Origin of the sequence: Pseudomonas sp. TH21, from assembly GCF_016651025.1 — a bacterium.
Classification (GTDB): domain Bacteria; phylum Pseudomonadota; class Gammaproteobacteria; order Pseudomonadales; family Pseudomonadaceae; genus Aquipseudomonas; species Aquipseudomonas aylmerensis.
In genome coordinates, this window is sequence record NZ_JAEKEQ010000001.1 from 979,865 (window position 1) to 1,092,990 (window position 113,126).

General features: G+C 62.1%; 106 protein-coding genes (2 of these 106 running past the window's edge). 51 read left to right on the forward strand and 55 right to left on the reverse strand.

All coding sequences use genetic code 11. The annotated features are described in order from the left end of the window. From JFU04_RS04300 to JFU04_RS04315, 5 genes are all read right to left on the reverse strand, one after another. Positions 1-297 carry the start of an IS3 family transposase gene (locus JFU04_RS04300; protein ID WP_242485881.1) on the reverse strand. Its footprint begins 540 nt before the window's first position, so only the first 297 of its 837 coding nucleotides appear in the window; it begins with the start codon at positions 295-297; the stop codon falls past the left edge of the window. Then, a complete protein-coding gene (locus tag JFU04_RS30220) occupies positions 294-596 on the reverse strand; it encodes an IS3 family transposase (RefSeq protein ID WP_065899480.1) in 303 nt (100 codons plus the stop codon). The genes JFU04_RS04300 and JFU04_RS30220 overlap by 4 nt, the downstream gene beginning before the upstream one ends. Positions 597-1,402: 806 nt before the next feature. Continuing rightward, positions 1,403-2,329, reverse strand: a complete 927-nt coding sequence (locus JFU04_RS04305; RefSeq protein ID WP_120447658.1) for an NAD synthetase — start codon at positions 2,327-2,329, stop codon at positions 1,403-1,405. Positions 2,330-2,434: 105 nt separating this feature from the next. Further along, positions 2,435-2,842 carry a DUF4440 domain-containing protein gene (locus tag JFU04_RS04310; protein WP_201143558.1) on the reverse strand — a complete coding sequence of 136 codons (408 nt, stop codon included), beginning with the start codon at positions 2,840-2,842 and terminating at the stop codon, positions 2,435-2,437. Further along, positions 2,835-4,022 (reverse strand): MFS transporter, encoded by a 1,188-nt coding sequence (locus tag JFU04_RS04315; RefSeq protein ID WP_201143559.1) that lies wholly within the window; start codon positions 4,020-4,022, stop codon positions 2,835-2,837. Before JFU04_RS04315 ends, JFU04_RS04310 begins: the two co-directional genes overlap by 8 nt. Before the next feature lie 112 nt (positions 4,023-4,134). On the opposite strand from JFU04_RS04315, the gene JFU04_RS04320 reads away from it, so the two are divergent. After that, the gene (locus tag JFU04_RS04320; protein WP_201143560.1) at positions 4,135-4,992 is read left to right on the forward strand and encodes a LysR family transcriptional regulator; all 858 of its coding nucleotides are present in this window, start codon (positions 4,135-4,137) and stop codon (positions 4,990-4,992) included. On the opposite strand, the gene JFU04_RS04325 is transcribed toward JFU04_RS04320, so the two are convergent. From JFU04_RS04325 to yaaA, 15 genes are all read right to left on the reverse strand, one after another. Continuing rightward, a complete protein-coding gene (locus JFU04_RS04325; protein WP_201143561.1) occupies positions 4,989-5,801 on the reverse strand; it encodes an SDR family oxidoreductase in 813 nt (270 codons plus the stop codon). The two genes, JFU04_RS04320 and JFU04_RS04325, sit on opposite strands and share 4 nt — an antisense overlap. A gap of 14 nt (positions 5,802-5,815) precedes the next feature. Next, entirely contained in the window at positions 5,816-6,280 is a 465-nt protein-coding gene (locus tag JFU04_RS04330; protein ID WP_201143562.1) for a multidrug transporter, read from the reverse strand. Between the two features lie 242 nt (positions 6,281-6,522). Then, a complete protein-coding gene (locus JFU04_RS04335) occupies positions 6,523-7,974 on the reverse strand; it encodes a mannose-1-phosphate guanylyltransferase/mannose-6-phosphate isomerase (RefSeq protein WP_201143563.1) in 1,452 nt (483 codons plus the stop codon). Between the two features lie 209 nt (positions 7,975-8,183). Then, the gene (locus JFU04_RS04340) at positions 8,184-8,840 is read right to left on the reverse strand and encodes an alginate O-acetyltransferase AlgF (protein WP_065907075.1); all 657 of its coding nucleotides are present in this window, start codon (positions 8,838-8,840) and stop codon (positions 8,184-8,186) included. Between the two features lie 16 nt (positions 8,841-8,856). After that, positions 8,857-10,041, reverse strand: a complete 1,185-nt coding sequence (locus JFU04_RS04345; protein ID WP_065907073.1) for an alginate O-acetyltransferase — start codon at positions 10,039-10,041, stop codon at positions 8,857-8,859. 11 nt (positions 10,042-10,052) lie between these two features. After that, positions 10,053-11,585, reverse strand: coding sequence for an MBOAT family O-acyltransferase (locus JFU04_RS04350; protein WP_201143564.1), 1,533 nt, complete (start codon positions 11,583-11,585; stop codon positions 10,053-10,055). A gap of 191 nt (positions 11,586-11,776) precedes the next feature. Further along, positions 11,777-12,886: a mannuronate-specific alginate lyase gene (locus JFU04_RS04355; protein ID WP_083221459.1), complete on the reverse strand. Its 1,110-nt coding sequence runs from the start codon at positions 12,884-12,886 to the stop codon at positions 11,777-11,779. Positions 12,887-12,894: 8 nt separating this feature from the next. After that, complete coding sequence (locus JFU04_RS04360) at positions 12,895-14,343, reverse strand: alginate O-acetyltransferase (protein ID WP_065907096.1); 1,449 nt, start codon at positions 14,341-14,343, stop codon at positions 12,895-12,897. Positions 14,344-14,354: 11 nt separating this feature from the next. Beyond that, positions 14,355-15,929, reverse strand: a complete 1,575-nt coding sequence (gene algG, locus JFU04_RS04365; RefSeq protein WP_106805103.1) for a mannuronan 5-epimerase AlgG — start codon at positions 15,927-15,929, stop codon at positions 14,355-14,357. Further along, complete coding sequence (locus JFU04_RS04370) at positions 15,929-17,416, reverse strand: alginate export family protein (protein WP_065907050.1); 1,488 nt, start codon at positions 17,414-17,416, stop codon at positions 15,929-15,931. The genes algG and JFU04_RS04370 overlap by 1 nt, the downstream gene beginning before the upstream one ends. Then, positions 17,413-18,837 carry an alginate biosynthesis TPR repeat lipoprotein AlgK gene (algK, locus tag JFU04_RS04375; protein ID WP_446739681.1) on the reverse strand — a complete coding sequence of 475 codons (1,425 nt, stop codon included), beginning with the start codon at positions 18,835-18,837 and terminating at the stop codon, positions 17,413-17,415. The genes JFU04_RS04370 and algK overlap by 4 nt, the downstream gene beginning before the upstream one ends. Positions 18,838-18,927: 90 nt before the next feature. Continuing rightward, on the reverse strand, positions 18,928-20,094 hold the full coding sequence (locus JFU04_RS04380; RefSeq protein WP_065907047.1) for an alginate biosynthesis protein Alg44: 1,167 nt from the start codon (positions 20,092-20,094) through the stop codon (positions 18,928-18,930). Positions 20,095-20,132: 38 nt separating this feature from the next. Beyond that, a complete protein-coding gene (gene alg8, locus JFU04_RS04385) occupies positions 20,133-21,605 on the reverse strand; it encodes a mannuronan synthase (protein WP_201143566.1) in 1,473 nt (490 codons plus the stop codon). Positions 21,606-21,710: 105 nt separating this feature from the next. Then, positions 21,711-23,027: a nucleotide sugar dehydrogenase gene (locus JFU04_RS04390; protein WP_065907093.1), complete on the reverse strand. Its 1,317-nt coding sequence runs from the start codon at positions 23,025-23,027 to the stop codon at positions 21,711-21,713. 900 nt (positions 23,028-23,927) lie between these two features. Beyond that, the gene (gene yaaA / locus JFU04_RS04395; RefSeq protein ID WP_106805102.1) at positions 23,928-24,707 is read right to left on the reverse strand and encodes a peroxide stress protein YaaA; all 780 of its coding nucleotides are present in this window, start codon (positions 24,705-24,707) and stop codon (positions 23,928-23,930) included. A 152-nt stretch (positions 24,708-24,859) separates the two neighbouring features. On the opposite strand from yaaA, the gene JFU04_RS04400 reads away from it, so the two are divergent. From JFU04_RS04400 to moaE, 5 genes are all read left to right on the forward strand, one after another. Then, positions 24,860-25,984: a polysaccharide deacetylase family protein gene (locus JFU04_RS04400; RefSeq protein WP_065907040.1), complete on the forward strand. Its 1,125-nt coding sequence runs from the start codon at positions 24,860-24,862 to the stop codon at positions 25,982-25,984. A gap of 348 nt (positions 25,985-26,332) precedes the next feature. After that, positions 26,333-27,727 carry a PhoH family protein gene (locus tag JFU04_RS04405; protein ID WP_017135209.1) on the forward strand — a complete coding sequence of 465 codons (1,395 nt, stop codon included), beginning with the start codon at positions 26,333-26,335 and terminating at the stop codon, positions 27,725-27,727. Between the two features lie 148 nt (positions 27,728-27,875). Then, complete coding sequence (moaC, locus tag JFU04_RS04410; RefSeq protein ID WP_065907039.1) at positions 27,876-28,349, forward strand: cyclic pyranopterin monophosphate synthase MoaC; 474 nt, start codon at positions 27,876-27,878, stop codon at positions 28,347-28,349. After that, positions 28,346-28,588 carry a molybdopterin converting factor subunit 1 gene (moaD, locus tag JFU04_RS04415; protein ID WP_120447667.1) on the forward strand — a complete coding sequence of 81 codons (243 nt, stop codon included), beginning with the start codon at positions 28,346-28,348 and terminating at the stop codon, positions 28,586-28,588. The genes moaC and moaD overlap by 4 nt, the downstream gene beginning before the upstream one ends. Positions 28,589-28,590: 2 nt before the next feature. Continuing rightward, positions 28,591-29,043, forward strand: a complete 453-nt coding sequence (gene moaE, locus JFU04_RS04420) for a molybdopterin synthase catalytic subunit MoaE (protein ID WP_065907035.1) — start codon at positions 28,591-28,593, stop codon at positions 29,041-29,043. Positions 29,044-29,312: 269 nt separating this feature from the next. Here moaE and rhlB read toward each other — a convergent pair whose 3' ends face one another. After that, positions 29,313-30,782 (reverse strand): ATP-dependent RNA helicase RhlB, encoded by a 1,470-nt coding sequence (gene rhlB / locus JFU04_RS04425; RefSeq protein ID WP_083221457.1) that lies wholly within the window; start codon positions 30,780-30,782, stop codon positions 29,313-29,315. Positions 30,783-30,877: 95 nt separating this feature from the next. Further along, complete coding sequence (locus JFU04_RS04430; protein ID WP_201143567.1) at positions 30,878-31,534, reverse strand: alpha/beta hydrolase; 657 nt, start codon at positions 31,532-31,534, stop codon at positions 30,878-30,880. Between the two features lie 345 nt (positions 31,535-31,879). On the opposite strand from JFU04_RS04430, the gene JFU04_RS04435 reads away from it, so the two are divergent. From JFU04_RS04435 to JFU04_RS04450, 4 genes are all read left to right on the forward strand, one after another. Beyond that, the gene (locus JFU04_RS04435) at positions 31,880-32,911 is read left to right on the forward strand and encodes an amino acid ABC transporter substrate-binding protein (RefSeq protein WP_016974565.1); all 1,032 of its coding nucleotides are present in this window, start codon (positions 31,880-31,882) and stop codon (positions 32,909-32,911) included. 72 nt (positions 32,912-32,983) lie between these two features. Beyond that, entirely contained in the window at positions 32,984-34,165 is a 1,182-nt protein-coding gene (locus JFU04_RS04440; RefSeq protein ID WP_065907020.1) for an amino acid ABC transporter permease, read from the forward strand. A gap of 10 nt (positions 34,166-34,175) precedes the next feature. Continuing rightward, a complete protein-coding gene (locus JFU04_RS04445; RefSeq protein ID WP_065907019.1) occupies positions 34,176-35,273 on the forward strand; it encodes an amino acid ABC transporter permease in 1,098 nt (365 codons plus the stop codon). 11 nt (positions 35,274-35,284) lie between these two features. Then, a complete protein-coding gene (locus JFU04_RS04450; protein ID WP_003171943.1) occupies positions 35,285-36,049 on the forward strand; it encodes an amino acid ABC transporter ATP-binding protein in 765 nt (254 codons plus the stop codon). 57 nt (positions 36,050-36,106) lie between these two features. On the opposite strand, the gene JFU04_RS04455 is transcribed toward JFU04_RS04450, so the two are convergent. After that, a complete protein-coding gene (locus tag JFU04_RS04455; RefSeq protein WP_201143568.1) occupies positions 36,107-36,598 on the reverse strand; it encodes a type II toxin-antitoxin system MqsA family antitoxin in 492 nt (163 codons plus the stop codon). Beyond that, positions 36,595-36,906, reverse strand: a complete 312-nt coding sequence (locus JFU04_RS04460) for a type II toxin-antitoxin system MqsR family toxin (protein ID WP_201143569.1) — start codon at positions 36,904-36,906, stop codon at positions 36,595-36,597. The genes JFU04_RS04455 and JFU04_RS04460 overlap by 4 nt, the downstream gene beginning before the upstream one ends. A gap of 159 nt (positions 36,907-37,065) precedes the next feature. On the opposite strand from JFU04_RS04460, the gene JFU04_RS04465 reads away from it, so the two are divergent. Together JFU04_RS04465 and JFU04_RS04470 are read left to right on the forward strand one after the other, a co-directional pair. Continuing rightward, positions 37,066-37,725: a FadR/GntR family transcriptional regulator gene (locus JFU04_RS04465; RefSeq protein ID WP_106805095.1), complete on the forward strand. Its 660-nt coding sequence runs from the start codon at positions 37,066-37,068 to the stop codon at positions 37,723-37,725. Next, positions 37,715-38,980: a CynX/NimT family MFS transporter gene (locus JFU04_RS04470; RefSeq protein ID WP_201143570.1), complete on the forward strand. Its 1,266-nt coding sequence runs from the start codon at positions 37,715-37,717 to the stop codon at positions 38,978-38,980. The genes JFU04_RS04465 and JFU04_RS04470 overlap by 11 nt, the downstream gene beginning before the upstream one ends. Here the strand turns inward: JFU04_RS04470 and JFU04_RS04475 are convergent. From JFU04_RS04475 to JFU04_RS04510, 8 genes are all read right to left on the reverse strand, one after another. After that, positions 38,977-39,627: a DUF1120 domain-containing protein gene (locus JFU04_RS04475; RefSeq protein WP_201143571.1), complete on the reverse strand. Its 651-nt coding sequence runs from the start codon at positions 39,625-39,627 to the stop codon at positions 38,977-38,979. The genes JFU04_RS04470 and JFU04_RS04475 overlap by 4 nt on opposite strands. A 17-nt stretch (positions 39,628-39,644) precedes the next feature. After that, positions 39,645-40,787, reverse strand: coding sequence for a DUF1120 domain-containing protein (locus JFU04_RS04480; RefSeq protein WP_201143572.1), 1,143 nt, complete (start codon positions 40,785-40,787; stop codon positions 39,645-39,647). A gap of 11 nt (positions 40,788-40,798) precedes the next feature. After that, positions 40,799-43,231 carry a fimbria/pilus outer membrane usher protein gene (locus tag JFU04_RS04485; protein ID WP_201143573.1) on the reverse strand — a complete coding sequence of 811 codons (2,433 nt, stop codon included), beginning with the start codon at positions 43,229-43,231 and terminating at the stop codon, positions 40,799-40,801. A gap of 93 nt (positions 43,232-43,324) precedes the next feature. After that, the gene (locus JFU04_RS04490) at positions 43,325-44,026 is read right to left on the reverse strand and encodes a fimbria/pilus chaperone family protein (RefSeq protein ID WP_065907006.1); all 702 of its coding nucleotides are present in this window, start codon (positions 44,024-44,026) and stop codon (positions 43,325-43,327) included. A 33-nt stretch (positions 44,027-44,059) separates the two neighbouring features. Beyond that, positions 44,060-44,686, reverse strand: a complete 627-nt coding sequence (locus tag JFU04_RS04495; RefSeq protein WP_106805089.1) for a DUF1120 domain-containing protein — start codon at positions 44,684-44,686, stop codon at positions 44,060-44,062. A gap of 89 nt (positions 44,687-44,775) precedes the next feature. After that, positions 44,776-45,396, reverse strand: a complete 621-nt coding sequence (locus JFU04_RS04500; protein WP_201143574.1) for a DUF1120 domain-containing protein — start codon at positions 45,394-45,396, stop codon at positions 44,776-44,778. Between the two features lie 38 nt (positions 45,397-45,434). Next, positions 45,435-46,055 carry a DUF1120 domain-containing protein gene (locus tag JFU04_RS04505; RefSeq protein WP_201143575.1) on the reverse strand — a complete coding sequence of 207 codons (621 nt, stop codon included), beginning with the start codon at positions 46,053-46,055 and terminating at the stop codon, positions 45,435-45,437. Between the two features lie 32 nt (positions 46,056-46,087). After that, the gene (locus JFU04_RS04510; RefSeq protein ID WP_065906998.1) at positions 46,088-46,708 is read right to left on the reverse strand and encodes a DUF1120 domain-containing protein; all 621 of its coding nucleotides are present in this window, start codon (positions 46,706-46,708) and stop codon (positions 46,088-46,090) included. Between the two features lie 439 nt (positions 46,709-47,147). Between JFU04_RS04510 and JFU04_RS04515 the strand changes: the two genes are divergently transcribed. The 7 genes from JFU04_RS04515 to dacB all read left to right on the forward strand — a co-directional run bounded on the left by JFU04_RS04515 (position 47,148) and on the right by dacB (position 55,012). After that, the gene (locus JFU04_RS04515) at positions 47,148-47,531 is read left to right on the forward strand and encodes a hypothetical protein (RefSeq protein WP_177410356.1); all 384 of its coding nucleotides are present in this window, start codon (positions 47,148-47,150) and stop codon (positions 47,529-47,531) included. A 206-nt stretch (positions 47,532-47,737) separates the two neighbouring features. Further along, complete coding sequence (locus tag JFU04_RS04520) at positions 47,738-48,373, forward strand: response regulator transcription factor (RefSeq protein ID WP_065906994.1); 636 nt, start codon at positions 47,738-47,740, stop codon at positions 48,371-48,373. A 95-nt stretch (positions 48,374-48,468) separates the two neighbouring features. Next, the gene (locus JFU04_RS04525) at positions 48,469-48,939 is read left to right on the forward strand and encodes a nuclear transport factor 2 family protein (RefSeq protein ID WP_065906989.1); all 471 of its coding nucleotides are present in this window, start codon (positions 48,469-48,471) and stop codon (positions 48,937-48,939) included. Between the two features lie 36 nt (positions 48,940-48,975). Then, complete coding sequence (locus JFU04_RS04530) at positions 48,976-49,251, forward strand: GIY-YIG nuclease family protein (protein WP_065906988.1); 276 nt, start codon at positions 48,976-48,978, stop codon at positions 49,249-49,251. Positions 49,252-49,326: 75 nt separating this feature from the next. Next, the gene (locus tag JFU04_RS04535; RefSeq protein WP_201143576.1) at positions 49,327-50,262 is read left to right on the forward strand and encodes a glutathione S-transferase family protein; all 936 of its coding nucleotides are present in this window, start codon (positions 49,327-49,329) and stop codon (positions 50,260-50,262) included. 139 nt (positions 50,263-50,401) lie between these two features. Then, positions 50,402-52,828: a TonB-dependent siderophore receptor gene (locus JFU04_RS04540; RefSeq protein ID WP_201143577.1), complete on the forward strand. Its 2,427-nt coding sequence runs from the start codon at positions 50,402-50,404 to the stop codon at positions 52,826-52,828. Positions 52,829-53,554: 726 nt separating this feature from the next. Next, on the forward strand, positions 53,555-55,012 hold the full coding sequence (dacB, locus tag JFU04_RS04545) for a D-alanyl-D-alanine carboxypeptidase/D-alanyl-D-alanine endopeptidase (RefSeq protein WP_201143578.1): 1,458 nt from the start codon (positions 53,555-53,557) through the stop codon (positions 55,010-55,012). 6 nt (positions 55,013-55,018) lie between these two features. On the opposite strand, the gene JFU04_RS04550 is transcribed toward dacB, so the two are convergent. Then, entirely contained in the window at positions 55,019-55,798 is a 780-nt protein-coding gene (locus JFU04_RS04550) for an IclR family transcriptional regulator (protein ID WP_065906981.1), read from the reverse strand. 119 nt (positions 55,799-55,917) lie between these two features. On the opposite strand from JFU04_RS04550, the gene hmgA reads away from it, so the two are divergent. From hmgA to JFU04_RS04570, 4 genes are all read left to right on the forward strand, one after another. Further along, positions 55,918-57,201 (forward strand): homogentisate 1,2-dioxygenase, encoded by a 1,284-nt coding sequence (gene hmgA, locus JFU04_RS04555; RefSeq protein WP_120447682.1) that lies wholly within the window; start codon positions 55,918-55,920, stop codon positions 57,199-57,201. 3 nt (positions 57,202-57,204) lie between these two features. Continuing rightward, a complete protein-coding gene (fahA, locus tag JFU04_RS04560) occupies positions 57,205-58,491 on the forward strand; it encodes a fumarylacetoacetase (RefSeq protein WP_201143579.1) in 1,287 nt (428 codons plus the stop codon). A gap of 12 nt (positions 58,492-58,503) precedes the next feature. Then, positions 58,504-59,148, forward strand: coding sequence for a maleylacetoacetate isomerase (gene maiA, locus JFU04_RS04565; protein WP_106805082.1), 645 nt, complete (start codon positions 58,504-58,506; stop codon positions 59,146-59,148). A 162-nt stretch (positions 59,149-59,310) separates the two neighbouring features. Next, the gene (locus tag JFU04_RS04570) at positions 59,311-60,672 is read left to right on the forward strand and encodes an MFS transporter (RefSeq protein WP_201143580.1); all 1,362 of its coding nucleotides are present in this window, start codon (positions 59,311-59,313) and stop codon (positions 60,670-60,672) included. A 579-nt stretch (positions 60,673-61,251) separates the two neighbouring features. Here the strand turns inward: JFU04_RS04570 and JFU04_RS04575 are convergent. Beyond that, positions 61,252-62,055, reverse strand: coding sequence for a SirB1 family protein (locus tag JFU04_RS04575; protein WP_106805080.1), 804 nt, complete (start codon positions 62,053-62,055; stop codon positions 61,252-61,254). A 188-nt stretch (positions 62,056-62,243) separates the two neighbouring features. Here JFU04_RS04575 and JFU04_RS04580 point away from each other — a divergent pair, with 188 nt between their 5' ends. After that, a complete protein-coding gene (locus tag JFU04_RS04580; protein WP_065906967.1) occupies positions 62,244-63,263 on the forward strand; it encodes a Glu/Leu/Phe/Val dehydrogenase family protein in 1,020 nt (339 codons plus the stop codon). A gap of 55 nt (positions 63,264-63,318) precedes the next feature. Here the strand turns inward: JFU04_RS04580 and JFU04_RS04585 are convergent, their stop codons facing one another. Next, positions 63,319-63,579: a YebG family protein gene (locus JFU04_RS04585; protein ID WP_012722374.1), complete on the reverse strand. Its 261-nt coding sequence runs from the start codon at positions 63,577-63,579 to the stop codon at positions 63,319-63,321. A gap of 248 nt (positions 63,580-63,827) precedes the next feature. Between JFU04_RS04585 and JFU04_RS04590 the strand changes: the two genes are divergently transcribed. Then, positions 63,828-64,316, forward strand: coding sequence for a phosphate-starvation-inducible PsiE family protein (locus tag JFU04_RS04590; protein WP_201143581.1), 489 nt, complete (start codon positions 63,828-63,830; stop codon positions 64,314-64,316). Here JFU04_RS04590 and JFU04_RS04595 read toward each other — a convergent pair. The 3 genes from JFU04_RS04595 to JFU04_RS04605 form a co-directional block, all read right to left on the reverse strand. After that, entirely contained in the window at positions 64,313-64,630 is a 318-nt protein-coding gene (locus JFU04_RS04595) for a DUF3509 domain-containing protein (RefSeq protein WP_065906965.1), read from the reverse strand. The genes JFU04_RS04590 and JFU04_RS04595 overlap by 4 nt on opposite strands. 299 nt (positions 64,631-64,929) lie before the next feature. Beyond that, positions 64,930-66,222, reverse strand: coding sequence for a serine/threonine transporter (locus tag JFU04_RS04600; RefSeq protein WP_201143582.1), 1,293 nt, complete (start codon positions 66,220-66,222; stop codon positions 64,930-64,932). Between the two features lie 60 nt (positions 66,223-66,282). Then, positions 66,283-67,659, reverse strand: coding sequence for an L-serine ammonia-lyase (locus JFU04_RS04605; RefSeq protein ID WP_201143583.1), 1,377 nt, complete (start codon positions 67,657-67,659; stop codon positions 66,283-66,285). A gap of 137 nt (positions 67,660-67,796) precedes the next feature. On the opposite strand from JFU04_RS04605, the gene JFU04_RS04610 reads away from it, so the two are divergent. Beyond that, a complete protein-coding gene (locus tag JFU04_RS04610; protein ID WP_065906960.1) occupies positions 67,797-68,744 on the forward strand; it encodes a LysR substrate-binding domain-containing protein in 948 nt (315 codons plus the stop codon). Between the two features lie 212 nt (positions 68,745-68,956). Continuing rightward, a complete protein-coding gene (locus JFU04_RS04615) occupies positions 68,957-69,367 on the forward strand; it encodes an HPF/RaiA family ribosome-associated protein (RefSeq protein WP_065906958.1) in 411 nt (136 codons plus the stop codon). Positions 69,368-69,426: 59 nt separating this feature from the next. Here JFU04_RS04615 and JFU04_RS04620 read toward each other — a convergent pair whose 3' ends face one another. Next, positions 69,427-70,938 (reverse strand): MFS transporter, encoded by a 1,512-nt coding sequence (locus JFU04_RS04620; protein ID WP_065906957.1) that lies wholly within the window; start codon positions 70,936-70,938, stop codon positions 69,427-69,429. A gap of 104 nt (positions 70,939-71,042) precedes the next feature. On the opposite strand from JFU04_RS04620, the gene JFU04_RS04625 reads away from it, so the two are divergent. After that, positions 71,043-71,954, forward strand: a complete 912-nt coding sequence (locus tag JFU04_RS04625; protein ID WP_201143584.1) for a LysR family transcriptional regulator — start codon at positions 71,043-71,045, stop codon at positions 71,952-71,954. A gap of 165 nt (positions 71,955-72,119) precedes the next feature. Here the strand turns inward: JFU04_RS04625 and fecA are convergent, their stop codons facing one another. From fecA to JFU04_RS04640, 3 genes are all read right to left on the reverse strand, one after another. Continuing rightward, complete coding sequence (gene fecA, locus JFU04_RS04630) at positions 72,120-74,456, reverse strand: TonB-dependent Fe(3+) dicitrate receptor FecA (protein ID WP_201143585.1); 2,337 nt, start codon at positions 74,454-74,456, stop codon at positions 72,120-72,122. A gap of 91 nt (positions 74,457-74,547) precedes the next feature. Next, positions 74,548-75,489, reverse strand: coding sequence for a FecR domain-containing protein (locus JFU04_RS04635; RefSeq protein WP_201143586.1), 942 nt, complete (start codon positions 75,487-75,489; stop codon positions 74,548-74,550). Beyond that, positions 75,486-75,974 (reverse strand): sigma-70 family RNA polymerase sigma factor, encoded by a 489-nt coding sequence (locus tag JFU04_RS04640; RefSeq protein WP_120447691.1) that lies wholly within the window; start codon positions 75,972-75,974, stop codon positions 75,486-75,488. The genes JFU04_RS04635 and JFU04_RS04640 overlap by 4 nt, the downstream gene beginning before the upstream one ends. Before the next feature lie 170 nt (positions 75,975-76,144). Between JFU04_RS04640 and JFU04_RS04645 the strand changes: the two genes are divergently transcribed. Genes JFU04_RS04645 through JFU04_RS04665 form a run of 5 tightly spaced genes read left to right on the forward strand, consistent with a single transcriptional unit; the run spans position 76,145 to position 79,906 of the window. Further along, positions 76,145-76,447, forward strand: coding sequence for a DUF3649 domain-containing protein (locus tag JFU04_RS04645; protein ID WP_065906949.1), 303 nt, complete (start codon positions 76,145-76,147; stop codon positions 76,445-76,447). Further along, on the forward strand, positions 76,444-78,018 hold the full coding sequence (locus tag JFU04_RS04650) for a PepSY-associated TM helix domain-containing protein (protein WP_201143587.1): 1,575 nt from the start codon (positions 76,444-76,446) through the stop codon (positions 78,016-78,018). The genes JFU04_RS04645 and JFU04_RS04650 overlap by 4 nt, the downstream gene beginning before the upstream one ends. Beyond that, on the forward strand, positions 78,018-78,344 hold the full coding sequence (locus JFU04_RS04655; RefSeq protein ID WP_065906947.1) for a DUF3325 domain-containing protein: 327 nt from the start codon (positions 78,018-78,020) through the stop codon (positions 78,342-78,344). The genes JFU04_RS04650 and JFU04_RS04655 overlap by 1 nt, the downstream gene beginning before the upstream one ends. 9 nt (positions 78,345-78,353) lie before the next feature. After that, complete coding sequence (locus JFU04_RS04660) at positions 78,354-78,932, forward strand: RNA polymerase sigma factor (protein ID WP_120447694.1); 579 nt, start codon at positions 78,354-78,356, stop codon at positions 78,930-78,932. Continuing rightward, positions 78,929-79,906 (forward strand): FecR domain-containing protein, encoded by a 978-nt coding sequence (locus tag JFU04_RS04665; RefSeq protein WP_201143588.1) that lies wholly within the window; start codon positions 78,929-78,931, stop codon positions 79,904-79,906. Before JFU04_RS04660 ends, JFU04_RS04665 begins: the two co-directional genes overlap by 4 nt. Here JFU04_RS04665 and JFU04_RS04670 read toward each other — a convergent pair whose 3' ends face one another. Together JFU04_RS04670 and yejK are read right to left on the reverse strand one after the other, a co-directional pair. Next, positions 79,907-80,260, reverse strand: coding sequence for a glutaredoxin family protein (locus tag JFU04_RS04670; RefSeq protein ID WP_065906939.1), 354 nt, complete (start codon positions 80,258-80,260; stop codon positions 79,907-79,909). It lies immediately after the preceding gene. Then, complete coding sequence (yejK, locus tag JFU04_RS04675; RefSeq protein WP_010212893.1) at positions 80,260-81,264, reverse strand: nucleoid-associated protein YejK; 1,005 nt, start codon at positions 81,262-81,264, stop codon at positions 80,260-80,262. Before yejK ends, JFU04_RS04670 begins: the two co-directional genes overlap by 1 nt. 397 nt (positions 81,265-81,661) lie before the next feature. Between yejK and JFU04_RS04680 the strand changes: the two genes are divergently transcribed. Next, positions 81,662-81,943 (forward strand): HU family DNA-binding protein, encoded by a 282-nt coding sequence (locus JFU04_RS04680; protein ID WP_003188840.1) that lies wholly within the window; start codon positions 81,662-81,664, stop codon positions 81,941-81,943. 73 nt (positions 81,944-82,016) lie between these two features. Here JFU04_RS04680 and rlmF read toward each other — a convergent pair whose 3' ends face one another. The 5 genes from rlmF to JFU04_RS04705 all read right to left on the reverse strand — a co-directional run bounded on the left by rlmF (position 82,017) and on the right by JFU04_RS04705 (position 88,677). After that, positions 82,017-83,033, reverse strand: a complete 1,017-nt coding sequence (gene rlmF / locus JFU04_RS04685) for a 23S rRNA (adenine(1618)-N(6))-methyltransferase RlmF (RefSeq protein ID WP_201143589.1) — start codon at positions 83,031-83,033, stop codon at positions 82,017-82,019. Between the two features lie 217 nt (positions 83,034-83,250). Then, a complete protein-coding gene (locus tag JFU04_RS04690) occupies positions 83,251-86,097 on the reverse strand; it encodes a valine--tRNA ligase (protein ID WP_120447697.1) in 2,847 nt (948 codons plus the stop codon). A gap of 130 nt (positions 86,098-86,227) precedes the next feature. Continuing rightward, positions 86,228-86,626, reverse strand: a complete 399-nt coding sequence (locus tag JFU04_RS04695; protein ID WP_065906933.1) for a DNA polymerase III subunit chi — start codon at positions 86,624-86,626, stop codon at positions 86,228-86,230. A 7-nt stretch (positions 86,627-86,633) separates the two neighbouring features. Continuing rightward, a complete protein-coding gene (locus JFU04_RS04700; protein WP_106805068.1) occupies positions 86,634-87,062 on the reverse strand; it encodes a DNA polymerase III subunit chi in 429 nt (142 codons plus the stop codon). A gap of 124 nt (positions 87,063-87,186) precedes the next feature. Then, complete coding sequence (locus JFU04_RS04705) at positions 87,187-88,677, reverse strand: leucyl aminopeptidase (protein WP_120447699.1); 1,491 nt, start codon at positions 88,675-88,677, stop codon at positions 87,187-87,189. A 283-nt stretch (positions 88,678-88,960) separates the two neighbouring features. Between JFU04_RS04705 and lptF the strand changes: the two genes are divergently transcribed. The 10 genes from lptF (at position 88,961) to tadA (ending at position 99,692) form a co-directional block, all read left to right on the forward strand. Then, on the forward strand, positions 88,961-90,079 hold the full coding sequence (gene lptF / locus JFU04_RS04710; RefSeq protein ID WP_016978267.1) for an LPS export ABC transporter permease LptF: 1,119 nt from the start codon (positions 88,961-88,963) through the stop codon (positions 90,077-90,079). Then, positions 90,072-91,151, forward strand: coding sequence for an LPS export ABC transporter permease LptG (lptG, locus tag JFU04_RS04715; protein WP_065906929.1), 1,080 nt, complete (start codon positions 90,072-90,074; stop codon positions 91,149-91,151). Before lptF ends, lptG begins: the two co-directional genes overlap by 8 nt. Before the next feature lie 151 nt (positions 91,152-91,302). Continuing rightward, positions 91,303-93,102 carry a translation elongation factor 4 gene (gene lepA, locus JFU04_RS04720; protein WP_028618986.1) on the forward strand — a complete coding sequence of 600 codons (1,800 nt, stop codon included), beginning with the start codon at positions 91,303-91,305 and terminating at the stop codon, positions 93,100-93,102. 5 nt (positions 93,103-93,107) lie between these two features. Further along, the gene (gene lepB / locus JFU04_RS04725; RefSeq protein WP_065906928.1) at positions 93,108-93,962 is read left to right on the forward strand and encodes a signal peptidase I; all 855 of its coding nucleotides are present in this window, start codon (positions 93,108-93,110) and stop codon (positions 93,960-93,962) included. Positions 93,963-94,112: 150 nt separating this feature from the next. Further along, a complete protein-coding gene (gene rnc / locus JFU04_RS04730) occupies positions 94,113-94,802 on the forward strand; it encodes a ribonuclease III (RefSeq protein ID WP_016978270.1) in 690 nt (229 codons plus the stop codon). Next, on the forward strand, positions 94,795-95,697 hold the full coding sequence (gene era, locus JFU04_RS04735) for a GTPase Era (protein WP_016978271.1): 903 nt from the start codon (positions 94,795-94,797) through the stop codon (positions 95,695-95,697). Before rnc ends, era begins: the two co-directional genes overlap by 8 nt. Positions 95,698-95,861: 164 nt before the next feature. Further along, a complete protein-coding gene (recO, locus tag JFU04_RS04740) occupies positions 95,862-96,551 on the forward strand; it encodes a DNA repair protein RecO (protein ID WP_106805066.1) in 690 nt (229 codons plus the stop codon). 51 nt (positions 96,552-96,602) lie between these two features. Further along, positions 96,603-97,346 (forward strand): pyridoxine 5'-phosphate synthase, encoded by a 744-nt coding sequence (gene pdxJ, locus JFU04_RS04745; protein WP_065906925.1) that lies wholly within the window; start codon positions 96,603-96,605, stop codon positions 97,344-97,346. Between the two features lie 466 nt (positions 97,347-97,812). Next, on the forward strand, positions 97,813-99,195 hold the full coding sequence (locus JFU04_RS04750; protein WP_106805718.1) for a multicopper oxidase family protein: 1,383 nt from the start codon (positions 97,813-97,815) through the stop codon (positions 99,193-99,195). Continuing rightward, positions 99,195-99,692, forward strand: coding sequence for a tRNA adenosine(34) deaminase TadA (gene tadA / locus JFU04_RS04755; RefSeq protein ID WP_065906923.1), 498 nt, complete (start codon positions 99,195-99,197; stop codon positions 99,690-99,692). Before JFU04_RS04750 ends, tadA begins: the two co-directional genes overlap by 1 nt. Before the next feature lie 138 nt (positions 99,693-99,830). Here the strand turns inward: tadA and cmoB are convergent, their stop codons facing one another. The 6 genes from cmoB to JFU04_RS04785 all read right to left on the reverse strand — a co-directional run bounded on the left by cmoB (position 99,831) and on the right by JFU04_RS04785 (position 106,421). Further along, positions 99,831-100,787 carry a tRNA 5-methoxyuridine(34)/uridine 5-oxyacetic acid(34) synthase CmoB gene (gene cmoB / locus JFU04_RS04760; protein ID WP_201143590.1) on the reverse strand — a complete coding sequence of 319 codons (957 nt, stop codon included), beginning with the start codon at positions 100,785-100,787 and terminating at the stop codon, positions 99,831-99,833. After that, a complete protein-coding gene (gene cmoA / locus JFU04_RS04765) occupies positions 100,784-101,527 on the reverse strand; it encodes a carboxy-S-adenosyl-L-methionine synthase CmoA (protein WP_065906921.1) in 744 nt (247 codons plus the stop codon). The genes cmoB and cmoA overlap by 4 nt, the downstream gene beginning before the upstream one ends. Positions 101,528-101,563: 36 nt before the next feature. Beyond that, positions 101,564-102,220, reverse strand: a complete 657-nt coding sequence (locus tag JFU04_RS04770; protein WP_201143591.1) for a lysoplasmalogenase — start codon at positions 102,218-102,220, stop codon at positions 101,564-101,566. A 1-nt stretch (position 102,221) separates the two neighbouring features. Further along, positions 102,222-102,611 carry a protease inhibitor I42 family protein gene (locus JFU04_RS04775; protein WP_106805063.1) on the reverse strand — a complete coding sequence of 130 codons (390 nt, stop codon included), beginning with the start codon at positions 102,609-102,611 and terminating at the stop codon, positions 102,222-102,224. A gap of 261 nt (positions 102,612-102,872) precedes the next feature. Next, entirely contained in the window at positions 102,873-105,296 is a 2,424-nt protein-coding gene (lon, locus tag JFU04_RS04780) for an endopeptidase La (protein ID WP_065906917.1), read from the reverse strand. 135 nt (positions 105,297-105,431) lie between these two features. Then, positions 105,432-106,421, reverse strand: a complete 990-nt coding sequence (locus JFU04_RS04785) for a GntR family transcriptional regulator (RefSeq protein WP_065906913.1) — start codon at positions 106,419-106,421, stop codon at positions 105,432-105,434. 336 nt (positions 106,422-106,757) lie between these two features. Between JFU04_RS04785 and JFU04_RS04790 the strand changes: the two genes are divergently transcribed. From JFU04_RS04790 to JFU04_RS04820, 7 genes are all read left to right on the forward strand, one after another. Next, positions 106,758-108,089: an amidase gene (locus JFU04_RS04790; protein ID WP_201143592.1), complete on the forward strand. Its 1,332-nt coding sequence runs from the start codon at positions 106,758-106,760 to the stop codon at positions 108,087-108,089. A gap of 11 nt (positions 108,090-108,100) precedes the next feature. Beyond that, complete coding sequence (locus JFU04_RS04795; RefSeq protein WP_201143593.1) at positions 108,101-108,979, forward strand: polysaccharide deacetylase family protein; 879 nt, start codon at positions 108,101-108,103, stop codon at positions 108,977-108,979. Between the two features lie 60 nt (positions 108,980-109,039). After that, positions 109,040-110,380, forward strand: a complete 1,341-nt coding sequence (locus tag JFU04_RS04800; RefSeq protein WP_065906903.1) for an MFS transporter — start codon at positions 109,040-109,042, stop codon at positions 110,378-110,380. A gap of 10 nt (positions 110,381-110,390) precedes the next feature. Next, a complete protein-coding gene (locus JFU04_RS04805; protein WP_201143594.1) occupies positions 110,391-111,152 on the forward strand; it encodes an SDR family NAD(P)-dependent oxidoreductase in 762 nt (253 codons plus the stop codon). Between the two features lie 156 nt (positions 111,153-111,308). Continuing rightward, the gene (locus tag JFU04_RS04810; protein ID WP_106805060.1) at positions 111,309-112,058 is read left to right on the forward strand and encodes an SDR family NAD(P)-dependent oxidoreductase; all 750 of its coding nucleotides are present in this window, start codon (positions 111,309-111,311) and stop codon (positions 112,056-112,058) included. A 13-nt stretch (positions 112,059-112,071) separates the two neighbouring features. After that, entirely contained in the window at positions 112,072-112,374 is a 303-nt protein-coding gene (locus JFU04_RS04815; protein ID WP_106805059.1) for a hypothetical protein, read from the forward strand. Between the two features lie 12 nt (positions 112,375-112,386). Next, a protein-coding gene (locus JFU04_RS04820) for a CobW family GTP-binding protein (RefSeq protein ID WP_201143595.1) crosses the window boundary here: on the forward strand, positions 112,387-113,126 show its 5' portion. Its footprint extends 235 nt past the window's final position; 740 of the gene's 975 nt are visible here — the first part of the coding sequence; its start codon is at positions 112,387-112,389; its stop codon lies off the right edge, out of view.

A 113,126-nucleotide genomic window follows, 5' to 3' on the forward strand; every position in this document is an offset into this window, starting at 1 on the left:
TGACTTGTACTTATGGCGCCGGCGTTGACGGCTGACAATGCCTGCTTCTCGCATCAAGCTGCGAGCCATGAACCGCCCGACATCATGCCCGCCGGCTTGCAGCTGTTTAGCCAAGGTACGAGCGCCCGCAGACTTTCTCGACGCCCTGTGGTGCTTGACCAGCATAGCCTTGAGTTTCTCTCGCTTAGGGCTCACCTTGCCTTGGCGCTGACGCCATGCGTAAAAGCTACTGCGGTTTATTCCGAACACACGACAGCAATCGTTAACGCCGTACTGCTCGCCCAGCTCACAGATCAACGAGAGTGATCTTTGGCGTCCAAAAGCAGGAGAGCACTGGCCTTTTTTAGGATTTCGATATCCCGGTCTCTTTGCCTGAGCAAGGCTTTAAGTTCCTGGATCTCTCGCTGATCCGCGGTAATCGCCTTGGCTCCCACCGGAGTCGAGCCCAAGCGTTCCTTGCGAACTTGATCGACCCAGCGGCGCAAGGCCGTAGGGCCAATATCCAAGCTGGCACAGACCTCGGGAACCGACTGCCCCTCGTCCAGCACCATGCTGGCAGCCTTGAGTTTGAACTCACATGAATAAGATTTACGCATATCCAAACACCTCAGATTTGGACGCCATCATAGCGCCCGATTGAGGTGTCCAAAATCATTAGGCCAGTTCAGCTTGCTCGCGAATACGGTGTGTCAGTCAACGAATATGCGGGCTGATCCAGCGTCTTCGCGAGCAAGCCCGCTCCCACCTTTTTGATCGCGGTGAAGCCTGGGGTTTGGCGGCGTGGCTGGAATAGGCGGGCCTTGCACCGCAGGCATGGACAACGCCTCTCTCCCTGTGGGAGCGGGCTTGCTCGCGAAAGCGGTGTGTCAGTTAACGAAGGCGCTGGCTGATCCATCGCCTTCGCGAGCAAGCCCGCTCCCACCTTCGATTTTGTTGATAGGCCGATTGGGCACTGCTTCAGGGGTGTGCGTTGGCTCTGATTTTTTGTCGACGTTTGACACGCAGCATGCTCGTGTATCGCCGGTGGTTTTTTGAGTTCAGGACCCAGATATAGAGCAGAGCCGAGAACAACGGTATTAGATTGAACAGCGTCGGCCGGTGACTGCCGAGATAGGCAGTCGCGAGCAGAAGATTCACGATGACCACGGGTATAAGGACTCGAGGTGCATGACGTGACCCTTCACACAACATGATTTGGCCTACGTAAAAAACCAAGCAGAATGTCATAGCGGTTCCGAAAGCATATTCAGTCGGTAGGTGATAGACCTTCGCGTAGTACCACAGGCTGTGAGTCATGTTGCCGGCAATACTGTTCAAGCAAAGTAGGAGCGCCCCGCCCCATGCCGGTAAAAACCGGTAGGTATATCGGCGCCACATCAGATGTTTCCTTAGAGGATCGTCGCTATATTTCATGGCGTTCGAACTCCTCGTACAGTGCAACGATTATGTGGCTGACGTTTCCAGATAACGTGCTGCCTGCCAGAGCTAAAAGGGCTCCGACCTGGTCTTTGATTTGAGTCATGGTGGCTAGGCGTATTTGGGAATTACTGAAGCGTTTGGGTAATTGCCCGGACATTTGTCTCAAGCGAATTATGTCGTTGGGACGGCGAGGGTTTCTCAGGCGCAAAACTTCAGCTGTCAACTTCGCACGCTCTTGGCGGCTCATATGCCGCAAGACATCTGTCACCTCACGTCCCGTCGAATGCTTGATTGCCAGCACCGTCTTAACCGTAGCGAACGTGGTAGCACCTGCGCCAACCAATGAGATTCCGTCCAACGCAACGGTCATCGTTTGGTACCAGCCTAATGTGTCGTAGTAATCGTTTTCCGCTGGGTTGACTGATTCGTTATAGGTCCGCCATATACCGTTCAGGCACTGTACCCCGCTGGCAGTCGTTCCCGCATAAGCAACATACGACAAGGCCAGGCTGGTACCTGCACTAAACGGCGCAGCCGCGATTCCCGCCTTCGCTATTATGAAGCCAATTATCGCTCCGCCGCAGGAGCTCACGATCCCCGATGCCTCCTTCCACAGCTGCGACTCACGCGGCGAGTCCGCTGCCAACCGCGCATAGTCATCAGCAGTCATCATCGGCCCCACCTCTTCACGCAAAATCACGCGCTTGGGCCTGATACTGCACAACGGTACAAAATCACGCAGCACCGTCACCTGATAATCACTGCCGATGTGCACCACTCCGGCCCCGACGAGGGCCGGGTCGGCGTCAATGGTTCTATAGAGTTTGGGCAGGTCCAGCAGACTGGTCAGTCGCTGGCGAGTCGTGGTGTGCGCATCCGGCACACCGCTTCGCAGGAAATCACTTGGCATCCTTTCACCTGTGAGGAGACAGAGGTGAAAGAGCCTGTGGATAGTTTCCTTGTAATGATGTCAGGCCGTTCGCTGTTTTTTGTAGGATCCGCCCGATCAGTTATTTCATTGCGCTAGCGCTACATAGGTTTCATGCAAATGGCGCCACAACAGCGCGCCACTCGCCTGTTTCTCGAACACCACGGTGGCACGGCGGTCGGTCTGCGTGCCGCTGGCGTCGATCTGATGTTCGCGATACGTCACGGTGGCGCCGCGTGCGTGGCGGTCGATGCCGGTCATTTCACTCAAGGTGATTTTCAACCCCGGGCGCATGCCGCCCAGGCGGGTGAACAGCGCGTTGACCCCGGCTGCATTGACCCGTGCGCCCGTGGCGGGGGCGATCATGCTGAACTCGGGGGAGAAGCGCGCGAGCAGACTCTGCAGGGTGCCTTCGGGTGCGACGCCGGCAAACCATTGCTCGATCTCGACGTGGGTCTGGATCACTTCCTCAAAAAAATCGCTGTAATCAATCATGACGGGGCTCGCGGGCAGGGTGAAGCAGTGTCCGTACTGTGGAGGCATCCAGGCGCAGCACTGCAAAGAGAGGCAACAGGGTTAATGCGGCTGCCATCGTGAAGGTTATGGTGAAGGAATCCAAGGCCGACAACAGTGCACTGAGGGCAGCCGCACCGAGGCAGAAGCTTATTTGCCGATTGATATTCCACAACGCGCTGGCATGGCCCATGCGCTCGGCGGGGATATCCAGGAATGCCAGGGTCTGTGCGGTGCTGCTGCACAGGCTGCCGCCCAGGCCCATCAAGGCGTAGGCGAGCACGATCAGGCCTGGCTCGTTGAGCAGCAGGATGCCGGCGCATTGCAGCAGCATGCCCACCAGCAGCAAGGGTTTGGGGCCGCAGCGATTGAACAGTTTTTTGCTCAGCCAAATAGCCAGCGCCGAGGCCAGTGCCCACGGCAACATCAGGGCGCCGGTGTGTGTGGCGTCGTAACCCAGGCCGCGCAGGTAGAGAATGGCGATCAGGCTGGTACCGATAAAGACGCCGGGAATGCACAGGTAGACCAGCATCGCGGTGCGCAGCATCGGGCTGGCGATCTGTTTGAAAATGCTGCCCACCTCCAAGGTAGGACACACGCTGGCGGGCACGTCGGGTTTTATCCACAGCCTCGCCAGCAGCAGGGTGATCAACGCCAGCGGCAGGTTGGCGTAGAAGATCCAGCGCCAGGACACGTTGTCGACGATCAGCCCGCCCAACGCCGGGGACAGGGCGGGCACCAGCAGGGCCACCGACATCACGCGGGCGGTCAGTTGGCTGCGCTCTGCCGCGCGGTAGTGACGGTACGCCATGGCCTGGCCCACAGGGATCAGCAAGCCGCCACCGAGCCCTTGCAGGGCTCGCCAGCCAATCAACGTTTCAATCGAGTCCGCCTGGCCCACCAGCACCGAGGCACCGGCAAATATCAGCAGGCTCACCACGATCAGGCCGCGCTCGCCCATGAGCGCCGCGAGCCACACACTCAAGGGAATGATCAGGGTCAGCCCGAGTAGGTAGGCGTTGCTGACCCAGGCCAGTTGCGTCACCGACGCCTGCAGCTCGCGGCCGATATCCGGGTAGGCGACGGTGGCGACAAACATGTTCACCAGGTCAAGGGCGAAACCCAGTAGAAAAATCCAGGCGATTTTCGAGCGGTAGGTCATTGAGCGCGATCCGGCGAGTGAAGCGCGCAGGGTAGGCTGCACGCAACGTTTGGGATACGCCGGTTTGGCTGCTAGTTTGTCAAAAATATTTTGACAAAAGAGGAGGCAATTGATGGTCAGCCTGGACCGATTCGACACGTTCAAGGCCGTGGTCGAGGCCGGGTCGCTTACTGCAGCGGCCGACCTGCTGGGCCAGACGCGCGCCGTAGTGAGCTTCAATCTCAAGCGCCTGGAAGCGGAACTGGGGGTCACCCTGCTGACGCGCAGCACCCGCCAACTGGCGCTGACCGATGCCGGCGAGCGTTTTTACCTGCGCTGCACACGCGTGCTCGAAGAGGCGCAGTTGGCCGTGGAAGAGGCGCGCTCCGAACAGGCCCAGCTCAAGGGCACCCTGCGCATCACCACCACCGTGGAATATGCGCTGGCCGTGGTCGCCCCTGCGGTGGAGCGTTTTCGCCGTCTGCACCCGGACCTCAACCTGCACTTATCCACATCCTCCACCCACGCGGATCTGATCTCCGAGCGCTTTGACGTGGCGATTCGGTTGGGACGTTTACTCGATTCCAACCATCGTGCGGTGCAGTTGTCCACGTTCGACGTGTTCGCGGTGGCGGCGCCCGAGTTTGCCGGCGTGCACACCCTGGATCAGTTGGCACTTGCGCCCAAACTGGGCCACGGCCGCTTGACGGAACTCAGCGTGACCGACCCCGCCGGCGGCGAGCATCAATACCGTGCCGGGCCCGCAGCCCTGGTGGCCGACAGCGCGGCCGTACTGCTGGCCTTTGCCGTGCGTGGCCTTGGCGTGGCAGTACTGCCGCAATGGCTGGTGCAGGATGACCTTGAGTCGGGACGCCTGGTGCGGCTATTGGCGGACCATCGCTTCGCCCCACAAGGCGTGTTTGCGCTGTACCCGGATACCCGTCACCTGCCGCTGAAAGTGCGGGCGTTTATTGATTTCATGAAGGGTTAAAGCGTCTCGCTCAAGCCAAAGCGCTTTTTCAAGACCTTCTCGAGCAGCCCCTTGGGCAACAACGCCGCCATCAACGGCAGCGCTCGACTGCCATTGCCCGCGCGCAGCAAGCGTGGCGGTGTTGCTTGTTGCACCGCGTTCAGCACCTGGCTGGCGAAGTGGCTGGCGGGTGTCGGCTTGTCCTGAGAGGCCTGGCTGCGAGCACGAATACCCTCGCGCAACGGCCACCACGGTGACTGCTCATTGATCAACAGCTCGGCCTGAGCCCCGGCGTTCTTCGCAAAGCGGGTATCGATGGCGCCGGGCTGCACTTCCATTACGCGGATACCAAACGGCGCCAGCTCCATGCGCAGTGCATCGCTCAAGGCATGCACTGCCGCCTTGGAGGCGCAGTAGGCACCGGCAAACGGTGTGACCAGTACGCCGGAAACGCTGCCGATATTCACCACCAGGCCTTTGCGCTTGCGCAAGGCCGGGAACAGCGCCTGGGTCACGCCGACGATGGAAAATACATTGGTCTCGAACTGGCGCTGCATTGCTTCAGTGCCGCCATCGAGCAATGGCCCCATGGCGCCGTAGCCGGCGTTGTTGATCAGCACATCCAGTTCGCCCAGATGCGTGGCCAGGGTTTGCAGGGCTCCCGCGTCGTTCACGTCCAGCAGCACGGCATGGAAGCCGGCGTCGTTGAGGGCGATCACGTCGTCTTCGCGGCGGGCGCTGGTCAATACGTCGAACCCCGCCGCCTTGAAGGCCTCGGCCAGGGCGCGGCCGATGCCGCTGGAGCAGCCGGTGATGAGTACGTTGGGCATGGATCAGTCCTTTGTCAGTCCGAGAAACTGCCTTGCAGGTGCTCGGCACGAAATTCCAGGGTTTGCGCGCGGTAACCAGGGCGCAGCGGCGGGGTGGGCAGGCAGTCTTCCCAGGTGGCGCCCGCCTGCAATTCGCCGGGGCCGCGATAGCGAGGGGCAGCATAGACGTTGTCGGCCAGGTTGACCGAGTCGCCCGGCGCATAGGCCGCGACGCGCCAGCGCAGTTCGGTAAGAGGCACGTCGTTGCCGTTGTTCAGGGTCAGTTTCAATGGGCGGTCCGCCGGGCATTCCTGCGGGGCATAGCTGATGCGCAGTTCCAGGCGCGCCTGTTGCGAGGCTTCGCGATTGTCCAGCCAGACCACCCAGACGGCCACGCAACCCAGGCCTGCCAAGGCAGCAAGGGAAACCGGAAGGGCCTTGGCCGGGTAGCGCAGCAGGAGGATCAGCCAGGTGATGATCAGGAGAACGCCGAAGAACATGGAGACCACCTCAAGTTGGGAACGAGCATCCTAACTTAAGCGTAGGTGGGATTGGCTACCTTGAGTGCTGTGGTGGGCGTGCCGGCCTCATCGGGGCAAGCTATTCGCAGATCAAAGGTGGGAGGGGGCTTGCCCCCGATGGGGCCCTAACAGCCAGTGCAGATCTCAAAAAAAAGCCCCCACCCAACCCACTGCGGATAGGGGACGCAATGGGCTGGGCGAGGGCTTCTTGTACGACTGTTTTACTGCGCGATAGTTTTCACCGATACGCCACGTTCAACCGGGGTCGAGCGACCGTAGATATCTTCGAACCGCTCGATATCGTCTTCGCCCAGGTAGCTGCCCGATTGCACTTCGATGATCTCCAACGGGATCTTGCCCGGGTTGCGCAGGCGGTGCACCGAGGCGATCGGGATGTAGGTGGACTGGTTTTCGCAGAGCAGGAACACGTTCTCGTCACAGGTGACTTCGGCGGTGCCGCTGACCACGATCCAGTGTTCGGCGCGGTGGTGGTGCATCTGCAGCGACAGGCACGCGCCCGGCTTGACCGAGATGTGCTTGACCTGGAAGCGCCCGCCCATGTCCACCGAATCGTAGGAGCCCCACGGGCGATAGACTTCGCAGTGATTCTGGGTTTCGCTGCGGCCCTGGTCGTTGAGGGTCGAGACCATCTGCTTGACGCCCTGGACCTTGTCCTTGTGGGCAATCATCATCGCGTCCTTGGTTTCCACCACCACAATGTTGTCCAGGCCGATCACCGAAACCAGCTTGCCGTTGCCGTGGATCATGCAGTTGCGGCTGTCCTGGATCACCACGTCGCCCTTGCTGACGTTGCCGTTGACGTCTTTATCGTTGACCGCCCACAGCGAGGCCCAGCAACCGACGTCGCTCCAACCGGCGCTCAGCGGCACCACGCAGGCGCGCTGGGTTTTTTCCATCACGGCGTAGTCGATGGAATTGTCCGGGCAGCAGGCGAAGGTGGCTTCGTCGAAGGTCACGGTGTCAGCGGTCTGCTCACTGCGTTCCAGGGTCAGCAGGCAGGTGTCGTAGATGTCCGGATCGTGCTTTTTCAGCTCTTCGAGGAAGCGGCTGGCGCGGAACAGGAACATGCCGCTGTTCCAGAAATAACCGCCGCTCTTGACGAACTCGACGGCGCGTTTTTCATTGGGTTTTTCCACGAACTGCTCGACTCGGCTCACGCCTTCGGGCAGCAGCGAATCGTTGGTCGACTTGATGTAGCCGTAGCCGGTTTCCGGACGGGTTGCCGGCACGCCGAACAGCACCATCTCGCCACGCTCGGCCGCCACGGTGGCCAGGGCCAGGGCGCGTTGCAGGGCTTTCTGGTCGTCGATCACGTGGTCGGCCGGCAGCACCAGCATCAATTCGTCGCGACCTTCATTCACCAGCATCATCGCGGTGAGGGCCACGGCCGGCGCCGTGTTGCGACCGAACGGCTCCATCAGGATGAGCTGGCATTCGAGCTTGCGAGTGCTCAGTTGCTCGTTGACGATAAAACGGTGGTCCTTGTTGCAGACCACGATCGGGCTGTCCATGCCTTCGAACACCAGGCGTTCCAGGGTTTGCTGGAACAGCGTGTGCTCGCCGGTCAGGGCCAGGAATTGTTTCGGGAACTGTTTACGGGAAAGCGGCCAAAGACGTGAGCCGCTACCACCGGAAAGGATTACTGGGATCATGCTGTTTCTCCTTGAATCGATTTGGGTCAGAGCTACGAAGGTTTGTCGTTTCACTCTTATTTTTGTCTCGGTCCGACTGGGCTCCTCGGCCCCTGTGGGAGCCGGGCTTGCCCGCGATGCAGACGACTCGGTGTGTCAGTGACACCGAGGTGATGCCATCGCAGGCAAGCCAGCTCCCACTGGGGAACGGGGCCCGGTCGAAAATCTGATCAGCGGGTCGACACTGGGCGTTTCACCCAGACTGGCGACAGGCTCGAACCGGAACCGGTGACGTACAGCACCGCTGCCTCACCACGCTCCAGGGCCACTGGCTTCACGTCGCCGACTTTCTTGTCGCCGTCATACAGCGCCAGGCTCACCTTCACCGGGTTGATTTCGCGCTCGCCACGGCCTTTGGCGGCCACCGATTTGACCACGTCGGTCTTGCCGTCGGCGGTCTTCAGGGTCAGGGCCTTGTCGCTGAGGTTCTGCACGCGCACCAGGGATTTCTGCTTGTTCTTGAACGGCGGTTCCTCGATCAACTGCGGCTGGCCGCTGCTGTTGTTGACCAGGGTGTAGTAGTGGTCCGGGGCGAGCTTGACCGGCACGGTCTGGCTGCCGACCTTGGCGCTGTAGTCACCGCCGGGCATGAAGCTGAAGTCACTGCTGGCCAAGGGCGCAACGTCGCTCAGGTTGGTCGCGCCGACGGTGGCGCTGACTTCCTGGTTGCTGGCGTTGTAGACCCGCACGAAGCTCGAGCCTTTTGGCGCGGTTGGGCCGTACAGGGCGGCGTCGCCACCGGCGAAGGCAGACATCGATACAACGCTCATGCCGGCAACCAGGGCCAGGGTCTTGGCGAGACGACGCGGAGTAGTAGTGAAAGTCATGTGAGTTACCTCTCTTTCAGTTTTGCGCCCGGTCGGGCGTCTCGGATTTTGAGTGTTTAACTGGGGTGTTCAGTGCCATGTTCTGTTGGCGCGAACCGGCTTGTTTAAGCTGCGCAACCCACTGCGGGTCGGCATCACCGATTTCGTTGTTGACGGGCAGATATCGTTCAGGGAACTCCCAGATCAGCACCTGCGGCGGGCTGTTCTTGAAGTCGTCGCTCTTGAGGTAGCTGAGCATCGGCAGGATCGGGCCGTGACCGTCTTCGGAGTAGTTGATGACGTCGCTGCCCAGGGCTTGCTTGAGCGCGCCGACGAAGTTCCAGTTTGGGTTGGCGCTGTAGCTGGTGCCGACCAGTGCAACCGGGGTTTCGCTGTCGCTGAACAGCGCGTCGTCGCCTTTGGTTTCAGCCAGGTGGGTGACGCGTTTTTCCAGCGGCTCTTTAGGCGGCATCAGGTTTTCAAACAGCGGGTCCAGCGGCAGGAACAGACGCAGGTCGCCTTTGTGCGGCTCGGTCTTCTCGGCTTCGGTGACAAAACGCTGCGGCTCGCCGTTCAGTGGCGCCTTGTCGGCAATCACCTTGGCCAGTTGCTTGGCAGCGATTTCGGCACCGTCCGGAGTCCAGTGGGTGTCGGTGCGCAGGAACACCTGCTTGCCGCCCAGCTTGGCCTGTTGCAGCGGGCCGAGCAGGTCGGGGGCGATGATCTTGTCGGCGGCGACACGCGCGTGGAAGTCCTGGTACAGGTTGGCGTGGATGCTCGCAGGCTTCACCTCACCCAGGTGTTCCGGGTACAGGCGCACTTTGGCCGGCACGATCGCCATCACCAGTTGAATGCCTTGGGCCTTGAGTTTCTGGCGCACGCCTTCGACCAGCGCGTAATTGCCCTCGAGGTTCTGGTCTTCATTGACGGCCGGATTGAACTCCTCGTCGCTGTACAACCAGTGATCGCGGCCCAGCACGACGCCAGGGCGGCCTTCATTGAACAGCTTGTAGTCCAGCGCGGCCCAGAGGTTGGTGCCCAGGCGCTTGATCGGGAACTGGTCGTCGTAATGGGTCTCGACGGCCTTGGTCCAGCGACCGTTGAGCACGGTCGCATCGGCATTGGTGCTGAAGCCGAAGAAGCTGCGCATCGACCAGGCGCCCAGGGCGAGCAACACCACCAGGAACAGGCCGATATAGAGGACGCGGAATGAACGGGTCATGGTCGGCTCCCTCAGAATTGGAAGTAAAGGAACGGCGAGAAACTCTGCGCCGACAGTTTGAGAATCGACGCTACGAACAGCAGCAGCACTGCCGCGCGCATTGCGTAGCGTGGCCAGTCAGCGGTCCAGTAGGCCGGTTGCACGGCGGCGTCCTGGCCGACGGTGAAGCCTGGCTCGTGGATGCTGCCCGGGTTGTCGCCCGGTACGGCCTTGATCAGGCTCGGATCGGCCGGCTTGGCTTTTTCGGCGGGGCGGTTGGTGTAGAAGTCGCGCAGGCCGAAGAACGCCAGGGTCACGTACGCCACCACCAGGGTTGCCACTTGCAGGCCGGTGAGGTTGGCGCGGTTGAGTTCCGACAGCGACCATTCGCCAAAGCTGAACATCGCGCCGTACATACGGCCGGCGACGTGCAGGTTTTCGGCGCGGAAGATCACCCAGCCCATCACCACCAGCAGGAAGGTGAAGGCCCAGCGCACCGGGTTGAAGCTGCGCGGCGAGGTGTTGAGGCCGATGGCTTTTTCGATCGCCAGCCACATGCCGTGCCAGGCGCCCCACACGATGTAGGTGATGTTCGCACCGTGCCACAGGCCACCGAGCAGCATGGTCAGGAACAGGTTGCGATAGGTGGTCAGCGTGCCTTTGCGGTTGCCGCCCAGGGTGATGTACAGGTAGTCACGCAGCCAGGTGGAGAGGCTGATGTGCCAGCGGCGCCAGAACTCGGTGATCGACTGGCTGATGTACGGCTGCTTGAAGTTTTCCATGAAGCGAAAACCCATCATCAAGCCCAGGCCGATGGCCATGTCGCTGTAGCCGGAGAAGTCGAAGTACAGCTGCGCGGTATAGGCCAGCGCGCCGAGCCACGCGTCGCCGGTGGTGGGGTTTTGCAGCGCGAAGCAATGGTCGGCCACCACCGCCAGGGTGTCGGCGATGAAAACCTTCTTGATGAAACCCTGCATGAACCGCGTGCAGCCCTCGGAGAACTTGTCGAGGGTGTGGGTGCGGTTGTTGAACTGGTCGGCCAGGTCGCGAAAACGCAACACGGGGCCGGCAATCAAGTGCGGGAAGATCGCCACGAACGCCGCAAAATCGATGAGGTTGCGGGTCGCCGGGGTATCACCGCGGTATACGTCGATGATGTAGCTGATGGACTCGAAGATGTAGAACGAGATACCGATCGGCAGCAGCACGTGGGTGAGGATGAAGGGCTCAAGGCCTGCAGACTTCATCATCAGGTTGATGCTGTCGACGCCGAAGTTGGCGTACTTGAAGTAGCCGAGGATGCACAGGTCGACCGCCACGCCCAGCAGCAGCCAGCGTTGGGCCGGCTTGGTGCGCACGCCGGCAGCACCGACCTTGAGGCCGATCCAGTAATTCCACAGCGTGACGGCGGCGAACAGCGCCAGGAAGTCCACTCGCCACCAGGCGTAGAACACGTAGCTGGCAATCAGCAGCAGCAGGTTGCGATAGCGTTGCCCGCTCAAGTAGTACAAGCCGAGAAAGATCGGCAAGAACAGAAACAGGAACACATTGGACGAGAAAACCATCCCGATCTCTCCATGTTTAACCAACAGTCAAGGGCCAGAGCCCCCCCAAACCCCCCGCGATTTCGCGGGAGGCTGTGATCGTTCCCACGCTCTGCGTGGGAATGCCTCACTGGACGCTCAGCGTCCGCTTTTGGGACGCTGAGCGTCCCTGGCTGCATTCCCACGCGGAGCGTGGGAACGATCATCAGCCGCTAGCTGCCTTTGTTGCCTTTTTCATGCGTCGGGTCGTAGACCTTGGTCAGGTCGCCGCCGAGGCGGAAGGTCTTGAACGGCTGCATGCCATGCTTGCGTTCGAGCACATCCGGGGCGCAGGTGTAGAGGGTGCAGAAGGGCTCAAGCCAGGCAAATTTCATGTCCTCCTTGAGGTCCTTCATGTCCTGTTCCTTGCCGTTCTTCTGTTCGAAGATTTCCGGGTCTTTCACGCCGGCCAGCACCTTGTCGCCCAGGCGTTTCAGCGCGCCGTTGTTTTCCTGGCGCAGATCGACACCGTTGACCAGGGCAAAACTGGCGATCATCGACAGCGGCGGCAGCGCGTAGTTGTGGTACGACAGGGCACGTTGCTGACGCTTCAACTCGTTGGGCAGGAAGCCCTGGTCGTCGACCTGATTGGCGCCGACCTTGTATTCCTTCACCGCCCAATCAAACAGGTCGCGACGGTTCACGGCGACGGAAGTCGCCATCACCGACCAGGCGGCCCAGTAGGAATGGTTGTTGGTTTTTTCCAGCGGCAGGTTGTCCCAGTCGCTCACCACCTGGTCGGCCAGTTTGTTGAACCAGGCTTCGATCAGTTGCGATTCCTGCTGGTGGTTGGCCAGCGGGTGCGAGTCGGAGAACTTCAGGCGCACATAGGCCGAGGCCATGCTGCCCAGCGCCCATTTGCGCATCGACTTGCCGGTGTGGTTGAAATCCTTGGACATCAACGCATCGGCCTTGGCCCAGCTGGTCAGCCAGTTGAGTGTGCATTCCAGCTGCTCCGGACGCCCGTCGCGCATGAATTGCATCACGCGCTTGCTGGTGTCTTTTTCCAGCTTGGTGATGTCGGCCGTGCTGTCGCGAAAGGCTTTTTCGGATTGCACATTCAGTGTGGAACGGGCCTTGTCCGAACCTTCGTACTTGCTGCGAAATTGCAGCGAGCCGGTGTACGGCGCCGGCATGGCGTCGCAGTCATTCTTGAAATCGCCGGTCTTGAACGCTTCCACCGGGGCGAAATAGCCCTGGGGCGGACGCAGTGGCGCGGCGGCGTTGACTGAGCCGGCGAACATTGCCAGGCCCAGCAGCGTTGGAATCAATAACTTCTGCATAAGTAACCTCATTGCCCAGTTGAGGCGGTCTGCTGACCACCGGCTGGGAATACGTTGCGTGTGCAAATTTTCGCTTCGACTTTCTGCGCGGCAGCGCCCGCTTCGGGGCCCTGCACTTCCACGGCCAGCAAGTTCTGCGAGGCCCAGTCTTCATCGGTGCGCAGTTCAAAGGCGAAACGCCCGTCTGTATCGGATGTTTCGGGTTTCTCGATCTTGATGTCCTCGTGGCGCCCGTTCATGTACCAGAGGGTGGCTTGCAGGGTTTTCACCGACGGGTCGGCGAAGCGGATATCAACCTGATGGTTGGCGTTGCGCAGGTCTTTGTTCGAACTGTTAACCAGCAATTCGTTCTTGCCGGGCTTCAGGGTAGTGCTCGCGGTCATCTGTGCGGTCTTGCCTTCGCAACCGTTGTCGAGCAGCGACATCATCTGGCGGTAGATGGTCTCCTGGTCGAGGCGGTACAGCGGCGAGAATTCCCAGATGAGGATTTTCGGCGGCGTCTTCTGGAATTCATCGCTGCCCAGGTACTGGATCATCGAGCCTTCCAGGCCACCGCCGGGGAAGGCGACGTTGAGGATGTCAGCGCCGATTTCCTGTTCGAGGAAGCCGGCGAAGTTGTAGTTCTTGCCGCTGTGGCTGGTGCCCACCAGGGTGATCTGCGGGTTGCCGGAGTCGCTGAACAGGTCGCCGTCACCGGCCTCGCCCTTGGGTTCGGTGGTGAACTGGTCCATGTACTGGATCGCGTAGCTGGTGCCACACAGTTGCCCGGCCATGTTGTGCAGGGTGCCGGTCTTGCCCATGCGCCCGGAGCGCTTGGTCTCGAACTCACGCTTGGGAATATCCGCGAACTCAGGCATCGCACGGACTTTGGCGCCGACGATTTTCGCTGTGCGCTGCGCGCCGTAAGGGGTCCAGTGCTGGTCGCCACGGAAGTAGAAATCGTGCGCTGGCAATTCATCCGGCAGTTGCTCGTTGGTCAACGGCGACAGGTCCGGCACCACATAGCCCATCTTGGCGAAGCGGCCGAGCATGGTCTTGTAGTTGCTCAGGGCCTTGTCGAAATCGAACTTGGCTTTCTCTTCGGGGTTGAGCTTGTTGCGGTTCACCAGGCCACGGGTCGGCTGGTAGACCACCACCAGTTCCACGCCCTTGGCCTTGAACGCATCGTGCAGTTGCTGCATGCGCTTGTAGCCGGCGGGGCTGGTGTCGAATTCGGTGCGCAGGTCTTCCTGGGTGCGGAACAGCCAGTCGCCCTGGGCCTGTACCAGGGTGGTGAAGTTCTGCTGGTAGCGCGTGGTGTAGTTCTTCGCGTCGTGGGCGGCCGGGCACAGGCTGCAGCACGGCTCGGCGGTGAAGGTCGGCGCCTTGATTTCGTCGGCGCGTACGCCCTGGCTGGCCGCGAGCAGGCCGAGGGTCAAACCCGAGAGGCTCAGCAGTTTGATCATGTGTGGGTGCATAAGGGTCATCCTCAGTCCTGCAATTCGGTCTGGCGTTCGACAGGGTCGATCAGCACGGCTTTCTGCTGGCGCACCAGCAGGTCGAGAATCTCTTCCTGGCGATCGCCCAGCACGCCGGAGAAGCTGATGCCGCTGGATTTGGTCGGCGCCAGCATCGACACGCGGTACAACTCGACACTCAGCGGCGAGTCGATCGACAGCGGTCCGCTGCCGTTACCTGCCAGCTCACCGCCGACCACGATCAGCGAGACCTTGGCGTCGAACGGGTCGAGGGCGATGTCGCGGTCGGTGTCGGTCAAATCCTTGATGTGGCCGTAGAGGCCGGTCAGGCCGTTGGCCATCGAGGTGTTTTCGTACAGCCGGATGTTCACGCTGTTACGCACGCGGATGCCGTGGCGACGGTTGCTGATCACCTTGTTGCCCCACAACAGGTTGTCGCCGCTCTCATAGAGGGTGATGCCGTCGGTGTGGTTGCGGTAGATCTCGTTGTCGGCGATCAGGTTGTTGACGCTGTTACGGTCGATTACCAGGCCCGAAAGCTTGTTGTCGTAGCTGCGGTTGTTGAAGATGAAGCTGTCGTTCACTTCACGGGAAATGATGATGCCGTGCTTCTTCTTTGTGCCGTACACGGTGTTGTCCGCGATGATCAGGCCGTGGGAACGGTCGTGCGGGTCAATGCCGTAGACGATGTTGTCTTTGTAGGTGTTGCCCTTGATCACGAAGCCCGTGGTCTCGTAGCAGTAGAAGCCGTACCACATGTCCGAGAACTCGGAATCGATGATCCAGCCGGTCGGCTCGGGACGCTTGAGCACCTTGGCCATGTTCGGCGTGTACTGGGAAATACTCACCCCGTACGACTTACTGTTGGCGTAGCCGAAACTGGCCATCTTGGTGTTGGCGACGTAGGTCTCGGTGCCGCCCCAGGCCAGCAGGAACGGGCGGAATTCCTTGGGCGACTGGAACAGCGCCGGGCCGTTGGCCTTTTCTTTCCAGCCGGTGATCCTGGTGTCGCGCACAAACAGCTGGCCATCGTTGATCAGGAACGAACCGGCTTCCTGGGACAGGCGCAGCTCTTTGGTCTGCTTGTCGATTTCGAGGATGCCCTTGCGCCCGACCACGATCGGCAGCTTGGCCAGGAACACACCCGGCGAGGTTTCGCTGAGGTACTGCTTGGGCACTTTGCCGAGCAGGTCCTTGAGGTTCATGTAGCCGTCGTCGACAAAGATCGCCTGGGGAATGCCGTGCTGGCGCACCACCCATTCGGCCATCTTGTTGTCGCCGCCGATAAAGTCCTTGAGGGCGTCTTCCTGCATCATCCGGCGGATGCTGATCTTGCCCGGCTTGGTCCTGACGATTTTCTTTTCCATCGCTGCGGCGGTGTAGCCCGACAGGTCCGGCAGGGCAGGCTTGGCCAGTTCCAGCGGCGCGGTCGGCGGGCTGGAAATGGTGTAGGTCTTGGCCTGTTGCAGTTCTTTGGCGATGGTCGGCGCCTTGACCTGCTGCGCGGTATCGGCGAAGGCTGTGGCACTGGCCATCAGCATCGCGGCAACCAGCAAGCGTTGAGGTTTCATTGCGCAGGCTCCCATCAGAACTTCCAGATCACGTCGACAAAGGCGCGATGCATGTACGAGTCAACCTGGCTGCCGTAGGCGTCGCCCGGCTTGAACACGCCCGCACGAAAGCGCACCAGGGCCGACGGTTCGTCGATCGACTGGCTGAGCGCGGCCGGCAGCAGGCCTTTCTTGAAGTACTTGGTGACGACCAGGTCCATCTCCTGGCCCAGGTCCTTCTTGCCGTCTTCAAGCGGCAGGGACGTGCTGGACAGGATCGCGCCGGTGACGTCATCGGTGTTGTTCTGCACGGCATCGATGCCGTTGCTGCCGACCGGCTTGTTGCCGTCGACGCGCCAGAACTTGTGGTACACCAGGCTGGCGTCGTAGTCCTCGCGCAGCTGCCAGGAACCGAACAGGCTCATGGACTGCATGTTGTTCATCTCGCCGCGAAACGCTTCGCCGAAGCGGTGCACGCGGGACTGGGTGCCGGTCCAGTTCGAACGGTTGCTCTGCAGGCCGTTCTGCTCGTATTCGGCGCTGGCGCGGGAGTAGGCCGCACCCACTTGCCACTGCGGGTCCAGACGCAGGCGGATACCCAGGTCGGTGGCCCAGCCATTCACGTCGTCGCTGCGCTTGGCGTTGGTGGGGCGGGTGCCGTCGGCGTTCAAGGCGTTGACCGTGTCGCGGTCGCCCTGCATGCCGGTGATGCTCGCCCAGTAGTTGACGGTGTTGGTGTTGCGCCAGTTGTAGGCGTCGCTGTTGGCCTCGATGCCGAGCCAGGTCAGGTCGCCGTTCTCGCGCTTGTCCAGCGAGTCGGTGGCCACGCCCGGTTCCGGGTAGTCGAGCTTGCCGTCGTCATGGGTGTGGTGGGCGCGCAGGCCGATCCACTGGCCGGGCGTCCACTGGTAGGCGGCGTCGGCGTAGAGGTGCTGGCGATCCTTGTCCTTGGGCGACAGCTCCTTGAGGTCGGTGCGGTATTCGCTGAAACGTTCAGCGACGCCGACGTTGGCCTTGAGCAGGGTCGTGTCGAAGGTCCAGTTCAGCGCTTCGATGTTGGTGTCGCGCCATTGGCCGTCGTCATTGCGCAGGCGTTGGCGACCGAACTTGAGGATCTCGCCAGGGTAGGGCGTGAAACCGCTGTAGCCGACCCAGAACTCGCGCATGGCCAGGTAGTTTTTCTTGGCCTTGCGGTCGTTGTTGGTGGTTTGCTGGTTTTCGTCATCCGCCGACTGTTGCAGGGTGTCGGTCTCGATAATGTCGCTGGACACCACGGCCTGGCCCATCGCGTAGGCGCTCCACGCGCCGCTTTCACCGTAGATCCACGGGCGCAGGTCGAGGCCGATGCCGTTGACGTCGCCGCCTTTTTGGGTGCCGAGGTCGCGGTCATCTTCGGACTGGGCGGTGGCTTTGACTTCCAGGCCGAAGTTCTTGGCTTCGGTCAGCGCGGCCAGGGTCGGGCACGACCACAGCAGGGCGAAGGTCAGGCCGATGCCGGCCTTGACGAATGGGTTGAGCTTCATAGGGATTCCTCGCCGTCTTCTTCTTGCAGGGCGTGCAGTTGCAGCGTGCTCTGGGCCAGGGTGCCGCGCGCGGCCAGCTCCTGTTGCACCAGGCGTTGGCCTTCGGCGCGTTGCTCAGGCGTGAGCGGGGCTTCGAGCTGCGTGGCCAGGTCAGTGGCCTCTGGCGTGTCCTGGGCTTTAGCCAACTGGCTGAAGACATAGGCGTTCAATGGGTCGGGCTTGGTGCCCTTGCCTTGGGAAAACAATTGGGCGATGGCGAAGTCGGCGCTGTTCTGGCCGTTGCGCGCAGCGGTCAGCAAGTGGTCGAGGGCTTTTTGCGGGTAGACCTTGCCCAGGTAGCCACGGCGATAGATCTGGCCGAGGTAGTAATCGGCGGCCACTTCCTTGCCCACGGCTTTTTCGAAGTGGGCTTCAGCGGCCTTGGCGTCGGCCGGCACCCATTTGCCTTCGTAGTAGAGCTTGCCCAGCAACAGCTCGGCGCGCGGCTGGTCGGCGGCGCGGCCGTTGTCCAGGTACTTCATCATCTGGTCGACGTCGCCCAGTTCAGGGAAGTCGTAGAGCAACTGCGCCAGGCTGACCCAGGAAGCCGGGTAGCCAGGGGCGATTTTTTCCAGCAGGGCCTGGGCGGTCTTTTCGTCGGTCTTGCCCAGCGAGGCATCGCCCAATACGCGGGCCACGCTGTCGACGCGTTGTGCGGTGACGGTGCCACGGCTGAAGCCGGCTTCCATCTGCTTGAGCAATTGGGCCTGTTTTTCCGGCTCGGCTTTCTTCTGGTAGACGGTGGCCAGTTCGACGTAGCAGATGTCGGTGGTGTTCAGCGCGGCCTTGCAGATGCGCTCGACGTCATCCAGGTGCTGGTCGTAAGTGTCCTGGGTGCGATACAGCAGCACTTGGGCCAGCCCGGCTTCCGGGTAACCGGCGGCCTGCCACTTGCTGATCTGCTGCTGCGCATTCACGTTGGGGAAGCTGTGCGGGTATTGCAGGTACAGCATCGCCAGTGGGATCAGGGTGTTGCCTTCGCCATTGGCAAAGGCTTTTTTCAGCAGGCCTTCGGCTTCGTGCTGCTCGGCCTCGGTGACACCTGGCTTGGCAACCAGCAGGCGACCCAGGCGCGCCTGGGCACGTGGCGACGTATCGGCAGCCGCGCGATAAGTGGCTTCGGCCTGACGGATCTGCTCGGGGTCACGGGTGGTCACCTGGATATCGGCCAGGCCCACCTGGGCCTCGCTGTAGCCCAGGTCCGCGAGCTGCTGGTAGTTCTGCTGGGCAGTGACGGTGTCGCCACGTTTCAGCGCTTCGTTGGCCAGGCGCTGGTCGGGCAGGCCGGCGCAACCGGCGAGGCTGACCGCAACAGCCAGCAACGCCGCAGTTCCCATGTGGGAGCGGGCTTGCTCGCGAAGGGGCCCTGTCAGTTGATGCATGTGTTGGCTGACACACTGCTTTCGCGAGCAAGCCCGCTCCCACAGGGACTGCGGTGTTTTTGAGAGAGTCATCACAGGCATGTCCTCTGCTTACAGACCGTTGGCCATGGCTTTGTCGATCAGCCAGTTCAGCGATGGGCCACGGTCGCTGGTCACTTCCACCGGGCGACCGGCGTAGGTGCTGTCCAGCGGCGCATCAGGCTTGATCTGCACGCGGATGTCGGAAGACAGGTCGGCGCTGTTCAGGCTGGTGCTGCTGACGATGGTGCCGGTGCGAACCTGTTCTTCGTCGGCGACCTGGAAGCTCACTGGAGTGCCGGGGCGCACGTCGGCGAACTGGCGATAGGTGAAGCGCGCTTCGACATTGGCCAGGCTGCCGCGTGGCACCAGTTGGAAGATCACGTCGCCTTTGCTGGCGTACTGACCGTCGGCGACCAGTTGCTGCGCCACTACGCAATCGCATGGGGAGGTCAGGGTGCCGGTCATTTGCTTGCCGAACAGCTCTTCGACTTTGGCCGGTTGCAGCTGGTCTTCGTCCAGGTGGCCCTTGAGCACGTCGAGCATGCTGGTGCTGAAGGTCGCCAGTGGCGCGCCTTTGGCAGCGACCGCATCACCCTTGAGCAGGCTTTGCACGGTGCCGTCGCGCGGCATGGTCACGTTCATGCCCGGTACGCTGACGATGCCCGCCTGGGCGTGGCTGACGAAGTACATGCCGTACACCGATTTGAAGACAAACCCGAACGCGGCGAGGCCGACCAGGAAGATCGCCAGGCTGAAGGTCACGGCACGCAGGCGGCCGAAGGCGCTCATGTTGCTGCCGCCGTCCTTGACCTTGCGCGCCTTGGTGAAGTTGTCGCGCTGCAGGGTTGCCAGCACGTCGCCCATGGTCACGATGTCACCGGACAGGTGCGAGGTGATCAAGTGGCGCAGGGTCGAGATGTCCTGGGCGTCGAGGTTCTGGAACTGGCAACCGGTGCGACCTGTCTGGCGGTCGTAGGAGCGAATTTGCAGTTCCACGTCCATGGCCAGGCCAAGGTTGTCGATGACGAACTGCAGGCGGCCCTTGTGCACTTCACCCACGGTCAGCGGCTGGGTGGCGGTGAACGCCAGGCCGCCGGCGGAGAGGTCGATCACCCGTGCTTCGGTCTGGGTGCGGTCGGTGTTGAAGAAGCGCAGCTTGGCCGGGATTTTAACCCGGGCATGTTGGCGCTGGGCTTCGGACTCGTGGACAACGTTGGCGTTTACTTGGCTGTTCATGACGGTGTAATTCCTTGGTTAATTCAGGCTTGGCAGGGTCAGACCATCATCAGCAACACGGCGACGAAAATGCTGCCGGCGGAGAAGGTCATGGTCCGAGACGACCAGGTGTTGAACCAACGTTGAAAGCTGGCCAAATCGCGGGTCAGTTTGGTGTCCTGGCGGGTCCAGGACTGTTGATCAAGGCGGAAGAACACGTAGATCTTCACCAGCGCGCCCATGATCTGGTTGTAATAGAGAATCACGGGGTAGGCCGGACCGATCTTGTGGCCGGAGCACGACAGCAGCAGGGTCAGGATCAGGCGGGTGATGCCGATCCACAGCAGGTAGGCGAGGATGAACGCGCCGCCGTACTTGAAGGTGGCGATGATTGCCACGGTCAGGCCGAGCAGGGAGGTCCACATCGACACGCGCTGGTCGAACAACACGATGCTGGTGAACAGGCCCAACCGGCGTACACCCAGGCCCAGGGCACGGGAGTTCTGGCGCAGGTTGTTGCCGTACCAGCGGAACATCAGCTTGCGGCTGGCCTTGATAAAACTCTTTTCCGGCGGGTGTTCCACGGTGTTGATCGCGGCGTCCGGCACGTAGAAGGTGTCGTAGCCCAGGCGCATCAGGCTGAACCAGCTGGACTTGTCATCGCCGGTCAGGAACTTGAAGCGGCCCAGGCGCCAGTGTTGCAGCGAGTCGCTTTCCACGTCGGCGATAAAGCCCGGGTCGGTGACCACGCTGGCACGGAACACCGACATGCGCCCGGTCATGGTCAGCACGCGCTTGGACAGGGCCATCGAGCACATGTTGATGTGGCGCTGGGCGAAGCGCAGCTTGTGCCACTCGCTCATGATGTAGCCGCCGCGTACTTCGCAGAACTCGTTGGTGGTCAGCCCGCCGACATTGCCGAACAGCTGGAACCACGGGAGGACCACGCCTTCGGCGAGCACGGTGTCGCCATCGATCACGGCGACCACGGCGCGGTCATCCGGCAGGTGGCGGGAGATGGCGCGAAAACCGAAGGCCAGGCCGTCACGCTTGCCGGTACCGGCGATGCGCACGAAGTCGAGCTTCACGTGGTCTGGCGGGTTCATGCGTTCCCACAGGCTCTTGACCAGCAGCTCATCGGACATTTCCACCAGCGAGCAGACCACGGTGGTCGGGAAGCCACATTCGATGGCCTCGCGAATCACCGAGCTGTAGACCTGCGCGGTGGTCAGCGCATCGATCCGGAAGCTGGTGACCATCAGGAACACATGGGACGGGTCGGCGGCCTTGCCCAACTTGCGCACTTTGCGGCGCAGGTGCGGGTAGACCACGTACAAAAACAGCATGCCGCGAAAGAAATGCGTAGCACCCATCGAGTAGCGCCAGATACCGACGGCGCCAATCAGGAAAATAAAATTCTTCGACTCGGAGTCGAACGTACTCGCCGGCAAAAGCAGGGCGAGTCCCATCAGCAGGCTCAGAAAGAACAGCCAGCCGGCGGATTGGAGCAGTACGTGTTTTAACTTGGACATAAGCGTCATCCGAAGGTGGTGAAAGCGGCTGGTTGCAAGCCGCAAGCTGCAAGGGCGGTGCTTTTACTTGCAGCTTGCGGCTCGCAACTAGCCGCTGCTCTTCCGTTACCAGCAAATGCCTTCGGTGCGGCCGCTGACGCTGGTGGCTGCGGACATGAAGCCCACCAGGTCGACCACTTGCTTGCCGTGCGGGGCGTTATGCGCCAGGGCACGGAACTTCTCATCGCGGTTGCCCAGGATGATCACGTCGGAGTTGTTGATCACGTCGTCGAAGTCCGAGTTGAGCAGGGACGACACGTGCGGGATCTTGCCTTCGATGTAGTCTTTGTTCGCGCCGTGGACACGGGCGTACTCGACGTTGCTGTCGTAGATGCTCAGGTCGAAGCCTTTGCCGATCAGCATCTCGGCCAGCTCGACCAGCGGGCTTTCGCGCAGGTCATCGGTGCCGGCCTTGAAGCTCAGGCCCAGCAGCGCGACTTTGCGTTTGTCGTGGCCGGCGACGATGTCGAAGGCGTTCTGCACCTGGGACTCGTTGCTGCGCATCAGCGAGTTGAGCAGCGGTGCTTCCACGTCCAGGGAACCTGCGCGGTAGGTCAAGGCACGCACGTCCTTGGGCAGGCACGAGCCGCCGAACGCGAAGCCTGGGCGCATGTAGTACTGGGACAGGTTGAGGGTCTTGTCCTGGCAGACCACTTCCATCACTTCGCGACCGTCGACGCCGACCGCCTTGGCGATGTTGCCGATCTCGTTGGCGAAGGTGACCTTGGTGGCGTGCCAGACGTTGCAGGTGTACTTGATCATCTCGGCAACGGCGATGTCCTTGCGGATGATCGGGGCGTCGAGTTCTTCGTACAGCGACTGCAGGACATCGCCGGAGGCTTTGTCGAACTCACCGATAACGGTCATCGGCGGCAGGTCGTAGTCGGCGATGGCGGTGGATTCACGCAGGAATTCCGGGTTGACCGCGACGCCGAAGTCGACGCCGGCTTTCTTGCCGGAGCAGTCTTCGAGGATCGGGATCACCACATTGGCGACAGTGCCCGGCAACACGGTGCTGCGCACTACGATGGTGTGGCGCGTGGTCTTGTCACGCAGGACAAAACCGATCTCGCGGCATACCGATTCGATGTAGTTGAGTTCCAGGTCGCCGTTCTTCTTGCTCGGCGTGCCGACACAAATCATCGACAGGTCGGTATCGCGGATGGCTTCGGCGAAGTTGGTCGTGCCACGCAGTCGACCGTTTGCGATGCCTTGGCTCAACAGTTCGCCCAGACCCGGCTCAACGATGGGCGATTTGCCTGCGTTGATCAGGTCGATCTTTTCCTTGGAGATGTCTACGCCGACCACTTCGTGGCCACGTGCAGACAGGCAACCGGCACAGACTGCGCCAACGTAACCTAGACCAAATATGCTGATGCGCATCGCATTTACCTCTTTGTCATTGAAGACGGTGTTAATCATGCCAATAGATGGCCGGAGTTCATGTTTGCAAACGTCACTGTTCACACGGAAGTTGGGCGAATAGACGCCGACTTACCGCGTACAGGCAGGTTAAATAGTGAGTGACTAACTATTGCACTCAAGGTGTGCGCAACTTGGCCTTGTTATTGGGGCTTGCCCTAAAATGCAGCCAGGCTTCCGGGTGGAAGGGCCTGACGCCGGCGCCGTAGAGCCTTGATAGAGGCAGTTAGCCCTTTAATATCAATGGCTTGAGCGTTGGCACCGACACATTTGGGTAAGCGCTGCCTTGGCCTATAGGGGTTAGCAATTCATCCTTATCGCTGCCCTCAACTCATATCAGTTGATGATGTGACCCGTGAGTCAAAGTTGATGGGGCAACTTTGCTACTTCCGTGGATCGTTATGTAAGTCATCTCTTACAGAAACAGAGAATTTCGTTACCGGTGGTATGAGCGGCGCTTTAAGGTGAAGTTCCGGGCCGCTCATCCTGTTTCCCGAAATTTCTTGAAATATTAGAAAAGATGGCACTGGTAGTACAGTGATAGCACTTGCTATTTGGGCCAGTAGTTGTAGGGAGTTGGCGCGCAGAGATAGTTTTGTGCCACCACGGTTTGAAAAAAGTGGTGCCACTACGAAAAAAAATTGGAAATGTCGAGTGAAAGAATTGTTAGAGATGCGTCTACATATTTTTTGACGCCAAAATAATGACTATTTGCGCACTGGAATGCGCACAAAAAATGTGGGAGCGGGCTTGCTCGCGAAAGCGGTCTGTCAGGCAAAGATATGCTGACTGATAGGTCGTTTCGCGAGCAAGCCCGCTCCCACCTTTGATCTTTAGCGTCAGTGAGGGCGGAGCTGGGCCTTATTCCGGTGCGTGATCGCGCAAAAACACCAGGTTATCCGGCTTGGACTGCTCTGCATTGAAGCGATAACCCTGCACGTCGAATTGCTTGAGCTTGGCCGGGTCGTTGATGCGCTCCTCGATGACGAAGCGGCTCATCATGCCCCGGGCCTTCTTGGCGTAGAAGCTGATGATCTTGTACTGGCCGTTCTTCAGGTCCTTGAACTCGGTATTGATGATGCGCGCGTTCAGGGCCGTGCGCTTGACCGCCGAGAAGTACTCATTGGAGGCCAGGTTGAGCAGCACGTCGTCACCTTGTTCGGCCAGGGCCTCGTTGAGCCATTCGCTGATGCGGGTGCCCCAGAAGGCATACAGGTCCTTGCCACGGGCGTTGGCCAGTTTGGTGCCCATCTCCAGGCGGTACGGCATCATCAGGTCCAGCGGGCGCAGCAGGCCGTAGAGGCCCGAGAGCATGCGCAGGTGGTCCTGGGCGTAGGAGAAATCGGCATCGCTGAAGGTCTCGGCGTTCAGGCCGGTGTAGACATCGCCCTTGAACGCCAGCAGCGCCTGCTTGGCATTGTCCGGGGTGAAAGCGGGAGTCCAACTGCCAAAACGCGCGGCGTTGAGGCCGCCGATCTTGTCGGATACGTGCATCAACTCGCTGATTTGCGCCGGGCTCAGGTCGCGCAATTGCTCGATCAACTCCTGGGAGTGGTCAAGGTATTGCGGCTGGGTGAAGCGCGGGGTTACCGGCTTTGACTCGAAATCGAGGGTTTTGGCGGGGGAAATCACCATCAGCATGAAGTTGGCTCCTGTAATCGTGGAGGGGATTCTAGGGGCTGGGGCGTTTTGACTCCACCTATCAAGGCAATAGACACCAAAACTGCGGGAGCCAGCGTGGGATGGGGTGTATCGGCTATAGTGGCCGACGACTCTGGAGAGGGAGACCCTAGGTGCGAATCGCGCTTTTATTATCAGCTTGCCTGCTCTGCCTGACCGCCCAGGCGGCGCCGGTGGATGTCGCCAGCCTGGACCGTGGCACCTGGCCCGAAAAGCTCGGCAGCCCGGCGCTGTTCGACGTGGCCTCGCGCGCGGAAATCCTGATGTTCGCCCACAGCCTGCTCGCCAGCGAGAATCAGGATGAAGCCGCGCTCAAGCAACGCCTGGGCTTGAAGATCATCAACATGGCGTCCATCGACGACTTGCGTCGCCAGCTCTGGCAGCGCCTGCTGGAGAACTACACGTTCGCCCAGCAAAGCTGCGAGGAAGATGCCTCGTTCTGCTACCTGGTGGAAAACATGGACGACCTGCGCGAGCAGGCCGGCAAGTTCGAGGTCAGCGAAAACTCCTTCTATATAGGCTGGGCCGGCCCCAGCCACGCGTTCCACGAACGCTACCTGGACGAGCTGCTGCGCAAGGCCGCGCTGTTTCCGCAGATCAGCAGCGAAATCGCGCGCTTTGGCGATCACGAGCGCAATGGCGACGAGTTCAACGACCGGCTGTTCCTGCTGACCTTCGATGGCGGCCCGGCACCGGTGAGCGGCAACACCGACTGGCTCACCGATTACCTGCGCAAGCAGAAGATGAACGCGACCTTCTTCGTCCTCGGCAGCAGCCTGCAGACGCGCGTCGAGCGCAGCTCGGTGGCCGATGTGCAGGCGCTGTACCAGGGCCAGTGCGTCGGCACCCAAGGCTGGCAGTATCGCTCCCATAGCCATTGGGTCGACTGGCAGGGCTCCATTACCCGCAGTGCCTCGCTCGCGCAGAACCTGATGCCGGAAAACTACCTGCCGCTGTTTCGGCCGCCCTACGGTCAGCGTCGCGCGGACAGCCAGGGGTTCTTCCAGGCCCAGGGCCTGCAAGTGGCGTTGTGGGATATCGATTCCCAGGACGAACCGGGCAAGCTCAAGGCCGATGAGTCGGCGCAACGGGTGCTGACGTTGATGTTGCTGTGGCGCAAAGGGGTGATTGTGTTTCACGACACCCAGGACAAGGCGCGGGTGGCGTTGCCGATATTATTGCAGGCGACGGGGCAAAGCGGATTGGGTTGGCAGGACTGCCGGGAGGCGTTTCGCTGAAAAGACCGAAGTGCCCGGCCCTGTTGGGGATGCGGCATTTTCGGGGTGATTTCGTGCGACATTTCGATGCAGGCGGACTTCCGACTTTAACGGGGTCCATGGCACTCGGCTAGTGCTATTCGTCATCCTGAAAAATAAACTTCAAAAATGCGTCAAAGTGCTTTTTCCTGTCATGGGTTTTGCGGTATTACGAAGTCAGATCGCCGAAACCTGCAACACAGGTGGCGTCTTCCAAGACTCCTCATGTGGGCACTGCACTTGACGTCACTCAGGTGCAGTCGGTGGTCGAATCGAGGCGCAGCACTGTTGCGGTATTGCGTCGACTGGCTCCCACAAAGGTGACCGAGTATGGATGATCATGGACGTAACCCTTCTTCCGACCAGCCAATCCTTTATGTGCTTGATACCAACGTACTGATCCACGATCCGAACGCACTGCTTAACTTTGAAGAACACCACGTCGCCATCCCGATGATCGTGCTTGAGGAGCTCGACAAACTCAAAAGCGGGCACCACAGCGTGGCTGCCGAATGCCGGCAGGCCATCCGCCTGATCGACAAGACCCTGGGCGAAGCGTCACCTGACGACGTTGAAGTCGGTGTGCCGATCCAGCGCGGCAAAAGCGGGCCCAAGGGCTTGCTGTCGATTCTGATGAGCAAGCGCAGCGAGCCCAACAGCCTGCTGCCGGAAAATCTGAACGACAACAAAATCATCAATCAATTGATCGACCTGCACGCACGCGACAAGGACCTGCGCCTGGTGCTGGTGACCAAAGACATCAATATGCGCCTCAAGGCACGAGCGTGTGGGATCGCTGCCGAGGACTACAGCACCGACCAACTGGTCGACGACGTGTCGATGCTCTCCCGTGGGTATCACACTGTGACGGGCTCCTTCTGGGACCTGGTCAGCAAAGTTGAAACCCGTCAGGACCATGGCCGCACCTGGCACCAGGTACAGTTGATCGACAACCTGCCGGCCGTGCACATCAACGAGTTCATCATCGACGAACAGGGCTTCGTGGGCTGGATCAAAGAGATCCAGGTCGACAAGCTGCTGATCCTCGACCTGCATCAGGAACCCCTGTTGCACCAGGAAGCCTGGGGCCTGAAACCGCGTGATATCTACCAGAGCCTGGCGCTGTATGCGCTGCTCGACCCGGACATCCACCTGGTCAACCTGACCGGCGCCGCGGGTTCGGGGAAAACCATCCTCGCCCTGGCTGCCGCCATCGAGCAGACCATGGTGACCAAGCGCTATCGCCGCATCATCGCCACCCGCAGCGTGCAGGGCCTGGACCAGGAAATCGGTTTCCTGCCCGGCACCGAGGCGGAAAAAATGGAGCCGTGGCTGGGGGCGATCACCGACAACCTCGAAGCCTTGCACATGGATGACGAAAACACCCATGGCAGCGTCGACTACATCCTCAGCAAAGTGCCGTTGCAGTTCAAATCCCTCAACTACATCCGAGGTCGCAGCTTCCAGCAAAGCCTGATTTTGATCGATGAATGCCAGAACCTCACCCCGCACCAGATGAAAACCATCATCACCCGTGCCGGCGCCGGTTCCAAAGTGGTGTGCCTGGGCAACCTGGCACAGATCGACACCCCTTACCTGTCCGCGACCAGCTCCGGGCTGACTTACCTGACGGAACGCTTCAAGGACTTCCCGAACGGCGTGCACATCGCCCTGCAGGGTGTCCCACGTTCGATTCTGGCCGAATACGCCGAGTCCCACCTGTAACCGCCCAGTGTGGGAGCGGGCTTGCCCGCGATAGCGGTGGGTCAGTCGATGATAAGTTGACTGACGCGCCCCTATCGCAGGCAAGCCAGCTCCCACCTTTTGATCTGCGTTGGGTTTACAATCGACGCTCCTGATCAGGAGTACCGCTGTGCTGACTCATCTCGATTCCCAAGGTCGCGCCCATATGGTCGACGTCACCGACAAAGCCGTGACGTTCCGCGAGGCGGTGGCTGAAGCGCGGGTGCGCATGCTGCCCGAGACCCTGAAAATGATTGTCGACGGCGCCCATCCCAAGGGCGACGTGTTTGCCGTGGCCCGCATCGCCGGGATCCAGGCGGCGAAAAAAACCAGTGACCTGATCCCCCTGTGCCACCCGCTGATGCTCACCGGCGTCAAGGTCGAGCTCAGCGCCGAGGGCGTGGACGTGGTGCATATCCTCGCGCGCTGCAAACTCTCAGGCCAGACCGGCGTAGAGATGGAAGCCCTCACCGCCGCCAGCGTCGCGGCACTGACGATCTACGACATGTGCAAGGCGGTGGACCGCGGCATGACCATCGAAAGCATCCGCCTGCTGGAAAAGCTCGGCGGTAAAAGCGGGCATTTCAAGGCGGACCAGGCATGAGCATCAACGTACTGTTTTTTGCGCGCTACAGCGAAGTGATCGGTTTGGACTCCCTGAAGATGGAAGGCGATTTTGCCACCGTCGAGGCTGTGCGCCAGGCATTGGCGGGCGATCCCGAATTCGCGGTGTTGAACGAAACCAGCCTGATGTGCGCGCGCAACCAGGAACTGTGCACCCTCGACGAGCCGTTGCAGGCCGGCGACGAAGTGGCGTTCTTCCCGCCCGTGACCGGAGGCTGAGCATGGCCATTCGTGTGCAGGCCCAGCCCTTTGACCCCGGCGCCGAAGTCAACGCCATGCACGCCGCCAATGTCGGCGTCGGCGCAGTGGTGAGCTTTGTCGGCTATGTGCGCGATTTCAACGATGGCCTCGATGTGGCGGGGATGTTCCTCGAGCACTATCCCGGCATGACCGAAAAAGCCCTGGCCAAGATCGCCGTCGAGGCTGAGCAGCGCTGGCCGCTGCTCAAGCTGGAAGTGCTGCACCGCATCGGCGCCCTGGAGCCTGGCGAGCCCATCGTGTTCGTCGCGGCTGCCAGTGCCCATCGCCAGGCGGCGTTTGATGCCTGTGCGTTTGTGATGGACTACCTCAAGACCCGCGCGCCGTTCTGGAAGAAGGAAAATACCAGCGAAGGGCCGCGGTGGGTGGAAGGGCGGGACAGTGATCATAAGGCGGCGAATCGGTGGAAGGTGTAAGTGCATGAGTGCACTTTACTGAATCCTCGGCCGATGCGGGCACGCCCGCGTTCAATGCGGGGGCTGGTGAGTCGACCCAAAGCCAGTCGTATGATACGAGCAGCAGCGTGCTGGATATGCCGGCCAGCAGTTTCGACTATTACCAGTCATTCAGAGACGAGGCCTCGAGAATTCGGCAACCCATCCTGGGGGAATTGTATCGAGGCTAGTCTTGGGTACGCGGCGTGTGCAGGCGCTGGCAAGCCAGCGCCTACAACGGTGGTGCAGGTTTAAGGGCGTTTGCGCTCAACGGCGCGCAGCAAGTGCGTCGGCGGCGTCTCGCAGCTGATCTTGCGGCCCAGCAAGGCCTCGATCGACGGCAACTGATACGAGTCGTCCTCGCCGGCAAAGCTGATCGACACCCCCGCAGCGCCCGCGCGACCGGTGCGGCCGATACGGTGCACGTAGTCATCCGGCACTTCCGGCAGGGTGAAGTTGATCACGTGGCTGATGCCGTCGATGTGGATACCACGCCCGGCCACGTCGGTGGCCACCAGCACGCGGATCTTGCCTTCGCGAAAGCCTTCCAGGGTCTTGATGCGCTTGTGTTGCGGCACATCGCCGGACAGTTGCGCGGCGTTGACGCCATCGCGCACCAGGCGCTCTTCGATGCGGCGCACTTCGTCCTTGCGGTTGGCGAACACCATCACACGCTCCCAACCGTTGTCGTTGACCAGGTTGTAGAGCAGCTTGTACTTGTCGGCGCCGGCCACGGCATAGATGTGCTGTTCGACGTTCTCGCTGGCCACGTTTTCCGCTTCGATCTCGACGATGGACGGGTCGGTAGTCCATTGCTTGGCGAGGTTCATCACGTCTTCGGTGAAGGTGGCGGAGAACAGCAGGGTCTGGCGTTCGCTTTTCGGCGGAGTCTGGCGAATGATCTGACGCACTTGTGGGATGAAACCCATGTCGAGCATGCGGTCGGCTTCGTCCAGCACCATCACTTCGACCATGTCCAGGTGCACGTCGCCGCGCTGGTTGAAGTCCAGCAGGCGGCCAGGCGTGGCCACCAGAATGTCGCAATGCCGTGCTTCGAGGTGCTTGAGCTGCTTGTCGAAATCCATGCCGCCGACAAACGTCATGACGTTGAGGCCGGTGTACTTGGTCAGGTCGGCAGCGTCCTTGGCGATCTGCACCACCAGCTCGCGGGTCGGCGCGATGATCAGCGCGCGCGGCTCACCCATGTAGCGTTCCTTGGGCGGCGGCGTCTGCAGCAGCTGGGTGATGATCGAGATCAGGAACGCGGCGGTCTTGCCGGTGCCGGTCTGGGCGCGGCCAATGGCGTCTTTGCCCGCGAGGGTAAAGCCCAGCACCTGCGCCTGGATCGGTGTGCAGTATGGGAAACCCAGGTCCTGGATGGCGTGCATCAGTTCCGGGGCCAGTTTGAAGTCGTGGAAGCGGGTCTTGCCTTCCTGTGGCTCGACCACGAAGTCTTCGAGTTTCCAGGGGATGACCGCCGGTTTGGGTGCGCGTTCGCGCCGCGGCTTTGGCGCGACTGGCGCAATAGCGGCCTCGACCGGTGCTGCCGGTTCAGGTGGCGTCACCGTCGGCTTCTTCGGCTGGGCGACAGGTGCGGTCCGGCCGGGCTGTTTACCGTCATTGCGGCTGCCGGCAGTCGGGACAGGAGCACTGGGAACAGGCGCGAGCGGCTCAGCCTCGCTTTTGCCGAACATCTTCTTGAGTGCTTTGAGCACGGTGATCTCATTAATTGGTTAAGGAATATACGCCGGCCAGTGTAATGCAAGAATCGGGCGCGGCGTAGTGCGTCTGTCATACGGCTACATAAACGCTGGTTTCAGCCCAGGCGAGCGGCCAGCCAGGCACCGATGTCGTGTATCTCTTGAGGTAACACTTCGTGGCCCATTGGGTATTCCTGCCATGTCACGGTGACACCACGGCTCTTCAAATGCTCGAAGGCGCTGCGGCCCATGGCGTTCTGCACCACGTCGTCGTACTGGCCATGCAGGCACAGGGCGGGAATGCGTTGCTGGCTGGCAGACAATTCCAGCTCGTCGCCGAAAGTCGGCGCGTAAGTGGAGAGGGCGATGACGCCGCCCAAGGGCCCCTGCCAATTTATAAACGCCGTGTGGAAAACCACGGCGCCACCTTGGGAAAAACCGGCGAGGAAAATCCGAGAGGCGTCTATTCCGGTTCTCTTCTGCGTTTCGATCAGATCCGTGACCATGTTGGCCGACACTTCCAGCTCCTCCAGGCTGATCGAACGGGCCGGGCTCATGGCCTTGATGTCGTACCAGCTCGGCATCTCGTAGCCGCCATTGATGGTCACCGGGCGTGTCGGCGCCTGGGGCAAGACGAAGCGCGTGGTCAGCAGGCTTTCCTGCAGGGCTTCGGCTACCGGCATAAAGTCGTAGCGATCGGCACCCAGGCCATGCAACCAGATTACGCAGGCGTCTGCGGGCTTGGCGGGCTGAAGAATCAAGGGTTCGGTCATGTCTGCTCCATTAATGTGCGTGCGCTCCGATTGGGTGCGTCGGAACGGTGCGCAGTGAGTTGATCTGTTAAGAGAATGTCGCAAGGTTGAATCTTTTCCTATTGACCATGGGCTGAAACGACTCAGCCATCACTCTGGTACGCGCCTTGCTATGTGTAGGTCGATGTCAGAACTATCTCAGGACGGTAACACTATCAGTGACTGCCGCTCGTGGGATAGCAACTGGAATTACTGCGACAGTCTCATGCTGCTTGACCCCAAAAAAAGCCAACACGGGTCAATATCGCCTCATAAGGGTGCGCTGAGGTTCGAGCTCCGACACAACAAGAGCAACTGGAGGTTTGAATGAAGGTATTGAAATCCACCCTGGCCATCGTTTGCGCGGCGGCTGTACTGGGTGTCAGCGGTTTCGCCCAAGCAGGCGCCACCCTGGACGCCGTGCAGAAGAAAGGCTTTGTGCAATGTGGCGTGAGTGACGGTCTGCCGGGTTTCTCGGTACCGGATGCCAGCGGCAAGATCCTGGGGATCGATGCTGACGTTTGCCGCGCTGTGGCCGCTGCCGTGTTCGGCGACGCGACCAAGGTCAAGTTCAGCCAGTTGAATGCCAAGGAGCGTTTCACCGCGCTGCAGTCTGGCGAAGTCGACATCCTCTCGCGTAACACCACCATGACCAGCTCTCGCGATGCGGGCATGGGCTTGAAATTCCCAGGCTTCATCACTTACTACGATGGCATCGGCTTCCTGGTAAACAACAAGCTGGGCGTGAAAAGTGCCAAGGAACTGGACGGTGCAACCATCTGCATCCAGGCCGGTACCACCACTGAGCTGAACGTTTCCGACTACTTCCGCGCCAACAACCTCAAGTACACCCCGATCACCTTCGACACCTCCGATGAAAGCGCCAAGTCGCTGGAATCCGGTCGTTGCGACGTGCTGACCTCCGACAAGTCCCAACTGTTCGCCCAGCGCAGCAAGCTGGCTTCGCCGAAGGACTACGTGGTTCTGCCGGAAACCATTTCCAAGGAGCCATTGGGCCCGGTCGTGCGTAACGGCGACGACGAGTGGCTGGCCATCGTGCGCTGGGTGGGCTACGCCATGCTCAACGCTGAAGAAGCCGGGATCACTTCCAAAAACGTCGAGGCTGAAGCCAAGTCCACCAAGAACCCGGACGTCGCCCGTCTGCTGGGTGCTGATGGCGAGTACGGCAAAGACCTGAAAGTGAAGAAAGACTGGGTCGTGCAGATCGTCAAGCAAGTCGGTAACTACGGTGAAATGTTCGAGCGCAACCTGGGCAAGAGCACCCCGCTGGAAATCGACCGTGGCCTGAACGCGCTGTGGAACAACGGTGGCATTCAATACGCACCCCCTGTGCGCTGATCGCTGATGGTTCTGTCACCCGGTGGGCCAACCGCCGGGTGATGTTCTGTTCCATTATTTCCGGGGCACTTCATGCAAAATCAAATCGGCGCACCAAAGCAGAAGCTCAGCTTCAGCGATCCCAAAGTGCGTGCGTGGCTCTTCCAGATCATCACGATTGTGGCGGTGGTCTCGCTGGGCTGGTACCTCTTCAACAACACCCAGACCAACCTTCAGCACCGGGGCATTACCTCGGGTTTCGACTTTCTTGAGCGCAGTGCCGGCTTCGGCATCGCGCAGCACCTGATCGACTACACCGAATCGGACAGCTATGCCCGGGTCTTTGTGATCGGCTTGCTCAACACCTTGCTGGTGACCTTCATCGGCGTGATCCTGGCGACGCTGCTCGGGTTCATCATCGGCGTGGCACGGCTGTCGCCGAACTGGATGATCAACAAGCTGGCGACCGTGTATGTGGAAGTGTTCCGCAACATTCCGCCGTTGCTGCAGATCCTGTTCTGGTATTTCGCGGTGTTCCTGACCATGCCGGGGCCGCGCAACAGCCATAACTTCGGCGACACCTTCTTTGTCAGCAGCCGTGGCCTGAACATGCCGGCAGCACTGGCCGCCGACGGCTTCTGGCCCTTTGTGGCGAGCATCGTCGTGGCCATCGTGGCGATCGTGCTGATGGCCCGGTGGGCCAACAAGCGCTTTGAGGCGACCGGCGTACCGTTCCATAAATTCTGGGCCGGCCTGGCGCTGTTCATCGTGATCCCGGCGTTGTGCGCCTTGATCTTCGGCGCGCCGCTGCACTGGGAAATGCCCAAGCTGCAAGGGTTCAACTTCGTCGGTGGCTGGGTCCTGATTCCTGAGCTGCTGGCCCTGACCCTGGCGCTTACCGTGTACACGGCAGCGTTTATCGCCGAGATCGTGCGCTCGGGCATCAAGTCCGTCAGCCACGGCCAGACCGAAGCCGCACGCTCCCTGGGCCTGCGCCCCGGGCCGACGCTGCGCAAGGTCATCATCCCGCAGGCCCTGCGGGTGATCATTCCGCCGTTGACCAGCCAATACCTGAACCTGGCGAAAAACTCGTCGTTGGCCGCCGGTATCGGCTACCCGGAAATGGTTTCGCTGTTTGCCGGCACGGTGCTCAACCAGACCGGCCAGGCCATCGAAGTCATTGCCATCACCATGAGCGTGTACCTGGCGATCAGCATCAGCATTTCCCTGCTGATGAACTGGTACAACAAGCGCATTGCGCTGATCGAGCGGTGAGGAAACGCCCATGAGTACGCATACTTTCAAACCGGATATGCCGCCGCCGAGCAAAGTCTTCGGCCCGGTGGCATGGATGCGCGCCAACCTGTTCTCCAGTTGGCTCAACACCCTGCTGACATTGCTGGCGTTCTACCTGGTCTACCTGGTGGTGCCGCCGATCCTGCACTGGGCGATTCTCGACGCCAACTGGGTCGGCACGACCCGCGCCGATTGCACCAAGGAGGGCGCCTGCTGGGTGTTCATCCAACAGCGCTTCGGGCAGTTCATGTACGGCTACTACCCCGGCGACCTGCGCTGGCGCGTGGACCTGACCGTGTGGCTGGCCATCGTTGGCGTGGCGCCGTTGTTCATCTCGCGTTTCCAGCGCAAGGCGATCTACGGCCTGAGCTTCCTGGTGTTGTACCCGATCATCGCCTACTTCCTGCTGCACGGCGGGATCTTCGGCCTGACCAACGTAGCCACCAGTCAATGGGGCGGCCTGATGCTGACCCTGGTCATCGCCACCGTCGGTATCGCTGGCGCCTTGCCGCTGGGCATCCTGCTGGCGCTGGGGCGGCGTTCGAACATGCCGGCGATTCGAGTGGTCTGCGTGACCTTCATCGAGTTCTGGCGCGGCGTGCCGTTGATCACCGTGCTGTTCATGTCGTCGGTGATGCTGCCGTTGTTCCTGCCGGAAGGCATGGGCATCGACAAGCTGCTGCGCGCGTTGATCGGCGTGATCCTGTTCCAGTCGGCCTACGTTGCCGAGGTGGTGCGCGGGGGCTTGCAGGCGATTCCCAAGGGTCAATACGAAGCGGCCGCGGCGATGGGCCTGGGCTACTGGCGCAGCATGGGCCTGGTGATTTTGCCGCAAGCCCTGAAGCTGGTGATCCCGGGCATCGTCAACACGTTTATTGCGCTGTTCAAGGACACGAGCCTGGTGATCATCATCGGCCTGTTCGACCTGCTCAACAGCGTCAAGCAAGCCGCTGCCGACCCGAAATGGCTGGGCATGGCCACTGAAGGCTATGTGTTTGCCGCCCTGGTGTTCTGGATTTTCTGTTTTGGTATGTCGCGCTATTCCATTCATTTGGAACACAAGCTCGACACAGGCCACAAGCGTTAGGAGTTGTTGTTATGAGCGAAGCGATCAAACAGCCTGTGAGCCCTGAAGGCATTATCCAGATGCAGGGCGTCAACAAGTGGTACGGCCAATTCCACGTGTTGAAAGACATCAACCTCAACGTCAAGCAGGGCGAGCGTATCGTGCTGTGTGGCCCGTCGGGTTCGGGCAAGTCCACCACCATCCGCTGCCTCAACCGCCTGGAAGAACACCAGCAGGGTCGCATCGTGGTCGATGGCGTGGAGCTGACCAACGACCTCAAGCAGATCGAAGCGATCCGCCGCGAAGTCGGCATGGTGTTCCAGCACTTCAACCTGTTCCCGCACCTGACCATCCTGCAGAACTGCACGCTGGCACCGATGTGGGTGCGCAAGATGCCCAAGCGCAAGGCCGAGGAAATTGCCATGCACTACCTGGAGCGCGTGCGTATTCCGGAGCAGGCGCACAAGTTCCCGGGGCAACTGTCCGGCGGCCAGCAACAGCGCGTAGCCATCGCCCGTGCCTTGTGCATGAAGCCGAAAATCATGCTGTTCGACGAACCGACCTCGGCCCTCGATCCGGAAATGGTCAAAGAGGTGCTGGACACCATGATCGGCCTGGCCGAAGACGGCATGACCATGTTGTGCGTGACCCACGAGATGGGCTTTGCGCGCACCGTGGCCAACCGTGTGATCTTCATGGACAAGGGCGAAATCGTCGAGCAGGCAGCGCCGAACGACTTCTTCGACAACCCGCAGAATGACCGGACCAAGTTGTTCTTGAGCCAGATTCTGCATTGATCGAAGTGTGAAAGGATAAACCCGGCCTGGTGCCGGGTTTATTTTTGCCTGCTGTTTTTACGCAGACGCTTGAGTGGCCAGTTGTTGCTCATCTTTGGCAATGAGCAGGCGGTTGAGGTCATCTGCGACATTGAGCGCCTGAATCTCGGCCAGCAGGTGCGGGTGCTTATCCAGTAGACGCATAAGAATAAGCAGCGGCTCGGGTGGAAAAATTTCAGCTTTCTCGTAGCGGGAAAATGCGTTGTGCCCGCGGACGGTCAAGAGCCTCACCGCGTCCTTCTGTGTCAGGTGCAATTTGCGGCGGATTCGCTTCATTTCGGCAGCGATGATTTTTCTGGCATCCATCAACAGCTGGTCACTGGCGTCGGAATAACGCTGTGCGCTGTCGTCGTTGTCATCGAATTCGATTTCCTTGCACACCTGGCATTCCCAGCCCGCGATATCGGGGATATTCCGGATCATGCCGCGTGTGTTGAGCGTGAAGGTGCGGCCTTTGAAGTGCTGCATTGCGTCATGCGTTCCGCAGCTCACGCAGTGTTGGGTGTTCATAGGATTTTCTCCTTGAAGGAGATTACGGGAGCCCCACCGCCAGGGCGGTAAGTCACTTTGATATAAATCTGCGTAGCGTGAGCCTTGATCAGATAGACGTCCTGCCACACTCGATGGTCTGCATAGGTCGTCATTGATTTGTATAACATTCGCTGCTCAAGGGCACAGACTGCGTGCTGCATCTGGCTGAGGTTTAATTCCATTTGCCTGGCGCTCTCCCGTGCACTGGCGGTGAAGGCTCGACAACCCAACCTGATGACTTCAGCTTTTATCAAGGCCAGATCGTAATGAGGTGTGTACTTTTCCATAAGACACCTGAGTCCCATAATTACCCTCTGAGGGTAATTTTACTAATCGAAAATACTGCTCCTTTGCCTGCCTCAGAACCCTAGTGCGTTGCCTTTGTAGGCAAGTCCGAATAGGCTGTGGGAAAATTCATCCTATGATTGGACGAAAGTGCAAAACCCATGACAGACATCGCTCCGCTGATCAAACGCTCGCTGGTCGACCAGGCCCTGGAACAGTTGCGCCAGCGCATTACCCAAGGCACCTGGGCCATTGGCGAGCGCCTGCCTACCGAGCCGGAGTTGTCGGCCGAGCTGGGGATCAGCCGCAATACCGTGCGCGAGGCCATGCGCGTGCTGGCGTTTTCAGGATTGATCGAGATCCGCCAGGGCGACGGCAGTTACCTGCGCTCGATGACCGACCCGCTGGGCGCGATGCGCGCGTTGTCGCATTGCACCCTGGAGCAGGCGCAGGAAACCCGGCAGATTCTCGAAGTGGAGGCGATCGGCCTGGCCGCGCTGCGCCGTACCGAGGACGATCTGCACGGTTTGCGTGAGGCCCTGCAACAAAGCGCTGTGCTGTACCACGGCGACCTGGAGGCCTACATCAGCGCCGACCTGGTGTTTCACAAGCGCCTGGTCGACGCCGCGCACAACCCGGCGTTGAGTGAGCTGTATCAGTACTTTTCCGCCATCGTCGGCGCGCAGTTGCGCCAGACCCTGAACATCTCGCCGCGTCGCCAGGCGGTGTTCGACCTGCACATCGCCCTGCTCGACGCCGTCGAACACCAGGACCCGGAACGCGCCAAATCCCTCTGCCGGCAGTTGATCAATGAACCTTGAAACCCGACCTACCCGTGAACTCGAAGAGCTGTTGATCGACGCCGAAGCCGACGACGAAGTGGTGCAAACCAGCCCGCCCGTGGTGAGCCGCCCGTGGCTGTTGCTGCTCGGCCTGATCCTGGTGGCCCTGAACCTGCGCCCGGCGCTGTCGAGCATGTCGCCGCTGCTCGCCGACGTGTCCAGCAGCCTCGGGTTGTCGGCGGCCAAGGCCGGTCTGCTGACCACATTGCCGGTGTTGTGCCTGGGGCTGTTTGCGCCCACGGCGCCGATCCTGGCCCGCCGTTTCGGCGCCGAGCGAGTGGTGCTGGGGATTCTGCTGACCCTGGCTGCGGGCATCATCCTGCGCAGTTCATTCGGTGAAGTGGGGCTGTTCGCCGGCAGCCTGATTGCCGGCGCGAGCATCGGCATCATCGGCGTATTGCTGCCCGGCATCGTCAAGCGTGATTTCGCCAGGCAGGCCGGCGCCATGACCGGCGTGTACACCATGGCGCTGTGCCTGGGCGCGGCGCTGGCGGCGGGTTCCACGGTGCCCTTGAGTCATTACTTCGGCGACCGCTGGACCCTCGGCCTGGGGTTCTGGATTCTGCCAGCGCTGGTGGCGGCATTATTCTGGTTGCCACAGGTCGGCCAGAAGCACGGCGCGCACCAGGTGGCTTATCGCGTGAGAGGGCTGCTGCGTGATCCGCTGGCCTGGCAGGTGACCTTGTACATGGGCCTGCAATCGTCCCTGGCGTACATCGTGTTCGGCTGGCTGCCGTCGATCCTGATCGGCCGTGGCTTGAGCGCGACCGAAGCCGGCCTCGCGCTGTCCGGCTCGATCATCGTGCAATTGTTCAGCTCCCTCGCCGCGCCCTGGCTCGCCACCCGTGGCAAAGACCAGCGCCTGGCGATTGTGGTGGTGATGCTGTTGACCCTCGGTGGCCTGTTCGGCTGCCTGTATGCGCCGCTCGATGGTCTGTGGGGCTGGGCGATTCTGCTCGGGCTCGGCCAGGGCGGCACCTTCAGCCTGGCGTTGACCCTGATCGTGCTGCGCTCGCGCGACTCCCACGTGGCGGCGAACCTGTCGAGCATGGCCCAGGGCATCGGCTACACCCTGGCGTCCGTAGGCCCGTTCGCGGTGGGCCTGGTGCATGACTGGACGGGCGGCTGGTCGGCCATCGGCTGGATTTTCGCGGTGATTGGCGTGGGCGCGATCATCGCCGGGCTGGGTGCCGGGCGTGCGCTGTATGTGCAGGTCAGCAGCGAAAAAGTCTAGAGGTACACCACTTCGAGGGTGGCCGAGCCATCGAGCAAGGTGTCGCTGCTCAGGTCCAGGTTTTGCCTGGCATTGATCACCGCTTCGATCTTGACGGTGCTGGTCAACGCCTGGATCGCCGAGGGGCCGGCGGTGCTGCCTTGGGTATCGGTGAAGCCCAGGTAACTGTTGGCGCCGATGTCGATCGGGTTGAGGTTGGCGCTGCGCCACGCCACGCCGCCGGTGGTGGATTCTGTGCCATAGGCGATTGCAGTGCTGTCCACCTGCGTCTGGCGAGGGTCGAAACTCATCGAATACAGGCCAATGCGATTGCCACTGTTGTCCAGCCCCAGCCCATAGTAGATCTCACTGTTGACGGTGGCCGTGCCGTCACGGTTGTCGCGCATGCGCAGGGCAAAACGGCTCGCCGCGTTGCAGCCGATGCTGACTTGCAATTGTTTGACCGGCAGGCGCGTGCCCTTGTCGACGTTGAGGTCCTGCTGGGAAATCTTGCCGTAGTCGATCACCCCGTTGCTCGACAGCAACGGCGTGCAGGCGGTGGGGGTGATCACGCCATTGACACTCAGGTCGACGCTGGAGGCCGCCAGCGTGTGTGGGGCGCCGCCCAGCAAAACCAGCGTGCAAAGGGCAAGGGAACAGGTCTTCATGAGGCGAACTCCATAGGTCAGAGGTAGATGATTTCAAGGGTGCCCGAACCGTTGATGTAGACCACGCTGCGCAGGTCCAGTGACTGGGTCGGGGCCAGGTAGGCCTTGATGCGCACGGTGCCGGCCAGTTGCTGGATCGGCACCGGGCCACGGGTGCTGCCGACACTGTCGGTAAACCCCATCAGGCTGTTGGCGGCCATGGGGATCTGCCGCGCACTCGAACTGCTCCAGGCTGCGCCGCCACTGGTGGAGTCCGTGCGATACAGGGAGCCGAGTGCGTCGGCGGTAAATTCGGCAGGATCGATGTTGAGGTAGAAGCGCCCAATCTTGTTCTGGCTGTTGTCCAGGTCCAGGCCGTAGGCGGTTTCGTCGATCCCGCCGGTGGCCGAGCCGTTGCGGTTGTCATGCATCTTCAGCGCGAAGGGTGTGGCGGCGTCGCAACTCACCGAGAGCTGCAAGGTGCGGGTCGGCAGCGGGGTTTCATTGCTGGCATTCAAGTCCTTCGCCAGCAGCGTGCCGTAATCCACCAATCCGCCATTGGACAGTTGGGGTGTACACGCGGTGGGCGCGAAGTGGGCGCGCAGGGTCAGTGCCCGGGAGCGGCTGCTCTGCAAGGCATCGAACGTGCCGGACGCTTCCCAGGTGGTTGCCTCGCGCACACGGGTGGCGGCGATGTCGGCCCAGGCGCTGAGGCTCAGTTGCACGGCGAAGTGCTTGCCCTGCACCACGCTGGCGCCTTGCACCGGCGCCACCCCATGGCCGGGACGCCAGTTCAATGCCGTGCCGACGACCGCCGGCGGCTGCCCGGCAGCCGGCAGCAAGCCCAGTTCAACCGCCTGGCCGTCCAGCACGCCGTCGCTGATCTGCAGGGCGTAGGTGCCGTGCTCGGTAAACTGCAGGCGATGTGCGTTCGCCGCCAGGGCCCGATAAAACACACTCATGTCCGCCGGTTGCGGGCAGGTAAGGTTCAAGCTCAGGCGACGCTCGCCAAGCAGGCGTTGAGGGTCGCTGTCGTTTTGCGCCAGGCGACTCATCAGGCCGAGGTCCAGCACCGCTTCGCTGATGTTCAACTGGCAGTCGTCATTGGCCATGGCGTGGCCGGCGAAGCCGACGGTCAGCACGACCGCTGTCAGCCGGCGCAGGGCGCGAAAAAAAAGCATGGTGATCGTCCTCATGAAGGGTTGCAGCGCGCTGGCGCGTTTTCGAAATACACCTGGGGATCGCCCTTGGCCGGCAGCTCGAACTGCAACCGACAGCGCGTCATACCTGGCCCGCTGACCCACAAACCGGCGTGCTCCAGCACATTGGGCAGGAACACCTGGCCGCCGTCCTGCACCAGGGTCACGAACTCGCCGCTCGCGGTGCTGACGGAGGCACCTCGGGGCAGCAGCGCGCCCTGTTCGGTGCGTGCGGTGAGCAGCACGCGACGGGTCAGGGTCACGCCGAAGTCGACCCGGTCCACCGCGCCGCGCCCGGCCGAGATCATTGCCAGGCCGTTGTTGATATCGGCATTGCGCGGCAGTGAGCGGGTCTGCACCTCCACCGGGCTGCGGCCATAGGCGCTGACCTGGGGTACCACGGCCTGGCCTTGCCAGTCGGTCCATACCGGGCCGCTGGGGGTGCTCAGCTTGACCCCGGCCGTATCGCCCACCGAGACCAAGGCGAAGGTGTCGCGTACCGGGTAGGGCGAGAAGGTCACACCATCGCCGTGCACCACCACGCCACCGCGGGCACTGCCTTGATAACTCGAACGCTCGGCATCGGAGCGGCTGTAGCTGACGTCGAGTTGGCTGTAGCGGGGCAGGGCCGAGACGCCGAGAGTGGTTTCCACCTGCTGGTCGCGGGTGTCGTGTTCGGCGCTGACGCGATAGCTCAATTGATCATCGATCTGTTCGTTCAGCCCCAGGCCGGTGCGGTGTTCGCCTCCCGAATTGCGCACCCAGGCGCGCACGCGGCGGCTTTCGCCCAGAGGCAGGCTGGCATTCAGGTACACCGCGTTGTCCTGTTGCTGGCGCCCGCCCATCTGCCATTCGGCGCTCGCCGACAACGACACGCCGCCGACACTGGTGCCCCACGACGCCAGGCCTCGACTGCTGCTGTCGCCATCGAAGCTGCTGGAGCGCGACACCCCGGCACTGAACGCCCCCAGCCACGGGTGCGACCAACCGACGTTGGCGCTTTGTTGATCGCGATAACGCGAGCGCCGTTGCTGAGTGGTTTCTGGTTCGTAGGTGGCTTCTTCCAGTTCGCGGTAGCCGGGCGTGCGCCACGAGTTGGCCACGCTGAATGACCATTGATCATTCAGGCGCTGGGACCATGCCAGGTCGGTCTGTACCCCACGCACCTTGTGCCGTGCCTGGGTATCGGCGACCTGGGTGGCCAGTTGCACCTGACTGTCCAGCCATGGCAGCCAGCCCAGGCTCACGCCCGCCGCCCGGTATTCGCTGGACGCCAGCACGCCGCTGCCCAGGGACAGTTGCGGGTGGACGGCGCCGGTCCAGCCAGCGCTGGCCACCCACGGATCGTCACCCTGGGCATCGCCGATATTGCGCACACGGCCCGCTGCCACCGAGTACCCCGGCGCTGGCAAACCCAGGCCGAGCATGGCGGCGGGTACGGTGAAGCGGCGCTCGCCGCCGCTGCTTTCCTTGACCGTAACTTCAACGTCCGAGCGAGCATTCAGGCGCCGCACATCGGTCAGGGAAAACGGCCCGGCCGGGACTACGGTGGAGTGAATCAACGCGCCGTTCTGCCGCACCTCGACCTGGGCCGGACTGTTGGCGATACCCTCGATGGTCGCGCCCTGGCCTTGCTCTTGAAGCGCCTGTTCGGTCAGGACCTGTACCCCGGTGATCTGCGCACCGGCCAACACCGGGTTATAGAGGTTGATCTGCCCGGCCTGCAGCACCGCCTGTTGGCTGGCAAAGGTACGCTGGGCATACGCCTCGAGATGGGTGCTGCGCGACCGACCGTCCTGCCAGGTCTGCACCTGGCGGCTGCGCACGATCCAGTCGCCGGCGTTGAAGCCAACCTCGGTATTGGCCGAGCCAAACCGGCTGTCGTTGTCGCCGAAGCGGTTATAGAACCCCGTCAGGTCGTAATTGAACAGGCCGGCAACGCCCCCCGTCTGATAGCCCGAGACGTCCTGTTGCAGTGGCCGCAAGGCTTCGGTCGGGACTACCAGCGACACGCTGAGGTTGGCCGGGTCCGGCTCCACCAGGCTTCGTGGGTACTGCGCGAGCAGGTCATGGCAGGGGCCATTGTCGCCGGGCACTATCAGGTTGGCGGCGTCCAGCACGGCCTGGTCAAAGCACAATCGGCCCTGTTGATCGAAACCCACCTCGACACGCCCACGGGGCTGGCCGTTGACGCGCAGGCTCACCGCATGCCGGCCGGCCGCAAAACGTGGAGCGTCCAGCAGCAGGCTGGCCAACTGCGGGTCGATGCCGCGTTGGTGCAGGGTGGTGGCATCGAAGCCGGCACGCGTTTCGGCCCAGGCTTCAGCGGGCAGCAGGGCACACGCCAGCAGCAGCGCCGGGAAGGCGCTGCGGGCGGGTATGTCGGGCACGGCATCGCCGTCACGGTAGCTCAATACTGTTTTCACGAAAGGCACTCAAATGATGGGCGTCTGCGCGCCCCGGTGACGGTCTTCGAGCCGCCACTTCGTTATGCAGGCGTCGGGCACCTGAAGTGTTGGTCAGGTGAGGGGGGCTTCGTAGGCAGCCACGGCAAAGCCGTACACAGTGGCCGGTTGCAGCCGGACTTTGCTCGCCGGGCCGCCCGTGGCAGGCACGCTCAGGGTTTCTCCCGGCAACACGTAGGTGCGCGGCAGCATGGCCTTGCCGTCACCGGGCAGCAGCCGCAACTCCTGGGCCAGGCGCACCACGTACGGGCTGTCGTTGCGCACCTGCAAGGTGCTGCCGTGCTGTGACCAGGTCAGGTGGGTCCAGGGTGTGCGATTCAGCGCCAGGCCTTTGGGATGAATGATCACCGGCAGGTTCTGGCGCACCGTCACACCCACCCGGGCGTGCCCGGCTTCGGTCGCGGGGCGACCCTGGGGCATGCCCTCGAAGATCGCGCGCTTGAGCCGTTGGGTCAGCAGCGGTTGCTGGCTTTGCAGGATGAACCGTACCAGTTGCGATTTGGAGGCTTCCACCCGCGACAACGGCGGGGTGACCACCAGCAGCGGCTCTTTGTCTTCGGGAATGTCTTCCAGGGTGACGTGCAGCAGGGCGAGTTGGCTGTCGGTGTTGGTGACCGACACGGCCGCCTCGCCTTCGGCTTCGTAGACGATGACCACCGAAGTGTCGGGGATCATCCCGTCGGCCTGCGCACCTGCGCCAAACAACAGGGTCAGGGCAAGCAGGCCGGTAGTGGGTTTGAATGATGTCGTCAGCATGACGGGGTTTTCCATTGGGGCAACATGAAGAGGTCAGAGGTAGCGCAGATCCAGCACGATGGCGCCGTCGAGCGGCACCTCCTGATTCAGGGTCAGGTACTGGGCGAAGTTGATGGAGGTGTCGATGCGCAACTGGGTGCTGAGCTGGCCGATGAAGTCGGGTTGGCGATCACCCGGCGGCGCAAATCCCACATAGGCTCTGGGACTGGCAGTGGCTTGCGGCGACCAGGTTTCGCCGTTGTCACTGGACGCCAGGGCCTGCATGGCCTGGGCGTCGCCCATTGGGTTGCGGTAAGACAAGGCCACCGACCCCAGGCGCTCGGCCGGCGCATGCAGGTTCCTGCCCAGGCCGTAGAAAGCCCCGGGATCGAGTGACGACTCGGCGCGGTTGTCGAGCCCCACCAGGGCAAACAGCATGGGCCTGCTGCACTGCACGCTCAGCTCCAGCAACCGAGTGGGCAGCACGGTGAATTCGCTCGGGTTCAAGGTGTGCGAGGGGATTTTCCCGTGGTCGACCGTACCATCGTCCGATAGCGTGACGTGGCAAGCGTCCGGCGTCACCCGGCCGGTCACGGTGAGGTCGACAAAGGAGGCGGCGAAGGCCGCAGGAGCGGTCGTCAACCAGAGCAATACAGCCAGGAAGCGAGAGTGCGTGTTCATCGGTGGGCGCCACGGGTCGAGTTGAATACGGGCGGTACAACAACAACGCCCATGCCTGCGAGGTGCTGCCAGGCATGGGCGCCCAGGGGTTACAGGTACTTCACTTCCAGGGTGGCGGAACCGTCGAGGGTCACCTCGTTGCTCAGGTCCAGGCCGTCGGTACGTGCGATGGAGGTTTCAATCATCAACTCCAGCGACAAATCCTTGACCGGCACCGGTTGAGTGGCGTCATCCATGCCGGCCACCGACATGTACAGGCCTGGATCCCAGAATTTTTCGCGGTACCAATTATCCTGGCCGTTGAAGGATGCAATCGATTGCACCGCAGTACCGTCGGCAACCGGGTTGTCGAGTGTCAGATAAAACCAGCCGAGCTTCTGGGTGCCGTTGATCAGGCCCAGGCCGTAGTTGCTGGGAGTAATCGACGAGCCGGCCCGGTTGTCGACCGAATGCAGTGCAAAGAGGATTGCGCTGTCGCAGCTCACGGCCATGGTCAGGGTGTGCGTCCCGATGTGCGTCGGGTTGTCCGTGCGCAGGTCCTTGGCGGAAATCTTGCCGTGGTCGATCACCCCACCGCTGGACAGGACGGGGGTGCAGGCACTCGGTACGATCAGGCCCTTGACGGTCAGGTCGACGGTGGACGCGGCGTAGGTGGCAGCGGAGCCGACCAGCATCAGGCTGGTGGCGAGGGCGGTAAACAGGGGCTTCATGAGAGTCGAATTCCTTTCGATTGAGTCTGTGTGAGGCATTACAGGTAGTTGACCTGGACCGTCGCGTGCCCGTCGACGGGGACTTCGTCGGTCAGGGTCAGGCCGCTGGCCGGGGCGATCTGGGTGTACAGGCGGATTTCGGCATCGAAGTCCCGCACGGCGATGGGCACCAGTTGGCTGCCCATGGCCACGGCTGTCAGCACGCTGTGGTTGAGCATCGTGGTGGGCGCCCACGTCACGCCACCGTCCAGTGAGGTGATGGTGCGTGCGGCGACGCCATCAGCCACTGGGGTATAGAGGTGGAAGGAGGAGCCGCCGAGTTTCTCCCCTTGCGCCGTCATGCCCAGGCCATGCGAGTAGGGGTGGTTGGCAGAGGAGCCGGCGCGGTTGTCGATGGTATTCAGGGTGAAAAACGTGGGCGCTTCACAGCGCACGCTCAATTGCATGGATTGGTTCGGCAGCGGGGTGTGTTGCTCGGCGTTGAGGTCCTTGGCGGCCATTTTTCCGAAGTCGACCGTGCCACCGCCGGAGATCAGCGGCGCACAGGCGCTGGGAGTAATGGTGCCTTTGACGGCGAGGTCGGTGGAGCTGGCGGCCAGTGCCCATGGCGAGGCCGCGAGCAACAACACTGCCAATGGGATTGCAGGGGGAACGTGCATGGTTGGAACCTTCCGTGTGGACGGGGTTGGGGTTACAGGTACATCACTTCCAGGGTTGCGGAGCCGTCGATGGGCGCCTCGTCACTGAAATCGAACTGGTCTGCACGGGCGATGCTGGCGCCGACTTCCAGGTCCAGCACCAGGCTCTTGATCGGCAGCAGTGTGGTTGCGTCGTCCACTGCCCCGGCGCCCCACAGGGTTTGCAGTTCCCAGTTGCGCTCGCTGTACCAGGTGCGACCGCCATCAACGGAGGCAATCGGCTGGGCACTCACACCGTCGGCGAGCATGTTCAAGGGGGTCAGGTAGAACCGGCCCAGTCGCTTGTTGCCATTGATCAGGCCGAGGCCGAAATCACTGCTGCCGGTCGAGGTGCCGCTGCGGTTATCGATGGGTTTGATGGCGAAGGGGATGCTTGCATCGCAAGTGATGCTCAACTGCAGGGTCACTCGGGGCAATGACGTCGGATTGTTCTGGACCAGGTCCTTGGAAGCTATTTTTCCGTGATCCACCATACCGCCGCCCGAGAGCGTCGGTGTGCAGGCATTCGGGGTGATCAGGCCTTTGACGGTCAGGTCGACGTTGCTGGCGGCAAAAGCGGGTGTAGTACAGGCGAGTAAAAGGGCGATGCTCGACAGCGTCAGGGACTTGCTCATTTCAATACGTTCCACTACAGGGCTGGCTGATATAAAGCGCGCGCAGCATCGACCGGCCTGTCTGGGCAGGCGGCGAGCAAGGCGGCAGGTTGTATTTGGATGGGATCGCCGATGACCGCGAGCCCGTTCCCTCTTTGCGGGGTGGCGGCAATTTAGCCGGGCTCTGGGGTCGGGGAAATACAACTATTACGACAATCGAAGTAACAAGTATTTGGGCATGAGAACGTGAGAACTTATGTGCTTGTTATGTAAGAAAGTTGAATTTTTCGTAGTTGTTGTATCGTCATTTTTATCTCCAAAAGGCTATTCATGGTCGCTTGTAAACAGTCGTGTGAGAGCCTTGGGGTGTTGATGAACTCATGGGCTGGACAATCACGGTAAGCACAATGAGGTGACCCTGGTGACAAGGGTATTTTCCGATCAAGTACCTGTCCTGAAGTTGGCACCCTCACCCTCGCCACCGTGGGTGGCAGAGCCGCCGGACAACTCGCAGGGCATCACGTGGCCAACCCGTGCCCGCCTGGTCGAGATTTTCGGCAGTGATGAAATGGTAAGCCGGGTGCTGGTCAGCCTGATGAATGAAGCTCGCAAGGACGATGCCTTGCTGGATCAGGCGCGGATCAGCGCCAATGCCCCTTTGGTAGTGGAGCGCCTGCACCGGTTGGTGGGCAGCCTGGCGTTTGTCGGCGGGGTCGACCTGGAGCGTGGCAGCGAGCACCTGATCGCACGGGTACAGGCCTTTGGGGTGGCGGCGAATGCGCTGCAGTTGCAAGCGTTCCAGCGCAACCTGCGGGTCTATATCGCTTACTTGAGTCGACTATGAACCCTCGGAATAGAGAACTTTGTAGGAGGTTTTTCGGTTGTGCTGAAGGCCTTGTATGTAGGTAATTTCTTTTTATTTTGTAGGTATAAGGTTGTCGGCTATCAATTACTGGGCGCGGTTGAAAACACCGCGCGCCGAGTGGTTGTTGAGGCTCGCGCACAGAGGTATTTTGCCAAAATTCCAATTGCCATCATTCGTGGGTATTTATGCTTCGTGTAATTATTGCCGACGACCATCCGATTGTGCGTATCGGGCAACGGGTGGTGATTGAAGCGGGCGGCCGGTGCAAAGTGGTCGGCGAAGCCGATGGGCCCGATGAGTTGCTCAAGTTGTTGAGCACGGTGGCCTGCGATGTGCTGGTGACGGACTTCGCCATGCCGGGCGGCCAGCAGGCCGACGGTTACGGATTGCTCGGCCTGTTGCGACGCCAGTATCCGACTTTGCCGGTGATTCTGGTGACCATGTTTGCCAACGTCGCAACGCTGCGGGCTTCGTTTGCCCACGGTGCGCGCGCGATTGTCGCCAAGAGCGCGTCGGCCAGGGAGTTGCCGATCGCGATCAGGACGGTGATCCAGGGCGAGACGTTTGCCAGTGAGTGCCTGAAGGCGCAACTGTTGGAGGCCGGCACCGGCGATCAACTGCAACAGCCGCAGTTGTCCAGCAAGGAACGTGAAGTGGTGAGGATGCTCGCCAGCGGCATGACCGTCACCCAGATTGCCGCGCGGGTCAATCGCAGCATTTCGACGATCAGCAAACAGAAAAGTACCGCCATGAGCCGGTTGTGCATTTCCACCGACGTCGACCTGTTCGCCTATGCGCGCAGTTGCGGCATGGTGCCGTAGCGGGGGGCGGGCCATTCCCGGCGTAAATGCCGATAGAGTTTTGCCCAGGCGCAGACTATCTTGATCGGCTTACAACCCTGGTTTGGAACCTGCCCATGAGCGATGCACACAACGCCCTGATCACCGAGTTCTACAGCGCCTTCCAGCGGCTGGATGCCGAGGCCATGGCGGCCTGCTACACCGAGGACGTGCTGTTCAGCGACCCGGCCTTCGGTGAACTGCGCGGCCGTGATGCCGGCGACATGTGGCGCATGCTCACCACCCGGGCCAAGGATTTTTCCCTGACTTTCGACCATGTGCGCAGCGACGAGACCAGCGGCAGTGCGCATTGGGTGGCTACCTACCTGTTCAGCGCCACCGGCAACACGGTGGTCAACGACATCGGCGCACGCTTTGTGTTTCGCGAGGGCAAGATCTGCGAGCACCACGACCACTTCGACCTGTGGCGCTGGTCGCGCCAGGCCCTGGGCCTCAAGGGCCTGTTGCTGGGCTGGTCGCCAGCGCTGAAAAACGCCGTGCGCGCCCAGGCGCTCAAAGGCCTGAAGGCATTTCAGGCCAGTCGTTGATAAGCTTGGCGCATCTCTGGATTGCCGACTCGACCTGTGACTGATCTTCCTGCCCCCAAACCCTGGTTCGTCTACCTCGTGCGCGCCGCCAACGGCGCGCTGTACTGCGGCATCAGCAATGACCCGGTGCGCCGCTTTGCCTCGCACCAGAGCGGCAAGGGCGCGCGGTTCTTCCTGTCGAGCCCGGCAGTGGCGCTGGTCTACACCGAGCAATGTGCGAGCAAGGGCGAGGCTCTGCGCCAGGAACGCTTGATCAAAAAACTGAAAAAAAGCGCCAAGGAATGCCTGGCGGCGAGCGGCTCATTGATTTGACTGATGGGTTCCCATGATCCCCACCTGCGTGGTTGCAGGCTAAGCTAGCGGCTCACCTATCGAGCGGAGCCTGGCATGTCTGAGTTGATCCTTCATCACTACCCGCAATCTCCCTTTGCTGAAAAAGCCCGCCTGTTGCTGGGTTTCAAGGGCTTGTCCTGGCGCTCGGTGCATATCTCACCGGTGATGCCCAAGCCTGACCTGACGGCCCTCACCGGTGGCTATCGCAAGACGCCGGTGCTGCAAGTCGGCGCCGATATCTACTGCGACACTGCGCTGATCGCCCGCCGCCTGGAGCAGGAAAAAGCCGCGCCGGCGCTATTCCCCCAAGGCCAGGAACTGGTCACCCAAGCCTTTGCCGCCTGGGCCGATTCGTTGGTGTTTTCGCACGCGGTGGCGCTGGTGTTCCAGCCAGAATCCCTCACGGTCAAATTTGCCAAAGTGCCGCCGGAAATGATCCAGGTGCTGGTGGCCGACCGCAGCAAATTGTTCAGCGGCGGCACGGCCGCCCGTGTGCAGCTGGACCAGGCCAAGCACCAATGGCCGGTGATCGTCGCGCGCATTGATCAGCAATTGCAGCATCAGTCGGGGGATTTCCTGTTCGGCGAGCCGTCGATTGCCGACTTTGCGCTGGCGCATCCGTTGTGGTTCCTCAAGGGATCTTCGGTGACCGCGCCACTGGTGGACGCTTATCCCGCTGTCGCTGCGTGGCTGGACCGGGTGCTGAGCTTCGGCCATGGCACGGCGACCCAAATGAGCCCCGAGCAAGCCCTGGACGTGGCACGCAACGCGACGCCTGCGGTGTTGCCTGACGAGATCTTCGAGGACCTGAACGGCTTCAAGCCTGGGCAGCAAGTGAGCATTTGCGCCACTGACTACGGCACTGACCCGGTCGCGGGTGAACTGCTGTTCGCGGGCCGCGAGGAACTGATCCTGCGCCGCATTGATGAACGCGCCGGCACCGTGCACGTACATTTCCCACGCTTGGGGTTCCGTATTCAGGCGTTGTAGGCGCGTTCGTGCACAGGGCCAGCGGTTTTTTTTGAATTATTTTCAAAATCAGGTGAGGTAAATCGTCAGCCCATCCGTGTAGTGCTTGAAACTGCGATCTATTCGCATTAACAGCGTTTTCTACACGGGTTCTCACAGCATGAAGTCGACGGCGGGCGGTTTGGTTAAACAGTGGCTGGGAGCCTCGGTATTGGCGGTGTCGGGGCTGGCGTTGCTGCCCCTGTGCGTGGCGCAGGCCCAGGAACAGCAAAGCGCCCAGTTCAATTTTGCCCTGGCCGCCAAACCGCTGCCTCAGGCCCTGAGTGATTTCAGCCGGGTTACCGGGATCAGCGTGATCTACACCGATGAAGCGCCTTACGGCTTCAGCGCCCCGGCGGTCAGCGGGCAAATGAGCGCAACCCAGGCGCTGCAACGCCTGCTGGGCAACTCAGGCTTCACCTTCCGCCAGATCGACGCCCGCACGCTGGCCCTGGAACCGCTGCCCACCGACGGCGCGGTCAACCTCGGTGCCACCACCATCAGTGGCGTTGGCCAGAACCCGTCCCAGGACAGCACCAGCTACCAGCCGCCGCCCACCAGTTCGGTGATGCGCTCCCATGGCCTGCTGCTGGAAACCCCGCAAACCGTCAACGTGGTGCCGGCCCAGGTGCTGCGTGACCAGACCCCGCGCAACCTGGATGATGCCCTCGCCAATATCAGCGGCATCACCCAGGCCAACACGTTGGCCAGCACCCAGGATGCGGTGATGCTGCGCGGCTTTGGCGACAACCGTAACGGCTCGATCATGCAGGACGGCATGCCGGTGGTGCAGGGCCGGGCGCTGAACTCCACGGCCGAACGCGTCGAAGTGCTCAAGGGCCCGTCCTCGCTGCTGTACGGCATCCAGGACCCGGGCGGCGTGGTCAATATCGTCAGCAAGAAGCCGCAATTGACCCAGGCCACGTCGCTGACCGTACGCGGCTCGACCTTTGGCGACGGCAAGAACGGCAGCGGCGGCAACCTCGACACCACCGGGCCGATAGGCGATTCGGGCCTTGCCTACCGCCTGATCGTCGACCATGAAGACGAGGATTACTGGCGCAACTTCGGCACCCGCCGCGAATCGTTGGTGGCGCCGTCGCTGGCCTGGTATGGCGACACCACTCAGGTGGTATTCGCCTACGAGCATCGTGAGTTTCTCTCGCCATTTGACCGGGGCACCGCCATCGACCCCAAGACCAACCACCCGTTGGATATCCCGTCGACCCGTCGCCTGGACGAGCCGTTCAACGACATGGAAGGCCGTTCCGACCTGTACCGCTTTGAAGTCGATCACGAACTCAGTGACGACTGGAAAGCCCACTTCGGCTACAGCTGGAACCGTGAAACCTACGACGCCAGCCAGGTGCGCACGGTGTCCGTCAACGCCAACGGCACCCTGACGCGCAGCATGGACGGCACCCGTGGTGCCCTGACCACCGACCGCTTCGCCACGGCGAGCCTGGAAGGCAAGGTCAACCTGGGCGGCATGCAGCACGACCTGGTGTTCGGCCTGGACGACGAGTACCGCAAGATCTACCGCGCCGACCTGATTCGCCAGGCGCAGCGCAGCGTCTTCAGCTACGTCAATCCGGTCTACGGCAGGGACGTGGAAGGCACCGCCGTCAGCGCCAAGGACAGTGCCCAGACCGACCTGCTGCGCAGCGACTCGCTGTTCTTCCAGGACTCCGTTCACCTGACCGACCAGTGGATCTTCGTCGCGGGTGCGCGCTACCAGATGTACGACCAGTACGCGGGCAAGGGCGTGCCATTCAGCGTCAACACCAACGGCAATGGCCAGGCCTGGGTGCCACGTGCCGGCCTGGTGTACCGCTACACCGATGAGTTGTCGTTCTACGGCAGCTACACCGAATCCTTCAAGCCCAACTCCACCATTGCGCCTTTGGCCGATGGCAGCAAATTGACCGGTGACCTCACGCCGGAGCAGTCCAAATCCTGGGAACTGGGCGCCAAGCTCGACATCCCCGGACGCATCACTGCCAGCGCGGCGTTGTTCAACATCGACAAGCGTAACGTGTTGGTGTCGGTGGGTTCGGGCGCGAACACCATCTACAGCATCGCCGGCCAGGTGCGTTCGCGTGGCCTGGAACTGGACGCCACTGGCCAGTTGACCGACCAATGGAGCGTGATCGGCAGCTATGCCTACACCGACGCCGAAGACGTGAAAGACAAAGACCCGACCCTGGAAGGCAACCGCCTGCAGAACGTGGCCAAACACACCGGCTCGCTGGCGCTGGCCTATGACTTCGGCAACGTTTTTGGCGGTGACCAACTGCGCGTCGGCACCGGCGCGCGGTATGTCGGCGCCCGCGCAGGCGACGCCGCCAACGATTTCACCTTGCCCGGCTACACCGTGGCGGACGCGTTCGCCACCTACGACACCAAGATCGAAGGGCAGAAGGTCAAGTTCCAGCTCAACGTGAAGAACCTGTTCGACCGCACCTACTACACCTCGGCGGCCAGCCGGGTGTTTGTGTCGCTTGGCGATGCGCGACAGGTATCGGTCTCAAGCACGCTGGAGTTCTAAAGATCCACCGTTGTGGAGAGCGGGCTGCCTGTGGCAAGCAAACTTTCCGGGGCCGGCATGCTTCCTGTGACAAGCAAGCTTTTAGGAGCCAGCATGCTGCCTGTGACAAGCAAGCTTTTCGGGGCCAGCATGCTGCCTGTGACAAGCAAGCTTTTGGGAGCCAGCATGCTTCCTGTGACAAGCAAGCTTTTTGGGGCCAGCATGCTTCCTGTTACAAGCAAGCTTTTTGGGGGCCAGTGTGCTTCCTGTGACAAGCAAGCTTTTTGGGCCAGCGTGCTTCCTGTGACAAGCAAGCTTTTGGGAGCCAGCATGCTTCCTGTGACAAGCAAGCTTTTTGGGGCCAGCATGCTTCCTGTGACAAGCAAGCTTTTTGGGGGCCAGTGTGCTTCCTGGGACAAGCAAGCTTTTTGGGGCCAGCATGCTTCCTGTGACAAGCAAGCTTTTTGGGGGCCAGTGTGCTTCCTGGGACAAGCAAGCTTTTTGGGGGCCAGCATGCTGCCTGTGACAAGCAAACCTTTTTAGGGCCGACATGCTTCCTGTGGTGAGCGGGCTTGCCCCGCGTTGGGCTGCGCAGCAGCCCCAAATCCAGGCACCGCGATACCCCTGAAAAAAACGCAGTGGCTTTATTGGGGCCGCTTCGCCGCCCAACGAGGCAAGCCCGCTCGCCACAAACACCTTGAGCTGTTAGCGTTGCCGCCACCTGACGCTTTGCGGAACACGATACTGATGCACTTTGGACGATGGTTACACACCGGCACGCTGTGGGTCGGCTTGAGCTTTTTACTGGGAGGTTGCGCGAGTGTTTCGCCGACCTCCACCCCAGCGACCCTGGACCACCTGCTGGCCGACCCCGCTCTCAACGGCGCCACCGTCTCAGTGATGGTGCGCGACGCCCGCAGTGGCACCACCCTCTATCAGCACAACCCGCGCACGCGGTTGATCCCGGCCTCGAACCTCAAGCTGCTGACCACTGCTGCGGCGATGGATGTGCTCGGCCCGCAGTACCGCTTTTCCACCCAGCTCTTGAGCAACGGCACCCGCCAAGGCGAGCGCCTCAGCGGCAACCTGTACCTGCGTGGACTGGGCGACCCGACCACGCAGTTCGCCGACTACCAGGCCCTGGCCGCCCAGCTGGCGAGCCAGGGCGTGCGCCAGGTGCAGGGCGATTTGGTCTTCGACGACACCTGGTTCGACGCCGAGCGCCTCGGCGTAGACTGGGCCCAGGATGACGAAAGCACCTACTACGGCGCACAGATTTCGGCGCTGACGGTGTCGCCCAACAGCGATTTTGATGCGGGCACTTTGCTCGTTACCGCCCGCGCGCCGGTAGCAGTCGGGCAACCGGTGAGTGTCGCGGTGAGCCCGGCCACCGATTATGTGCAGCTCAGCAATCGTGCGGTGAGCGGAGCGGGCAACAGCTACGCGATCACTCGCCAGCACGGCACCAACCTGCTGCAACTCAGCGGCGCGTTGGCGCCGGGCAAGCAGAGCCGGCAGTGGGTGAGTGTGTGGGAGCCGACGCAACTGGTGGCCAATCTGTTCGAGCAGGCGCTGGCGCAGCAGGGCATCCAGGTGCTGGGGCGGCGTGTGATCGGTGGGAGCAGCCCTGCGACGGCCACTGTGTTGGCGGAGCATCAATCGGCACCGCTGCAGGAGCTGATCACGCCGTTGCTCAAACTCTCGAACAACAATATGTCCGAAGCCTTGCTCAAGGCCATGGGCCGCAAGACCGCCAATGCCGGCACGGCAGCGGCGGGCGTGGCGGCGGTGGCGGGCTTTCTGCAGCGCCAGGGGCTGGACCCGGCGACGCTGAGCCAGGTGGACGGCTCGGGCTTGTCGCGACGCAACCTGGTGTCGTCGCAGACCTTCACCGACCTGCTGCTGGCCACGTCCAGACAGCCGTGGTTCGAGGCCTGGTACAACGCCTTGCCGATTGCCGGGAATGCCGACCGCATGACCGGTGGCAGCCTGCGTTATCGCCTGCGTGGCAGCGCTGCCGAAAACAACCTGCACGCCAAGACCGGCTCGATGGCCGGCGTGTCATCGCTGAGTGGCTACATCACCGACGCCAAGGGGCGGCGCCTGGTGTTCTCGATGATCAGCAATAACTATGTGAGTGACGCCGCGCCTATTCGCGCTGTGGAAAACCGCGTGGCGCTGGCCTTGAGCCAATGGCACGAGTGAGTTGACTCAGGGCTGATAGCCCATGCGCCAACTCACGGCCCGAGTGGCGGCCAGCAAGTGCTGGGCCGCCGGGCCATTTTCATCGGCGTGAAACAGTGAGGTGGGGCCGACCACGGTCATCACCGCCGCCACTTGCCCGACCGCGTTGAACACCGGCGCCGACAACGCATCCACCCCCGGCATCAGCAGGCCGTGCACAAAGTGCAGGCCGCGCTGGCGGATCTGCTCGCAGGTGCGCGCATAGGCCTGATCGTCCGCCAGGGCATGGGCGATGCCAGCCTGGACCTCACGCTCACGCAACTCCACTGTTTCCCGCGAAGGCAGGAAGGCGCTGAATACCAGCCCGGTCGACGAACTGAGCAACGGCAATACCGACCCCAACTGCGTCACCACGGTGATGGCGCGCACCGCCGGCTCGATGTGCACGACGGTCGCGCCTTGATTGCCCCACACCGCCAAAAAGCAGGTTTCATTCAATTCATCGCGCAGTTCCGCCAGCGGCATTGCGCCGACTTTCAACACATCCATGCTGCCCAGCGCGGCCAGGCCGACACGCAGCGCCTCGCGGCCGAGACCGTAGTGGTTGGTGGCGGTGTTCTGTTCGGCAAATCCCGAGGCGATCAGCGCCTGCAGGTAACGGTGCACCTTGCTCGCCGGCATTTGCACATGATCGGCCAGGCGTGACAGCGAGGTGGCCGGCGACAATTCGGCCAGGGCCTTGAGGATATCGGTGCCCACTTCGGCCGAGCGGACTTTCTGTTTACCGGTGTCGCGGGGCTTTTCCATGGAGGGGCGAGAATCCGAGAGATGAATGGGCGTCTTTATAGCTTGACGGTCGACAGTGATCAAATTACGTTATGCGTAACTGGATTACGATAAAAACAACTTCCGTCAGAGGATGATCCATGAACCTCGAATACCTCTCGGGCTTCGGCAATGAATTCGCCAGCGAAGCCCTGCCCGGCGCATTGCCGGTCGGCCAGAACTCCCCGCAAAAAGCGCCCTACGGGCTGTACACCGAACTCTTCTCCGGCACTGCCTTCACCATGGCGCGCAGCGAAGCCCGCCGAACCTGGCTGTATCGCATCCAGCCGTCGGCCAATCACCCGGCGTTCGCCAAGCTGGAGCGGCAATTGGCCGGTGGACCACTGGGCGCGGTGACGCCCAATCGCCTGCGCTGGAACCCGTTGGATAGTCCGAGTGAGCCGACGGACTTTATCGACGGGCTGGTCGGCATGGTCGCCAACGCCGGCTCGGAAAAGCCTTCAGGTATCAGCATCTACCACTACCGCGCCAACCGCTCGATGGACCGCGTGTTCTTCAACGCCGATGGCGAGTTGTTGCTCGTCCCCGAGCAGGGGCGCCTGCGCATCGCCACCGAACTCGGTGTGCTGGACGTCGAGCCGCTGGAAATCGTGGTGCTGCCGCGCGGCCTTAAATTCCGCGTCGAACTGCTGGATGCGCAAGCGCGCGGCTACGTCGCCGAAAACCACGGCGCACCGCTGCGCCTGCCGGACCTGGGGCCCATCGGCAGCAACGGCCTGGCCAACCCACGCGACTTCCTCAGCCCCGTCGCCCACTACGAAGACCTGAAGCAGCCGACCACGCTGGTGCAGAAATTCCTCGGTGAACTGTGGGCCTGCGAGCTCGACCACTCGCCGCTGAACGTGGTGGCCTGGCACGGCAACAACGTGCCGTACAAGTACGACCTGCGCCGTTTCAACACCATCGGCACGGTGAGTTTCGATCACCCCGACCCGTCGATCTTCACCGTGTTGACCTCGCCCACCAGCACCCACGGGCTGGCCAACCTCGACTTCGTGATCTTCCCGCCGCGCTGGATGGTGGCCGAGAATACCTTCCGTCCGCCGTGGTTCCACCGCAACCTTATGAACGAATACATGGGCCTGATCCAGGGCGCCTACGATGCCAAGGCCGAAGGTTTCCTGCCCGGCGGCGCCTCGCTGCACAGCTGCATGAGTGCCCACGGCCCGGACGGTGAGACCTGCACCAAGGCCATCAATGTGGACCTGGCGCCGCACAAGATCGACAACACCATGGCCTTCATGTTCGAGACCAGCCAGGTACTGCGGCCCACGCAATTCGCGCTGCAATGCCCGCAGCTGCAACCTTCCTACGACGCGTGCTGGGCCTCGTTGCCTGCCACCTTCAACCCGAATCGGAGATAACCCATGACGCAACCAACCCTCACCCGCAGCTGGGTAGCCTCCGCCAACGGTCATCGCGATTTTCCCCTGCAGAACCTGCCGCTGGGCGTGTTCAGTATCAACGGCTCGGCACCGCGCAGTGGTGTGGCGATCGGCGACGCGATCCTCGACCTGCACGCGGCCGTGGACGAGTTCGACGGTGAAGCCCGGCGTGCAGTTGAAGCCACCGCCGGCGGCCAGTTGAACGCCTTTTTCGAACTCGGCCGAGGCCCGCGCGTGGCGTTGCGCGAACGGCTGCTGGAACTGCTCGCGGAGGGCAGCAAACTGCAAACCCGTGAAGCGCAGGTGTTGCATCGCGCCGCTGATTGCCAGATGCACCTGCCAGCCAAGATCCACGACTACACCGACTTCTACGTCGGCATCGAGCATGCGCAGAACGTCGGCAAGCTATTCCGCCCGGATAACCCGCTGCTGCCGAACTACAAGTACGTGCCGATTGGTTATCACGGACGCGCCTCGACCATTCGCACCTCGGGCGCCGAAGTCCGTCGTCCCAAAGGCCAGACCCTGCCGGCCGGGCAGACCGAACCCAGCTTCGGCCCCTGCGCACGCCTGGACTATGAGTTGGAACTGGGCATCTGGATCGGCCAGGGCAATGCCATGGGCGACTCGATTGCAATTGGCGATGCGGCCGAGCATATCGCCGGTTTCTGCCTGCTCAATGATTGGTCGGCGCGGGATATCCAGGCCTGGGAATACCAGCCGTTGGGGCCGTTCCTGTCGAAAAGCTTTATCACCACGATCTCGCCCTGGGTGGTGACGGCCGAAGCGCTGGCGCCTTTCCGCAAGGCGCAACCGGCGCGCCCCGAAGGCGACCCGCAACCGCTGCCGTACCTGCTGGATAAGCGCGACCAGGCGGGCGGGGCCCTCGATATCGAACTGGAAGTGCTGCTCACCACCGCGTCAATGCGCGAGCAGAACCTGCCGGCCCACCGCCTGGCCCTGAGCAACAGCCTGCATATGTACTGGACCGTGGCGCAGTTGGTTGCGCACCACAGCGTCAACGGTTGTCAGTTGCAGGCCGGTGACCTGTTTGGTTCGGGCACCTTGTCGGGGCCGCAGGCCGGGCAATTCGGCAGCCTGCTGGAGATGACCGAAGGTGGCAAAAAACCGATCGAATTGCCCTCCGGCGAGGTGCGCAAGTTCCTCGAAGACGGCGACGAAATCATCCTGCGTGCGCGTTGCAGTCGCGAAGGCTATGCCTCGATTGGCTTCGGCGAATGCCGCGGCACCGTGGTCGCCGCGCGCTAGGAGGGCAGGGTGATGGAACTCTATACCTACTACCGCTCCACCGCGTCGTACCGGGTGCGCATCGCCCTGGCGCTCAAGGGCCTGGATTTCACTGCGCTGCCAGTGAATCTGCTGGTGCCGGCGGGCGGCGCCAATCGCCAGCCGGAGTACCTGGCCATCAACCCGCAGGGCCGCGTGCCGGCCTTGCGCACGGATGACGGCGAGTTGTTGATCCAGTCTCAGGCGATCATCGAATACCTGGACGAACGTTATCCACAGGTGCCGCTGTTGTCCGAAGACCTGGCCACCCGTGCGCACGAGCGCGCGGTCGCCTCGATCATTGCCTGTGACATTCACCCGCTGCACAACTCCAGCACCCAGAACCTGCTGCGCCAGTGGGGACATGACGAGGCGCAGTTGCTGGAATGGATCGGGCACTGGATCAGCCAGGGCCTGGGTGCGGTGGAGCAGTTGATTGGCGACGAGGGTTATTGCTTTGGCGCGCAGCCGGGGCTGGCGGATGCGTTTCTACTGCCGCAGGTGTATGCGGCGGAGCGCTTCAAGGTGGCGTTGACGGCGTACCCGCGTATCGGGCGGGTAGTGGCGTTGGCGGCTGGGCATCCGGCGTTCCTTCAGGCTCACCCCGCAAATCAGCCGGATACCCCTGCCACCCCGTGAATCTGAAGGCTTGCACCGATCAAATGTGGGAGCGGGCTTGCTCGCGAAAGCGCTGTATCAGTCACAGAGTCGACGACTGACACTCGGCTTTCGCGAGCAAGCCCGCTCCCACATGGGGTCTCCAGCGTGTCCAGAATATAAAAACAATACAGGTACCTTGCGATGCACAATCAGATTGCCAGCTTTCGCGCGGCACTCGACGCCCGTCCGGTGTCGCGCTATCAGTGGTTGATCCTCCTGTTGCTGGCGCTGCTGCTGGTGACCGATGGCTACGACGCCCAGGTGCTGGGCTATGTAGTGCCTGCGCTGGCCAAGGATTGGGGCCTGGAAAAAGCCGCCTTCGGCCCGGTGTTCAGCGCCAACCTGTTGGGCCTGACCCTCGGCTCGCTGCTGGTGACGCCCCTGGCGGATCGGTTTGGTGTGCGGCGCATCCTGCTTGGCTGCGTCCTGATCTACGCCAGCCTCACGGTACTGATGGTGTTCGCCAACTCGTTGACGACGTTGATGGCCGCGCGGTTTATCTGCGGCATTGGCATGGGCGGGGCGATGCCCAGCGCGATGGCCTTGATGTCGGAATATTCGCCGCCGCGCCTGCGCACCCTGATGGTGACCCTGGCGGCGTGCGGTTTCTCGTTCGGCGGCGCTGCGGGCGGGTTTGTGGCGGCGGGATTTATCGAGGGGTATGGCTGGCAGGCGGTATTCCTGGCGGGCGGTGTCACGCCATTGCTGCTGTTTCCTTTCCTGGTGTGGCTGCTGCCGGAATCACTGCCGCGCCTGCTGCGTGATGCGCCGCCGTATGCGCGGCTGCAGAAGGTCACCGCGCGCATGCTGCCCGGCTGGCAGGCCCCGCCGGTAAGCGCGGCGGAAAACGCTCAAGAGCAAGGCAGCAAACTGACGGTGGTGGAGTTGTTTCGCAATGGCTACGCGCGTCCGACCGTGCTGATCTGGGCGACCTTTTTCGTCAGCCTGATCCTGCTGTACTTCATGATCAGTTGGTTGCCGTCGCTGTTGCTGGAAAGCGGCCTGGCCCTCAAGCAAGCCAACCTGGTGACCTCGATGTTCCTGTTTGCCGGCACCTTGGGTGCGATTGGCATGGCGTGGTTTGCCGACCGGTTGAAGAGCAAGGTCCGGCTGTTGTCCGGCGTGCTCGCGGCAGCAGCCGTGTGCACTGTGCTGCTGGGCTTGAACCACGACAATCCGCGCTACCTGGTGGCCTGCGTGTTCGCGGCCGGGTTCTGCATCATCGGTGGGCAACTGACCCTGAATGCCTTCGCCAGCAACTTCTACCCGGCGCACGTACGCGCCACGGGTACCGGATGGGCATTGGGCGTGGGGCGGTTTGGCTCGATCCTCGGGCCGCTGTTTGGGAGCATGCTGCTGGCGATGCAGATTCCGGTGCAGCAGATTTTCTTCTTCTGCGCGATTCCGGCGGTGATTGCCGCATTGCTGATTATCCAGGTGCGCTCGCCGGGTGTGGGGTCGGCGGAACGCCCGGTGCCGGGCGATATTCTCAAGACCCCTTGAGGCCAGGCGCGAGTCACTGTGGCGAGCGGGCCTGTCGTGGTGAGCATGCTTGTTGTGGGGGGCTTGTTGTGGCGAGCGGGCTTATTGTGGTGAGCATGTTTATTGTGGCGAGCGGGCTTGCCCCGCGTTGGGCGGCGAAGCCGCCCTAAAACCTGACGCTGCGGTATATCTGACCCTCCGCATGGGTTTTTGATGGGGCTGCTGCGCAGCCCAACGCGGGGCAAGCCCGCTCGCCACAACAAGCCCGCTCGCCACGTTAGTCATCTGCCCAAATCCCCTTGAATCAGGCGCCAGTCACTTTGGTGAGAGGGCCTGCCGTGGTGAGCATGCTTATTGTGGCGAGCGGGCTTGTTGTGGTGAGCGGGCTTGCCCCGCGTTGGGCGGCGAAGCCGCCCTAAAACCTGACGCTGGGGTATATCTGACACTCCGCATGGGTTTTTGATGGGGCTGCTGCGCAGCCCAACGCGGGGCAAGCCCGCTCACCACAAAGAGCCCCATTGCCACAACAAGCCCGCTCACCACAGTCATTGATACAGCCACAGTCACTGCCAGAACTCACCACCAACGGATCCGGCAGCGTCAATGCACCACTGTATTCGGCGGCAAGTGTCCCAGGCGCTCCGTCAGGCGCAGGCGCTGGATCGGATCTTCACTGAGCAGCAGTGCGTGTTCCAGGTCAAAGCGCTCGGCGTTCGGGCAGTCCAGGCGCTGATACAGGCTGGCACGGGCGAGGTAGTCGGCGGCACTCGCATTGCCCAGTTCCAGCACGCGCTCGGCGTCGATCAGGGCGGACAACGGGTTGTCATTGGAAAGGTGCAGCTGGCGCAGGTTACGCGACAGGCGCTGCAGGATCGAGCGCGGTCCGGCGGTGTGCAGATGGTCGGCCTGCAACTTGAGGTTGGGGCCGTATTGGCGTTGCAACAGTTCGCGGCAATCATTGGGGTACAGGCGCCGACCGCCGCAAGGGTCCAGCAGGTGATCGGCGCCGGGCACCCGCAGCAGGAAGTGGCCCGGAAAGTTGACGCCGACCATGGGGATGTCCAGGCGTCGCGCCAGCTCCATCGCAATCAACCCCATGGCCAGCGGCTGTCCGCGCTTGCGCTGCAGGACCTTGTCCAGCAGGGCGGCGGCGGGGCGCAGGGGGGTGAAGTCATCCTGGGCGAATCCGAGGTCATTCATTCGCCGCAGCAGTGGTTGACCCAGTTCATCGGCCGGCAACATTGGCATGCCCAGGCTCACCTGTTGTTGCAGCAACCCCAGCTCCTGCAGGATCACCAACGGCTGCACCGCCGGGTCATGCTCGGCAGCAATCCACAGCGCGGCTTCAAACAGCGCAGGGGGTGAACGTTCCAGGCAGGCGAAAAAGGCTTTGCGGGGGTTCATTGCATTCTCCGGCGGATGCCCTCCCGTTTTAGCCTTGCTGGGAATTTTCGTCCAGTGGCTTAGAAAATATCCTCCGTGCTTATGTCACAAGCCCCGTAAAACCGGGCGGCTTATTCCAGCGTACTTCGGCAGTTTTCTGCCGCAAGCCTATACTTGGCGACTACAAAGAGTGATTCGGGAGCTCGACGATGTTTGCTCTCATGCACAGCACCCGCCTTGAATCGCTGCACCTGAGCATCGACCCGGTGACGGGGTTGAAGGCGGTCATCGCCATTCACAACAGCCGCCTGGGCCCTGCCCTGGGCGGCTGTCGCTACCTTGCCTACCCCGACGACGAAAGCGCCGTGGCCGATGCCGCGCGCCTGGCCCAGGGCATGAGTTACAAGGCTGCTCTGGCCGGGCTGGCGGTGGGCGGCGGGACGGCGGTAATCATCCGTCCCGTGCACGTGGAAAGCCGCGCCGCCTTGTTTGAAGCCTTTGGCCGTTGCATCGAAAAACTCGACGGCCGCTTCATCACCTCGATCGACAGTGGCACATCAGTGGCCGACATGGATTGCATCGCCCAACACACGCGCTTCGTCACCAGCACCACGGCGGCAGGCGACCCGGCTCCGCATGCCGCCATGGGTGTATTCACCGGCATCCGCACCACCGCCATGGCCCGCCTGGGCAGCGACAACCTCGAAGGCCTGCGCGTAGCGGTGCAGGGCCTGGGCAATGTGGGTTATGCCCTGGCCGAACAGCTGCACGCCGCCGGCGCCGAACTGCTGGTCAGCGACATCGACCATGGCAAGGTGCAACTGGCCATGGAGCAATTGGGTGCGCACCCCATCGCCAATGACGCCTTGCTCAGCACGCCCTGCGACATCCTTGCGCCGTGCGGTGTGGGGGCGGTGTTCAATCGGCACAGCGTTGGCCAACTGCGCTGCGCCGCCGTTGCCGGTTCCGCCAGTGCGCAACTCACCAACCTGCAAGTGGCCGACCAGCTGGAAGGGCGCGGCATCCTCTACGCTCCGGACTACGTGATCAACTCCGGTGGCTTGATCTACGTCGCTCTCAAGCACGGCGGCGCCGAGTTGCCGACCATCACCGCGCACCTGTCCAACATCGGCACGCGCCTTACCGAAATCTTCGCCCACGCCCAGGCCGAAAAACGCTCGCCTGCACGGGTCGCGGATGAGCTGGCCGAGCGCCTGCTGTACAAATAGGCCGGGTATTAAAAAGGCCCTGAATCCATGATTCAGGGCCTGTTCAATTCGGGCTTTATTCCGCCGGCGCGTTGAGCAATTCGGACAGCGCGTCCGGTTGGCTCTTGAACGCCTTGGCAAATACATCGCGGTTCTTCGCCATGTAGATCCCGGCTTCTTCAACCTGCTGCTCGCTCAGCGACGGCACGGCTTTTTGCAACACTTCTGCCAGCAACTCAGCGAGTTCAAGCATCTTGTCATGACGGTCAGCTTCGGCTTTATCCATGAACAAACGCTCCAGATCTCGGCTGCTGCGGTATACCACTTCGACGGCCATTCACCACCTCACATGCCTTCACGATAGTTGTCTTTTGCGACTACTGTATTTATATACAGCGAAAAGGGTAAGCCAAACCACGGGGTTTGGGTAGCAGTTTTTTAATCTAGCCCGTAAATACAGGTTGAGCGTGCCTCATGTCACCCCGCCATCATCTTATACCTGCCTCTGGCCTTTTTTCTGCATGCAGAACAACCGTCACGTCCAACCCGCATTATCCGGTCGAGTCGACCTAAGGAAGCATCATCGTGAATATCAACTGGGCCGAAAAGCTGCGCCAGAACGTCCATGGGCTGGCTGAGTCCCTGGGCAATCTGTTTGTCGAGTCGTTCCACTACCTGGCGCTGTTCGCCATTGGTGCAGTGACCGCCTGGGCAGCGGTGATGGAGTTTCTGGGGATGCTGGAAACCGGGCACATCAAGATCGATGACATCTTGCTGTTGTTCATCTACCTGGAATTGGGGGCGATGGTCGGGATCTACTTCAAGACCAACCACATGCCGGTGCGCTTCCTGATCTACGTGGCGATTACCGCGCTGACGCGCCTGCTGATCTCCAACGTGTCGCACCACAACCCGCCCGATATCGGCATCATCTACCTGTGCGGTGGGATTCTGCTGTTGGCGTTCGCGATTCTGGTGGTGCGCTATGCCTCGTCGGCCTTCCCGTCGGTGAAGGTCGAAGGCCCGCGTCGCAAGGGCGAGACGAGCCTGGAAACCGAGAAGGGCGAGCTTTAAAGCCCGACGCTGAAGGGCAGGGCGCGGGTCGGTGGCCGCTGCAACAGTTTGTGGCTGTCGCCGTCGGTCATCACCGCCAGGATTTCCATGGCGCTGTGGCCCTGCTCGATGGCAATTCCGAATTGGATGCTTTGCACCAGGCGTTTGAGGCGTTGCGGGTCGTTGCGCTGTTCGGCGCTGATCATGCGCTTGGCGACGACGCCGGTGTCATCCGAAAGGGTGAGCATGATGCTGCCATCCAGCCGCTGGATGCTCAGGTTCACGCGGTATTGGGGGGTGAAAGTGTCGGTGATGATCTGAAAAGGATTGTCCATGGTGCGTTACCGCCTGATAAGAACATGCAGTCATTGACGACCGGTGTCTGGATTAGTTCGCATTGCCTGACCGCCGGCCACTCCGTCGCTGAGGGTGTACAAATTCCGTTTGCCTCATGAGCTGTACAGCAAGGGGCGTGCCGTACAGTGACTTCCCAGCCCATGGGGCCTGGATGTGGGAGCGGGCTTGCCCGCGAATGCGCTCTTTCAGCTAATAAATACTCAGCTGAAGGAGTGCATTCACGAGCAAGCCCGCTCCCACATTTATCTTGGGTTGATCTTCAGGTCTGTGGGCTATTTCAGGGCAGTACCGAGAAAACGATCGCAGACAGCGCAATCAACCCGATCACCACCACAAACACGTTCGACAGTTGGCCCGAGTACTGGCGCAGGGATGGCACGCGGCGGATCGCGTACATCGGCATCAGGAACAGCAGGCACGCGATGATCGGCCCGCCCAGCGTCTCGATCATGCCGAGGATGCTCGGGTTGAACGTCGCCACGGCCCAGCAGGTCAGCACCATGAACAGCGCGGTGCAGCGCTCCAGTCCTTTGGACGACATCGAACGGTTGCGCCCGCGCAGGGATTTGACGATCAACCCCTGGAAGCCTTCGCTGGCGCCGATGTAGTGACCCAGGAAGGATTTGGTAATCGCTACCAGCGCGATCAACGGCGCGGCATAGGCAATGACCGGCGTCTGGAAGTGGTTGGCCAGGTACGACAGGATCGAGATGTTCTGGGCCTTGGCCGCCGCCAGGTCAGTCGGCGACAGCGCCAGCACGCAACTGAAGCAGAAGAACATCACGGTCAGCACCATCATGCCGTGGGCTGTGGCCAGGATGCCGCTGCTCTTGCGCTCGGCCTGCGCGCCGTACACGCGTTTCTGGTCGACGGCAAAGGCGGAGATGATCGGCGAATGGTTGAACGAAAACACCATCACCGGGATTGCCAGCCACAGGGTCTTGAAGAACATCGGCAGCGGCATGCCGTCGCCGGCGGAGGCGAAGAATGCACCGTTCCAGTTGGGGATCAGGCTCACCGCCAGCAACAGCAGGGCGGCGACGAACGGGTAGACCAGCACGCTCATGGCCTTGACGATCACACCCTGGCCGCAGCGCACGATGGCCATCAGGCCGAGGATCAGCACCAGCGACAGGATCGCCCGGGGCGGCGGCGCCATGTGCAGTTGATGTTCCATGAAGCTGCCGAGGGTGTTGGTCAGCGCCACGCTGTACACCAGCAGGATCGGGAAGATCGCGAAGAAATACAGCAGGGTGATCAGCTTGCCCGCACCCACGCCGAAATGCTCTTCGACGACTTCGGTGATGTCACCGGATTTGCCCGACAGCACAAAGCGCGTCAGCCCACGGTGGGCGAAGAAGGTCATCGGGAAGGCCAGCAGTGCCAGCACGATCAGCGGCCAGAACCCGCCGACGCCGGCATTGATCGGCAGGAACAGGGTGCCCGCGCCGATGGCGGTGCCGTAGAGGCCAAGCATCCAGGTGGTGTCGTGTTTGTTCCAGCCTTTTGCAACGGGGGTCGTCAGGTCTACAGCGGGATTTTCGGCAGCAGGTGTACGTACATCGGTCATCGTTATTGCCTCGTTATTATTTTTGCGCGGGCTCACGTTGGGGCGGTCAGGGAATGCTCCTCAGCACTCCACCCAGTTCACGGCCAGGCCGCCCCGTGAAGTTTCTTTGTATTTGTCATGCATATCGGCACCGGTATCGCGCATGGTGCGGATCACCCGGTCGAGGGAAATGAAGTGTTTGCCGTCACCGCGCAGGGCCATCTGCGTGGCATTGATCGCCTTGACTGCCGCGATGGCGTTGCGCTCGATGCACGGCACCTGCACCAGGCCACCGACCGGGTCGCAGGTCAGGCCGAGGTTGTGCTCCAGGCCAATTTCGGCGGCGTTTTCCAGTTGCTCGGGCGTGGCGCCCAGCACATCGGCCAAGCCGGCGGCGGCCATGGCACAGGCCGAGCCGACCTCGCCCTGGCAGCCGACTTCGGCGCCGGAGATCGAGGCGTTTTTCTTGCAGAGGATGCCGACGGCGGCCGCGGCCAGGAAGAAATTGACTACGTCGTCGTCAGACGCCTCGGGGTTGAACTTCATGTAGTAATGCAGCACGGCCGGGATGATGCCGGCCGCGCCATTGGTCGGCGCGGTAACCATGCGCCCGCCGGCGGCGTTTTCTTCGTTGACGGCGAGGGCGAACAGGTTGACCCATTCCATCGCCGACAAGGTCGAAGTGATCACATTCGGTTTACCGATTTCCAGCAGGCTGCGGTGCAATTTCGCAGCGCGGCGCGGCACGTCCAAGCCGCCGGGCAAGATGCCTTCATCGCGCAGACCCTGCTCGACGCATTCGCGCATCACCGACCAGATATGCAGCAGTCCGCTGCGGATCTCCTCGTCACTGCGCCACGCGCGCTCGTTGGCCATCATCAGTTCCGAAACCCGCAGCCCGTGCTGGTTGCACAGGGCCAGCAGTTCGACAGCGCTGGAAAAGTCGTAGGGCAATTCCACGTCACTGGTCGGCGCAATGCCCGAAGCCGCTTCAGCGGCTTCGATGATGAAACCGCCGCCCACCGAGTAATAGGTTTGCTCGCTCAGCAAGCCATTGTCGCCGTAGGCATGCAGGGACATGGCGTTGGGGTGGTAGGGCAGGCTTTCGTCGAGCAGCAACAGGTCGCCGTGCCAGTTGAAGTCGATGTCCTGCTGGCCGGCGAGCAGCAGCCGGCCGCTCTCGCGCAGTTGCTGGATACGGGCGTTGATGGAGGTGGGGTCGATCTGGTCTGGCCATTCGCCCATCAGCCCCATCACGCAGGCGCGGTCGGTGGCGTGGCCCACGCCGGTCGCCGACAGCGAGCCGTACAAGCGCACTTCGACGCGACGGGTTTCGCTGAGTAGCTGTTGGTCGATGAGGGCCTGGGCAAACGTCGCCGCAGCGCGCATCGGGCCGACGGTATGGGAACTGGACGGGCCGATGCCCACCTTGAATAGATCGAAAACACTGATAGCCATGCTAAAGCCTTACAAGCAATGGAGTAGGAATCGCTGCCATGTTTTGTAGGACGAGCGCAATTGGCGCGATACTGAGCCTCTGGAACGGCACTGACCAACGAATTATCCTAAGACACCCTTTAGCAGGACTAAACCCTATGACCCGGCCCCTTCATGGCCAGACGTATGTCTGGTTGCACGTTTTTTCCTGCGCGGCGCGGCATTTGTCGTTCACCCGTTGCGCCGAGGAACTGCACATCACGCCGGGGGCGGTGAGCCAGCAGATTCGCCAGCTGGAAGAGCGCCTGGGTTTCCGCCTGTTCCATCGGCGCGCGCGGGGCGTGGAGTTGAGCGCAGAAGGTCAACGGCTGGCGACCACGGTGGGGGAGGCCTACGGCAGCATTGATGCCGAGTTGCAGCGCTTGGATGCGGGGATGATCAGTGGCACCTTGCGCCTGCGTTCGATCCCGTCGTTTCTGGGCAAATGGCTGACGCCGCGCTTGCCCCGCCTGCAGCAGCGGTTCCCGGATATCCAGCTGCGCATGGTCGCCGAAGACAGCAGCATTGCGCTGCACGAGGGCGACTTCGACCTGGCGATCGACCTGAACGACGGCAGCTACCCCGGCCTGTTATCCACAGCCTTGCTGGATGAACAGATTTTCCCGGTGTGCGCGCCCAGCCTGCTGCGCGGCCGTCCGCCGTTGCATGGGCCGGCTGACCTGGTGCATTTCCCATTGCTGCACGACATTACCGCGTGGCGTGGGAGTTATGAGTACGCCGAGTGGGAGTTTTACCTGAATGCCATCGGCTATCACCACGCCGACGTACGGCGCGGGCACACGTTCAACCGCAATCACCTGACCATCGAGGCCGCCATCGCCGGCATGGGCGTGGCCATCGCGCGGCGCACCTTGCTCAACGATGAGTTGGAGCGCGGCACCTTGATCGTGCCGTTCGGCCTGGCCGTGCCCAACCATAAACGCTACGTGCTGCTGTATGCACCGGGCGCGCTGAGCCATCCGGGCGTGCGGGCAGTGCATGACTGGCTGGTGGAGGAAGCAGGGATTTTTCGCAGCTTGCACCCGTTGGGAGAGGGGCAATTATGAGGATTGTCGGGCGTAAGAAGATGTAACTAACTCCCCACCCTACCAGCGTTTTTGCTCGTAGTCAGAGTTAATTTGTAATGTGTGATTTATCTTTGCAAAGGGGTTGAATTGTTCTGCTGACTGCTCAATTGTGTAATCAAGAGGTCATGGTTTCACCACACCGGTGTTGCAGTTGTGACCTCTCGCGAGCTAGCTGAAATAAGGGAAGAACTATGCAAATCCAAGTCAATAGCGATAACCATATTGAAAGCAGCATCCGACTGGAGGAGTGGGTACGTAATACCATTGAAAGCACGCTCGAACGTTATGAAGAAGACCTGACCCGTGTCGAGGTCTACCTGCGGGATGAGAACGGCGACAAGCCCGGTCCCCACGATCTGAGTTGCCGCCTGGAAGCGCGGCCAAAAGGCCATCAACCGCTGTCGGTGCTGCACAAGGCCGATACCTTGGAGCAGGCGATCGACGGCGCTGCGACCAAGCTGGACCATGCGTTGGAACATTTATTCGGCAAACTGCAAGGCAAGCCCCGCGCTGCCGGGAAAAGTCTGTCGGACACCAAAGTGAATGAAGATGAGCTTGAACAGGAGTTTCTGGAAAAAGAACGTGCCGTGTTTAACAGCTGATCGCTGAAGGTTTTTACCCTCCGACTGAAACGGGCCTGCACATGCAGGCCCGTTTTCGTTTAGCGGCCGCGTCGGAAGAAATACCCACTCAGCAGCGCCAGGACACCAGCCCCCAAGCCGGCAAAAAGCATCGCCCATCCCGCCCCTTGGCGCAGCCCCGCCTGTGCCTGGGAGATTGCCAGCCCAGGCACTTCCAGTTTGCCTGCCGCAATCTCCTGGCTGAGGGCCGGCCACTGGGATGCCGTGGTGGCGGGCAATACTTCGGCCAGGTAATGGCTGATCCCCAACAACAGCACCAGTCCCATCAACGCGATGTTGAGTGCCAGGGTAATCAGGCGTGCACTCAGGTCGATGCCCGATGCCATGCCCGCGCGATCAGCCGAGACCGCGCCAGTGGTGGTGTTGGTGGTCGGTGAGTTGGTCAACGCCAGGCCCACGCCGGCGATCACACAACTGGCCAGCATCCAGGAGAGGCTCGGATGCCCGGTTCCATTCGCGGTGGCCATGGCCAGGAAGCCTGCACCCATCAGGCCCAACCCCAGCGGGATAATGCGCTCGGCACCGTAGCGCAGCGCCAGGCGCTCGGCGAGCGGCGGTACCAGCAAGGTGGGCAAGGTGTAGGCGAGCAGGGCGCCGCCGGTGGTCAAGGTGTCGTAGCCGAGGCCGGCCTGGAAGTAGAGCGGCAGGTAGATCATGAACGGCCAGAAGCTGAAGTTCATGCCGATGGAGCCCATCAGCGCGCCGTTGAAACGCTGGATTCGAAACACCGAGAAATCGAACATCGGCTGCGCACTGCGGCGCTCGACCACGATGAACAGTAGTAACCCGCCGATCGCCAACCCGGCCCAGCCGAGCATGGGCGCCGTGCCGAAGCCTTGCTCGGTGCCCTGGGTAATGAAGTACACCAGCGCGAAGACCGACAGCGTCAACGTGAGCATGCCGGCGATGTCCAGGCGATGGGCCGCCGGATCGCGAGATTCCTGCACGCTGATGTGCAGCAGCGCCAGGGTGAACACCGTCAGCGGCACATGCACGAGGAAGACCCAGCGCCAATCCGCGATCGCCAGGATCAACGCGCCCACCATCGGCCCGAAACCCAGGCCGATGCCGGCAATCACGCCCCATATCGCAAACGCCCGCGCCCGTGCCGCCGGCTCGCGGAACAGGTGCGAAAGAATCGCGAACTGGCAGATCATCATCGCCCCGGCGCCCACGCCTTGTACGAAACGTGCCGCGATCAGTGTCGGCGCATGATCGGCCAATCCACAGGCCAGCGATGCCAGGCCGAACACCCATAGACATAGTACCAGCATGCGCCGCCGCCCGAAGCGGTCGGCCAGCGTGCCCGCCGCCATCAGTACACTGGTGCAGGCCAGGGTGTAGGCATTCATGATCCATTGAGCATCCTGAAAGCCGGTGCCCAGCTCTCGTTCAAGCGTCGGGAGGATGACGGGCACACTGGAAATCTCCAGGCCGAACATGAGGGCGACGAGGCACACGGCGGTGAGGGCCAGGCCGTTCCTGGCGGTAAGCGCAGGCGTGGCGGCGGATAACGTAGCGGCGGGTGGCATGGGATTCTCCTGTCGATGGCAATCGGGTCATTTTCAGGGGAATCTGTTTCTTTATTCGTGATAAGTTTTCTTCTTATCAGGGAATCAAGAGCGACAATCGAATCATGGCCCCTCCGCGTTTTGATGGCGTCGAGCTGTTTCTACAGATCGTCGAAAGCGGCAACCTGACCGAAGCCGCCGAGCGGCTTAACCTCACGCGCTCTGCGGTCGGCAAAGGGCTGGCGCGATTGGAGGCGCGCCTGGGCACCTGTTTGTTGCAGCGTTCCACGCGCCGCCAGCGATTGACCGAGGACGGCCAGGCCTATTACGAGCATTGCCTGCGCGCGCTGGCGGAGCTGGAGGCCGCCGAGTCGGTGCTGGAGAGCGGTCGGCAGCAGCCACGCGGACGCCTGCGCGCGAGCCTGCCGCTGGCGTTCGGGCACCACTATGCCGCGCCTGCGCTGTGGCGGTTGATGGACCGGTTTGCTGAGCTGGAGATCGAGATTTCGTTCTCGGATCGGCTGATCGATGTGGCCCAGGAGGGTTTTGACCTGGCGGTGCGTATTGGCCCGCTGCCCGACACTGATCGCTTGAGTGCTCGCCGCCTGGGCGAACAGGCCATCGGCCTGGCGGCGTCATCTGCGTATTTGCAGCGCAGCGGCCGGATCGAGTGCATCGAGGATTTGGCGGGGCATCGCGGTATTGCCTACCGCTGCAGTGCTCCACGCTTGGAATGGGAGTTGAAGGATGCGCAAGGGCGCGCGCACCGTGCGCGGGTGGCCTCGCCGTTGATGATGGACGACCTCCAGGCCGTGGCCGATGCCGCGATCGCGGGCGTGGGCCTGGCCTGGTTGCCGAGTTGGTTGATTGCCCACTACGTTTTGCGTGGGCAACTGGAGGCGGTTTTGCCGAGCTATCGCGACCAGCCTGCGCCGATCCATGTGATTTGGCCGACGGCGGCGCATATGCCGGCCAAGACGCGTTGTGCCATTGATGCCTTGGTTGCTGCGACGCCTAGTTGTTTGGCGGGGAGTTAGGTGTCAGGGCTTTTTGGGGTTGCTTCGCAACCCAACGCGGGGCAAGCCCGCTCGCCACAGGAGGCACGCTCGCCACAGGAAGCGTGCTTGCCACATTAAGCCTGCTCTCCACATTAAGCCTGCTTGCCACGGGAAGCCCGCGTGGGCTTTGTTCTCTGACGGCATTCAGAACGCGATAGACGTCTGCACGTATACCGTACGCGGCTCGCCGACATACTTGCCCTTGTTGTTGTCGTCGAACGAACGGGTGAAATACTGGGTGTTGAAGATGTTTTTCACCCCGACGGCCACGTTCAAGTCCGATAGTTGCGGGCCGAAGTCATACGCCGCGCGGCTGCTGAACAGCATGTAGCCGGGGATGCGACCGGTGGCACCGTTGGCGCTTTCGGCCTCGGTGTTGGCGTTGTCGGCGAACTGGCTGCTCTGGAAGCTGCTGTCCAGGTTGAGCTTCCAGCGGCCTTCGGTGTAGCCCACGCCGAGGGTGCCTTTGTGCTTGGACGAGAAGGGCACGCGGTTGCCTTTGTTCGGGCCGTCTTCGCGGATGGTGGCGTCGACATAGGCATAGGTGGCGTACACATCAAACCCCGCCAGCGCCGGGCTCAGGCCGTCGAGTGCGTAGTTGACGCTGGTCTCGATGCCCTGGTGGCGGGTTTCGCCACGGGCGATCACCGAGTCATCGGTCTGGTTGCTTTCATACTGGTTGTCGAAGTTGATCAGGAACGCGCCGATCTCTGCACGCAAGGTGCCGTCGTCGTAGCGGGTACCGAGTTCCCAGGTGCGGGCCTTTTCCGGTTGCACTTCGCCCTTGGGCACGCGCTTGGCCATCTGGCTGTATTGCACGCTGCCGAACGAACCTTCGGTGTTGGCGTAGAGGTTCCAGCTGTCGGTGAGGTGATAGAGCACGTTCAACGCCGGCAGTGCGGTGTTGTAGTCACCTTTGTAGTTCAGGTTGTTGATGTGGTCGGTCTGCTCGGACTTGATCATTTCGTAGCGCACGCCCGGGGTGATGGTCCACTTGCCGATATCAATCCGGTCATCGAGGAACAGTGCGTTGGCCTCGGTGCTGCCGCGGGTGTCGCGGTCGTTGCGGCTGTCGGTGGTGGGGATCTGCTGGTTGGCGGCGATCGGTGTGCGGTAGCGCAATTCGTGGCCGGCTTCGTTGATGTAGCGGTAGCCGATGCCCACTTCGTGGCTGGTCGGGCCGAGGTCGAAGCCTTGGGCGAAGCGCGTTTCGAGGCCGCGCACCCAGTATTCGCGTGGCGACAGCGAGAGGAAGTTGCCCTGGTCCAGGTAGCCGTTGCGCAAGGTGGTGGTGAAGAAAGTGTTGGCGGTGAATTCGCGGCGATCTTCCTGGTAGCGGTAGCCGGCGTTGAACATGGTGCGCCGGCCCCAGAACTTGTCGTAGGGACGGGTGGATTGGTAGGGGTCGGCCTTGTAGTCCTTGACGTTCAACCCCCCAGGCATATCGGCCTGGCCTTCGTAGTATTGCGCCATGGCGTTGAAGCTGTTGGCGTCGTCGATCTGGTATTTGCCTTTGAGAATCAGGTCATCAATGCGCGTGTTGCTGTTCTCGCGCCAGTCGCCGCCACGGGTCCCGGAGTAGAGGATCGCGCCGCCGAGGCCGTTGTCGGCAGTGCCGCCGGCGAGCAAATTGCCGGTGGTCTTGAACCCGTCGTGGCTGGAGGACGGGCTGGTTTCAGTCTGCAGGCCGCCTTTGACGGTTGGCGCATCGGGAATCGCGCGGGTCACGAAGTTGACCACGCCGCCGACGTTCTGCGGGCCATAGCGCACGGCGCCGCCGCCGCGCACCACGTCCACCGCGTCCATGTTGCCCATGCTGATCGGTGCAAACGACAGTTGCGGCTGGCCATACGGCGCGAATGGCACCGGGATGCCGTCCATCAGCACGGTCGAACGCGAGGCCAGGCGCGGGTTGAGGCCACGAATGCCGAAGTTCAGCGCCATGTCATGGCTGCCGGTGCCGTTGTTTTCCGGAGCATTGACGCCGGGAATACGGTTGAGCACATCACGGGCCTGGGTCGCGCCCTGGCGTTCGAATTCTTCGCGCCGGATCACGTCGCGGGCGCCGGGGTGTTCGAATACGTTGGTCTGCGCCGCATCGCCGAGCCAGTCGCCCACCACGCTGGAGGTGCCCAGTTCAATGCTGGCCGGGGCGTTGGCCGGTTGCAGGCTGTAGGCATTGTCGCCTTCGGCACGCGCTTGCAGGCCGGTGCCTTCGAGGAGTTTCTGCAGGCCATCAGCGGCGCCGTAATTGCCCGACAACCCACGACTCTGCATGCCCGCCGTGACTTCGGAACCGAAGGAAATCAGCACGCCGGCTTCGCGACCAAACTGGTTCAGTGCCGCTTCCAGCGACGCTGGGGCGATGTGGTAGGGCTTGGCGTCAGCGGCCATTACCGGTGGCAGCACGGTCAGGCCGAGGCTGGCGCCGAGCAGGAGTTGGCGCAGGGTGCGGGCGAGAAGGGTGGGTTGCTGGGGCATGAAGAGCGGTCCTGAGAAGGAAGGATCAAGGTGGCTTTCCTTCTCTGTCACGCGAGGTGTGGAAAACGGCTCACTGGGATTGAAAATAATTTCAGGCGCGTGCCTGCACGGTCACCCAATAGCGGGTAAAGCGCCGCACTTTCACCGGCAGGCTGACTTCGAGCAGGTCGAGAATGCGCTCGCTGTCGTCCAGCGGGTAGCTGCCGGAAATCAGCAAATTGGCGACTTGCGGGTCACAGTTGACCTGGCCACGGCGGTAGCGGCCCAGTTCGGCGAGGAAGTCCTCCAGGCGCATGTGCGCGGCCATCAGCATGCCATCGGCCCAGGCACCGCTGTTGGCGTCGGTGGCGCGCGGGGTGTCCCAACCCTTGCGGGTAAAGTTGACCTGGCGCGCGGCCTCGACCGTCAGCGGCAGGCCGCTGTAGTGATTGGGCATCACCTCGACGCGCCCGCTGAAGACCGCCACTTGGGTGTGGTCGTTGAACTGGCGCACATTCAGGCGCGCTGCCTGGCTGCTGAGCAGGCCCTGGCCGGTCAGCACGTGCAGCGGCGTCGCGCCGGCGATGCCCGTCAGCAGGATCTCGCCTTCGAGCAGGCGGATCAGCCGTTGCTGGCCATCGAAATGTACATCCACCGCGCTGCCGGTATTGAGCTGCAACTGACTGCCATCGGCCAATTGCACCTTGCGCCGCTGGCCGACGGGGCTGCGGTAATCGGCCGTCAGCGGTGGCAGGATATGTTGCTGGCGCAGACTCCAGGCCGCCGCCGAGCCGGCCCCCAGGATCAACAGCAACTTCAGTGCCTGGCGCCGGCTGGTGGACGTCGGCGCGTTCAACGCCGCGTGCGCCAGTGGCGAGGGCATGCCGCGCAAGCGCTGGTTGACGCGCTGGATATGGTCCCACGCGCGCTGGTGTTCGCTGTGGGCATTCAGCCAATGCTGCCAGGCCGCCTGCTGGCGCGGGTTGAGTGCGCCTTGCTGCATTTCCATCAGCCAGTGCACGGCTTGTTCGGCAACCTGGGTCGAGAAGTTCATAGGGCGAAGTAGCAGCGCATCGCTGCTTTATTCAGATGGCGCTTGACGGTGGCGATGGAGATGCCCAGCTCCGCGCCAATTTGTGCGTAGGTGAGGCCGTCGAGCTGGGCCAGCAGGAATGCACGCTTGACCTGCACGGGCAGGCCGTCGAGCAATTGGTCCAGTTCAATCAGGGTCTGCAGGATGATCGCGCGTTCTTCTTCCGACGGCGCCACGTGCTCAGGCATTTGCGCCAAAGCATCGAGGTAGGCGCGCTCGAGGTCCTGGCGGCGGTAGAAATTGAACAGCACGCGCTTGGCGACGGTGGTGAGGAATGCGCGCGGTTCGATCAGCGTGGGGGCTTCCCGGGCGGTCAGCACGCGGATGAACGTGTCTTGTGCCAGGTCGGCGGCGCTTTCCGGGCAGCCGAGCTTGCGTCGCAACCAGCCGGTCAGCCAGTGGTGATGGTCGTGGTACAACACTTCGACGGTGTGGGACGGGCTCAACGAAGACACTCCACAAGCACCCATGCACGTTAGAGAACAAGAATTGTTCGCATTGTAGGGCGCAAGAACGGCTTCGGCAATCGGCCTGGGCAGGTGATTCATCCGTTCTGTTTTGCTTATGAGAATATTTATCATTAATATTGCGCGCTGATGAACCTGGCGCCTCCCGCATGAAAAGCAAAACCTCGCTGCCTGTCTCTTATCGTCTTGCCGTGACCTCCCGCGTGCTGGCTGCCGTCGTCGGCGGCTACCTGATGGCTTCGCTCGCCAGTATCTGCCTGGCGCTTTGGATGCCCACCAGCCGCGCCGATGCGGTGATCACCGGGATGATGAGTTCATTTGTGTTCTATCTGCTGGCGGTGCTCTGGTGTTTCGCCTGTCGCAGTGCCGCGCGCGCCTGGTTCGGCGTGATGTTGCCGAGTGCGGCGTTTGCCACCCTGGCGGGTGTGGGGTTCTGGATGACACGCACATGAAAGAGGGATTTCGCCAGGCCATGGCCTGGCTGCACACCTGGGCCGGCTTGATCTTTGGCTGGTTGCTGTTCGCGATTTTCCTGACCGGCACCCTGTCGTATTTCAAGGATGAGATCAGCCACTGGATGCAGCCTGAAGTGCAGGCCCATCCGCTGGACGATGCGCGCAGCCTGAGCGTCGCGCAAACCTACCTGCAGCAGGTGGCGCCGTCCGCCGCGCGCTGGTTCATCACCTTGCCCGACAGCCGTGACCCCGGCCTGTCGGTGATGTGGAAAGACAAGGTCGACCCCGGCAAGCGTGGCAACTTCATCCAGAAAACCCTCGACCCGGTCAGCGGCCAGGCAGTGCAGGCCCGCGAAAGCATGGGCGGCGAGTTCTTCTATCGTTTCCATTTCCAGCTGCAGATGCCTCATCCCTGGGGACGCTGGCTGTCGACGATTGCCGCGATGGTGATGTTTGTCGCGTTGATCACCGGCATCATCACCCACAAGAAAATCTTCAAGGACTTCTTCACCTTCCGCCCCCGCAAAGGCCAGCGGTCCTGGCTCGACGGGCACAATGCGGTCGGGGTGCTGGTGCTGCCGTTCCACTTGATGATCACCTACAGCAGCCTGGTGATTTTCATGAGCCTGGTCATGCCGGCGCCGATCCTGGCCTCCTATGGCAATGACACCCGTGCCTTTTTCAATGAGGTGTTCCCGGCCTCCAACAATGCGCCCGCGCTGGGCCAGCCGGCCGAACTGCTGCCGCTGGTGCCGATGTACGAGCAAGCGCGGGCGCAGTGGGCGGGCGGTCATGTCGGGCGGTTGGCGGTGAATAACCCCGGTGATGTCAACGCGTCGGTGAATGTATTCCGCGCCGGCTCCGACCGCGTGGTCCATGATTTCGGCAGCACCGTGTCGTTCAACGGCAGCACCGGCGAACTGCTGCGGGTGAGCGGCGAGCAGTCGCTGCCGGCGGTGATCGGCGGCAGTTTCTACGGCCTGCACATGGGCCATTTCGCCGGCCCGGTGCTGCGCTGGTTGTACTTCATCTGCGGCCTGGCGGGCACGGCGATGATCGGCACGGGGCTGGTGATCTGGCTGGGCAAGCGCCAGCTCAAGCATGCAAAGGCCTCGGTCATGCCGTTTGAATTGCGCCTGGTCGAAGTGCTGAACATGGCCAGCATGTCCGGGCTGATGATCGCGATCGCGGCATTTTTCTGGGCCAATCGCCTGTTGCCGGTGAGCTTCGCCGAACGCTCCGACTGGGAAGTACAAACCTTCTTCATCGCCTGGGGATTGAGTCTGTTGCACGCGATCCTGCGTCGCGGCCGCCAGGGTTGGGTCGAGCAGTTGAGTGTTGGCGCGCTGCTGTTTGTTGCCATCCCTGTGCTCAACGCACTGACCACGTCCAGCCACCTGGGTGTGTCCCTGGTCACCGGCGACTGGGCCATGGCCGGTTTCGACCTGACTTGCCTGGCCAGCGGCGCGTTCCTGAGCTGGGCTGCCTGGAAGATGCAACACCGCACCGCGCCCGTGGCCAAGGCCGAACGTGCGCGCCCGATGACCCTCAAGCGCGAGGCGAACTGATGCTGCTCGCCCTGTTGATGTGCTACGCCGGTTTCACTGCCTTGTGCCTGTCCACCGACCGTCATCATGGCGAATTGCTCCACAGCAAGCCTTCGGCGCGTCGGCGTATGGGGCTGCGGGTGATCGGCTGGTTGCTGTTGAGTGTGTCGATCTGGCCGGCCGTGAGCATCGCCGGTTGGGGCCAGGGCCTGGTGGAGTGGTGCGCCGTGTTGATGCTCAGCGCACTGCTGCTGGTGCTGTTGTTGCCGTATCGGCCAAGGCTGGCCTTGATCCTGGCGGGCGTCGGACTGCTGGCCAGCCCCGTCGCGGCCTTCGCCACCCTCTGAGCCCCAGCCATGATGATCAGCACGCCGCCCGAATCCCAGGACAGCCAGCACGCTGAAGCGGCGGGCGGGCGTGCGCATTTTCTGCAAGTGTTCCTGTCCCAGCGTTCGCAGATGGAAGCCCTGGTCAGCCGCCGCGTCGGCTGCCGTGCGACGGCGGCCGACCTGGTGCAGGACTTGTTCCTGCGTTTCTGGCGCCGGCCGCTGGTGCAGGTCGAAGAACTCAGCACCTACCTGTTGCGCTGCGCCGGCAACATCGCCATCGACCACTTGCGCAGCGAAGGCGCGCGGGTGCGCAGCAGCGAGGGCTGGTTGCCCGAACAGCAGGATAACCAGGGCTGCGAGCCCCAGGCTGCACTGGAAGCGGGCAATGACCTGCGCCATGTCGAGGCCGCGCTGCGCAGCTTGCCGGAGCGCACCCGACAGATCTTCCTGCTCAACCGCATCCATGGCCGCAAATACGCACAGATCGCCAAGGCGATGGGCCTGTCCCAAAGTGCCGTGGAAAAACATATGATGCGTGCCCTCGAAGCCTGCAAGGCCAGCCTTCGCGAACCCTCACCCCCACGCACGCCAGGGAAAGCACCGTGAACGCCAGCCCCACGCCCGACCAGGAACAGGCCGCTCTCGCCTGGCTTAGCCTGCTGCATGATCAGCCCAGCAGCGGCGACCAGGCCACGTTCAGCCGCTGGTTGCGCGCCGACCCCGCGCACGTCGAGGCCTATTCCCAGGCCCAGGTCCTGTGGGAACTGAGCGAAGTGCCAGCGCGCAAGCTGGCGGACGAAGACGCCCTGGCGCTGCAGGGCTACCTGAATGCGATGAACGCTCCGACGCGTTCGCGAGTGCTGCGCTGGTCCGGCGCCCTGGCCATGGCCGCGTGCTTGCTGGTGATGGTGTCGATGGGCGCTGGCTGGCAGCCTTCGCGCTGGGTCGATGACTTCGGCGCCGACTACGTGACCGCGCCAGGCGAGGTGAAAACCGTCACCCTGGCTGATCAATCCCAGGTAACCCTGGATGCCGACAGCGCCATCGCCGTGGATTTCAGCCACGGCGAGCGGCATATCCAGCTACGTCGAGGCGCAGGATTTTTCCGCGTGACCCACACCGGCGAGTCGTTTGTCGTGGGGGCGGGCAGTGGCGAGGCGCGGGTGTTGGGCACGCAGTTTGAAGTGCGCCTGCAACCGGCGGGGGCCCAGGTAACGGTGTTGTCGGGGCGGGTTGGGGTGACGCCGTCGAAGCAGGGCCAGCAGCAAATACTCACGGCAGGCCAGCAAGTGGCCTACGTCGATGGCATCGCAGAGCCCCTGCATGCGGTCGACAGCGAGTCACGCCTGGCGTGGCGCGACGGCTGGCTCAACTATTACAAGGCGCCGCTGGCGGACGTGCTCAAGGATCTGGGCCGCTACTACCCTGGCCGCATCCTGTTGCTCAACGAAGAGATGGGCGCCAAGCGCGTCAGCGGCAGCTTCCCGAGCAAGGACCCGCAAGCCGTATTGAATGCCTTGCAGGCGGTGCTGGGGTTTGAACAGCACCAGCTGCTGGGCCGGATGATCGTGGTGCGCTGATTACTGAGTCAGCGCCGCCATGATTTTCTCGGGGCTGTATTCGCGGATCAGCGTGCCGTTCACCGCCACAAACGGAATTCCGCCGCCGCCCAGCGCCTCATACGCCTTGCGGGCCTGGGCGTCCTTTTCGATATCAAACGCCTGGTAGGGAATGGCTTTCTGGTCGAGGAAGCGGCGAATCTGCTTGCAGTAGCCGCACCACTCGGTGGTGTAGAGCACCACCTGCGCTGACTCACGCAGGTGTTCGGGCGCCACCTGCGAAGGGTTGAACACCCGCTCGATCTTGCCCCAGTTCTGGATCACCACGACCACCAGCAACACCAGCAGGACTTTCTTGAAAACCCCGCCGAGCATCAATTACGGCGCTTGAGCTGATCGGTCAGTTGCGTCGGCAGGCCCTTGATGATCAAGGTGCCAGCGGCTTCGTCGTACTCGATCTTATCGCCCAGCAGATGCGCTTCAAAGCTGATGGACAGGCCCTCGGCGCGTCCGGTGAAACGGCGGAACTGGTTGAGAGTGCGCTTATCCGCCGGGATTTCCGGCGACAGGCCGTAGTCCTTGTTGCGGATATGGTCGTAGAACGCCTTTGGCCGATCTTCATCGATCAAACCCGATAACTCTTCAAGGCCCATCGGCTCGCCGAGCTTGGCCTGGCTGCTGGCGTAATCGACCAGGGTCTTGGTTTTCTCGCGGGCGGACTCGTCCGGCAAGTCTTCGCTTTCGACGAAGTCGCTGAAGGCCTTGAGCAGGGTGCGCGTCTCGCCCGGGCCGTCGACACCTTCCTGGCAGCCGATGAAGTCGCGGAAGTACTCCGAGACCTTCTTGCCGTTCTTGCCTTTGATAAACGAGATGTACTGCTTGGACTGCTTGTTGTTCTGCCACTCGGAGACGTTGATGCGCGCCGCCAGGTGCAACTGGCCCAGGTCGAGGTGGCGCGAGGGGGTCACGTCCAGCTCGTCGGTCACCGCCACGCCTTCACTGTGGTGCAGCAGGGCGATGGCCAGGTAATCGGTCATGCCTTGCTGGTAGTGGGCAAACAGCACGTGGCCGCCGGTGGACAGGTTGGACTCCTCCATCAGCTTTTGCAGGTGCTCGACAGCGGTGCGGCTGAAGGTGGTGAAATCCTGGCCACCGTCGAAATATTCCTTCAACCAGCCGCTGAACGGGTGCGCGCCGGACTCGGCATGGAAGAAACCCCAGGCCTTGCCTTGTTTGGCGTTGTAGCTCTCGTTGAGGTCGGCAAGCATGTTCTCGATGGCGGCCGACTCGGCGAGTTCGGAGTCGCGGGCGTGGAGAACTGCGGGTGTGCCGTCGGGTTTTTTGTCGATCAGGTGGACGATGCAATGACGGATCGGCATAGGCTTCTCGGCTGGTTGAGCGGGGAGCGGTTGGCCTCCCCGAAAAGTCGCCCAGTGTACCGCACCCATTGGCCAAGACACCTGTCGAAGGGCATTTTGCGGGCTCTCCGACGGGGCATATGCCTTTTTTTCACGGTTTAGAGCGATAAAGCTGACCAAATGGGTAGGTAGAAGCGGATATTTCCCCGTCTCTGTGCTAGTTTTGCCCCGTCTTACGCCAAGTCTCGGCGATAAGCGTGCATTCAGCATCTGTCAGGTCGAACCAATCCCCGTTTCAAGCATCTATAACCCCGATCTCCGTGGTTATAGCCGGGGGTGCCAGGCCATGACGGCCAGGCTCGACGGCTGACACTGCACTCTGCAATCCATATGAATTTGATAGGGAAGGAACACCACAATGGCTATTACTAAAGACCAACTGATCGCTGACCTGGCTGAAGCAGTAGACGCACCGAAAACTACCGTGCGCGCTCTGCTGGACCAACTGAGCCAAGTTGTTGCTGACCAGCTGGAAAACGGCGGCGAAATCACTCTGCCAGGCGTTGGCAAACTGAAAGTGACCGAGCGTCCTGCCCGTACTGGCCGTAACCCTTCGACTGGCGCTGCCATCGAAATCGCTGCCAAGAAAGTTATCAAGCTGGTTGTGGCCAAAGGCCTGACCGACGCTGTTAACAAGTAAGACGCAGCAAAAAAAACCGTGCTCCGGAGCGATCCGGGCACGGTTTTTTGTTGCCTGCGATTTGTTGCCGGTCCTAGCGAACCCAGCGCTGGCGCCAGATCTGCTGTTCGTTCTTGGTCTGGAAGGTCCAGGCCACGAAGCGGCTTTGCTTCTGCCCCTGGGACATCTCCACCATCTGGCTTTCCAGCACGCCAGCCTTTTTCAGGGCTGTCTCGATCGCGGGCAAGTTCGACGCTTTTGACACCAGTGTGCTGAACCACAACACCTTGTGGGCAAAATGCGCACTCTCGGCAATCAGCTGCGTCACAAACCGCGCCTCGCCGCCTTCACACCACAACTCCGCCGATTGGCCGCCGAAGTTCAGTACCGGCAACTTGCGCTTGGGATCCGCCTTGCCCAGGGCGCGCCACTTGCGCTCGCTGCCCTTGGTGGCTTCGTCCATGGACGCGTGGAACGGCGGGTTGCACATGGTCAGGTCAAAGCGCTCACCCGGCTCCAGCAGGTTCAGCAGGATCTGCTTGGGGTTGGTTTGCTGGCGCAGCTGGATGACCTTGCTCAGGTCGTTGGACTGCACGATGGCCTTGGCGGCAGCCACGGCGGTAGGGTCGACCTCCGAGCCGAGGAAGTTCCAGCGGTACTCCATGTAGCCAATCAGCGGGTAGACGCAGTTGGCGCCCATGCCGATGTCCAGCACCTTGACGATCGAACCGCGCGGGATCTTGCCGTCATTGCCGCTGGCCAGCAGGTCGGCGAGGAAGTGCACGTAGTCGGCACGCCCCGGCACCGGTGGGCACAGGTAATCGGCCGGGATGTCCCAGTGCTGGATGCCATAGAAGCTTTTCAGCAGCGCGCGGTTGAACACTCGCACCGCGTCTGGGCTGGCGAAGTCGATACTTTCCTTGCCGTACGGGTTGATGATCACGAATTGCGCCAGTTCCGGCGTGGTCTTGATCAGCGCCGGGAAGTCGTAACGGCCTGTGTGGCGGTTGCGCGGGTGCAGGGTGGCCTCTTTGCGCGGTACCACGGGCTTGGCCGGGGTGGCGGTTTTAGGCTTCTTGCGCGGAGGTTTTGGCGTGCTGGGGGCGGTCATGTTGATTCTGGTGTTGGCTCAAAGTGGTGGGCATTGTCACACATCCTGAGGCCAACTCGTTCAAATCTGGGCGCTGGCTTGCCGGCGATGCTGGCGACTCGGTCCATCCGCCACACCTAGGTGATGCTATCGCCAGCAAGCCAGCGCCTACATTGATTGGATTTTCAAGGCAAAAAAAGGGACCCGAAGGTCCCTTTTTTTCACACGGTTCGCACCCTTACAGGCTGGAAATCCGCGCATGTTGCTCCGCCAGCTTGCCCAGGGCCTGTTCAGCCTCGGCCAGCTTGGCGCGTTCCTTCTCGATCACTTCGGCCGGCGCCTTGTCGACGAATGCCGCGTTGGACAGCTTGCCGCCCACTCGCTGCACTTCGCCTTGCAGGCGCAGGATTTCCTTGTCGAGACGTGCGAGTTCCGCACCTTTGTCGATCAGGCCGGCCATCGGCACCAGCACTTCCATGTCGCCCACCAGCGCGGTGGCGGACAGTGGTGCTTCGGCGCCGTCGGCCAACACAGTGATCGACTCCAGCTTCGCCAGCTTCTTGAGCAGGGCGTCGTTCTCGGTGAGACGACGCTGGTCTTCGGCGCTGGCGTTCTTGACGAACACGGCCAGTGGCTTGCCCGGACCGATGTTCATTTCGGCGCGGATGTTGCGCGTGCCGAGCATCAGGGTCTTGAGCCACTCGATGTCGCTTTCGGCGGCTTCATCGATGCGTGCTTCATTGGCCACCGGCCAAGGCTGCAGCATGATGGTCTTGCCGTCGATGCCGGCCAGCGGCGCGATGCGCTGCCAGATTTCTTCGGTGATGAACGGCATGAACGGGTGCGCCAGGCGCAGCGCCACTTCCAATACGCGTACCAGGGTGCGACGGGTGCCGCGCTGGCGTTCGACCGGCGCGTTTTCGTCCCACAGCACTGGCTTGGACAGTTCCAGGTACCAGTCGCAATACTGGTTCCAGATGAACTCGTACAAGGCTTGTGCGGCCAGGTCGAAACGGAACTGGTCGAGTTGGCGGGTCACTTCGGCTTCAGTGCGCTGCAGCTGCGAGATGATCCAGCGGTCAGCCAGGCTCAGCTCATAGGCTTCGCCGTTCTGGCCACAGTCTTCGCCCTTGTCCAGCACGTAGCGCGCGGCGTTCCAGATCTTGTTGCAGAAGTTGCGATAGCCTTCGACGCGGCCCATGTCGAACTTGATGTCGCGACCGGTGGACGCCAGCGAGCAGAAGGTGAAGCGCAGGGCATCGGTGCCGTAGCTGGCGATGCCGTCGGCGAATTCGTCGCGGGTCTGCTTCTCGATCTTCTTCGCCAGTTTCGGCTGCATCAGGCCCGAGGTGCGTTTCTGCACCAGGGTTTCCAGGTCGATGCCGTCGATGATGTCCAGCGGGTCCAGGACGTTGCCCTTGGACTTGGACATCTTCTGGCCCTGGCCATCACGCACCAGGCCGTGCACGTACACGGTCTTGAACGGTACCTGCGGCGTGCCGTCCTCGTTCTTCACCAAGTGCATGGTGAGCATGATCATCCGGGCAACCCAGAAGAAAATGATGTCGAAGCCGGTGACCAGCACGTCGGTGGAGTGGAATTTTTTCAGGAATTCGGTCTGCTGCGGCCAGCCCAGGGTCGAGAAGGTCCACAGGCCCGAGCTGAACCAGGTGTCCAGGACGTCGTTGTCCTGTTGCAGCGCAACGTCAGCCCCCAGGTTGTGCTTGGCACGCACTTCGGCTTCGTCGCGGCCGACATAGACCTTGCCCGACTCGTCGTACCAGGCCGGGATGCGGTGGCCCCACCACAGCTGACGGCTGATGCACCAATCCTGGATGTCGCGCATCCACGAGAAGTACATGTTTTCGTACTGCTTGGGCACGAACTGGATACGGCCGTCTTCCACGGCAGCAATGGCCGGCTCAGCCAACGGCTTGGTCGACACGTACCACTGGTCGGTCAGCCACGGCTCGATCACGGTACCGGAGCGGTCGCCTTTCGGGACTTTCAGGCCGTGGTCGTCAACGCTGACCAGCAGGCCGGCGGCGTCAAAGGCCGCAACGATCTGCTTGCGTGCTTCAAAGCGGTCGAGGCCGGCGTATTCGGCCGGGATCTTGCCGTCGATGCTGTCGTTCAGCGTGCCGTCGAGGTTGAACACCTGGCAGGCCGGCAGGACAGCGGCGTTCTTGTCGAAGATGTTCAGCAGCGGCAGGTTGTGACGCTTGCCGACTTCGTAGTCGTTGAAATCGTGGGCCGGGGTGATTTTCACGCAGCCGGTGCCGAATTCCGGGTCGCAGTAATCATCCGCGATGATCGGGATGCGGCGGCCGACCAGCGGCAGCTCGACGAACTTGCCGATCAGAGCCTGGTAGCGCTCATCGTTCGGGTTAACGGCCACGGCGGCGTCGCCGAGCATGGTTTCCGGACGGGTGGTGGCGACGATCAGGTAGTCGTTGCCTTCGGCGGTCTTGGCGCCGTCGGCCAGCGGGTACTTGAGGTTCCACAGGAAGCCTTTCTCGTCGTGGTTTTCCACTTCGAGGTCGGAAATCGCCGTGTGCAACTTGGTGTCCCAGTTGACCAGGCGCTTGCCGCGGTAGATCAGGCCGTCTTCATGCAGGCGCACGAAGGCTTCTTTCACGGCTTCCGACAGGCCGTCGTCCATGGTGAAGCGCTCACGGCTCCAGTCGACGGACGAACCCAGGCGACGGATCTGACGGCTGATGTTGCCGCCGGACTGGTCTTTCCATTCCCAGATTTTCTCGAGGAATTTCTCGCGACCGAGGTCGTGACGGTTCTGGCCGGTGGCTTCGAGTTGGCGTTCCACCAGCATCTGGGTGGCGATACCGGCGTGGTCGGTGCCTGGCTGCCACAGGGTGTTGCGGCCCTGCATGCGGCGGAAACGGATCAACGCATCCATGATCGCATTGTTGAAGCCATGGCCCATGTGCAGGCTGCCAGTGACGTTCGGTGGCGGAATCATGATGGTGTAGGAATCGCCCGCGCCTTGCGGAGCGAAATAATTCTCGGACTCCCAGGTCTGGTACCAGGAAGTTTCAATAGCGTGCGGTTGGTAGGTCTTATCCATGCGCGGCGGGACCCTAGTTGGCATTAATTCAGGAAAGCCGACAAGTATAGCGGGGGGGAGCAGCTGCAAGCTACAAGCGACAAGCTGCAAGTTGATCGCGGTGCTCTGACTTGCAGCTGGAGGCTTGAAGCTAGTTGCTTGTGGCCGCGGCGATCAGCCGCTCCATGCGCGCATCCAGCCGGCGCTTGATCTCGGTCTCGATATGCGGGGCAAAGTCGTCGATCACGTCTTGCATGATCAATTGCGCGGCGGCGCGCAGTTCGTTGTCCAGGTGCAGCAACAAGGCGTCCGGGGACTTCTCGGCGACAGGCTCTGCAACGGGGGCGGCTGGCGCGACAGGCGCCGCAACCGGCTCAGGTGCGGCAGGTTTGCCACCGACCATGTCGAACAACAGCGGAATCTGTACCTCGCCATTGACCGATTCGGTCAGCAGCGGCGGTTGCAAGTCATCATCACCCAGCAACTGACGGATCGACTCGAGGTCGTCCAGCAGGTGGTCGTCTTTTTTTATAGGGTTTGGAGTGTCCATCATGTGCTCAAAGTCGTTGTAGCCGGTGATCTTGCAAAGGATAGCCCTGTTCGCGGTAGAAGCGGAAACTCTCCCGCGCGGCCTGACGAATAGCCGGATCTTCGACCACCACTTCCGCCACGCGGGCGAATGCCTTGGCAAAGGGCGGCACTTTCAGGTCCAGGTTGACCAGCAGGTCATGGTGATCGCCACAGCTGTCGCCCAGGCCCAGGACGATCAGGCCTTCGGGTTCGGATTCGGCGGGGCCGTGGGGCACGAAGCTTTCACCCTTGAAGCGCCAGAGGCGGGCGTCGAGTTCATCGCGTTGGGTCGCGTCGCTGCAATGCAGGTAGATGCGGTGGCCCATGCGCCAGGCTTTTTCGGTGAGTTTGCAGGCAAAGTCCAGGCGCGCGGAGGGATCGGCGCTGGGCAATATATAGAAGTCGACTTGGGTCATTACAGTTCCTGGGCATGCGCATACCCCTTGCAGGAGCCGGCTTGCCGGCGATGAGGCCCTTGAGTCTCGTGACGATTTCAAGGCAGCCATCGCCGGCAAGCCGGCTCCTGCGCAGGGGGTGCGTTTAGGCCTTGGCGCGATCCAGCAGGTACTGGGTCAGCAGGGGCACTGGACGGCCGGTGGCGCCCTTGTCCTTGCCGCCGCTGGTCCAGGCGGTGCCGGCGATGTCCAGGTGCGCCCAGTTGAAGTTCTTGGCGAAGCGCGACAGGAAGCAGGCCGCGGTGATGGTGCCGGCTTTCGGGCCGCCGATGTTGGCGATGTCGGCGAACGGGCTGTCCAGTTGCTCCTGGTACTCATCGAACAGCGGCAATTGCCAGGCACGGTCGTCGGCAGCCTTGCCGGCGCTGAGCAGTTGCTCGATCAGCTCGTCGTTGTTGCCCAGCAGGCCCGAAGTGTGGGCGCCCAGGGCAACCACGCAGGCGCCGGTCAGGGTCGCGATGTCGATCACGGCCTGTGGCTTGAAGCGCTCGGCGTAGGTCAGTGCGTCGCACAGCACCAGGCGGCCTTCGGCGTCGGTGTTGAGGATTTCGACGGTCTGGCCGCTCAGGGTGGTGACGATGTCGCCCGGACGGGTCGCGCCGCCGCTCGGCATGTTCTCGGCGCAGGCCAGGATGCACACCAGGTTGATCGGCAGCTTCAGCTCGAGCACGGCGCGCAGGGTGCCGAACACGCTGGCGGCGCCGCCCATGTCGTACTTCATCTCGTCCATGCCCAGGCCCGGCTTGAGGCTGATGCCGCCGGTGTCGAAGGTGATGCCTTTACCCACCAGGGCGTAAGGCTTCTCGGACTTCTTGCCGCCGTTGTATTGCATCACGATCAGGCGTGGCGGCTGGTCGCTGCCCTGGCCCACGGCATAGAACGAGCCCATGCCCAGTTCCTTGATCTTTTTCTCGTCCAGCACTTCGACCTTGAGGCCCTTGAACTCTTTGCCCAGCGCCTTGGCCTGTTCGCCCAGGTAGGTCGGGTGGCAGATGTTCGGCGGCAGGTTGCCCAGGTCGCGGGTGAACGACATGCCGTTGGCGATGGCCTGGGCATGGGTCACGGCGCGCTCGACTTCAGCCTGGGCGGCCTTGATGGTCAGCAGGGTGATTTTCTTCAGGGCGCGCGGTTCGGCTTTCTGGCTCTTGAACTGGTCGAAAATGTAACCGCCGTCTACAAGAGTCTCGGCCAGCAGGCGGGTCTTGCCGTAGCTGTCACGGCCCTTGACGACGATTTCGTCGAGTGCCAGTGCCGCGTCGCTGCCGCCCAGGCCCTTGAGGGTGCTGAGGATGCTGCTGATGATCTTGCGGAATGGACGGTCGCCGAGCTCGGCGTCCTTGCCCACGCCCACCAGCAATACGCGGTCGGCCTTGAGGTTGGGCAGGCTTTGCAGCAGCAGGCTCTGGCCGACTTTGCCGGCCAGGTCGCCGCGCTTGAGCACGGCGCTGATCGCACCGCCGCTGAGTTCGTCGAGTTGCTTGGCGGCGACGCCGAGCTTGCGGCCTTCGCCGATGGCGACCACGAGGGTGGCGGTTTTCAACGTTTCGGGGCTAACGCTTTTTACAACCAATTCCATTTTCGGGTCCCTTATAAAGGTCTGAGAGCCGTGCGTCTGTACGCCGGCTTTAAGGCTGGGCGGCGGTGTAAGCCGCCCGCGACAAAGGCCGCAGTTTGAACCTCGCCGGCGGAGCCTGACAACCCTTGCCACGTGCTTTGTGCATGTGCATGAGGTTGCGCAGTGACAGGCGCGGTCAATCACAGGATAATGCGCCATCTTTTTAGCCGGCCCGCTGTAAACGGGCTGACTCGGTATGCTGCTTGTTTGGCCGCCTTAGCCTGACAACCCTGGAGTGTCTGGTTTGATCGTCTTCCGTTATCTGTCCCGCGAAGTCCTGTTGACCCTGAGTGCCGTGAGTGCGGTGTTGCTGGTCATCATCATGAGTGGTCGTTTCGTCAAATACCTGGCCCAGGCTGCCTCCGGCGCCCTGGACCCAGGCTCGCTGTTCCTGATCATGGGCTTTCGCCTGCCGGGGTTCCTGCAGCTAATCCTGCCGTTGGGCCTGTTCCTCGGGATCCTGCTGGCCTACGGCCGCCTGTACCTCGAAAGCGAAATGACCGTGCTCTCCGCCACCGGCATGAGCCAGCAGCGCCTGTTGGGCATGACCATGATCCCGGCCGCCGGCGTCGCGCTGATCGTGGCCTGGTTGAGCCTGAGCCTGGCCCCGCAAGGCGCCATGCAGTTCCAGCTGGTGCTGAACAAGCAGGACGCGATGACCGAGTTCGACACCCTCGAGCCCGGCCGTTTCCAGGCCCTGAACGACGGTTCACGGGTGACCTACACCGAAACCCTGACCGACGACCGCGCCAACCTGGGCGGTGTCTTCATCTCTGAGAAGCGCTTGGGCCAGGACAAGAAAGACCGCGGCATTTCCGTGCTGGTAGCCGATTCCGGCCGCCAGGAAGTCCGTCCGGACGGCAGCCGCTACCTGATCCTGGAAAATGGCTATCGCTACGATGGCAGCCCGGGCATGGCGGATTATCGCGCGATCAAATACGACACCTATGGCGTGATGCTGGCCCGTCCGGACATCAGCGACGAAGTCACTGACCGCGATGCCATCCCCACCACCGACCTGTTCGGCAGCAAGGAGCTGCGCTCGATCGCCGAGCTGCAATGGCGGATTTCCCTGCCGCTGCTAGTGTTCATCGTGACCTTGATGGCCGTGCCGCTGTCGCGCGTCAACCCGCGCCAGGGCCGTTTCCTCAAGCTGTTGCCGGCGATCCTGCTGTACATGGCTTACCTGACCATCCTGATTTCCGCCCGTGGCTCCCTGGAGAAAGGCAAGCTGTCGCCGACCCTGGGCCTGTGGTGGGTGCACGGTATCTTCCTGGTGATCGGCCTGGGGCTGCTGTATTGGGAACCTATACGCTTGAAAATGATGAGCCGTCGTGGCCAGAAGGAGTTGGCTCGTGGCTAAGCTCGATCGCTACATTGGTAGCAGCGTACTGATCGCCATCCTGGCGGTATTGGGCATCATCCTGGGCTTGGCCTCGTTGTTCGCCTTCATCGATGAAGTCGGCAACGTCAGCGACACCTATACCGTGTGGGACGTGCTGAGCTACGTCGCCCTCACCGCACCGCGTCGCCTCTACGACATGATGCCGATGGCCGCGCTGATCGGCTGCCTGATCGGCCTGGGCAGCCTGGCCAGCAACAGCGAACTGACCATCATGCGGGCCGCCGGGGTGTCCATCGGCCGTATCGTCTGGGCGGTGATGAAGCCAATGCTGCTGCTGATGCTGTGCAGTGTGCTGATCGGCGAATACGTCGCGCCACCGGCTGAAACCACGGCCCAGGCCAACCGCGCCCTGGCCCAGGGCTCGGGCGATGCGCAAAGCTCCAAGCATGGCCTGTGGCACCGCCAGGGTGATGAGTTCATCCACATCAACGCCGTGCAGCCGGGCGGCCTGTTGATCGGGGTCACGCGCTACACGTTCGACAAGGAACGTCACTTGCTGGCGTCCAGCTTCGCCAAACGTGCACAGTACGGCGATGAAAAGTGGCAACTGAGCGACGTCACCACGACTTATTTCCGCAATATCGGCCAAGGCACCAAGGCCAGCACCGAAGTGATCAATGTGCCAAGCGAGGAGTGGGATATCGCCCTCAAGCCGCAATTGCTCAATACCGTGGTGATGGTCCCCGAAAGCCTGCCGATCTCCGGCCTGTGGGGTTACATCCACTATCTCAAGGACCAGGGCCTGAACAACGGCCGCTACTGGCTGGCGTTTTGGGTCAAGGTGTTGCAGCCGGTGGTTACCGCCGCGCTGGTACTGATGGCGATTTCGTTCATCTTCGGCCCGCTGCGTTCGGTCACCCTCGGCCAGCGCGTGTTTACCGGCGTGCTGGTCGGCTTCACCTTCCGGATTGCCCAGGACCTGCTGGGCCCGTCGAGCCTGGTGTTCGGGTTCTCGCCGTTGTTTGCGGTGCTGGTGCCGACCGGTATCTGCGCCCTGGCGGGGTTCTGGCTGTTGCGCCGCGCCGGTTGATGCCGCGCTTATGAACAAAAAATGCCCCGCTCGCGAGATCGGGGCATTTTTGTTCTGGTCAGCAAAGATGACGCCTGGCCTGAGCATCAGGTACAATTCCCGGCTATTTTTCAGCGGGCAATCTGCCTGCAGCCTTTTTGAGTGTTGATCCGTGAGTGATTTGAGTCATATCCGCAATTTCTCCATCATCGCCCACATTGACCATGGCAAGTCGACGCTGGCCGATCGATTCATCCAGATGTGCGGCGGCCTTGCCGAGCGTGAAATGGAAGCCCAGGTCCTGGACTCCATGGACCTCGAACGCGAGCGCGGGATCACCATCAAGGCCCACAGCGTTACTCTGTATTACAAGGCCAAAGACGGCATCACCTACCAGCTGAACTTCATTGACACCCCGGGCCACGTCGACTTCACCTATGAAGTCAGCCGTTCCCTGGCGGCCTGTGAAGGTGCCTTGCTGGTGGTCGACGCCGGCCAGGGCGTTGAAGCGCAGTCGGTTGCCAACTGCTACACCGCGATCGAGCAGGGCCTGGAAGTCATGCCCGTGCTGAACAAGATCGACCTGCCACAGGCCGAGCCCGAGCGCGTCAAGGAAGAGATCGAGAAGATCATCGGCATCGACGCCACCGACGCCGTCACCTGCAGCGCCAAGACCGGCCTGGGTGTCGACGAAGTGCTCGAGCGCCTGGTGCAGACCATTCCCGCGCCGACCGGCAACTACGAAGATCCGCTGCAAGCGTTGATCATCGACTCCTGGTTCGACAACTACCTGGGCGTTGTGTCCCTGGTCCGCGTGCGCCATGGCCGCGTGAAGAAGGGCGACAAGATCCTGGTCAAGTCCACCGGCAAGATCCACCTGGTGGACAGCGTGGGTGTGTTCAACCCCAAGCACACTGCGACCGTTGATCTGAAAGCCGGTGAAGTGGGCTTCATCATCGCCGGTATCAAGGACATCCACGGCGCGCCGGTAGGTGACACGCTGACGCTCAGCTCGACGCCGGACGTCGATGTGCTGCCGGGCTTCAAGCGCATTCAGCCACAGGTCTACGCCGGCCTGTTCCCGGTCAGCTCCGATGACTTCGAGGATTTCCGCGAAGCCCTGCAGAAGCTGACCCTCAACGACTCGTCGTTGCAGTACACCCCGGAAAGCTCCGACGCCCTGGGCTTCGGCTTCCGCTGCGGGTTCCTGGGCATGCTGCACATGGAAATCATCCAGGAGCGCCTCGAGCGCGAATACGACCTGGACCTGATCACCACCGCACCGACGGTTATTTTTGAGCTGTTGCTGAAAACCGGTGAAACGATTTACGTCGACAACCCGTCCAAGCTCCCGGATCTGTCGGCAATCGAAGACATGCGCGAGCCTATCGTGCGGGCCAATATCCTGGTTCCGCAGGAACACCTGGGCAACGTCATCACCCTGTGTATCGAAAAGCGTGGCGTACAACGCGACATGCTGTTCCTCGGTACCCAGGTGCAAGTGACCTACGACATGCCGATGAACGAAGTGGTCCTGGACTTCTTCGACCGCCTCAAATCCACCAGTCGCGGCTACGCTTCGCTGGACTACCATTTCGATCGTTACCAATCGGCTAATCTGGTGAAACTGGATGTGTTGATCAACGGCGACAAGGTAGATGCCCTTGCACTGATCGTGCACAAGGACAACGCGCACTACAAAGGTCGCCAGTTGACCGAGAAGATGAAAGAACTGATTCCGCGCCAGATGTTCGACGTCGCGATCCAGGCCGCCATCGGCGGGCAGATCATTGCGCGGACCTCCGTCAAGGCACTCAGAAAGAACGTACTGGCCAAATGCTACGGCGGTGACGTAAGCCGTAAGCGCAAGCTGCTTGAGAAGCAAAAGGCCGGTAAAAAACGCATGAAGCAAGTGGGTAACGTGGAAGTTCCACAAGAAGCCTTCCTTGCGGTGCTCAGGTTGGATAGTTAGGTCCTATGTCGCTAAATTTCCCGCTGTTGCTGGTCATCGCCGTTGCCGTTTGCGGTCTCTTGGCGTTGCTCGATCTGGTGTTCTTCGCCCCGCGTCGGCGGGCGGCTATCGCGTCCTATCAGGGCAGCGTCAGCCAGCCCGATGGCGTGGTCATCGAGAAGCTGAACAAAGAGCCTTTGCTGGTTGAATACGGCAAGTCGTTCTTCCCGGTGTTGTTCATCGTGCTGGTGCTGCGTTCGTTCCTGGTGGAACCGTTTCAGATCCCTTCGGGGTCGATGAAACCCACCCTGGATGTCGGCGACTTCATCCTGGTGAACAAGTTTTCCTACGGGATCCGCCTGCCGGTGATCGACAAGAAGGTCATCGAGATCGGTGACCCGCAGCGCGGCGACGTGATGGTGTTCCGCTATCCGAGCGATCCGAACGTCAACTACATCAAGCGTGTAGTGGGCCTGCCGGGCGACGTGATTCGCTACACCAGCGACAAGCGCCTGCTCATCAACGGCGAATCGGTGGCCGAGAAGTTGATCGGTTCCGAACCGAACAGCCTGGGCAGCGCTGAGCTGTACGAAGAAAAACTCGGTGCGGTAGAGCACGAAATCCGCAAGGAAATGAGCCGCTACCGTGCCCAGCCTGATGGTGAGTGGAAAGTGCCGGCCGGGCACTATTTCATGATGGGCGACAACCGTGACAACTCCAATGACAGCCGCTACTGGGATGATCCCACCATTCCCAAGGACCTGCTGGGCATGGTTCCCGACCAGAATATCGTCGGCAAGGCCTTCGCGGTCTGGATGAGCTGGCCGGAACCCAAGCTCAGCCACCTGCCGAACTTCTCGCGGGTCGGGCTGATCAAGTAATACAGGCGGCGCTGTGAACACAGCGCCGAATGCTTTTCTGGGGTTGGGACAAATCGGTCCCGCCTCATGCAGCACCAATCAGGATTTGAATTTGAACACTGCGTCAATCGTCGATGGCCGCCGGTGCCACCAAACAGATATGGGTAAACCGTGAGCGTTTCTTTAAGTCGTCTCGAGCGTCAGCTCGGCTACACCTTCAAGGACCAGGAATTGATGGTCCTTGCCCTTACACACCGCAGCTTTGCCGGGCGTAATAACGAACGCCTGGAATTCCTCGGTGATGCCATCCTCAATTTCGTCGCCGGTGAAGCCCTGTTCGAGCGCTTCCCACAAGCCCGTGAAGGCCAGCTGTCGCGCCTGCGTGCGCGCCTGGTGAAGGGCGAGACCCTGGCGGTGCTGGCCCGTGGCTTCGGCCTGGGCGAGTACCTGCGCCTGGGGTCCGGCGAGTTGAAGAGTGGCGGTTTCCGGCGTGAATCGATCCTCGCCGATGCCCTCGAAGCGCTGATCGGCGCGATCTACCTCGATGCCGGCATGGAAGCGGCCAAGGAGCGCGTCACCGCGTGGCTGACCTCCGAGATCGAAAGCCTCACGCTCGTCGACACCAACAAAGATCCCAAGACCCGCCTGCAGGAATTCCTCCAGTCGCGCGGGTGCGAACTGCCACGCTACGAAGTGGTGGATATCCAGGGTGAACCGCATTGCCGCGTGTTCTTCGTGGAATGTGAAATCACCTTATTGAATGAAAAAAGCCGAGGTCAGGGTGTGAGCCGTCGTATTGCCGAACAGGTAGCGGCCGCTGCAGCACTGATTGCCCTGGGCGTGGAGAATGGCCATGACTGATTCAACCGCAACACGCTGTGGCTATGTTGCCATCGTCGGCCGCCCCAACGTGGGCAAGTCCACGCTGCTGAACCACATCCTCGGCCAGAAGCTCGCGATCACCTCGCGCAAGCCGCAGACCACCCGCCACAACATGCTGGGCATCAAGACCGAAGGCAACGTGCAAGCGGTCTACGTCGACACCCCGGGCATGCACAAAGGCGGCGAGAAAGCCCTCAACCGCTACATGAACAAGACCGCTTCGGCGGCGTTGAAAGACGTCGACGTGGTGATCTTCGTGGTCGACCGTACCAAGTGGACCGACGAAGACCAGATGGTCCTCGAGCGTGTGCAGTACGTCACCGGCCCGTTGATCGTCGCGCTGAACAAGACCGACCGCATCGAAGACAAAGCCGAGCTGATGCCGCACCTGAGCTGGCTGCAGGAACAACTGCCGAACGCGCAGATCATCCCGATCTCGGCCCAGCACGGGCACAACCTCGATGCCCTGGAACGTGTGATCGCCGAGCACCTGCCGGAGAACGAGCACTTCTTCCCGGAAGACCAGATCACCGACCGCAGCAGCCGTTTCCTCGCCGCCGAACTGGTGCGCGAGAAAATCATGCGCCAGATGGGCGCCGAGCTGCCGTACCAGATCACCGTCGAGATCGAAGAGTTCAAGCAGCAGGGCAAGACCCTGCACATCCATGCGCTGATCCTCGTCGAGCGTGACGGCCAGAAGAAAATCATCATTGGCGACAAGGGCGAGCGCATCAAGCGCATCGGCACTGAAGCGCGCAAGGACATGGAATTGCTGTTCGATTCCAAGATCATGCTCAACCTGTGGGTGAAGGTGAAGGGTGGCTGGTCCGATGACGAGCGCGCACTGCGTTCGCTGGGCTACGGCGACCTGTAAACGGCCTTCGGTAACGCCGCAAGTCAAAATGTGCGAGCGGGCTTGCTCGCGAATACGGTCTATCAGCGATGAATGTATCGACTGACACTCCGCCTTCGCGAGCAAGCCCGCTCCCACATTGGATAGTCGCAGTTTTCAAGACCGTGCTTGTCAGCGAGAACCCAATGTCCCAATCCCCACCTCCCAGCCAACTCGCCTACGTCCTGCACAGCCGCGCCTACCGCGAGACCAGTGCGCTGGTGGATTTCCTTACGCCCCAAGGTCGTCTGCGCGCAGTGTTGCGCAGCGCGCGGGGCAAGGCGGGTACATTGGCGCGGCCCTTCGTGGCGCTGGACGTGGAGTTTCGCGGCAAGGGCGAGCTGAAGAACGTCGGCCGCATGGAAAGCGTCGGCACCAGCGCCTGGCTCAATGGCGAGGCGCTGTTCAGCGGCCTCTACCTGAATGAACTGCTGATCCGCCTGCTGCCCGCTGAAGACCCGCACCCCGCGGTCTTCGATCACTACGCTGCCACCTTGCTGGCCCTCGCCGAAGGGCGCCCGCTGGAGCCGTTGTTGCGCGCCTTCGAGTGGCGCCTGCTGGATGACCTCGGCTACGGCTTCGAACTGGCCAACGACCTGCACGGCGAGCCCATCGCCGCCGACGGCATGTACCGCCTCCAGGTCGATGCTGGCCTGGAGCGCGTGTACCTGCTGCAGCCGGGGCTGTTCCAGGGCACAGAGCTGCTGGCCATGAGCGAAGCCGACTGGACCGCCCCCGGCGCCTTGTCCGCCGCCAAGCGCCTGATGCGCCAGGCACTGGCCGTGCACTTGGGCGGACGGCCGCTGGTCAGTCGCGAGTTGTTTCGAAAGCCCTGACATCCCCGTGTATGCTGTGCACCGATTCTTTCCCTTTTCAGGAGCGCTTCCGTGACCACCAGCAATCGCATTCTTCTTGGCGTCAACATCGACCACGTCGCCACCCTGCGCCAGGCCCGGGGCACCCGTTACCCTGACCCGGTCAAGGCCGCGCTGGACGCCGAAGAAGCGGGCGCCGACGGCATCACCGTGCACCTGCGCGAAGACCGCCGCCACATCCAGGAGCGCGACGTGCTGCTGCTCAAGGACGTGCTGCAAACCCGCATGAACTTCGAAATGGGCGTCACCGAAGAGATGATGGCGTTCGCCGAGCGCATCCGTCCGGCGCACATCTGCCTGGTGCCCGAAACCCGCCAGGAACTGACCACCGAAGGCGGCCTCGACGTCGCCGGCCAGGAAGCGCGGATCAAGGCCGCGGTGGAGCGCCTGTCGAAGATCGGCAGCGAAGTCTCGCTGTTCATCGACGCCGATGAGCGCCAGATCGAAGCGTCGCGCCGCGTTGGCGCGCCGGCCATCGAGCTGCACACCGGCCGTTATGCCGATGCCACCACGCCGACCGAAGTCGCCGACGAACTGCAACGCATCATCGATGGGGTCAATTGCGGGTTGAATGAAGGCCTGATCGTCAACGCCGGCCATGGCCTGCACTACCACAACGTCGAGGCCGTGGCTGCGATCAAAGGCATCAACGAGCTGAACATCGGCCATGCGCTGGTGGCGCATGCGCTGTTTGTCGGCTTCAAAGGTGCCGTGGCCGAGATGAAGGCGCTGATTCTGGCTGCTGCCAAGGCCTGATACCGCAGCCCAAGCTCAGCCGTGCTTCCTGTGGTGAGCGGGCTTGCCCGTTGGGCTGCGAAGCGGCCCTGAAACCTGCGATTCCGGTCTCCCTGACACTCGGCGGCGATTGAACTGGGGCTGCTGCGCAGCCCAACGCGGGGCAAGCCCGCTCGCCACACAAGGCGTGCTCGGCCCGACAGGCTCCTTGTTACAAAAGGCGTGCTCGGCCCGACAGGCTCCTTGTTACAAAAGGCGTGCTCGGCCCGACAGGCTCGTTGTTACAAAAGGCGTGCTCGGGACGACAGGCTCCTTGTTACAAAAAGCCTGCTCGGCATGACAAGCTCTTTGTTACACAGCGTACTCGCCACGCGACCCAATGAAATCAGCAACTGCGGCAATGCGAAGCCTTACTGTTTAGCCGATGCAGGTGTATCGTATCTGCCTTTTGCGGGCCTCTGGCCTGCGGCAGATTCGTGAGGTTGTTGTGTCCCGATCCTTTTCCCGTCGACAAATCCTGGGTGGTCTTGCAGGCCTGGCCGTTGTGGGCGTCGGTGCCGGTGGCGCCTATCGCTACTGGCTGGGGAAAGTCGCCGAGGCCGAAGCGGGGCACGATTACGAACTGATCGCCGCGCCGCTCGACGTGGAGTTGGTGCCAGGACACAAGACCGAAGCCTGGGCGTTCGGCCCGTCGGCGCCGGGCACCGAGTTGCGCGTGCGCCAGGGTGAATGGCTGCGGGTGCGCTTTATCAACCACCTGCCGGTCGCCACCACCATTCATTGGCATGGTATCCGCCTGCCGCTGGAAATGGACGGCGTGCCCTACGTCTCGCAACTGCCGGTACTGCCCGGTGAATACTTCGACTACAAATTCCGCGTACCCGACGCCGGCAGCTACTGGTATCACCCCCACGTCAACAGCAGCGAAGAACTCGGCCGTGGCCTGGTCGGTCCGCTGATCATCGAAGAGCGCGAGCCCACCGGTTTCAAACACGAACGCACCCTCAGCCTGAAAAGCTGGCACGTGGACGAAGAGGGCGCCTTTGTTGCCTTCAGCATCCCGCGTGAAGCGGCGCGTGGCGGGACCGCCGGGCGCCTATCGACGATCAATGGCGTGTCCCAGGCGGTGATCGATTTGCCGGCCGGGCAGATCACCCGCGTGCGCCTGCTCAACCTCGACAACACCCTGACGTATCGCCTCAATATTCCCGAGGTTGAAGCGCAGATCTACGCGTTAGACGGCAACCCGGTCGAACCGCGGCCGTTGGGCAAGGAATACTGGCTGGGCCCGGGCATGCGCATCTGCCTGGCGATCAAGGCGCCAGCGGCGGGTGAAGAGCTGTCGATCCGCAACGGCCCGGTGCGCCTCGGCACGTTCCGTTCGGTCGCCAACAACGACGCTCCCACCGAGTGGCCGCCCGCTTTGCCAGCCAACCCGATTGCCGAGCCGGACCTGGCCAACGCCGAGAAACTCAACTTCAATTTCGAATGGGTCGGCTCGGTTTCCGTCGACGTCGACAACGGTAAGCCGCCGAGCCTGTGGCAGATCAACGGCAAGGCCTGGGACATCACCGACAAGACCTGTGCCGACCGCCCGATTGCCAAGCTGGAAAAGGGCAAGAGCTACATTTTCGAATTGAAGAACATGACCCAGTACCAGCACCCGATCCACCTGCATGGCATGAGCTTCAAGGTGATCGCCTCGAACCGCCATAAGGTGATCCCGTACTTCACCGACACTTACCTGTTGGGCAAGAACGAGCGCGCGCGCGTGGCGTTGGTGGCGGATAACCCGGGGGTGTGGATGTTCCACTGCCACGTGATCGACCACATGGAAACCGGCCTGATGGCCGCCATCGAGGTGGCGTGATGCGCCAGTTTCGTCCAACGGCGATCATCGACCGCAGCCGTGACCAGGACTTCATGCGCGAGGCCCTGGCCCTGGCCGCCCAAGGCGCTGCGCTGGGCGAGGTGCCGGTGGGCGCAGTGCTGGTGCAGGACGGCGAAATCATCGGTCGCGGCTTCAACTGCCCGATCAGTGGCAACGACCCCAGTGCCCATGCCGAAATGGTCGCGATCCGCGCCGCCGCGCAAGCGATCAGCAACTATCGCCTGGTCGGCAGCACGCTGTATGTGACCCTCGAACCGTGCAGCATGTGCGCCGGCCTGATCGTGCATTCGCGGGTGGCGCGGGTGGTGTATGGCGCGCTGGAACCCAAGGCCGGGATCGTGCAAAGCCAGGGGCAGTTCTTTACCCAGGGTTTTCTCAATCACCGCGTGCTGTTTGAAGGCGGGGTGCTGGCTGAGGAGTGTGGGACTGTCTTGAGCGAATTCTTCAAGGCGCGCCGTGCAAAACCATCGGTTTAAACAACACTGAAAACCAATGTGGGAGCGGGCTTGCTCGCGAAAGCGGTGGTTCAGCCACCCTCTGCGTAGCTGAACCAGTGCTTTCGCGAGCAAGCCCGCTCCCACCTTTTGATCTGCATTTATCCAGGGCGATGGGGTTTATTTCTTGGCGATAATGACGGCGCGCATCGGCGCCGGCAGCCCTTCGATCGTCTTGCTGTGATCCTGCGGATCAAGGAAGTCGCTCAGCGACTGATACTTCATCCACTCCGTCCCGCGTTGTTCCGCGACCGTCGTCACGCTCACGTCCACGCAACGCACCTCACTGAAGCCGGCGCGGCGCAGCCACAACATCAGCGCCGGCACCGACGGCAGGAACCATACGTTGCGCATCTGCGCGTAGCGGTCCTCCGGCACCAGCACTTGCTGCTGGTCGCCTTCGACCACCAAGGTTTCCAGCACCAGTTCGCCGCCCTTGACCAGAGTGTCCTTCAGCGCCAGCAAATGCTCGATCGGCGAGCGACGGTGGTAGAACACACCCATGGAAAACACGGTGTCGAAGCCTTCCAGATTGGGCGGCAGGTCTTCGAACGGGAATGGCAGGTGCCAGGCATTCGGCGCGGACAAATAGCGCTGCACGGCCTGGAACTGACAGAAGAACAGCCAGTTGGGGTCCACGCCAATCACGCTGTCGGCGCCGGCGCCGAGCATGCGCCACATGTAGTAGCCGTTGCCGCAGCCGACGTCGAGGATGCGCTTGCCCTTGAGGTCCAGGTGCGGCGCCACGCGCGACCATTTCCAGTCCGAACGCCACTCGGTGTCCACATGCACACCGAACAGGTGGAACGGCCCCTTGCGCCACGGGCTCAGGCCCATCAGCGCGGTGTGCATTTGCGCGCGAGTGGCGTCGTCGCAGTCGGTGTCCAGGGTCAGGCCGTTGAGCAAATCCACTTCGCTGGGCTGGATGGCAGGCAACGCATCCAACGCACTCTGCCAGCGCTCGAGGTCGCCATGACCTTTTTCCATCTTGCTATCGAGTTGCGCTTGCAGGCCCTGGGCCCACACGGCCAGGGGAGTGCCGACCAGATGGCGGGCGAGGGGAGACAGATCAATCATGGCAAGGCAATCAACGAGGCAAAGTTAAGACACTGGAACCACGGCACGACTTTCGAGAACCCGGCCGCCAGCAGGCGTTCGCGGTGTTCTTCGAGGCTGTCGGGCTTCATGACGTTTTCGATGGCGCTGCGCTTCTGGGCGATTTCCAGTTCGCTGTAGCCATTGGCGCGTTTGAACGCGATGTGCAGGTCGGTGAGCAGCGCGTGTTCTTCAAGGTCATTGAAGCGCAGCTTTTCCGACAGGATCAATGCACCGCCCGGCAACAGCGACTGGCGGATGCGGCCGAGCAGCGCCAGGCGCTCCTCGGGGGCGATAAATTGCAGGGTGAAGTTCAGCGCCACCACCGAGGCCGGTGCAAATTGCAGCGCGAGGATATCGCCCTCCACCACCTCGACCGGCAACAGCTCCTGGAACATCGAGTCCTGGCCATTCAGGTATTCGCGGCAGCGCTCGACCATGGCCGCCGAGTTATCCACAGCGATCACCCGGCAACCGTCGGTGCGCACATGGCGGCGCAACGCTTGGGTGACCGCGCCAAGGGATGACCCCAGGTCATACAGCACACTGTTGGGCTGGGCGAACTGCGCCGCGAGCACGCCGAGGTTCTCGACGATGGTCGGGTAACCCGGCACCGAGCGCTTGATCATGTCCGGGAACACCCGCACCACGTCCTCGTTAAAGGCGAAGTCCGGCACCTGGGGCAGGGGCTGGGCGAATAGGCGATCGGGTTCTTTGCTCACGGCTGTTCCGGCGACGATGGGGGAAAGGCCGGCATTTTAGCCAACTTGGCCCTCGGATGCGCGGGTTGTCTGATGGAAAGCCGAGGCCGTGATACCCCACTGGCCAAGCCAGTAAGTGACGATCAACAGATACGGTGCCGCCTCGAACGACAGCACAAACCGATTGATGCCGATCAGCGTGTCGGAAAACACAAACGACACCGCACCGGCCGCCGCCAGCAGCGCCGAGCGTTTCGGCACGTCACTGCCCAGCCGTGCCAACGCACGCCAGAGCATGGCGCTGATCACCGTCGCGTACACCACCACCGGAATCAGCAGGTCGCCCAGGCCGTGGGAAATCAGGATGCTCAGCAGGATCGCGCCCACGCCCAGCGCCAATACCAATGGCAGCAGCGCCAAGCGGCGGCAATCGCTGAAGTAGGCTTTCAGATACGCCAAGTGCGCGAACAGGAACGCGCCGAGGCCGAAGATGAACAAGTCGCCCGGCCACGCCAGCAGCACATCGCCGACCAGCGAGAAAATCAGCCCCAGGCTGATCCAGCGTCGATAGTCGGTGGGCGGCGCGTCATGCAGCCAGCCCAGCAGCGCGAGTACCGGCAGCGGCTTGACCAACAGGCACAACAAGGTGGCGTGGGTGGTCAGGCCGTAGATAAAGGTGCTGGCGCCCATCAACGCAAGAATCAGCCATGGCATATCAGTTCACCGTAATGGCGCAGTCGAAGGTTTCGGCGGGTTCGGCTTCCGGCTCCCAGGGTTGCTGGGAGGTCAGGCGCAAACGTCCCTGGCCGGCCGCAAAGGCCTGGAAGCGCCAGGTGGACTGGCCGCCGCCACCAATCACGCCGGATTCCGAGCTGCTGTAGACCTCGGGGCTCAGCGCGCGCAATACGCCGCCGGCCGAATCCTGGATGGCCCAGCGGTAACCGGTGGTGGGGTTGCTGGGCAGGGTCAGGATCAGATTCTGCCCGGACTTGAGCTGGAGCGGGCAGGCGCCCTGATCTTCCACGGTGACGTTTTGCTTGGGGGCACTGGCGCAGGCGGCCAGCAGGGCAAGGCTCAGGGGAAGCAGCAGGCGGGCAGCGGTCATGGAGGCTCCGTTGATTAGCGACGAAGGGCGAGCATAACCGAAGATGAGACAAGGTGTGACAAGAGGACCGCAGAGTGCGCTTGGTGGTGAGCAGGCTTGCCCTGCGTTGGGCTGTGGAGCAGCCCCAGAACTGACGACCCCATTCTTTTGGAAAGAATGGGGTCTATTCAAGAGGGGCTGCTACGCAGCCCAACGCAGGGCAAGCCTGCTCACCACAGGGGGGGCACTCGGGCCACTCGGGGCACTCGGGCTAGTGAGCGATCAGAAGAGCACCTTCGCCACGTCGGCAAAGCGCTTGGCAAAGTGCACGGTCATGCCTTCCTTCAGGTAGTCCGGCAACTCCTCGAAGCTGCCACGGTTTGGCTCCGGCAGGATCAGCTCGTGAATCTTCTGGCGTCGCGCCGCAATCACCTTCTCGCGCACCCCGCCAATCGGCAGGACATGCCCGGTCAGCGTCAATTCACCGGTCATGGCCACGCCTTTTTTCGGCGGCTGGTTGCGCGCCAGCGACAGCAGCGCGCTGGCCATGGTCACCCCGGCGCTCGGACCGTCTTTGGGCGTGGCGCCTTCCGGCACGTGCAGGTGCACGAAGGCCTCGTCGAAGAACTTCGGATCACCGCCAAACGACTTCAGGTTGGAGCTGATGTAGCTGTAGGCGATTTCGGCAGACTCCTTCATCACCTCACCCAACTGCCCGGTGAGCTTGAAACCACGGTTGAGCGTGTGGATGCGCGTCGCCTCGATCGGTAGCGTGGCGCCGCCCATGCTGGTCCAGGCCAGGCCGGTGATTACTCCGGTGCCGGACAGCACTTGCTCGTTGCGGAACACGGGAATGCCCAGGGAGCTTTCCAGGTCCTTGTTGCCGATCTTGATCACCGAGTCGGGCTCATCCAGCAGCTTGACCACGGCTTTGCGCACCAGTTTGCCCAGCTGTTTCTCCAGCTGACGCACACCGGCTTCCCGCGCGTAGCCGTCGATCAACGCGCGCAGGGCGCCGTCGCTGATGCTCAGGCTGTTTTTCGACACGCCGGCTTTTTCCAGCTGTTTGGGCCACAGGTGACGCTTGGCGATGGCGACTTTTTCTTCAGTGATATAGCCGGACAGGCGAATCACTTCCATCCGGTCCAGCAGCGGGCCGGGGATGGAATCCAGGGTGTTGGCGGTGCACACGAACAGCACCTTGGACAGGTCCAGGCGCAGGTCCAGGTAGTGGTCGAGGAATTCGACGTTCTGCTCAGGGTCGAGGGTCTCCAGCAATGCCGACGCCGGGTCGCCCTGGAAGCTCTGGCCCATCTTGTCGATCTCGTCGAGCATGATCACCGGGTTCATCACTTCCACATCTTTGAGCGCCTGCACCAGCTTGCCCGGCAGGGCGCCGATGTAGGTGCGGCGGTGGCCCTTGATCTCGGCCTCGTCGCGCATGCCGCCGACGCTGAAACGGTAGAACGGCCGGCCGAGTGACTCGGCGATGGATTTGCCGACGCTGGTCTTGCCCACGCCCGGCGGGCCCACCAGAAGCACGATGGAACCGGCGACTTCGCCTTTATAAGCGCCCACCGCGAGGAACTCGAGGATGCGGCTCTTGATGTCGTCCAGCCCCGCATGGTGTTTATCCAGCACCTTGCGCGCGTGCTTGAGGTCGAGCTTGTCCTCGCCATACACCCCCCACGGCACCGAGGTGGCCCAGTCAAGGTAGTTGCGGGTGACCGCGTACTCCGGCGAGCCGGTTTCCAGGATCGACAGTTTGTTGAGTTCTTCATCAATGCGTTTTTTCGCCTGGGCCGGCAATACTTTGCCCTCCAGGCGTTGCTCGAACTGCTCGACATCCGCGCTGCGGTCGTCCTTGGTCAGGCCCAGCTCCTGCTGGATGACCTTGAGCTGTTCCTTGAGGAAGAACTCGCGCTGATGCTCGCCGATCTTGCGGTTCACTTCGGCGGAGAGTTCTTTTTGCAGGCGTGCGACTTCGACTTCCTTGCGCAGCATCGGCAGGACTTTTTCCATGCGCTTGAGCATGGGTACGCAGTCCAGCACTTCCTGCAGCTCGTTGCCGGTGGCCGAGGTGAGCGCGGCAGCGAAGTCGGTCAGCGGCGACGGGTCGTTGGGGCTGAAGCGGTTGAGGTAGTTCTTCAACTCTTCGCTGTACAGCGGGTTGAGCGGCAGCAGTTCCTTGATCGCATTGATCAGCGCCATGCCGTAGGCCTTGACCTCGTCGGTCGGCTCGCTGGGCTGGTGCGGGTATTCGACTTCCACCAGGTACGGTGGGCGGTGGTGCTTGAGCCAGGTGCGAATCCGCACGCGGGTCAGGCCCTGGGCGACGAATTGCAGTTTGCCGTTCTCGCGGCTGGCGTGGTGCACCTTCACCAGGGTGCCGTACAGCGGCAGGCTGGAGGTGTCGAAATGCCGGGGATCTTCGGGCGGCGTGTCCATGAAAAACAGGGCAAGCGAGTGGTGATCGGATTTGCTCACCAGCTCCAGGGTTTCCGCCCACGGTTCTTCATTGACGATCACCGGCAGCACTTGCGCCGGGAAGAACGGCCGATTGTGGATCGGAATGATGTAGACCTTGTCCGGCAGGTTTTGCCCAGGCAGGGCAAGGCCGGTGTTGGATGAAGCTGCGTGTTCAGCGTTTTCGGGATCGGCGTAATCGTTGAGGTCGATGTCCGGGAATTCTTGCTGGTCGCTCATGGGGCACCTGCATAAGGAAGTATGCAGGTTAGATGGGGCAGGGCAGTGGTGGTTTCAATGGCGGGCGTGAGATAGCAACATATTGCATGATATTTTCGAAACCCGTAGGCGCCAGCAAGCCGGCTCCTGCGGGGCTCAGCTGATTTTGTGGAGATAGGCGGGCAGTGGCTGTTCCGGCAGCACCGACAGCACTTTCAACCGCTGCAACATGCGCTGCCGGGCCCGTTGCAGGTGCTCGCGCAGATTCAGCGCGGCCGCATCGACGGCGCCGTGCAGCAACAACTCCAGAATCAGGCGATGTTCGGCAAGCATGGCAGGATCGGCGCCGATCCCCAGCAAACGGTAGAAAATCCGGCTGATGATCATCGGACTCTGGCCCTGGCGAATCAACGCGGCGATCTTGCGATTCTGCAGGCCGGCCAGGCAGCGCTGGTGCAAATCCTCTTCGATCTGTTCGATGGCTTCCAGGCTGCAATGGGGGCTGTCCTGGGCGTCCAGCACGCGTTGCAGCATGGCTTCGAGCAGTTCGCGGTCCAGGTTCGGTGCGCTCTGGCGCAGGGCTTCGGGCTCCAGGCAGGCACGCAGTTCGTAGTCTTCGGTGACTTCCCGCGCGGTCAGCGGCCCCGCCAGCCACTGCGAGTACGGCTCTTTTTCGACCAGGCCCCGGTCGCGCAGGCGCATCAGCGCTTCGCGCACCACCGCGCGGCTGACGCCGTAGTGGTCGGCGGCGGCCTGCTCGTCCAGGCGGTAGTGGCCGAAGGCGATGCAGGTGGACAGCGCCGCGCCGATTTCCTCGACGATCCGCTCGCCCAGCGGTCGGGTATCCACCAGCTCATCTTCGCCATTCAAGCCCAGGTGCGCATGGCTCAGCGGCAAGCGCAGCGGCTCCATGGCCAGGCCTTCGGGATTGATCAGGTAGCCGCGGCCGTTGAAGCGGCAAATCAGCCCTTCGGCGTGCAGCAGGTCCAGGGCCTTGCGCACCGGCACGCGGCTGGTGCCGAACAGCTCGGCCAGCGGTGCCTCCAGCAGGACCAGCCCGTGGCGCGCGGTGCCGTTGACGATCGCATCACGCAACAGCTGATGAATCATCGCGTAACGGGAGGCCGAGGCGGACACTGCTTTCATTGCTTTCTCAAGAGGATGTAGGACGGTGGCCGGGGATTCTCTCATAGATGCGCCTGTCACTCTGCGCCACATCGGTGGCACTTTTTTGGGGCCTGGACAGCGGGAATGTTACTTTTCTGCACCAAAATGTACTTATTCATAAAAGATACATTATTTCTTTTAAACACTGCGCTGGATGTCTTGCACGCTTTTTTTTTCAGACCCAGGAGCATCTATCCCGTGGATCCTGACGCGAACATCTGATCTGCGGGTTGCGCGCGTTCACAGACTGGCACGAAACCTGCCTTTGTAAAATGTACATTTTATTAATATGTACGTTTTGTGAGGGTCATCTTGATGTCAGACGCCACTTCGATGGCCGAGGATTTCGCCAGCGGTCGCAACGACCCGGTGCAAGCCCTCGAGCAGGCACTCGACAAAGCCAGCCAGGTCCCGGCGGTATTTATCAGCCTGACCACCGAGCGCGCCCGCCGTGAAGCCGAAGCTGCCGCCGCGCGTTGGCGGGCCGGCCAGCCATTGAGTGGGTTGGATGGCGTGCCCGTGGCCTGGAAGGACCTCTATGACGTGGCCGGCAGCGTCACCACTGCCGGTGCCGCCTACCGACGCAACGCGCCTGCCGCCTTGCTCGATGCGCCCAGCGTAGGGCTGCTGTGCCGCGCGGGGATGGTCAGCGTCGGCAAGACCAACCTCAGCGAGCTGGCCTATTCCGGGCTCGGCCTCAATCCGCACTTCGGCACCCCGCACAACCCGCACGGCACTGACCAGCCACGTATCCCGGGTGGCTCATCGTCCGGCTCGGCAGTGGCCGTCGCCGCCGACATCGTGCCCATTGCGATGGGCACCGACACCGCCGGTTCGATCCGCATCCCCTCGGCATTCAATGGCCTGGTGGGCTACCGCAGCAGCAGCCGACGCTACAGCCGCGACGGCGTGTTCCCCCTGGCTCACACCCTCGACAGCCTTGGCCCGCTGACCCGCAGCGTGCGCGATGCGCTGGCCATCGACGACCTGCTCCACGGCCGCCGGCAAACCCATGTCGCGCGATGCCTCAAGGGCCAGCACTTTGTGCTGGAGCAAGGCGCCCTGGAAGGCATTGAACCCGCCGTGCACAACAACCTGCTGCGCGCGGTGGACCAACTCAAGGCCGCCGGTGCGCGGGTCGAGTTGCGCCCCTCGCCCACGTTCCAGGCCACGCTGGAGCTGATCAAGCACCAAGGCTGGCTCGGCGCCTTCGAAGCCTTCGCCCTGCACCAGGCGTTGCTCGACAGCGCCGATGCCGAGCAACTCGACCCCCGCGTACGCCGCCGCCTCGAAGCCGCGCGCGCGTTGCCGGCCAGCCAACTGATCGCCCTCACCGATGCCCGCCGCCGCCTGCAACAGCAACTGATCGACGACCTCGACGGCGCCGTGCTGATCACCCCCACCGTTGCGCATGTCGCCCCGGCCCTGGCAACGCTGGAAGCCGACGACGCGCTGTTTGTCAGCACCAACCTCGCCACCCTGCGCCTGACCATGCCCGGCAGTTTGCTCGACATGCCCGGCGTGAGCCTGCCCAGCGGCCGCGACGCCCTGGGATTACCCACCGGCCTGCTGCTCAGCGCCCCCAGCGGCGAAGACGCACGCCTGCTGCGGGCCGCTTTGTCGGTCGAAACCGCCCTGACTTTTTAAGGAGACACACCATGGCTAAAGACATCCTCTGTGCATTTGGCATCGACGTCGACGCCGTCGCCGGCTGGCTCGGTTCCTACGGCGGCGAAGACTCGCCCGATGACATCTCCCGCGGCCTGTTCGCCGGGGAAGTCGGCGCGCCGCGCCTGCTCAAACTGTTCGAACGCTACGGCCTGCGCACCACCTGGTTTATCCCCGGCCACTCGATGGAAACCTTCCCCGAGCAGATGAAGGCCGTGGCCGACGCCGGCCACGAAATCGGCGTGCACGGCTACAGCCACGAAAATCCGATCGCGATGACCGCCGAGCAGGAAGAAATCGTCCTCGACAAGTCCATCGAGCTGATCACCCAGGTCACCGGCAAGCGCCCCACCGGCTATGTCGCGCCGTGGTGGGAATTCAGCAAGGTGACCAACGAGCTGCTGTTGAAAAAAGGCATCAAGTACGACCACAGCCTGATGCACAACGACTTCCATCCCTACTACGTGCGCAAGGGCGACACCTGGACCAAGATCGACTACAGCCAGCACCCCGATACCTGGATGAAACCCCTGGTGCGCGGCGAAGAAACCGACCTGGTGGAGATCCCGGCCAACTGGTACCTCGATGACCTGCCGCCGATGATGTTCATCAAGAAAGCCCCGAACAGCCACGGCTTCGTCAACCCGCGTCACCTCGAGGAAATGTGGCGCGACCAGTTCGACTGGGTCTACCGCGAGCACGAACACGCGGTGTTCACCATGACCATCCACCCCGACGTGTCCGGCCGCCCGCAAGTGCTGTTGATGCTGGAGCGCCTGATCGAGCACATCCAGAGCCATGCCGGCGTGCGCTTCGTCACCTTCGACGAAATCGCCGACGACTTCATTCGCCGCCAACCCCGTACCTGAACCCACCCTGCAGGTGCCGGCTTGCCGGCGCCTGCCGGTCAAATCCTTGAGGCGCGCCCCATGTCCATCTACAACAAGCTTGACCTGACTGGCTGGAAACCCCGGCAACTGACGTCCCAGGAAGTGCGCTTCGCCACCTGGATCGCGTTTTTCGCCTGGGTGTTTGCGGTGTATGACTTCATCCTGTTCGGCACGTTGCTGCCGGAGATCGGCCGGCACTTTGGCTGGGGTGAAGTGGAGCAAGCTGAAATCGCGACCTGGGTGGCGGTGGGCACGGCGGTGGTCGCGTTTGCCATTGGCCCGGTCGTGGATAAGTTGGGTCGGCGCAAAGGCATCATCTTCACCGTGGCCGGTTCGGCGCTCTGCTCGGCACTCACCGCGATTGGCGGGGCGTGGGGCAAGTCGCCGCTGATTCTGATCCGGTCGCTGGGCGGCCTGGGCTATGCCGAGGAAACCGTCAACGCGACCTACTTGAGCGAGCTGTATGGCGCTTCCGAAGACCCGCGCCTGACCAAGCGCCGCGGCTTCATCTACAGCCTGGTGCAGGGCGGCTGGCCGGTCGGTGCGTTGATCGCCGCCGGGTTGACCGCGCTGTTGCTGCCGGTCATTGGCTGGCAGGGCTGCTTCATCTTCGCCGCGATCCCGGCGATCGTGATCGCGATCATGGCGCGCAAGCTCAAGGAGAGCCCGCAGTTCCAGATCCACCAGCGCATCAGCGAGCTGCGTAAAAGCGGCGCGGTGAAGGACGCGCAGAACGTCGCCGCGACCTACGGCGTGGACTACGACGAACACAGCAAGGCCGGCCTCAAGGCGGCCTTCCGTGGCCCGGCGCGCCGCGCCACGCTGGTGATCGGCGCCGCGCTGCTGCTCAACTGGGCGGCGATCCAGGTGTTCAGCGTGCTGGGGACTTCGGTGATCGTCAGCGTGCACCACATCTCGTTCGAGAACTCGCTGATCATCCTCGTACTGTCGAACCTGGTGGGTTACTGCGGCTACCTCAGCCACGGTTGGATGGGCGACAAGATCGGCCGCCGCAACGTGATCGGCCTGGGCTGGATGCTCGGCGGGCTGTCGTTCGCCGGCATGCTGTTTGGCCCGAGCAACATGGCGATGGTCGTCGGGCTGTACAGCCTGGGCCTGTTCTTCCTGATCGGGCCGTACTCGGCAGCGCTGTTCTTCATCAGCGAAAGTTTCCCCACCAGCATCCGCGCCACCGGTGGCGCGATCATCCATGCCATGGGCCCGATCGGCGCGGTGGTCGCAGGTTTTGGCGCGACCCAGGTGTTGTCCGCCGGCAGCGACTGGCAGACCGCCGCGCTGTGGTTCGGTGCACTGCCGTGCTTTTTGTCCGGCGCCCTGATGTTTGCCGCACGCCACGTGCGTCCGGAAACCGTTCAGTAAGGAGTGTTTGATGAGCCGTAAAGTTGCCTTGATTACCGGTGCCGCCAGCGGCATCGGCCAAGCCCTCGCCGTGGCCTATGCGCGCAACGGCGTGGCGGTGGTCGGCGGGTATTACCCCGCCGATCCCCATGACCCGCACACCACTGTGGCCCTGGTGGAAGCGGCCGGCGGCGAGTGCCTGATGCTGCCACTGGACGTGGGCGACAGCGCCTCGGTGGACGCCCTGGCCGAGCAGGCCGTGCAACATTTTGGCCGCCTCGATTACGCAGTGGCCAACGCGGGTCTGCTGCGCCGCGCGCCGTTGCTGGAGATGACCGATACGCTGTGGGACGAGATGCTCAATGTCGACCTGACGGGGGTGATGCGCACCTTCCGCGCGGCGACCCGGCATATGCACGAGGGCGGCGCGCTGGTGGCGATTTCGTCGATTGCCGGCGGCGTGTATGGCTGGCAGGAGCACAGTCACTACGCGGCAGCCAAGGCCGGTGTGCCGGGGCTGTGCCGGTCGCTGGCGGTGGAGTTGGCGCCCAAGGGCATTCGCTGCAACGCGGTGATTCCCGGGTTGATCGAGACGCCGCAGTCGCTGGATGCGAAAAATTCGCTGGGGCCGGAAGGCTTGGCGAAAGCGGCGCGCGCAATTCCGCTGGGCCGGGTAGGGCGGGCGGATGAAGTGGCGTCGCTGGTGCAGTTCCTGACCAGTGAGGCATCGAGTTATTTGACCGGGCAGAGCATCGTCATCGACGGTGGCCTGACCGTGCGCTGGCCGGACTGATGCGGATTCAAGCCTGATGCACATCAAGTGCGGGAGCGGGCTTGCTCAAGAATGCGGCGCAACAGTTCTGCATGCATCGACTGACACACCGCTTTCGCGAGCAAGCCGCTGCCATATTTAACGGCGTTCGCAACTCGATTATTCAAGGAGTTCACCATGCCTCAACTCACTCATCGCCGCGCCGTCATCACCGGCGCCGGCAGCGGTATCGGGGCCGCCATTGCGCGCGCCTATGCCGTCGAAGGCGCACGCCTGCTGCTGTCCGACCGCAACGCTGCCAGCCTGGCTGAAACCGCGATCACCTGCCGCAACCTTGGCGCCGAAGTGGTCGAGTGCCTGGCCGATGTCGGCACGGTCGAAGGCGCCCAGGCCAGTGTCGACCGCTGCGTCGAGCATTTCGGCGGCATCGATATCCTGGTCAACAATGCCGGCATGCTCACCCAGGCGCGCTGCGTCGACCTCTCCCTCGAAATGTGGAATGACATGCTGCGTGTCGACCTCACCAGCGTGTTCATCGCCAGCCAGCGCGCCCTGCCGCACATGCTCGCGCAGCGCTGGGGGCGGATCATCAACGTCGCCTCGCAACTGGGTATCAAGGGCGGCGCGGAGCTGACCCACTACGCCGCCGCCAAGGCCGGGGTGATCGGCTTTACCAAGTCCCTCGCGCTGGAAGTGGCCAAGGACAATGTGCTGGTCAACGCCATCGCGCCGGGCCCTATCGAAACGCCGCTGGTGGGCGGCATCAGTGCCGACTGGAAACGCGCCAAGGCCGCCGAACTGCCCCTGGGCCGCTTCGGCCTGGCGGATGAAGTCGCGCCCACCGCCGTGCTGCTGGCCAGCGAGCCGGGTGGCAACCTGTTCGTCGGCCAGACCCTGGGCCCCAATTCCGGCGATGTCATGCCATGAGTGGGGTGTAGGCATGTGCGGACTCTGCGGACTGCTCGGCGAAGACCTGCACTGGAGCGACCCCCTGGGCGACGAACTGCCCAGGCGCCGCGAACGCCTGCGCCGTATCGCCGCCATCAATCAGGTGCTGGCGGTGTTCCGGCTCAAGGTCGAAGACTTCCAGGGCGCGTCCTACCTGCTGCTGGGCGCCACCGGCAAACAGGCGTTGGCGAGCGGCCTGGATCAACTCTGGCAGGCCGCTGAAACTATGCTCGGCCGCCCGCTGGACCCGCTCGATCCGCACTTGCTCGATCACCTGGACCTGCAGGCGTCATGAGGTAAGAAGAAAATGAGCATGGCTCTAAATGTGATCACCGGCTTCCTCGGCAGTGGCAAGACCACCTTGCTCAAGCGCCTGCTGCAGCACGAAAGCCTCGGCGATACCGCGTTGCTGATCAACGAATTCGGCGACGTCGGCATCGACCATCTGCTGGTGGAAGAAGTGGCGCCCAATACCGTGTTGCTGCCCAGCGGCTGTATTTGCTGCTCGATCCGCGGCGAACTTAAAGATGCGCTGCTTGGCCTGTTGCAACGCCGCGAGCGCGGTGAGATTCCTGCGTTCAAGCGGGTGATCCTGGAAACCACCGGCCTGGCCGATCCGGCGCCGATCCTCGCGACCTTGAACAACGACGTGCAATTGCGCGGGCGTTTTCATATCGGCCTGGTGATCACCCTGGTCGACGCCAGTCATGCCGCGCTGCAGGAACGCCTGCACCCGGAATGGCTGGCCCAGGTCGCGGCGGCGGATCGCCTGTTGTTGAGCAAGACCGACCTGGTGCCTGATTGCGCGGCGCTGCGTGCGCACCTGCAGGGGCTGAATGCCGGTACGCCGATCCTCGATACACAGGAGATTCTCAGCGGCGATCAACTGCTGCTCGGCGAAGGCCTGCGCAGCGCCGAGCCCGCCGTGGAAGTCAGCCGCTGGCAACTGCATCAAGCCACCACCGTCACCCACGGCGCCGCGCAGGTGTGCAGCCTGACCTTCGACCAGCCGCTGGACTGGGTGGGTTTCGGGGTGTGGTTGTCGAT

What these genes read in the sequence shown, in the direction of transcription:
- JFU04_RS30220 (WP_065899480.1), bottom strand. Translation starts at nt 596, where the DNA reads ATGCGTAAATCTTATTCATGTGAGTTCAAACTCAAGGCTGCCAGCATG.
- JFU04_RS04305 (WP_120447658.1), bottom strand. Translation starts at nt 2,329, where the DNA reads ATGCCAAGTGATTTCCTGCGAAGCGGTGTGCCGGATGCGCACACCACG.
- JFU04_RS04310 (WP_201143558.1), bottom strand. Translation starts at nt 2,842, where the DNA reads ATGATTGATTACAGCGATTTTTTTGAGGAAGTGATCCAGACCCACGTC.
- JFU04_RS04315 (WP_201143559.1), bottom strand. Translation starts at nt 4,022, where the DNA reads ATGACCTACCGCTCGAAAATCGCCTGGATTTTTCTACTGGGTTTCGCC.
- JFU04_RS04320 (WP_201143560.1), top strand. Translation starts at nt 4,135, where the DNA reads ATGGTCAGCCTGGACCGATTCGACACGTTCAAGGCCGTGGTCGAGGCC.
- JFU04_RS04325 (WP_201143561.1), bottom strand. Translation starts at nt 5,801, where the DNA reads ATGCCCAACGTACTCATCACCGGCTGCTCCAGCGGCATCGGCCGCGCC.
- JFU04_RS04330 (WP_201143562.1), bottom strand. Translation starts at nt 6,280, where the DNA reads ATGTTCTTCGGCGTTCTCCTGATCATCACCTGGCTGATCCTCCTGCTG.
- JFU04_RS04335 (WP_201143563.1), bottom strand. Translation starts at nt 7,974, where the DNA reads ATGATCCCAGTAATCCTTTCCGGTGGTAGCGGCTCACGTCTTTGGCCG.
- JFU04_RS04340 (WP_065907075.1), bottom strand. Translation starts at nt 8,840, where the DNA reads ATGACTTTCACTACTACTCCGCGTCGTCTCGCCAAGACCCTGGCCCTG.
- JFU04_RS04345 (WP_065907073.1), bottom strand. Translation starts at nt 10,041, where the DNA reads ATGACCCGTTCATTCCGCGTCCTCTATATCGGCCTGTTCCTGGTGGTG.
- JFU04_RS04350 (WP_201143564.1), bottom strand. Translation starts at nt 11,585, where the DNA reads ATGGTTTTCTCGTCCAATGTGTTCCTGTTTCTGTTCTTGCCGATCTTT.
- JFU04_RS04355 (WP_083221459.1), bottom strand. Translation starts at nt 12,886, where the DNA reads ATGCAGAAGTTATTGATTCCAACGCTGCTGGGCCTGGCAATGTTCGCC.
- JFU04_RS04360 (WP_065907096.1), bottom strand. Translation starts at nt 14,343, where the DNA reads ATGCACCCACACATGATCAAACTGCTGAGCCTCTCGGGTTTGACCCTC.
- algG (WP_106805103.1), bottom strand. Translation starts at nt 15,929, where the DNA reads ATGGGAGCCTGCGCAATGAAACCTCAACGCTTGCTGGTTGCCGCGATG.
- JFU04_RS04370 (WP_065907050.1), bottom strand. Translation starts at nt 17,416, where the DNA reads ATGAAGCTCAACCCATTCGTCAAGGCCGGCATCGGCCTGACCTTCGCC.
- algK (WP_446739681.1), bottom strand. Translation starts at nt 18,837, where the DNA reads ATGCATCAACTGACAGGGCCCCTTCGCGAGCAAGCCCGCTCCCACATG.
- JFU04_RS04380 (WP_065907047.1), bottom strand. Translation starts at nt 20,094, where the DNA reads ATGAACAGCCAAGTAAACGCCAACGTTGTCCACGAGTCCGAAGCCCAG.
- alg8 (WP_201143566.1), bottom strand. Translation starts at nt 21,605, where the DNA reads ATGTCCAAGTTAAAACACGTACTGCTCCAATCCGCCGGCTGGCTGTTC.
- JFU04_RS04390 (WP_065907093.1), bottom strand. Translation starts at nt 23,027, where the DNA reads ATGCGCATCAGCATATTTGGTCTAGGTTACGTTGGCGCAGTCTGTGCC.
- yaaA (WP_106805102.1), bottom strand. Translation starts at nt 24,707, where the DNA reads ATGCTGATGGTGATTTCCCCCGCCAAAACCCTCGATTTCGAGTCAAAG.
- JFU04_RS04405 (WP_017135209.1), top strand. Translation starts at nt 26,333, where the DNA reads ATGGATGATCATGGACGTAACCCTTCTTCCGACCAGCCAATCCTTTAT.
- moaD (WP_120447667.1), top strand. Translation starts at nt 28,346, where the DNA reads ATGAGCATCAACGTACTGTTTTTTGCGCGCTACAGCGAAGTGATCGGT.
- moaE (WP_065907035.1), top strand. Translation starts at nt 28,591, where the DNA reads ATGGCCATTCGTGTGCAGGCCCAGCCCTTTGACCCCGGCGCCGAAGTC.
- JFU04_RS04430 (WP_201143567.1), bottom strand. Translation starts at nt 31,534, where the DNA reads ATGACCGAACCCTTGATTCTTCAGCCCGCCAAGCCCGCAGACGCCTGC.
- JFU04_RS04435 (WP_016974565.1), top strand. Translation starts at nt 31,880, where the DNA reads ATGAAGGTATTGAAATCCACCCTGGCCATCGTTTGCGCGGCGGCTGTA.
- JFU04_RS04440 (WP_065907020.1), top strand. Translation starts at nt 32,984, where the DNA reads ATGCAAAATCAAATCGGCGCACCAAAGCAGAAGCTCAGCTTCAGCGAT.
- JFU04_RS04445 (WP_065907019.1), top strand. Translation starts at nt 34,176, where the DNA reads ATGAGTACGCATACTTTCAAACCGGATATGCCGCCGCCGAGCAAAGTC.
- JFU04_RS04450 (WP_003171943.1), top strand. Translation starts at nt 35,285, where the DNA reads ATGAGCGAAGCGATCAAACAGCCTGTGAGCCCTGAAGGCATTATCCAG.
- JFU04_RS04455 (WP_201143568.1), bottom strand. Translation starts at nt 36,598, where the DNA reads ATGAACACCCAACACTGCGTGAGCTGCGGAACGCATGACGCAATGCAG.
- JFU04_RS04460 (WP_201143569.1), bottom strand. Translation starts at nt 36,906, where the DNA reads ATGGAAAAGTACACACCTCATTACGATCTGGCCTTGATAAAAGCTGAA.
- JFU04_RS04465 (WP_106805095.1), top strand. Translation starts at nt 37,066, where the DNA reads ATGACAGACATCGCTCCGCTGATCAAACGCTCGCTGGTCGACCAGGCC.
- JFU04_RS04470 (WP_201143570.1), top strand. Translation starts at nt 37,715, where the DNA reads ATGAACCTTGAAACCCGACCTACCCGTGAACTCGAAGAGCTGTTGATC.
- JFU04_RS04475 (WP_201143571.1), bottom strand. Translation starts at nt 39,627, where the DNA reads ATGAAGACCTGTTCCCTTGCCCTTTGCACGCTGGTTTTGCTGGGCGGC.
- JFU04_RS04480 (WP_201143572.1), bottom strand. Translation starts at nt 40,787, where the DNA reads ATGCTTTTTTTTCGCGCCCTGCGCCGGCTGACAGCGGTCGTGCTGACC.
- JFU04_RS04490 (WP_065907006.1), bottom strand. Translation starts at nt 44,026, where the DNA reads ATGCTGACGACATCATTCAAACCCACTACCGGCCTGCTTGCCCTGACC.
- JFU04_RS04495 (WP_106805089.1), bottom strand. Translation starts at nt 44,686, where the DNA reads ATGAACACGCACTCTCGCTTCCTGGCTGTATTGCTCTGGTTGACGACC.
- JFU04_RS04500 (WP_201143574.1), bottom strand. Translation starts at nt 45,396, where the DNA reads ATGAAGCCCCTGTTTACCGCCCTCGCCACCAGCCTGATGCTGGTCGGC.
- JFU04_RS04505 (WP_201143575.1), bottom strand. Translation starts at nt 46,055, where the DNA reads ATGCACGTTCCCCCTGCAATCCCATTGGCAGTGTTGTTGCTCGCGGCC.
- JFU04_RS04510 (WP_065906998.1), bottom strand. Translation starts at nt 46,708, where the DNA reads ATGAGCAAGTCCCTGACGCTGTCGAGCATCGCCCTTTTACTCGCCTGT.
- JFU04_RS04520 (WP_065906994.1), top strand. Translation starts at nt 47,738, where the DNA reads ATGCTTCGTGTAATTATTGCCGACGACCATCCGATTGTGCGTATCGGG.
- JFU04_RS04525 (WP_065906989.1), top strand. Translation starts at nt 48,469, where the DNA reads ATGAGCGATGCACACAACGCCCTGATCACCGAGTTCTACAGCGCCTTC.
- JFU04_RS04535 (WP_201143576.1), top strand. Translation starts at nt 49,327, where the DNA reads ATGTCTGAGTTGATCCTTCATCACTACCCGCAATCTCCCTTTGCTGAA.
- JFU04_RS04540 (WP_201143577.1), top strand. Translation starts at nt 50,402, where the DNA reads ATGAAGTCGACGGCGGGCGGTTTGGTTAAACAGTGGCTGGGAGCCTCG.
- dacB (WP_201143578.1), top strand. Translation starts at nt 53,555, where the DNA reads ATGCACTTTGGACGATGGTTACACACCGGCACGCTGTGGGTCGGCTTG.
- JFU04_RS04550 (WP_065906981.1), bottom strand. Translation starts at nt 55,798, where the DNA reads ATGGAAAAGCCCCGCGACACCGGTAAACAGAAAGTCCGCTCGGCCGAA.
- hmgA (WP_120447682.1), top strand. Translation starts at nt 55,918, where the DNA reads ATGAACCTCGAATACCTCTCGGGCTTCGGCAATGAATTCGCCAGCGAA.
- fahA (WP_201143579.1), top strand. Translation starts at nt 57,205, where the DNA reads ATGACGCAACCAACCCTCACCCGCAGCTGGGTAGCCTCCGCCAACGGT.
- maiA (WP_106805082.1), top strand. Translation starts at nt 58,504, where the DNA reads ATGGAACTCTATACCTACTACCGCTCCACCGCGTCGTACCGGGTGCGC.
- JFU04_RS04570 (WP_201143580.1), top strand. Translation starts at nt 59,311, where the DNA reads ATGCACAATCAGATTGCCAGCTTTCGCGCGGCACTCGACGCCCGTCCG.
- JFU04_RS04575 (WP_106805080.1), bottom strand. Translation starts at nt 62,055, where the DNA reads ATGAACCCCCGCAAAGCCTTTTTCGCCTGCCTGGAACGTTCACCCCCT.
- JFU04_RS04580 (WP_065906967.1), top strand. Translation starts at nt 62,244, where the DNA reads ATGTTTGCTCTCATGCACAGCACCCGCCTTGAATCGCTGCACCTGAGC.
- JFU04_RS04585 (WP_012722374.1), bottom strand. Translation starts at nt 63,579, where the DNA reads ATGGCCGTCGAAGTGGTATACCGCAGCAGCCGAGATCTGGAGCGTTTG.
- JFU04_RS04595 (WP_065906965.1), bottom strand. Translation starts at nt 64,630, where the DNA reads ATGGACAATCCTTTTCAGATCATCACCGACACTTTCACCCCCCAATAC.
- JFU04_RS04600 (WP_201143582.1), bottom strand. Translation starts at nt 66,222, where the DNA reads ATGACCGATGTACGTACACCTGCTGCCGAAAATCCCGCTGTAGACCTG.
- JFU04_RS04605 (WP_201143583.1), bottom strand. Translation starts at nt 67,659, where the DNA reads ATGGCTATCAGTGTTTTCGATCTATTCAAGGTGGGCATCGGCCCGTCC.
- JFU04_RS04610 (WP_065906960.1), top strand. Translation starts at nt 67,797, where the DNA reads ATGACCCGGCCCCTTCATGGCCAGACGTATGTCTGGTTGCACGTTTTT.
- JFU04_RS04615 (WP_065906958.1), top strand. Translation starts at nt 68,957, where the DNA reads ATGCAAATCCAAGTCAATAGCGATAACCATATTGAAAGCAGCATCCGA.
- JFU04_RS04620 (WP_065906957.1), bottom strand. Translation starts at nt 70,938, where the DNA reads ATGCCACCCGCCGCTACGTTATCCGCCGCCACGCCTGCGCTTACCGCC.
- JFU04_RS04625 (WP_201143584.1), top strand. Translation starts at nt 71,043, where the DNA reads ATGGCCCCTCCGCGTTTTGATGGCGTCGAGCTGTTTCTACAGATCGTC.
- fecA (WP_201143585.1), bottom strand. Translation starts at nt 74,456, where the DNA reads ATGCCCCAGCAACCCACCCTTCTCGCCCGCACCCTGCGCCAACTCCTG.
- JFU04_RS04635 (WP_201143586.1), bottom strand. Translation starts at nt 75,489, where the DNA reads ATGAACTTCTCGACCCAGGTTGCCGAACAAGCCGTGCACTGGCTGATG.
- JFU04_RS04645 (WP_065906949.1), top strand. Translation starts at nt 76,145, where the DNA reads ATGAAAAGCAAAACCTCGCTGCCTGTCTCTTATCGTCTTGCCGTGACC.
- JFU04_RS04650 (WP_201143587.1), top strand. Translation starts at nt 76,444, where the DNA reads ATGAAAGAGGGATTTCGCCAGGCCATGGCCTGGCTGCACACCTGGGCC.
- JFU04_RS04655 (WP_065906947.1), top strand. Translation starts at nt 78,018, where the DNA reads ATGCTGCTCGCCCTGTTGATGTGCTACGCCGGTTTCACTGCCTTGTGC.
- JFU04_RS04660 (WP_120447694.1), top strand. Translation starts at nt 78,354, where the DNA reads ATGATGATCAGCACGCCGCCCGAATCCCAGGACAGCCAGCACGCTGAA.
- JFU04_RS04670 (WP_065906939.1), bottom strand. Translation starts at nt 80,260, where the DNA reads ATGCTCGGCGGGGTTTTCAAGAAAGTCCTGCTGGTGTTGCTGGTGGTC.
- yejK (WP_010212893.1), bottom strand. Translation starts at nt 81,264, where the DNA reads ATGCCGATCCGTCATTGCATCGTCCACCTGATCGACAAAAAACCCGAC.
- JFU04_RS04680 (WP_003188840.1), top strand. Translation starts at nt 81,662, where the DNA reads ATGGCTATTACTAAAGACCAACTGATCGCTGACCTGGCTGAAGCAGTA.
- rlmF (WP_201143589.1), bottom strand. Translation starts at nt 83,033, where the DNA reads ATGACCGCCCCCAGCACGCCAAAACCTCCGCGCAAGAAGCCTAAAACC.
- JFU04_RS04690 (WP_120447697.1), bottom strand. Translation starts at nt 86,097, where the DNA reads ATGGATAAGACCTACCAACCGCACGCTATTGAAACTTCCTGGTACCAG.
- JFU04_RS04695 (WP_065906933.1), bottom strand. Translation starts at nt 86,626, where the DNA reads ATGGACACTCCAAACCCTATAAAAAAAGACGACCACCTGCTGGACGAC.
- JFU04_RS04700 (WP_106805068.1), bottom strand. Translation starts at nt 87,062, where the DNA reads ATGACCCAAGTCGACTTCTATATATTGCCCAGCGCCGATCCCTCCGCG.
- JFU04_RS04705 (WP_120447699.1), bottom strand. Translation starts at nt 88,677, where the DNA reads ATGGAATTGGTTGTAAAAAGCGTTAGCCCCGAAACGTTGAAAACCGCC.
- lepB (WP_065906928.1), top strand. Translation starts at nt 93,108, where the DNA reads ATGTCGCTAAATTTCCCGCTGTTGCTGGTCATCGCCGTTGCCGTTTGC.
- era (WP_016978271.1), top strand. Translation starts at nt 94,795, where the DNA reads ATGACTGATTCAACCGCAACACGCTGTGGCTATGTTGCCATCGTCGGC.
- recO (WP_106805066.1), top strand. Translation starts at nt 95,862, where the DNA reads ATGTCCCAATCCCCACCTCCCAGCCAACTCGCCTACGTCCTGCACAGC.
- tadA (WP_065906923.1), top strand. Translation starts at nt 99,195, where the DNA reads ATGCGCCAGTTTCGTCCAACGGCGATCATCGACCGCAGCCGTGACCAG.
- cmoB (WP_201143590.1), bottom strand. Translation starts at nt 100,787, where the DNA reads ATGATTGATCTGTCTCCCCTCGCCCGCCATCTGGTCGGCACTCCCCTG.
- JFU04_RS04770 (WP_201143591.1), bottom strand. Translation starts at nt 102,220, where the DNA reads ATGCCATGGCTGATTCTTGCGTTGATGGGCGCCAGCACCTTTATCTAC.
- JFU04_RS04775 (WP_106805063.1), bottom strand. Translation starts at nt 102,611, where the DNA reads ATGACCGCTGCCCGCCTGCTGCTTCCCCTGAGCCTTGCCCTGCTGGCC.
- lon (WP_065906917.1), bottom strand. Translation starts at nt 105,296, where the DNA reads ATGAGCGACCAGCAAGAATTCCCGGACATCGACCTCAACGATTACGCC.
- JFU04_RS04785 (WP_065906913.1), bottom strand. Translation starts at nt 106,421, where the DNA reads ATGAAAGCAGTGTCCGCCTCGGCCTCCCGTTACGCGATGATTCATCAG.
- JFU04_RS04790 (WP_201143592.1), top strand. Translation starts at nt 106,758, where the DNA reads ATGTCAGACGCCACTTCGATGGCCGAGGATTTCGCCAGCGGTCGCAAC.
- JFU04_RS04795 (WP_201143593.1), top strand. Translation starts at nt 108,101, where the DNA reads ATGGCTAAAGACATCCTCTGTGCATTTGGCATCGACGTCGACGCCGTC.
- JFU04_RS04800 (WP_065906903.1), top strand. Translation starts at nt 109,040, where the DNA reads ATGTCCATCTACAACAAGCTTGACCTGACTGGCTGGAAACCCCGGCAA.
- JFU04_RS04805 (WP_201143594.1), top strand. Translation starts at nt 110,391, where the DNA reads ATGAGCCGTAAAGTTGCCTTGATTACCGGTGCCGCCAGCGGCATCGGC.
- JFU04_RS04810 (WP_106805060.1), top strand. Translation starts at nt 111,309, where the DNA reads ATGCCTCAACTCACTCATCGCCGCGCCGTCATCACCGGCGCCGGCAGC.
- JFU04_RS04815 (WP_106805059.1), top strand. Translation starts at nt 112,072, where the DNA reads ATGTGCGGACTCTGCGGACTGCTCGGCGAAGACCTGCACTGGAGCGAC.